Source organism: Streptomyces sp. 5-10 (assembly GCF_014712245.1).
Lineage (GTDB): Bacteria > Actinomycetota > Actinomycetes > Streptomycetales > Streptomycetaceae > Streptomyces > Streptomyces violaceusniger.
Window position 1 is genome coordinate 1 of sequence record NZ_JACVYG010000038.1, and the last position, 109,532, is coordinate 109,532.

Consider the following 109,532-nt stretch of genomic DNA (forward strand, 5'->3'; position numbering starts at 1 on the left):
GCCCGCGCCGCGCCCGCGCCGCGCGCAGGTCGGCGCGCGGTGCCTCGCCGCCGCTCGTGCCCACGAGCGTGTGCGGGCGTGTGCGGGCGTGTGCGGGCGTGTGCGGGCGTGTGCGGGCGTGTGCGGGCGTGTGCGGGCGTGTGCGGGCGTGTGCGGGCGTGTGCGGGCGGTGTTGCCGCGCCCGAGCAACGAGGCGAGAGCCTCTTCAGCGCGTGGTGCGCGACGGGTCAGCGGCCAGGTCGTGGGCCGCTTCCGTACCCGCCGGGGAGGCCGACGTGGCGATGACGCGCGAGGTGCCCGCCGCGCGGTGCAGGCGCATCGCGGCGACCGTCGTCACCGCGCCCGTACCGGCGAGGGCCGCGCCTGTCCAGGCCACGGCCGGGTAGCCCCAGCCCGCGTCGATGACGAGGCCGCCGAGCCACGGGCCCACCGTGTTGCCGATGTTGAAGGCCGAGGTGTTCGTCGCGCCCGCGAGCGTCGGCGCGGCGTTGGCGAGGTTGAACATCCGGGCGTTGAGCGCGGGCGCGGTGAAGAAGGCGGTGAAGCCGAGCATCAGCGCCAGGCCCACCGCCGCGACCGCGCTGTGCGCGGTCAGCGCCAGCGCGCTCAGCACGACCGTCGAGGCGATGATGCCGCCGAACATCGTGCCGAACAGATGCGCGTCCGCGATCCGCCCGCCGAGCACCGTACCCAGCAGCGCCCCGACCCCGAACAGCGCGAGCACGGTCGGCACCCAGCCCTCGTCCAGCCCCGCCACATCCGTCAGCAGCGGCCCGAGGTAGGAGAACAGGCAGAAGACCGCGCCACCGCTCAGCGCGGTGGCGGCCAGCGCCAGCCACACCTGCCGGTCGCGGTAGATGCGCAACTCGGCCCGCAGCCGCGGCTGGTCGTCCCCGGTCGGCACCTCCGTACGCGGTACGAGCGCGACGACCCCGACCAGCCCGAGCACCGACAGTCCGGCCACCGCCCAGAAGGCGGCCCGCCACCCCGCGTGCTGACCGAGGAACGCGCCGGCCGGGACCCCGGCGATGTTCGCGATGCTCAGCCCGCCGACCATCACCGCCATCGCCTTGGCCCGCGCGTTCACCGGCACCAGCGATACGGCCACGGCGGCGCCCACGGCCCAGAACCCGGCGCACGCGAGCGCGCTCACCACCCGGGACGCGAACAGCACCCCGTACGACGGCGCCACCGCCCCCGCGATCTGCCCAAGCCCGAACACCGCAAGCAGCGCCATCAGCGTCGTCCGCCGCGGCAGCCGCAACGTGGCCGCCGCCAGCACCGGCGCCCCGACCACCATCCCGATCGCGAACGCCGATATCAGCAGCCCGGCCGTGGGGATCGACACCCCCATGTCCCGCGCGACGGGTTGCAACAGCCCGGACAGCATGAACTCGGAGGTACCGAGCGCGAAGACGGACAGTCCGAGGACGTAGACGGCCAGGGGCATGCGGGAGCGAGCGGAATCCGCTGGGGAGGAGGAGGGCATGCCAGGCTCAACGTCGTGGAATGACGTCGGCATTCCTGCGCGGAACATCGAGATGTGCGCTTCTCGAACGTTCACTCGATGGTGTGGACTGGGGCTTGTGACCTGGTGTTGTCACGCTGAGTGAGTAAGGATGGAGACGTGAACCCGCTGGGGGAGGCGGGTTGAGGAGATCACTGGGGGGTGATCGACGTGACGGAGGAAACGACCAGCGAATTGAACGGCCCGGGCACACCGGACGAATGGGCCGCCTATCTGGCAACAGCGGCCCCCGGCCCGGAGACCGCGGCCGTGTTGCCGGTCCTGGATGCGGAGAAGCTGTCTCGCACTGGCCGGATCGACGCACTGAAAGCCCTGGAGCGTCATACGGGATGGATCCAGGCGCACCAGGCCCAGATCCTGGCAGCGTTGGAAGCGGAAGCCGAGGCGGAGCTTCCGGCGGCAGTACGGGAGCGCGACGCGGAGGCCGCCTGGAACTTCACCTGCGAGGAAGTGGCCTGTGCGCTGAAGCTGTCCGGTACGACGGCCGCGAAGCGTCTGGAGGTCGCCCGCGAGCTCGACCGGCAGTACCCCACCACGCTGGGGATGCTGGAGCGCGGAGAGATCTGCTACATGCAGGCAGTAGCCGTCACCGAGGCGTGCGCGGTCCTGGACCCTGAGGTGGCGGGACAGGTCGAGGCCGCCCTGGTGGAGAAGATGCCAGGCATGGCCACCGGCCAGACCCGCCGCGCTCTGGCCCGCGAGATCCTACGAGCCGATCCGCACGGCGCCGAGCAGCGCCACCAGGCCCGTAAGCGCGAGCGGCAGATGGTCCACTACCCGAAGGACGACGGCATGGCGCTCTGGGGCGCCACCTTGCCGGCCGAACAGGCTGCTGCCATGAACGCCGCTGTGGACGCCCACGCCGCCACCCTGCCCGACGAGGGCCGCACCCTGGAGCAGAAGCGAGTGGACGCCCTGGTCGACCTGGTGCTCAACCGCACTGACCCTGGTGCGGCGACTGCGAGTGTGCAGGCTTCAGGTGAACCGGTCTTGGGCGAGCCAACTCCGAGCGGGTCGGCCCCGAGCAGGCCGGTCCCGGACAGGTCGGGCCTGGGCGGGCCGATCACAAGTGGGCCGACCACAGGTGGCCGCTCGGCGGCAGTCGTCCAGGTCACCGTCCCCTTGGACGTCCTGATCGGCGACAGCGACGACCCGGCCCAGCTCAAGGGCTACGGCCCGATCACCGCAGGGCAGGCCCGAAGGATCGCCTTCGCCAAGGGCACGGTCTGGCACCGCCTGATCATCGAGCCGAAGACCGGGATGCTGATCAAGACCGACCCCACCACCTACAAACCCACCGCCGAAACCGAGCGGCATGTCATCGCCCGCGACGCCTACTGCACCTTCCCGACATGCCGCATGCCCGCTCGCCGCTGCGACCTGGACCATGTCGAGCCGTTCAACCACCACGACCCGGCGGCGGGCGGCCAGACGGTCCCGGAGAACCTCGGGGCGCTGTGCAGACGCCACCACCGGATGAAGACCCACCACCCCGACTGGTCGGTGAAGCGCGACTCCCGAACCGGCACCACCACCTGGACCGCCCCCACCGGCCACAGGTACACCAACCGGCCCCATGACTACCGTCACTGATCGGCTCGGTTCCGCTCGTCGGCGCCGGGCTCGCCACGGACAAGAAGCCGTCCACCCCTGCTCTCTGCGACGCGCAACACGTCTGTCAACGCCTCGGCCAGCCGCCGGGCCAAAAAGCGAAGTTCACAACTTGCCGCGTTGTCCTCGTCGAGCAGAGCGCCGGCATGGGCGAGCAGTTGGGCGCCCATCGCGAGTTGGAGTTCCTCGATCTCGTCTGCTTTCCGGCTCAACCGGCTGTTGCCGTCGTCCGTCGCCAGGTAGCAGGGCTTTCCCTCCGGACTGGACCACGGCAGGAGGCGCAGACCGTTCATGTCATCAGCTCCACTCGGCTGTTTCCGGCGACGCCGGGATGGGCACCGCGTGTAGTCAATTGGTCACGCAGATAACGCGGATGCCAATAGAATGAGACGCCTTGAACGGCTGCGCGCAAGTCCGTGACCTGCCGCGATGCTGGCCCTGATCACATAGCGAGAGGTCACAGCATTGGACGAGACGACCCCGCCCGCTCACTTGAACCCGCTCCAGCGCTTCGGTCGTGACGTCAAGCAGGTACGTCTCGCCCGCAAGCTCACGCAAAAGCGTCTGGGGCAGGCCGCCGGCTACTCGGAGGCGTACGTCAGCAGGGTGGAGGCCGGGAAGCTTCTGCCCAGACCCAGCGACAAGTTCGCGAAAGGCTGCGACGTCGCCTTCGGTACGGGAGAGTTGTTCGCGGGGATGCTGCGGCGGATCGATGAGGGCGACCATCCCTCGTGGTTCACCCCGTACCTCAACCTGGAACGCAAGGCGTCGCGTGTACTGGACTACTCCGCGAACCTCGTGATCGGCATCCTTCAGACGAAGGACTACGCGCGGGCCATCTTCCGCGCGTACTTCTCGCAGGAAGAGGCCGAGGTGATCGAGGGTAAGGTCGCAGCACGTCTGAGTCGACGAGAGGTGTTCGAGCTGGAAACCCCGCCGCTCCTGTGGGTCATCCTGAACGAGGCATGCCTGCGAACGGTGGTAGGCGGTCCCGAGGTTATGAGCGGGCAACTGGAGTACCTGCTGATGGCTGCCGCGTCGCCCCACATCACGCTTCAAGTCCTGCCGTTCTCAGCAGGTGCTCCAGCCGCTTCAACGAAGCCCTTCACGTTGCTGCGCTTCCCGGACTCGCCCACGGTGCTGTACACCGAGACGCGAGTAGGAGGGAGGATGCACGACTCTCCTCGGACGGTCGCCTCAGCCCTGGACGACTATGATCTGCTCAGGGCGCATGCGCTGTCCCCGGATCGATCACTGGCCCTGATCAAGACGCTGGCGAAGGAGTACCGCGCATGAGTGCCGACTTGGATCTCACCGCTGCCGAGTGGATCAGGTCCTCCTACAGTGACGCCAACGGCGGCCAGTGCGTCGAGTTCTCCCGCACCTTCGCCCAGACCCACGACGCCATCCCGGTCCGTGACTCCAAGAATCCCCACGGCCCGGCGCTGATCTTCTCTGCACAGGGCTGGTCGTCGTTCGTCTCCACCCTCATGCGCGGGGAGCTCCCCGCGGCCTGAGTCGCGTGCCCAGATCCTGTCCGAGGGGCCGCGTTGGTGATCAATGCGCCCTTGAATGTGCACCTGACATAGCATCACATCGCCGCGTTACAGTCGCGGTGCGTCGAAGCGCGTTCACACCAAAACCACGCATCCCTTCCGCTCCAGTTCGCTCAGAAGCGGCTGGGAGGGGTCGATCTCGTTCCATCGCAGATCCAGTTTCTCCAGCGACGGCATCTTGGCGAGCCAGTCCGGCAGGTACCTGAGCCGATTGCTCCGTAGGTCTATCTGCCGCAGTAGCGGCAGGTCGGCCAGAGATTCGGGAAGCTCGGCGACCGCGTTCTCCCGGAGGTCCAGGTGACGCAACTCGTGGAGCTCAGCAGCTGATGGCGGCAGTTGCTCCATGGCGTTTCCGCGCAGCCAGAGCTCACGCAGGTTGCGGAGTCGGCCCACCGAGCCGGGCAGGGAGGTCAGGCGGTTGTGCTGTGCTCTCAGCTCGATAAGGCTGGTCATCCCGCCGATGGCTTCAGGCAGGGTGGCCAAGAGGTTCTCGCCGACGTTGAGGTAGCGCAGTCGTGCCAGATATCCCAGAGTCCGCGGAAGTTGAGTCAAGCGGTTGTCGTGCAGGTAGAGGAAGTCGCGGAGGCCTGCCAAATTCCCCAGTTCGTCGGGCACCGAGGTGAGGGCATTGTGACCCAGATCCAGGGTGCTCAGACGGGTCAGTTTTCCGATCTCCGGCGAGAGGGTGGTGAGTCCGGTCTCCGCCAGGATCAGCACGCGGAGTTCGGTTCGTCGCCAGACCGACTCGGGCACCACTCCCAGCTCCTGACGCCATAGGCTCAGCACGTGCCTCACAGCTCGTCCTCCTCGTCAGCGGTCCTGACATCCATTGTCGTCCGTGCTGTTCCAGGGTGGCCTGTCGCTGACGAGCCCGGAACGTCGCTACTTGCAGGTGATCGCATGAGCCACGTGGCGGGATGGCCACCAGCCGGCGGAGCGGATCGTCGCCCTATTGGAGCAGGCCGGACTCGCCGTCACCGTTCGCCTGTTGCAGGAGCCTGACGAAGCAATGAAGAGGACGATCACGACCTTGCGGGCCCGCAAGCCTCGGAGTCGGTGAGGTCTTCCCGCCCCGACATTGCCCTGAACAATCGGCACCCCTAGTCGGCACCGACCTATCGGACAGGCCGCAGCAGCTCCAGCTCAGTGGCCATGTTGTGGCGGGCGGCGGCCTCCCAGCGGTCGTGGCCGATGGGCGTGCGGAAGAGGCGGGGCAGGGCCAGCAGATGGCGGAGGACGTTCGCGCGGCCCTCGCGGAAGGCGTCGTCCGGGACGAAGGAGTACTCCTCGCGGACCGCCGCCGCGTAGGCGCCGTAGTCCTCGGGGGAGCCCGCCAGGACGGCGAGGTCGGCGTCGCAGAGGACCTCGGCGTTGGTGTCGTCCTCGGCGGGGTCGTGGTCGGTGGTGAGGCGGACGAGGCGGGCGGTTTCGGCCACGCGGGGGCCCGGGACGCCGGCTTCCGGGAGGGCGCGTTCGGCGAGGCGGGCGCTGCGTTCCTCGTTGGTGGAGCGGTCGGGGAGGTAGACGGCGTCGTGGAACCAGGCGGCCAGGCGGATCGCGGCGGGGTCGGGGGCCTGGACGTGGGGGAGCAGCTCGTCCACCCGGTCCAGGACCGCGAGCAGGTGGTCGGTGGTGTGGTAGCGGCGCTGGGGCTCGGCCCAGCGGGTCAGGAGGTCTTCGCCGTAGGGAACGGGAGACGGGGTCGTGGCGTCGCGGGCGCTGGTGAGGAGGTCCGTCCAGCGGGTGAGCAGCGCGTCATGGGCCGGATGGCGGGTGGGTGCGGGTGCGGGCATGGGCCAATTGTGGGCCAGCGGTTTGCAGCGCGTCATGGGCTGGATGGCGGGTGGGTGTGGGGGTGGGCGCGGGTGTGGGTGCGGGCCAATTGTGGGGTAGCGGTTTGCCCTCTTGTGCGGTGTGGCAAGCTGTCCTGCATGTCTAGACCATTGCTCGAGGTGATCGCCCTGACCGCCGCGGACGCGATCGCCGCACAGGCCGGAGGGGCGGACCGCCTCGAACTGGTCACCGACATGGCCGCCGACGGGCTCACGCCATCCCGGGAGACCTTCGCCGCCGTCCGTTCGGCCGTCGATCTGCCGGTGCGGGTGATGCTCCGCGCGTCGGACGGCTTCGCGGCCGGAAAGGCGTTCGACGCGCTGTGCGAGGCCGCCGCCGCGCTGCACTCGGAGGGGGCGGACGAGTTCGTCCTGGGCTTCCTGACCGACGACGGCGGGGTCGACCTGGCCGCCGTGACCGCGCTGACCGAGGTCGTGGGCGCGGGCGGCGGCGTGGACGAGAGCCGCTGGACCTTCCACCGGGCCATCGACCGCGCCGCCGATCGCGACGGCCTGCGCAAGCGGCTCGCGGACATGCCCGGCCTCGACACGTATCTCACCGCCGGGTCGGCGCACGGCGTGGACGACGGTCTGCCCACCCTGCTCGCCGAGGCCGAGCGGGCCGGTACCCCGGGCTACGAAGCGCGCGTCATGGCGGGCGGCGGCCTGCGCCTCGACCACCTGTGCGCCCTGCGCGCCGCCGGGATCAACGCCTTCCACATCGGCGGCGCGGCCCGCCCGGACGGCTGGTCGGGCCCGGTGGACGCCGCCGCGGTCGGCCAGTGGCGCGCCGCCTTGGACGCGCCGGTCCCGGTGGCCTGAGCAGAGGTGGCCTGGGCCGAGGGGGCGCCTCGGCAGAGGCCGCCTGGGGCGAGGGGGCTTGAGCAGGCGGCCTGGGCAGAGGCTCCCTGGGCCGAGGTGGCCTGGGCCGTGGCGGCTCGGGCAGGCGGCCTGGGCCGAGGTGGCTTGAGTAGGCGGCCTGCCGTGGCCGCCTCGCCTGAGCAGAGGCCAACCGCCGAATCGCGCCCCACCCCGTCAGGCCGCCAGCCCCTCCGGCAGGGGTGCGCCGTGGACCACCGTCAGCCCGGACACCGCGCGCGTCAGGGCGACGTACAGGCGGCGCAGGCCTGTGTGCTTGCTCCGTCAGGCCGCCAGCCCCTCCGGCAGGGGTGCGCCGTGGACCACCGTCAGCCCGGACACCGCGCGCGTCAGGGCGACGTACAGGCGGCGCAGGCCTGTGTGCTTGCTCCGTCAGGCCGCCAGCCCCTCCGGCAGGGGTGCGCCGTGGACCACCGTCAGCCCGGACACCGCGCGCGTCAGGGCGACGTACAGGCGGCGCAGGCCTGTGTGCTTGCTCCGTCAGGCCGCCAGCCCCTCCGGCAGGGGTGCGCCGTGGACCACCGTCAGCCCGGACACCGCGCGCGTCAGGGCGACGTACAGGCGGCGCAGGCCTGTGTGCTTGCTCCGTCAGGCCGCCAGCCCCTCCGGCAGGGGTGCGCCGTGGACCACCGTCAGCCCGGACACCGCGCGCGTCAGGGCGACGTACAGGCGGCGCAGGCCTGTGTGCTTGCTCCGTCAGGCCGCCAGCCCCTCCGGCAGGGGTGCGCCGTGGACCACCGTCAGCCCGGACACCGCACGCGTCAGGGCGACGTACAGGCGGCGCAGGCCCGTGCGTTCGTCGGGTTCGCCGTCGACCACGGCGGCCGGTTCGTCCAGTACCACGTAGTCGTACTCCAGACCCTTGGCCAGCGTCGCCGGGACGAGGGTGAGGCGGGACTCGGCGCTGGTCTCCTCGCCGGGGGTGAGGTGGGTCAGGCCCGCCGCGTCGAGGGCCTGGGCCAGCGCCGGGACGCGGGCGTCGGCGGCGATCAGCCCGATCGAGCCCTCATGCCGCAGGGCCTCGTGGCAGGCGGCGATCACGGCCGTGTCCAGCTCCGCGGGGCTCACGGCCCGTACGGAGAAGTCGCCCGCCGCCTCGCGGATCGAGGTGGCCTCCGACAGGCCGGGGGCGATCGCGGGCAGCAGCCGCGAGGCGTACGCGATCACCTCGCGCGGCACGCGGAAGCCCTGGGTCAGCTCCTCGATCCGCGCCCCCTCCTTGCCGAGGTGGATCAGGGCCTCCTCCCAACTGGCCGTCGCCCACGGGGTGGTGCCCTGGGCGATGTCGCCGAGCACGGTTGCCGAGCCGGTGCTGCAGCGGCGGCCGACCGCGCGGTACTGCATGGGGGAGAGGTCCTGCGCCTCGTCCAGGACCACATGGCCGAGGGACGGGGTGCGCTCGATGAGATCGGCGGCCTCGTCGATCAGCACCAGGTCCGCCGGGGACCACTTCGCGGACTTCACACCGCGCGCCGGCTTCGCCCACAGGACGGTCTTCTGCTCGTCGGCGTCCAGGATCCCGTCCGCGTGCTCGGCCAGGAAGTCGGCGTCGGAGAGCAGCCGCAGCACCAGCTTGGCCGGGTCGACCGGCGGCCAGATCGCCTTGACCGCCGCCTTGACGGCCGCGTTGCGCGCGACCGCGTCCTGCACCCGGTCGTCGGGCGCCTCGCCCGCCTGCTCCATCCGGACGAGCACGGTGTGCGCGATGCGCCGCGGAAGCGCTTCGCGGGCCGCGCCGTAGCGGATGTCGCGGGTGAGCAACTCCTCGACGATCTCCTCCAGTTCGTACGCGGGCACCCGCCAGCGGCGTGAGCCGCGCACCACGACGCATGGCTCGGTGGGCCGGGTGACGTACGAGCGCAGGGCGCGGCGCAGCACCTCGGCCAAGCGTGCGTCGCCCTTGATACGGGCCGCGTCGGCGGAGTCGGCGCCCCGCGCCACCGCGCCCAGGGACGGCCGCGTCACCAGGTCCTCGACGGTCGCCTGGGCCACCTGCAACTCGCCGAGGGCGGGCAGGACCTGCTCGATGTAGTGGAGGAAGGAGCGGTTCGGGCCGATGACCAGGGTGCCGGAGCGGGCCAGCCGCTCGCGGTGCGCGTAGAGCAGATACGCCACCCGGTGCAGCCCCACGGCCGTCTTCCCGGTGCCCGGCGCCCCCTGGACGCAGATGGTGCCGCCGATCCCCTGGCGGACGATCTCGTCCTGCTCCGGCTGGATCGTCGCCACGATGTCCCGCATGGGGCCGACGCGCGGGCGCTCGATCTCGGACTGGAGCAGCTTGCTGGTCTGCTCCGCCTCGTCCGGGTCGGAGAGCCGTTCGTCCTCGTACGCCGTCAACTCGCCGCCCGTATAGCCGAAGCGGCGGCGCAGCCCGATGTCCATCGGCGCCTTCTTGGACGCCTGGTAGAAGGGCTGGGAGACCGGGGCACGCCAGTCGATGACCATGGGGTCGCCGTCCGCGTCGTGCACATGGCGGCGGCCGATGTAGAACCGCTCGCCTTCCGCGCCCTCCGCCGTCTCCGCGCCCGGCGCGTGCCGATAGTCGAGGCGGCCGAAGAAGAGCGGGGTGTCGGCGAGGTCGGCGAGGGCCTTGATGCGCTCGCTGACCTGGTGGTGCAGCGCTTCGGCGTTGACCCAGTTCGCGGCGACGTCCCGGAGGTCCAGGGCCTCGACGTCGGCGCGCATGGCGCGCAGCGCGGCGCGGGACGCGGTCAGATGGGCGCGCTCCCGCGCGAGGGGGTCTGGGTGGTCAGGGGCGTGCGAGGGCACGGCATAGCCTCCGGCGAGCGAGTACACACAAGCGAGTGCACAGGGCGGATGCGCGGTACGTACATGACGTGCGGTACGTGCATGACGTGCGGTACGTGCATGACGCGCGGTACGAGATGCCGACCGGTTTCCGTCCGGGCGGCGGCTCTCCCGTTCGTTCGGAACGCGGGAGGCGGCAAGACCGGCGATTGTAGCCAGGGCATGTCGGGGAGGCGAATGAATTATGACGGGGCCGGGGGAGCCGCCCTCGGAGGGAGTTCTTGAGCCATCGCGCGCACCACGGGCAGAGCCAACCATCACCGGTCCCTCATGACAGAAGTCATGAGGGACCGGTGATGGTTGGGTACGTCAGGCGTCCTCGTCCGCGAGCAGCTCGCTCGCGTCCACGATCCGGTACGCGTACCCCTGCTCGGCCAGGAACCGCTGGCGGTGCGCCGCGAAGTCCTGGTCGATGGTGTCGCGAGCGACCACCGAGTAGAAGACCGCCGGGTGGCCGTCGGCCTTCGGGCGCAGCACCCTGCCCAGCCGCTGGGCCTCCTCCTGGCGCGATCCGAACGTGCCGGAGACCTGGATGGCGACCGTGGCCTCGGGGAGGTCGATGGAGAAGTTGGCGACCTTGGAGACGACGAGCACCGACAGCTCGCCCTGCCGGAAGGCTTCGAAGAGCTTCTCCCGCTGGGCGTTGGTGGTCTCGCCCTTGATGACGGGCGCGTCCAGGTGCTCGCCCAACTCGTCGAGCTGGTCGATGTACTGCCCGATGACCAGCGTCTGCTGCCCCTTGTGCCGGGCGACCAGCGCCTCGGTGATCCGCCGCTTGGAGTCGGTCGTGGCGCAGTAGCGGTACTTCTCGTCGGTCTCGGCGGTCGCGTACGCCAGCCGCTCGGTCTCGGTCAGATTGACCCGGACCTCGACACAGTCGGCGGGCGCGATGTAGCCCTGCGCCTCGATCTCCTTCCAGGGCGCGTCGAAGCGCTTGGGCCCGATGAGCGAGAAGACGTCGGACTCCCGGCCGTCCTCCCGTACGAGCGTGGCGGTCAGACCGAGGCGGCGGCGGGCCTGGAGGTCGGCCGTGAACTTGAAGACGGGCGCGGGCAGCAGATGCACCTCGTCGTAGACGATCAGGCCCCAGTCGCGGGAGTCGAACAGCTCGAGGTGCGGGTAGATGCCCTTCCGCTTGGTGGTGAGCACCTGGTACGTGGCGATGGTGATCGGGCGGACCTCCTTCCGCGTACCGCTGTACTCACCGATCTCCTCCTCGGTGAGCGAGGTGCGGCGCACCAGCTCGTGCTTCCACTGCCGGGCGGAGACGGTGTTGGTGACCAGGATCAGCGTGGTCGACTTGGCGGTGGCCATCGCACCCGCCCCGACCAGCGTCTTCCCGGCGCCGCAGGGCAGCACGACGACGCCCGAGCCGCCGTGCCAGAAGCCCTCCACGGCCTGCTTCTGATACGGCCGCAGCGCCCAGCCGTCCTCGCGCAGCTCGATGGGGTGCGCCTCGCCGTCCACATAGCCGGCCAGGTCCTCGGCGGGCCAGCCCAGCTTCAGCAGCGTCTGCTTGACCTGGCCGCGCTCGGAGGGGTGGACGACGACCGTCTCCGGGTCGATCCGGGCGCCGACCAGCGGCTGGATCTTCTTCGACCGCAGGATCTCCTCGAGGATCGGGCGGTCGCTGGTCTCCAGGACCAGCCCGTGGGTGGGGTGCTTGAGCAGCCGCAGCCGCCCGTAGCGGGCCATGGTCTCCGCGACGTCCACGAGGAGGGCGTGCGGGACGGGGTAGCGGGAGTACGCGACGAGGGCGTCCACGACCTGCTCGGCGTCGTGCCCGGCGGCGCGGGCGTTCCACAGCCCGAGCGGGGTCACCCGGTAGGTGTGGATGTGCTCGGGCGCCCGCTCCAGTTCGGCGAAGGGGGCGATGGCGCGGCGGCAGGCGTCCGCCTGCTCGTGGTCCACCTCGAGCAGGAGCGTCTTGTCGCTTTGGACGATGAGGGGTCCATTCACGCGCCTGGGTCCTTTCGTGCTGGCCGGCCAAAGAACCAGTGTCCCCCATCGAGGAGGCGTAGCGGAGAGCCACAGGGATACTCCGGGCGGCTACGGGCAAGCGGCGAAGACGGACACGGACCGACGGACCGACGGACCGACGGAGCGACGGAGCGACAGAGCGACGACAACAGAGCCATGGGCGGGAGGCGAGTCCCTGTGATCAGCATCGCTGGATGGGAGATCCGGCGGACGGCGGCGAAGAGGACGGCGGCGAAGAGGACGGCGGCGAAGAGGACGGCGGCGGAGAAGGGGACGACGGTAAAGCGGACGGCGGAGAAGAAGCCGCGGGCGGGTTCCGGGACGGTGGAGGGCCAGAAGAAGGCGGGGGGACAGGGCCGGAAGAAGGCGAGCGGTGGTCGGAAGGGGCCGCGGACGGGCGGGGGCTTGACGAAGGGGGTCGTGACCGCGAAGCAGAGCGCGAAGAAGCGGACCGCGAAGTCGCCGACCGCGAAGAAGCAGAGCGCGAAGGCGTCGACCGCGAAGTCGCCGACCTCTGAGCCGCCGACCGCGAAGGCCCGGGCTGAGAAGGCCCAGTCCACGAAGGCCCAGTCCACGAAGGCTCAGTCCACGAAGGCCCGGCCCCCCGAGCCCCAGGGCGCCCAGGAGAAGGCGCTGCTGCAGCGCACCTCGTTCGGCGCGCGCCTCGCGCGGGCGGTGGTGCTGCTCGTGGCGTTCGTCTGCATGGTCGGCTTCGCGGCGGCGCTCGCCAAGGCCACGCTCGTGCCCTCGCCCGGCTCCGTCGACCTCGTCCACACCAATCTGCATCCGGGGCGGTCGCTGCGCACCTACGTCGACCAGCCCGCCTTCCGCGACACGGTGAAGCAGATCGGCGGCAATGTGCTGCTCGGCGTGCCCTTCGGGGTGCTGCTGCCGATGCTGGTGCCCAAGGCGCGGGGCGCGGTGCGGGTGGTCGTGGTGACGGCCTTGGTGATGGTGGCCGTCGAGACCGCTCAAGGGCTCATCGTCGAGGGCCGGGCCTTCGACATCGACGACGTCATCCTCAACACCTCGGGCGCGCTGATCGGCTATGTCGTGGTCGGCCGTTGGCTCGGCCACGCGCTGCACCCGCGCCGCCGCCACTGGTGGCACCGGTGGACCCGGCGGGGGACCGAGGCTCCGCCCTCCGCGTGAGCCGTCCCTCCGTGCCGTAGCCCCACCCCGCCCCTTCCCGCGGCATCGATATGCGGCTGTATCGATACGCGGCTCCGCCGCGCGGCGGGGCTCCGCCCCTGGGCCCCGGACGGGCTGATTTCGGCCTACGTGGCGTCCTCGGCCAGTTCGGCGGCGCCCGTGATGCGGTGCAGGGGGTACGTACGGACCTCGTCGGCCGTGTGGTCGTACGCCGTGACGAAGCCGCCCTCGACCCGGACCGGGGCGATCACGCGCTGGGTGGCCGCGCCGTTCGCGTTGACGTAGCCGATCCAGACGTTGGAGCCGGTCAGGGCCGCGGCCTGCATGGTGGCGAGGGTGTCGGCGGAGGTGGTGCGGGGCAGCCGGTCGCCGCCCGCGGCGGATCCGGAACCGGCTCCGGCGGCCGACCCGGAACCGGACCCGGAACCGGACCGTGAGCCGGCCCCGGCCTCCGGCCCGGCCCCGGCCGCGCCCGCGGCCGCCGGTTTGTGGGGCGCGGTCGCGGCGAGGTCCCCGGCGCGGATGGCACGCACCGCCGCGCCCAGCAGGGTGGCGTCCGGCACCGGCGGTCCCTCCGGGACCGGGACGGGCGGTTTGCGGGGCGGGGTGCGCTGGGCTTCGGCCCGGCTGACCAGCACATCGCCCTCGGCGGACTCGGCCGCCGGGGCGTACCCCATCGCCCGTAGCCCCTCCAGCAGCGTGTCCGGCGGCGCCTGGGCGGCCAGCACGGTGGGGGCGAGGCGGCGCAGCCGCAGCCCCGCCGAACGGCGGTCGGCGAGGATCTCGGCGAGCAGCGCGTCGTCGTCGCAGCGCAGGTACGCGGAGGCGGCGCCGACGCGCAGTCGGCCGTGCTTACGGGCCACGTCGTCCACGAGATAGGCGAGCGGCTGGGGCACCGGGGTGCGGGAGTGCGCGGCCAGGAAGGTGTGCACATCGTCGGCGGTCCGCCCGGCGTCCAGCGCACGGCGTACGGACTCGGGCGTGAAGCGGTAGACGGTCGCGCCGCCCTTGGACTCGACGTCGGCGAGGATGCCCAGGGTCTCGGCGAGCGGCCGTTCCAGCGGGCCGGGCGCGACGGCGGTCAGGTCGGCCTGGAGGAGGACGTGGTCGAGGGGTTCGGGGAGCAGCGGCGCGAGCAGCCGGGCGGCCCGCGCGGACGCGAGGTCGCTCTCGGCGGCCGTCGGCTCGTCCGGGTGGCGTTCCAGCAGGGCGCGGCCGTGGGAGGAGAGCGCGCCACGGCCGGTGACCCCGAGCATTTCGGCCTCGGCGACGGCCCAGCGGGCCAGCCGCGAGCGCAGGTCCTCGCCGGTGGGCGAGGCGGCCGTGGAAGCGGCCCCCGGGGTGGCCCCCGGGGTGGTCCCGGGGGTGGCCCCGGGGGCGGCCGCGGAAGTGAAGGTGGTCCCGGGGGCGGACGCGGAAGGGGGCGCCGCGCCGGGGGTGGCCGTGGCGGGCGCCCCACGGTGGCCGGTCGGCCGCTCCCACCGCAGCCGGGTCAGCAGGACATCGGGGGCGACCGCGGCACCGTGCGGGAGGGTGGCGAGGAGTTCGAGGACCCGGCGGCGGACCTCGGGGGCCGAGGAGCGGTCCAGTTCCGGGCCGAGCGCGGCGAGGGTGCGGCCCCTGCTGTCCCGGCCGCCGACCAGGCCCGGCGTACGGGTCGCGGGCAGCCAGGCGGCGGCGAGCCGCGCCCAGCGCTCCTCGGCGGGCAGCCGGAGCCAGTCGTCGTAGGCGGGGGTCGGGGCGTAGCGCTCGTCGGTCTCGCCGTCGGAGGCCACCAGCCCGGCCGCGTACGCCAGCTCGATCCAGAAGGCGGCGACCGGTTCGGACACGTCGAGTGCCACGGCGGTCCGCTTGAGGTCGCGGACGCTCAGCCCGCCGGCGCGCAGGACGGGCGGACCGGCGGTCTCCCACTGCCCCAGCAGCTCCTCGACGGTGGCCAGGGCGGTGAAGGTCTGGCCCGCCGCGGTGTTGTCCACAACCTGTGGATCCTGCTCGGTGGTGGGCGAGAGCGGCGGGGCCAGCGGCTCGGGCGCGCGGTGTGCCCGGCCGTGGCGCAGATGCAGGGCGACCTCGCGGGGCAGTACGACATTGCGCGGCCCGGACGGCAGCAGCAGCCCGCGGTCCAGCAGCCAGCCGACGGGCGGGGTGGGCGAGGCGACGGACGCCTCGCCGTACGGCGGCCCCCAGGTCAGCTTGGCCAGCACGGCCGCCGCGCCCGCCGGCGCCCCGTCGAGCAGCGCCGCCATCCGGGTGCGGTCCCGGAACAGCCCGGCCAGGGCCGCCACCGCCGTGACCGGGTCATGCGTGGGCGACAGCCCGGCCGCCGCCAGCAGCTCCTGAAGCCGCCCCGGCGACATCCCGGACGTGGCCTCCTGCAGGGTCGGGCCGAGCCCGGTGGGGGAGGGCGAGGTGGGCGAGGGCGCGAGCAGCTCCCGAGCGGTCCGGACCAGCCGAAGCCGATCGTCCCCACCCCAGATCAGGGCCTGCTCGCGAAGGGTAGCCACGGCCCGCGGCAACTCGTCGACGATCGCGGCACGTTCTTCGGCACTCAGGGGGGCGCCGGTGGCCCTGGCGTGCTCCGGGTCCGCGGCGTTCTCCGCGTCCCGGGCGTGGCCGGTGCCCCCGGCGTGGCCGGTGCCCCCGGCCTGTTCCGGGCCCTCGTCGCCCGTCATCAGGGCCCGCAGGGTCTCGTACGGGCAGGGGTCGGGCGCGACGGCCAAGGCCTCGGCGGTCTGTTGCGCGAATCGGTCGAGCCGTTCCACCGCCCGTACCACCGAGGCGCGGGTGCCGGCCCGGGTGGCGAGTTGGGTGAGGTCGTTCGGGACCGGGGAGAGCAGATCGGGGCGGGCGCGCAGCAGGGCGGCGAGGGCGTCGTCGGGCCGGGTGCGCAGCTCGTCGGCGAGGGTGCGCGGCACCCCGCGGCCGCGGTCGTCGCGGTCGCCGTGGCCGCCGTCTCGTGGGCCGCCGCCCCGGGGGACGCGATCCTGCGGACCGCTGTCCCCGTGGCCGGTGTCTGCGGGCAACTCATGCCTCCCGGTTGCGCGAGCTGGTCTCTTCGGGCACGTCAGCCCTCTCGATTCCATGAACCGCTCATTCGATCCACAGTACCCGCGGGGGTGCGGGACGCAGGGGGTGCGGCGGGATTCCGGTTCCGCGCGGTACCGTCGGAGCCGACTGATACGCCGACGGTGCGCATTCTCAGGGGTCTTGGTGGGGATCGAGAGCGAGAAGCTCGTCTACGACTATCTGAGCCGTGTCGGTGACCTGGCTCAGCAACAAGGTCTGTCGTCCGGTGAACGCATGCGGCTGGTCTCCGGGCTCCGGGCCGATATCGACCATCGCCGGGCCACCGGAGGGGCGGACAGCCCGGCCGGGGTGAAGCGGATCCTGTCCAAGCTGGGCTCACCGGCCGATGTGGTGGCCGCGGCGGGCGGCCGAGCCCCCGACCCCGGGTCGGGGGGAACGGGTGGTCAGCCCCGTACGGAGGGCGGCGGTGCGGTCGGCGGTGTGGCCGGTGGCGCGTCGCCACGGGGAGCCGCCGGGGCGGCGCGGGCGGCCCGCGACAAGCTGGCCGGGCTCGCCAAGAGCAGCGGTCTCACCGGTAAGGTGCCCGCCCCGCGCGAGGAGGACGCCCCGGGGGTGCCCGGTACCGGCGGCCGGAACGGGGACGGCCGCGCCCACCACACCCCGGGCGACGGCGCCCCCTCCCTGATCAAGCCGAGGCCCGCCACCCCCGCCACGCCCCCGTCCAACGCCGCCTCGCCACCGCACCTCGCGGGCGAGGACGAACTGGGCCCGCGCGAGTCCAACATGGACTGGTGGCACGTCGAGCCGGGCCCGTTCGCCCAGCCCGAGCAGCGCGACGCGCAGTACGGCGCGGTCGAGGGGTTCACCGGCGGGATCGAGATCCCCGAACTGCTCGGCAAGGGCAAGTCGGCCGAGCAGGAGCGCCAGGAGCGGCGCGAGGCCGAGGAGAAGGCGGCGGCGGAGGCGGCCGCCGCCGAGGCCGAGGCCGCCGCGGAGGCGAAGGCGAAGACCGAGGCCAAGAAGGCGGAGGCCGGGGGCAAGCCGCGCGGCGGGCTGCGCCGCGTACTGCTCGGGCCCGGTAAGGCGGCCGGTCAGCCCGCGGGCGGGGGCGGCGTCCCCAAGTTGCTGTCCGGGCTCGGCCCGGTGCTGCTGGTGACGGTCGCACTCCTCGTGGCGGGCGCCGCGCTGGGCAACATCATCCTGATCGCCTTCGGCTGGGTGATCGCGTACTACAGCACCTACCGCCGCTCCCCGGCCGAGGCGAAGTGGGCGGCGCTGGGCATGCCCGGCCTGGTCGCGGCCGGGGCCGCGGTCTGGCTGTGGGGCCGGGCCGACGACAAGTGGGGCGAGCCGATCCCCGAACACGGCTGGAAGGACGCCCTGACCGAGACCTGGCCCTACGTCGTCCGGGGCGCGGCCATCGCCTCGGTCCTGTTCCTCCTCTGGCGCGCGAGGCGCAGGGGCCGGGGCTGACGCGGGGCCGCCCGGGGGCGGCTCAAGCCGAAGGCCGAAGGCCGAGGGCCGAAGGCCAAACGCCGGAAGCCGGAGGAAGGCGCGGGCGCCGCCTCAGCCGCACGCAGGGGCGCCCGCCCCCGGGCGGGGGCTCAGCCCAAGAAAGCGCGGGGCCCAGCCCCAGCCCCCAGCCCCGGCCCCGGTGCGCCCGCGCCCTGCGCGGTTCAGGCCCGCTCGGCCTGCCAAGGCGTGCCCGGGACGACCAGGGGGCTGCCGGTCACCGGGTCCGGGACGACCACCGAGTCGAGGCCGAAGACCTCGTGCACCAGGTCCGCCGTGACGATGTCCCCTGGGCGGCCGCGTGCCACGATGCGGCCGTCCTTCATCGCGATCAGGTGGTCGGCGTAGCGGGCGGCCTGGTTGAGGTCGTGCAGGACGGCGACGACCGTACGGCCGCGTTCGTGGTTGAGCTGGCGGACCAGGTCAAGCACCTCCACCTGGTGGGAGATGTCCAAGTATGTCGTCGGCTCGTCCAGCAGCAGCAGGTCGGTCTCCTGCGCGAGCGCCATCGCGATCCATACGCGCTGCCGCTGCCCTCCCGACAGCTCGTCCACCGGGCGGTCGGCGAGCGCCGTCACGTCCGTGCGCTCCATGGCGTCCGTGACGGCCCCTTCGTCCTCCTCCGACCACTGCTGCCACCACCGCTGATGCGGCTGGCGGCCACGGGAGACGAGATCGGCGACGGTGATCGCCTCGGGTGCGACGGGGCTCTGCGGAAGCAGCCCCACGGACTGGGCGATCTTCTTCGTCGGGATGCGCGCGAGGTCCGTGCCGTCGAGGAGCACGGCACCGCCGCGCGGCCGCAGCAGCCGCCCCAGGGCGCGCAGCAGGGTGGACTTGCCGCAGGCGTTGGGGCCGACGATGACCGTGACCTCGCCGTCGGGTATCTCCAGGTCCAGCCCGTCCACGACGGTGCGGTCCTCGTAGGCGAGGGTCAGCTCGCGCGCGGTGAGCCGGTTCGGCCGGTTCGGCCGGTTCGCGGAAGCGGCTTCCGCCGGACCGGGCTCCGGGCCCGTTCCCGTTGTGGACGCCGAAGCGGTCATGCGGTGGTGCCTCCCTTACGGCCGCGTCCCCCGGAAGACAGCAGCAGGTGGATCAGATACGGGGCGCCGACCGCCGCCGTCAGCACGCCCACCGGCAGTTCGGTCGGCGCGAACAGCTTGCGGGCCAGCAGATCGGCGGTGACGACGATGAACGCTCCGGTCAGGGCCGAGCACAGCAGCGGAATCTGGGCGGTCCGGGTCATCCGGCGGGCGATCTGCGGGGCGAGCAGCGCCACGAAGTCCACCGGTCCTGCCGCGCCCGTCGCCATCGACGCGAGGACGACGCCGAGGGCCACCAGGCCCAGCCGCACCCGCCCGAGCCGTACGCCCAGCGCGGTCGCCGTGTCGTCGTCCATGGACACCGTGCGCTGCGCCCGCGCCGCCCACAGCACACCGGGCAGCAGCACCAGCAGCGCCCAGCCGAGCGGAGTGGCCTCGTTCCAGCCGCGCCCGTTGAGCGAACCGGTCATCCACACCTTCGCCTGCTGGGCCACGAGATAGTCGCCCTTGGTCAGGAAGAGGTGGGTGATCGAGCGCAGCGCGACGGCGAAGCCGATGCCGATGAGCACGAAGCGGGCCGCCTGGAGCCCGCCGCGCCAGGCGAAGACGTACACCAGCGCGGCGGCGGCGAGACCGCCCAGGACGGAGAGGTACGGCAGGATGGCGAAGGAGGTGACCCCGTAGGTCATCGCGCCCACGGTCACCGCGCTCGCGCCCTGGCTGACGCCGATGATGTCGGGGCTGGCGAGGGGGTTGCGGGCCACCGTCTGGATCAGCGCGCCCGCGATGCCGAAGGCGGCGCCGACCATCAGGCCGAGCGTCATCCGGGGCAGCCGCAGGGTGCCGACGACGAGATCGTTCGGGGTGGCCTGCCCGAGGCCCCACTGGGTGTGCAGGACGGCCTTCACGGCGTCGGCGGGGGCGACGAAGCTCTCGCCGACGCACAGATACGTCACACCGACGGCGGCGGTGGCCAGGGCCAGCCCGAGCGCGACGAGGGCCGAGCGGCGGTGCAGCAGGAACGATCCGCCATGCCTGCCACGTCCGCCATGCCCGCCACGTCCGTCACCTCCGCCACGTCCGTCACGTCCGCCACGGCCTTTGGGCTTGACGCGGATCAGCCCGTACCCGGCCGGGCGGACCGTACGGACGTTGGTACGGCTTTCCGTCGCGCTCACGCGGCCCTACCTTCTTTCGCACGGCCCGATCGGTCGCGACGACGGGGTCGCGCGAGCGGGGCGGGGATGGTTGTCATGAGGCAGCCACCGCCTTCCGCCGCACCAGCGTGACCAGGAAGGGCACCCCGATCAGCGCGGTCATCACGCCCGCCGGGACCTCGCTCGGCGGGAAGACGACCCGGCCCACCACATCCGAGACCAGCAGCATCACCGGGCCGATCAGAGCGGCCATCGGCAGCACCCAGCGGTGGTCGGTGCCGACGATCGCGCGGGCGATATGGGGGACCGCGAGGCCGATGAACGCGAGCGGACCGGCGGCGGCGACCCCGACGCCGGTGAGGATCGTGGCGCCGAGGGCCGCGACGATCCGTACGGCAGCCACGTTCTGGCCGAGCCCCTTCGCGACGTCCTCGCCGAGCGCCAGCGCGTCGAGACCGCGTGCCACCGCGATCACCAGCACCGTGCCGACCAGCAGGAACGGCCAGATCTGGGCGACGATCCCGGTGTCCCGCCCGGCGAGCGAGCCGATCTGCCAGAAGCGGAACTCATCCAGGGCCGCCGCCTTCGTCGTCAGCACGCCCGTCGTGACGGACACCAGCAGGGCGTTGATCGCGGCGCCGGAGAGCGCGAGCTTGACCGGGGTCGCGCCGCCCCGCCCGCTGGTGGCGATGGCGTAGACGGCGACCGAGGCCAGCCCCGCGCCCGCGAAGGCGAACCAGACGTAGCCGCTGAGCGTGTGCACCCCGGCGAAGGCGATCGCGAGCACCACGCCCACCGAGGCGCCCTGGCTGATGCCGAGGATGCCGGGGTCGGCGATCGGGTTGCGGGTGACGCCCTGCATCACGGTGCCCGCCATGGCGAGCGCCGCGCCGACCATCAGTCCGATGAGGGTGCGCGGCAGCCGCAGGGACCGCACGATGTCGGCGGCGTCGCTCGAACCGCCGTGCAGCAGCGCGTCCAGGACCGCGCTCGGCGCGATCTGGCGGCTGCCCACGGCGAGGCTCAGCAGGACGGCGAGCAACAGGGCGACGACGGCCGCGGCCGTCCAGCCGAGGCGGCGGCGGACCAGGGAGGCGCGGGCCGGAGAGGTGCGGATCGGGGTGTCGCGGATCGGGGTGTCGCGGACCGGGGCGTCGCGGACCGGAGTGTCGTGGACCAGGGGGGCTCTGGGAGGGCGGTTGCTGGTCCCGTCGGCGGTCATCGCGTCCGTTCGCTCGTCGACTACGAAGTTAGGCGAGGCTAAGTGTATGGGGTGGGCCAAGGCACAATGGCGGGCATGTCTTCGCACTCCGCTCTCACCGTCGGCTTCGACCTCGACATGACGCTCATTGACTCCCGGCCGGGCATCAAGGCGGCGTACGAGGCGCTCTCGGCCCGGACCGGCACCTACATCGACTCCGACCTCGCCATCACCCGGCTTGGCCCGCCGCTGGAGCAGGAGCTGGTGCACTGGTTCCCCGATGAGCGCGTCGAGGAGATGGGCGAGCTCTACCGCGAGCTGTACCCGGAGTACGCGATCGCTCCCACCCCGGCCATGAAGGGGGCCCGGGAGGCGATCGAGGCCGTGCGGCGGGCCGGCGGCCGGGCCATCGTCGTCACCGCGAAGCACGAGCCCAACGCCAAGCTGCACCTGAGCCACCTGGGGATCGAGGCGGACGCGGTCATCGGCTGGCTGTGGGCCGAGGCCAAGGCGGAGGCGCTGCGGGAGTACGGGGCGACGGTGTACGTCGGGGACCACACGGGTGACGTAAGGGGCGCCCGTACGGCCGGTGCGCTGTCCGTGGCGGTGGCCACCGGGCCCTGCGCGATGGACGAGCTGCTCGCGGCCGGCGCCGATGTCGTACTGGACGATCTGACGGCGTTCCCGGCCTGGCTGTCGGGCTACATAGGCGGTCGCACGGCGGGCTGATCCGCCCAGGTCACGGGTTCACCGGTTCATGAGGTCACCGGCTCACCGGCTGTCCGGCTCACCGGCTGACCGGCTCATAGGTTCACGAGCTCACCGGCTCACCAGCTCATCGGCTCACGAGCTCACCCGGGCCGTGTCACCTGACGCGCCCGGTTCACCCGGACGGCGGTACGGGGGGTCGCGACACCCGGGCGGCGGTCGAGGCCTCCCGCCGCTGTGCCGCGATGGAGCGCAGCAGCCCGACGGCGGCGAGGGCGAAGCCCACGCCCATCAGCATGCACACGAAGTACGCCACCGAGGGCAGCGGATCCGCGCCCAGGAAGAGCGGTGCGACGGTGACGAGCGTGGCCACCGCTCCGATGGCGAACACGATGACGCCGGACCGGATGAGCCGGTCGCCGGGAAGGGGCGCCTCTCGGGGGTGGCCGGGGGCGCCGCCGCGGTGCGGGGTTTCATTACTCACCGGACCAGGGTAGATCCGTGCCAGAGCGCGCATAGGAACCACCCGGGTACGTCTTGTCACCAGGCTCGGGACCATTAGCCTTGGTGGTGGCGGGTCTTACGACCCGCTGTAGTGCTATCGAGAGCTGTTTTTCCGTGTTTTCCGACGAGCGACGAGGACGAGACAGACGTGCCTACCGGCAAGGTCAAGTGGTTCAACAGTGAGAAGGGCTTTGGCTTTCTCTCCCGCGATGACGGCGGCGACGTCTTCGTTCACTCGTCGGTGCTTCCGGAAGGCGTCGACTCACTGAAGCCGGGGCAGCGCGTGGAATTCGGCGTGGTGGCCGGAAATCGCGGGGATCAGGCATTGTCCGTCACCGTTCTCGATCCGACTCCCTCCGTGGCGGCCGCCCAGCGCCGCAAGCCGGACGAGCTGGCGTCCATCGTCCAGGACCTGACCACCCTGCTGGAGAACGTGACGCAGCAGCTGGAGCGCGGCCGCTATCCGGACAAGGCACACGGCCACAAGATCGCGGGCATGCTGCGCGCGGTGGCCGACCAGCTCGACGTCTGACCCTCGACGTCTGACCCCCGAGGTCTGACCCTCGACGTCTCACCCTCGAGGTCTGACCTGAGTCTGGTCTGAGTCCGGGCTGAGTTCGGCATGAGCGGCCCGGCATACATCGGCGCATACGACATCCCGTCAGCGGAGCGGAACTCAGCGGAGCGAAGCTCAGCGGTGCGGAACTCAGCGGAGCCGGATGGATCCCCGTCCGGCTCCGCTCGGCGTGCGACCACTCGCCGAAGCGTCAGACCGCGTCCAGCGCCCCGGGGCCGAGGGGCGGTACCAGCCCCTCGGCCGCCGCGCGGGTCAGCAGCCCGCGCACCGCGGCGTAGCCGCTCTCGCCGAGGTCGGCGGTGAACTCGTTCACGTACAGCCCGATGTGCTGGTCGGCGACGGCCGGGTCCATCTCCTGAGCGTGCTCCAGGACATACGCCCGCGACGCCTCCGGGTCGTCCCAGGCCATCCGTACCGACGTCCGGGCGGCGTCGGCGAGCTCCCGCAGCCGCTCGGTGCCCAGTGAGCGCTTGGCGATGATCGCGCCGAGCGGGATCGGGAGTCCGGTGGTCCGCTCCCAGTGCTCGCCCATGTCAGCCAGGCAGTGCAGCCCGTAATTCTGATAGGTGAACCGGGCCTCGTGGATGACGAGCCCGGCGTCGACCTCGCCGTCCCGCACCGCGGGCATGATCGCGTGGAACGGCAGCACCTTGATCTCGCCGACCCCGCCCGGCACCTCGGCGGCGGCCCACAGCCGGAAGAGCAGATACGCGGTCGAACGCTCGCTCGGCACCGCGACCGTCTTCCCCGCCAGGTCCTTGCCGCTGAGCCGCTGCCCCTCGCCGGCCTGCCGCGTGAGCACCAGCGGACCGCAGCCGCGGCCGAGCGCGCCGCCGCAGGGCAGCAGCGCGTAGTCGTCCAGCACCCACGGCAGTACGGCGTACGACACCTTCAGTACGTCGAACTCACCGCGCTCGGCCATCCCGTTGGTGATGTCGATGTCCGCGAAGGTGACATCGAGCGCGGGTGCGCCGGGGACGCGGCCGTGGGCCCAGGCGTGGAAGACGAAGGTGTCGTTCGGGCACGGGGAGTAGGCGATCTTCAAAGGCTCAGCCGAAGGCTCAGCCAGGGGCTCGCTCAGGGGCTCAGTCACTGCCGGGTTCCTTCCGGGTCAAAGGTCCAGGTGCCGAGGAGGGGGGCGATGGTCGCGAAGGCGCCCGCGAGCGCTTCGAGCGCCTCCCAGATCCGCCAGGCCGCGCGGTCGCGTGGTCCGACGGCGTTGGAGAGCGTCCGTACTTCCAGGGTGGGCACGGACTGGGCCGCGGCGGCCTCCGCGACGCCGAAGCCCTCCATGGCCTCGGCGACGGCGCGCGGATGGCGGCGCAGCAGCTCGGCGGCCCGTTCGGCGCTCCCGGTCACGGTCGACACGGTGAGCACGGTGCCGCGCACGGCGTCCGTCGCCTCGGCGACGGCGGCGACGAGCGGGGCGGGCGGAAGGTGTTCGACGGTTCCGAAGCCCAGGTCGGTGACGGCGGCGAAGCCGTCGGGGGTCTCGGCGCCCAGGTCGGCGGCGACGATGGCGTCGGCGACGACGACGGAGCCGAGGTGCGGGGTGGCGGCGGGCGCGGTGGTGGCTGACCCTGTGCTGGCCGGCGCCGTGGCGGCTGGCTCTGCGTCGGCGGGCCGCGCCGTGGCTGTGGTGGTGGGCCCCGCGGCGACGGGCCCCGCGGCGGCGGGGCGCGCGGTGGTGAAGCCGCCGCCGATACCGGCCGATACGGCGAGGTCGTAGGGGGTGCGGGCGACCGCGGCCGCGGTCAGGGCGGCGGCGGTTCCGGCCGCCGCGGCCGCCGGGCCGACCCCGGCGGCCAGGACGTCCACGGTGAGCGGCGGCCCGGTGGGCGGCGCCGGGCTCAGCCGGTGGAGGACCCCGCCGGGAACGGGGAGTTCGGCCACCTCGGGGGCCGTGGCGCCGACGCCCCGTACGACGGCGTCCCGCTCGGCGGGTACGGCCGTGACGATCAGTACGCGCATGGGCGACTCCCCCCCTGTCACACACAACCCTGTCACGGGCGGCGGCCGGTGGCCCGGTGCGACCGGGCCCCGTCCCGCGGAGTTCCGCTCGTCAGGAGCCTCTGTCACGAGAGCCCCCTCACAGGAGCCCCCTCACCGGAGCCCCCGTCATAGGAGCTCCCCGTCACGGGAGCCCCGTCAGGAGTCGCGTTCCAGCGTGAAGCGCCAGATGCCCTTGACGCCCTGGCTGCTCTTGCCGAGCTCGGCGACCGTGATCGTGACCTTCTTCTCGAGCGTGGTCTGGCCGGTCTGCGGGTTCTGCCGGGCGAAGAGCGTATCGCTGTCGAAGCTGCGGTACGTCTCCTTGCTCGCCTCGGCCATCACCGGGTTGTTGGCGATCAGGCCCCAGCCGGACTTGGCGATCTCGGGGTCCACCCCGATCCGCACCTTGTCCCCGGCGGTCACCTTGATCGTGTGCTCGGGCTTGGCGGACAGGCAGTCCTTGAACTTCTTCGAGCCCAGGTCCTTGCCGTCGCCGTAGCAGCCGTTGCCGGCCTCGGCCGTCACGGTGTTCGAACCGACCGTCACCGTTGCCAGCGGGGTCGGCTTGTCGCAGGCGGAGAGGGCGACGAGCCCGAGGGACACGGCACAGGCGGCGGTGACGGCGCGGCGGCCCTTGCCCCTGGAAAACAGCGCAGCGGTCATGCGGGCAGGCTATCTGGCCGCACCGATCGCCTCGCGCGCGGGTACGTCTCCGCAGGTCTCCATTATTTCTTGCCCAAAACTACGGGGCCGCCTCGCGCGCGGGTACGACTCGCCGATGGCGGTCCCGTCGGGCTTGGGTGCCATCCGTAGCTCCCAGAAGTGCCACCCGTAGCTCCCAGAACTCACGGATCCCGGACCTCACGCCACCCGTGGATACGGCGCCCCCTGCCGGGACGCGCTCAGCAGTCCGCGGACGCTCAGCGCCGCGCCCAGCGCGATCACCGCCCCGGCGACCGCCATCCCCAGCACCCCGTGGAGCGGCAGCACGATGCCGATGGCGCCGCCGAGGACCCACGCCATCTGGAGCGTCGTCTCGGACCGCGAGAACGCCGAGGTGCGGACCTCCTCCGGGACGTCACGCTGGATCAGCGCGTCCAGCGACAGCTTGCCCAGCGCCTGGGAGATCCCGGCGGTGGCGGCCACGGCGGCCACCGTCACCGCGCCGTAGAAGGCCGCCGACACGATGAGCACGCCCAGGGCGGAGCTCAGCACCACCGCGATGATCAGCTCCGGGCCGCGCGCCCGCAGCCAGGCGCCGATCGCGGTGCCCAGCGCGTTGCCGCCGCCCGCGCAGACCGCGGCCAGGCCGAGCGAGACCTCGGGGCCGAGCCCGCCCAGCGGCTGGTCGCGGAGGAGGAAGGCGAGGAAGAGGGTGAGGAACCCGGACAGGGTCTTCAGCGCCGCGCACGCCTGAAGGGCGTGCAGGACCGAGGGGCCGACCGTACGGAGGCCGGGCCGCCGGGACCGGCCCCGCCAGAAGGCGATCCGGGAGAAGGCGGCCCTGGCCCCGCCGCCGAAGGCGGCGCCACCGGCCGGGGCGGTCCTGGCCCCACCGGCCGCTGCGGCGGCCCGGGCCCCGCCCACCCTGGTCTTGGGCTTGCGCACCGTCACCGGCAGATGCAGATGGTGCTGTCCCGAGGTCAGCTGCGCCCTGGCCTCGCCCTTCGAGGAGTCCACCTTGTGCGGCAGGGTGAACGACAGGAACCCGCCCAGCAGGAAGATCGCGGACGCCCCGTACAGCGGCCAGCTCGGCCCGATCTGGTGCAGCCCGGCCCCCAGCGGGGCCGCGGCGCCGGTGGCGAGCAGCCCGGCCAGGGTGACCCGGGAGTTGGCCTTGACCAGGGAGAAGTGGGGTGGGAGCAGTCGTGGCACGACGGCGGAACGGACGACTCCGTACGCCTTCGACGCCACCAGCACGCCCAGCGCCGCCGGATACAGCTCGAGCCCGCCGCCCGCCACCGCGCCCGCCATCGTCAGCGCGAGCACCACGCGGGTCAGCATCGCGCCCGCCATCGCCGCGCGGCGGCCGTGCGGAACGCGGTCGAGCAACGGGCCGATGACGGGGGCGAGCAGCGCGAACGGCGCCATGGTGATGACCAGGTAGAGCGCGACCCGGCCGCGGGCCTCGTCGGTCGGGACCGAGAAGAAGATCGTGGAGGCGAGCGCGACGGTGATCAGCATGTCGCCCGCGGAGTTCACCGCATGCAGTTCGATCAGCTTGCCGAGCCCCGACTCGCCGGCGCCGTGGGCGTGGGTGGCGCGGCGGATGCCGCGCCCGGCCGCGGTGAAGGGGAGGCGGAGCGCGAAGGGGACACGGAGCGCGTGGACGACCCAGCGGCCCGACCTCTTGGTCGAGCCGCCGCCGTACCACCGTGCTCCTGCCACCTGACCATGGTGCAGCCAACGCGGCCGAAGCGTCAGACCTTCGACGGCTTTCCGGATGGCGGCGCCGTCGGCGGCGATCGGCAACACCCCGCTGTGCAGCGGAAATGTGCTTGCGCGGGGGCGGGAGGGGAGGGTTCGTACGGCGCCGGGCCGGGTGGTCGGGATGAGACGGGGGTAGGGCCGGTGCGGCCGGACAAGGTAGCGTGCGTAACCGCGCCACCGAGGGTCGTTCCTGGCCGTGTGCCGAGTAGCCATCCCGCAGAATGGGACGTACAAGGTGCGCCCGAAGCCCGGATGGGCGCGGACGTCGACGCGGCCCCATGGTCCGCTCCGTCCGCGGTCCCGCGACGGCCGTACGGCTGGCGCACCAGGTCAGACGGCTGCGACGGCGTGGAAGAGAGAATCGATCCTGTGAGTGCGATGCGAAGCCGTACCCCCGACCGCCTGTGCGCCGAGGCGGTCGAACTCGCCCGCGAGGCGGCTGCGGAAGCCGCCCGTCCGGGGCCGGTGGGCGAGTATCTGGGCGCTGTCGCCGAAGGCGACCGCGTGGTCACGCATCTCTTCGAGAGCGCCGAGCCGGGCTACCGCGGCTGGCGCTGGGCGGTCACGGTGACCCGCGCCTCCCGCGCGAAGGCCGTCACCCTGGACGAGACGGTGCTGCTCCCCGGCCCCGACGCGCTGCTCGCGCCGGAGTGGGTGCCCTGGAGCGAGCGGCTGCGCCCCGGCGACATGGGGCCGGGCGACCTGCTCCCCACCGAGGCCGATGACCTGCGCCTGGAGCCCGGCTACTCGGGCGAGGACGCCCCGCCGCCCAACTCCGCGGTCTCGGAGGAGATGCAGCAGCTCGCGGCGGTGGAGGAGGCCGATGTGACGGCCGGCGCCCCCGCGGCGCAGACCGTCGCGCCCACGACCGGCTCGATCGCGGCCGTCGCCGAGGAACTGGGCATGCGGCGCGCCCGGGTGCTCTCCCGCTACGGCCTCCACGTCGCGGCCGACCGCTGGGACGAGGCGTACGGCCCCAAGACCCCCATGGCCCAGGCGGCCCCCGGCACCTGCGCGAGCTGCGGCTTCCTGGTGGCCCTCGGCGGCTCGCTGGGGCAGGCGTTCGGGGTCTGCGCGAACGAGTTCAGCCCGGCGGACGGCCGCGTCGTCTCCCTCTCCTACGGCTGCGGCGCCCACTCCGAGGCCGCCGTCATGCCCAAGCCCCCCCGCCCGGCCCCGCCCGTCGTCGACGAAACCATCGTCGAACCCCTCCCCCTCCACCCGGACCGCACGGGCGGCTCCGTCGAGCCGGACACGCCCCCGGAGGACCTGGGCCACAGCTGAGGGGCCCCGGGTCCCGCCCCACGACGGCGCCCGGCCAGGCTGCACGGAACGACGGCCTCGGGGCCACTGCCGCGGGACGCGCCCCTGGCCAGGCCGCACGGAAGGACGGCCTCGGGGCCACTGCTGCGGGACGCGCCCCTGGCCAGGCTGCGCGGAAGGACGGCCCCGGCTGGGTCGCTATGGAGCGGCGGCTCGGGGCCAGCCGCTAGGGAACGGCGGCCCTGGCTGGGCCGCTGCGGAAGGACGGTCCCCGGCTGGGCCGCTGCGGAAGGACGGTCCCCGGCTGGGCCGCTAGGGAACGGCGGCCCGGGGCCAGCCGCTGCGGAAGGACGGCCTTGGCTGGGCCGCTGCGGAAGGACGGCCCTGGCCCGGCTGCTGCAGAACTGCGGGCCGGGGCCGCCGCCCGGCACACGGTCGCCCCGACGGCGGCAGCGAACTCCCGTCCCGGCGGGGCCGCGCGTCCCAGCGCGTTGCGGCGCCAGCGCCCCGTCCCCTCGCGGCTGCTGCCCCGCTGCTTCCTCACGCCTGCCGCCCCGCCTGCTTCCTCGCGGCTGCTGCCCCGCCCGCCCCTCACGCCTGCCGCTACCTATATGCGGCTCCGCCGCGTGGCCCGCCGCAGGCGTCACGATCCGTCGGACATCCCCTGGGGCAAGCGGCCACCGCGGCACCCGGGGTGCCCGTCACGGCGGGGGCGTGGTGGCGGCGGTGGAGGGTGCGGCGCCCCTGCCCGCGTGCCCACGGCGGGGACCTGGCGGGACGGGGCCCCTGGGCCCCAAGGTGAGGGGGAGAATCCGGTTGTGTGGGGCCCGGGGCGTCGTTTGACGGCGGATAGCGGTACGTTCGCGGCTAGCAAGGGCGGCACGCGAGGGAACGGCGAGCGCGGTGGGGTGGATCCGCACCGCGGGGGACTCGGCGGTGTGGCGCCGTGGCGCAGGACGGACCCCGACCAGGAACTTCCGGAGGCGAGACGTGAGCAGCACGGCGATGGTGCGAGGCGCGACCGAGGACGTGGACCCGTTCGGGACCGCGCGGCTGCGGCGCGGCGTGCTGGACGCCTGGGCCGCGTCGCCCGCCCGGTTCCGGGAGGACGCCAACGCCGAGGAGGACCTGGCGCTGGGCGGCCACCGCGACCGGCTGGTCGTCGAGCTGGCCCAGAACGCGGCGGACGCCGCCGCCCGCGCCGGGGTGCCCGGGCGGCTGCGGCTGACCCTGCGGCCGGCCACCGACGGCGAGCCCGCCGTGCTGGCCGTCGCCAACACCGGGGCGCCGCTGGACGCGGCGGGCGTCGAGTCGCTGTCCACCCTGCGGGCGTCGGCCAAGCGGGACGAGCCGGAGAGCGCGGTCGGGCGGTTCGGCGTCGGCTTCGCGGCGGTGCTCGCGGTGAGCGACGAGCCCGCGGTCGTGGGCCGCACCGGCGGGGTGCGCTGGTCGCTGGCCGAGGCGCGGGAGCTGACCCAGCGCGCCACCGCCGCCAGCCCCGGCCTCGCCGAGGAGCTGCGCCGCCGCGACGGCCACGTCCCCCTGCTGCGGCTGCCGCTGCCCGCCGAGGGGAGCGCCCCGGACGGCTACGACACCGTCGTCGTGCTGCCGCTGCGCGACGGCGCCGCTTGGGACGTCGCGGAGCGGCTGCTGGCCGGGATCGACGACGCGCTGCTGCTCACCCTCCCCGGCCTGGCCGAGGTCGTGGTCGAGACCGTCGAGGGCGTCCGGACGCTGCGCCGCCGCCAGGACGGCCCGTACACCGTCGTCGAGGACAGCGGCGCCCGCGGTACGACGCGCTGGCGCACCGAGAGCGTCGGCGGGCGGCTGGAGCCGGAGCTGCTCGCGGACCGCCCGGTGGAGGAGCGGCTGCGTCCGGTGTGGTCGGTGACCTGGGCGGTTCCGGTGGACGCGGAGGGCGCGCCGACGCGGCCCGCGACCGCCCCGGTGGTCCACGCCCCGACGCCGACCGACGAGCCGCTGGGCATGCCCGCGCTGCTGATCGCGTCCTTCCCGCTGGAGCCCACCCGCCGCCACACCGCCCCCGGGCCGCTCACGGACTTCCTGCTGGACCGCGCGGCCGAGGCGTACGCGACGCTGCTGCGCGACTGGCATCCGGTCTCGGTCGGCTCGATCGACCTGGTCCCGGGCCAGCTGGGCCGGGGCGAGCTGGACGGGGAGCTGCGCCAGCGGGTGCTGGAGCGGCTGCCGAGGGTGCCGTTCCTGCCCAGCGCCGCCGCACCGGCGGTGGGCGTGGGCACGGAGGACGCGGCCGTGGCCGAGGCCGCGGCGGGCTGGCTCGGCTCGCCGGAGGCGCTCGGTCCGGACGCCGCCCAGGGCGGCCCCGCGGCGGGGGAGCCGGCCGCCGCCCCGCCCGCGCCCACCCCGGCCGACTGGGACGACGACGTGCTGGCGCGCGGCGGCGCCGAGGGCGAGCCGTACGCGCTGCGGCCCCGGGACGCCGAGATCGTCGAGGGCGCGGGCGCGGAGACGGTGGAGGTGCTGGCCGAGCTGTTCCCGACGCTGCTGCCCGCGGGTCTCGAGCGCCGCTCGGAGCTGCGGGTGCTGGGCGTGGCCCGGGTGCCGCTGGGCGAGCTCATCGACCGGCTCGCGGGCGTGGAGCGCGCCCCGGCCTGGTGGCGGCGGCTGTACGACTCGCTGGGCGGCATCGACCCGGACCGGCTCAGTGGGCTGCCGGTGCCGTTGGCGGACGGCCGGACGACGATCGGGCCGCGGCAGGTGCTGCTGCCGCTGCCGGGCGAGGCCGACGGCGACCTGGACGGCCCGCACGGGCTGGACAGCATCGGAACCGCCGAGTCCGCCTTCCCCGCCGAGTCCGCCGGACCGGTCGAGTCCGCCGTCACCGCCGCACCCGCCGGAATCGCTGAGTCCGCCGCGCCCGCGCGGACCCCCGAGCGCGCCGCCGCGGTCAGCGATACGCATCGCACCCTCGCCCGCCTCGGCCTGAAAGTTGCACATCCGGACGCCGCCCATCCGCTGCTGGAGAAGCTCGGCGCGACCCCCGCCACCCCCCGCGCCGTGCTGACGACCCCGCAGGTACGGACCGCCGTCGCGCATTCGCTGGAGGCGGAGGACGAGTACGACCCGTTCGCGGAGGAGGGCGAAGGCGGTCTGGGCGCGGCGCTGGACGCCGACACGCTGGCCGACACCGTCCTCGGCCTGGTCCAGCAGGCCCGGCTGGCGCCCGGCGACGAGCCGTGGCTGGCCGCGCTCGCGCTGCCGGACGAGGACGGGGAGCTGGCCCCGGCCGGTGAGCTGGTCCTCCCCGGCAGCGCCTTCGAGCAGGTGATGCGGGAGGGCGAACTGGCCGCGTGCGACGCCGAACTGGCCGAGCGCTGGGGTGAGCAGCCGCTCGCCGCGGTCGGTGTGCTGGCGGGCTTCACGCTGGTCAGGGCCACCGATGTGGTGCTGGACCCGGATGAACTGGAGCCGCGCGAGGGCGACTTCACCGAACCGGACGACGTCGGCGTGCTGGACGCCGTCGACGTGTGGTGCGAGGACGTGCTGGACCGGCTGCCGGAGACGCCGGTGCCGCCGGTGGCCACCGAGATCGTGGCCGTACGGGACCTGGATCTGGTCGACGACGACGCCTGGCCGCGGGCGCTGGCCATGCTCGCCCAGCCGCCGCTGCGCGACGCGCTGACCGCGCCGGTGCGGGTGCTGCTGCCGGACGGCACGACGGAGATCGTGCGCTCGTACACCGCGTGGTGGCTGCGCGGCCATCCGGTGCTGGACGGCCGCCGCCCCGCCGGGCTGCGCGCGGCCGGGGGCGATCCGCTGCTGGCCGGGCTGTACGAGGCGGTGGACGCGGCCGGGTTCGAGGACGAGCAGGTGCTGCGGGCGCTGGGCGTACGGACCTCCGTCGCCGCGCTGCTGGACGAGCCGGGCGGCGCCGCCGAGCTGCTGGCCCGCCTCGCCGACCCGGACCGCGAGGTGTCCCCCGCCCAGCTGCACGCCATCTACGGGCAGTTGGCCGACCTGGACCCCGAGCAGGTGACCCTGCCGGACGAGCTGCGCGCCATCGTGGACGGCGAGCCGACGGTGGTCGAGGCGGGCGAGGCGCTGGTCGCGGACGCCCCGGACCTGATGCCGCTGGCCGAGGCGGACGGCCGGGCGCTGCTGCCCGTACGGCCCACGCGGGCGGCGGAGCTGGCCGAGCTGTTCCAGGTGCGGCGGCTGAGCGAGGCGTACCCGGCGCGGGTGACCTCACAGGGCGATCCGCACGAGGTGCCCGAGGCGGTCCGCGAACTCCTCCCGGGCGCCCCGCTGTCGTACATCGAGCACGAGGAGCTGCTGATCGAGGGCCCGGGCGAGGGTCCGGATGAGGGCGCAGGCTCGGGCTCGGGTTCGGGTTCGGGCGAGATCGAGCTGGACTGGCGGTATGTGGACGGCACCCTGCACGCCTCGACGGTCGAGGGCGTCGCGGCCGGTCTGTCCTGGGCGGCCGGCCACTGGGCGCGCCGGTTCGAGGTGGCGGCCCTGCTGGAGGATCTGACCCGTACGGAGGAGCTGGCGCGGGCCCGCTGGTTCGACTGACGGGCGCGCGCGTACGGGGTGTGCGCGGCGCGCGGGTACGGGGTGTGCGCGTGGGCCTTGCCTCGGTGCTCCGGGGCAAGGCCCGCTCCCCGGTCAGGGCTTGCGTGCCACGCCCGCGAGAGTCAGGACTTGCGTGCCACGCCCGCGAGAGTCAGGGCTTGCGGGCCACGCCCGCGAAGATCCACAACTCCTTGGCCTCCGCCTCGGCCCTGGCCTGCTCGCCCTCGGGCTTCCAGCGGTGCGGCATCACCACGCCCGGATCGACCAGCTCCAGCCCGTCGAAGAACGGAAGGATCTCCTCCCGGGTGCGTCCCTGCACATGGATGCCGCTGCTGCGGTAGAGGTTGGTGACCGCGTCCGAGACGCCGGGGCGGGGGTCGATCGCGCCGTGCGAGAGCACGAGATAGCTGCCCGAGGCCAGCGGCTCGACCAGTTGGCGCACGATCTCGTACGGCTTCTGCTCGTCCGCGATGAAGTGCATGATCGCATTGAGCGACAGGGCGACCGGCTGGGACAGATCGAGGGTGTCGTTCAGCTCCTCGGCGGCCAGGATCGCCTCCGGATCGCTGACGTCCGCGTGGATGTAGGCGGTGCGGCCCTCGGGCGTGGAGAGCAACAGGGCCTGCGCGTAGGCCAGCACTATCGGGTCGTTGTCCGCGTAGACGACCCGGGAGTCCGGGGCGGTCTTCTGGGCGACCTGGTGGAGGTTGGGCTCGGTGGGGATGCCGGTCCCGATGTCCAGGAACTGCCGTATGCCCGCCTCGCCCGCGAGCCAGCGGGTGGCGCGGTGCATGAATGACCGGTTGGCACGCGTCCACGGCTTGACGTCGGGCCAGACGGCCTCGACCTGTTCGGCGGCGTGGGTGTCGACCGCGTAGTGGGTCTTGCCGCCCAGGAAGTAGTCGTACATGCGGGCCGAGTGCGGCTTGCTGGTGTCGATCTCATCGGCACGAAAGCGGTTACCGGTCATATCCCTCACATTACTGGTGAGTTGACGATCACAAGACGGTAGTTCCCGAACAAAGTGCCCGTCGTGAGGCTTCCGCAACATTGTGAACGGCCCGTGAAGATCGTACAGTTGACCCATCCGGCTCCGCCCGCGCGTCCCCGCGGCGGGGCCGTCATCTTTCTGTGCGCACCACAGACGGGTGAGCGGGTGCGTCATGAGGAGGGGAGCGCGCCCGCGCACCAGGCCAGGGCGCCGGGCCGCCGCCGGGAACGGCGGGCAGTCCGGCGCCGCGCCGTCGCGGGTGCCCCTTGTGCGCGCTCGGGGTGGGCGCGGCAGCGGTGCGGTGAGTCGGCGGCTCTGTGTGTCGGCCGGCTGCGCGTCGGCCGTTCTGTGTGTCGGCTGGCTGCGAGTCAGCCGTTCTGCGCGTCGGCCGTCCGTGCGTCAGTCGTTCTGCGCGTCGGCCGGCTGCGTGTCGCCGTTCCGCGAGCCGCGGCGGATCGCCGTCTCCCGGGCCCGTACGTACCAGATGCCGAGCAGCCCGAGGCCGCCGCCGGCCAGGCAGGTCCACAGCCACCACAGATGTCCGTGGTCACGGAACCAGCCATAGAACGGCAGCTGGGCGAGGAAGAGGACGAACCACAGGATCGTGCCGCCGGTGATCGTGGCCACGACATTGCCCTCAAGGGGCTCCGGCGCCTCGTGCTTGGGGGTCCACTTCGTCATGGCCACAGCTTAAGGGGGCCGGTCACGGGCCCGGCCGGGGCCGTGACCGGGGCGGCGCCGAGGGTCGTGCCGGGACGGCGCCGGGGGCCGTGCCGGGGTGGCGCCGGGGCGGCGCCGAGCGCCGTGCCGAGACCTCGTCGGGACCTCACCGAGACCTCACCGGGACCGGTTTGGCGATCCGGTGTTGATAGTTTCATACTGAATACTTCTGGGTCTGAGTGGAATGTCTCGTTCGATCATCCAAAGGGCCCCGCCGTTGCCGTTCACGCACCCTGAGGTCCTTCATGTCCCCCTCGGCCACCGCGCCGGTCGACGCCGGCGAGCAGGCTCCGATTCCCCCCGCCAAGGGCATCGACAAGTTCTTCAAGATCAGCGAGCGTGGTTCCTCGATCTCCCGGGAGATCCGGGGCGGACTGGCCACGTTCTTTGCGATGGCCTACATCGTCGTACTGAACCCGATCATCCTCGGGGCCGGTACGGACAAGTTCGGGCATCAGCTCAATAACGGCCAGCTGGTCACCGCCACCGCCCTGATCGCGGGTCTGACCACGCTGCTCATGGGGATCATCGGCAACGTGCCCATCGCGCTGGCCGCGGGCCTCGGCATCAACGCCGTGGTCTCGCTCCAGCTCGCGCCCAAGATGAGCTGGCCGGACGCGATGGGCATGGTGGTGCTCGCGGGTCTGGTGCTGATGATCCTCGTCGCCTCGGGACTGCGGCAGCGGGTGATGGACGCGATCCCGTCCGGGCTGCGGCGGGCGATCGCGATCGGTATCGGTCTCTTCATCGCCCTGATCGGTCTGGTCGACTCCGGCTTCGTCAGCCGTAACCCCGACTCCGCGCACACCACCGTCCCCCTCGGCCTGGGGGTGGCCGGGCGGCTCCAGGGCTGGCCGGTGCTGGTCTTCGTGGTCGGTCTCGCGCTCACCTTCATCCTGATCGTCCGCAAGACGCGCGGCGCGATCCTGATCGGCATCGTGACGATGACCGTGGTCGCGATCGTGATCAACTCCCTGGCCCAGATCCCGGACGCCCAGTGGGGGCTGACCATCCCCACGGTGCCGGACAAGGTGGTCGACACCCCGGACTTCGGCCTCGTCGGCGATGTCAGCCTCTTCGGCGGCTTCCATGAGGTCGGCCTGCTCACCGGCTGTCTCTTCGTCTTCACCGTGCTGCTGTCCGGCTTCTTCGACGCGATGGGCACGATCATCGGCGTCGGCGAGGAGGCCGGGCTGACCGATGAGCGCGGCCAGCTGCCGGGCATGGGCCGGATCCTGATGATGGACGGCGTCGCGGTCGCGGGCGGCGGCTTCGGCTCGGCCTCGGCCAACACCTGCTTCGTGGAGTCCACGGCGGGCGTCGGGGAAGGGGCGCGCACCGGACTCGCGAACGTGGTGACCGGCGCGCTCTTCCTGCTCGCGCTGGTCTTCACCCCGCTGGCCAAGGTGGTGCCCTCGCAGGCCGCGACCCCCGCGCTGGTGGTCGTCGGCTTCCTGATCATGGCGGCGAACGTCAAGGAGATCGACTGGAGCGATTCCACGATCGCGATCCCGGCCTTCCTGACCATGATCTCGATGCCGTTCACCTACAGCATCACCAACGGGATCGGGCTGGGCGTCCTCGCGTTCCTGCTGCTGCGCATCGCCACCCGGCGGACCCGGGAGATCCCCTGGCTGCTGGCCGCGGTGGGGCTGTGCTTCCTGGTGTACTTCCTGCTCAACCCGATCGAACAGGCACTCGGCGTCTCCTGAGCCGAGCCCGGCACTGCCTGAGCGGAGCCCGGCACTACCTGGGTCGAGCCCGGCACTGCCTGGGTCGAGCCTGAGCCGGGTCGTCGTCCCGCCCTGGTGCACGCCGTCCCGCCTGGCGCGCGAGCGTTCCGCCCTGAGCGCCCCGGACCCCCGTGGTCCTGGGCGCTCATGCGTGCCGCCGTACGTTACTACCCGGAGTCGTTTCACTCGTTCGGGTGAAATAGAAATAGGGAAGTCACCAGGGTTTCATTAGGCGAGGTAATGAGTTATGCTAAAGACCATGCCGGATCTGTCCCGCCCCCAGCACCAGGCGGAGGCGCCCCCCGATGACGCGGCCGCGGTCAGCGCACTGCGGTCCGGAGTGATGCGCCTGTCGCGGCGGCTCAAGCACCAGCGGGTGGACGAATCGCTCAGCCCGACCGAGATGGCGGTCCTGGGCACGCTGGCCCAGTGCGGCTCCGCCACCCCCGGCGAGCTGGCCCGCAAGGAGCACGTCCAGCCACCGTCGATGACCCGCATCGTGGCGCTGCTGGAGGCCAAGGGACTGGTCAGGCTCGAGCCGCATCCTGAGGACCGGCGGCAGAAGGTCGTCTCGCCGACCGAGCGGGCAGAGGCCATGCTCGAAGAGAGCCGACGCAAGCGCAACGCCTGGCTGGCCGAGCTGGTCGGGGAGCTGACCGAGGACGAGTGGGACGTGCTGCGCGCCGCCGCGCCCGTACTGGAGAAGCTCGCGCATATGTAAGAACGACCCGAGGCAGCCAGGAGGCGAACGCACTTGAGTACGGGACCCGGAGCAGACTCCGCACCCGCACCGAAGAACCCCGCACACCCCGGAGACCCCGGAAGCCTGGGCACCCCCGGCACCCCCGGCACCCCCGGAAACTCCGTATCCGACCCCGCACCCGCCGTCACCGCGGGACGCACCCGGGGCGGGACCTTCCGTTCGCTGAGGATCCGCAACTACCGCCTGTTCGCGACCGGTGCCATGATCTCCAACACCGGCACCTGGATGTCGCGGATCGCCCAGGACTGGCTGGTCCTGAGCATCACCGGCTCCTCCACCGCGGTCGGCATCACCACCGCGCTGCAGTTCCTGCCCATGCTGCTCTTCGGCCTCTACGGCGGGGTCATCGCGGACCGATGTCCCCGGCGCCGACTGCTGCTCTTCACCCAGACCGCGCTGGGGCTGTGCGGGCTCGCCCTCGCCGCCCTCACCCTCAGCGGCCATGTGCAGGTCTGGCACGTCTATCTGATCGCGTTCCTGCTCGGCATGGTCACCGTCGTCGACAACCCGACCCGCCAGGTCTTCGTCAACGAGATGGTCGGCCCCAAGGACCTGCGGAACGCGGTCAGCCTCAACTCCGCGAACTTCCAGTCCGCCCGGCTGATCGGCCCGGCGGTCGCCGGTGTGCTGATCACCGCCGTGGGCAGCGGCTGGGCCTTCCTCATCAACGGACTCTCCTTCGGCGCCCCGATCATCGGGCTGCTGCTGATGCGTACCAGCGAGCTGCACAAGGTCGAGCGGGCGCCGCGCGGCAAGGGGCAGCTGCGGGAGGGGCTGCGCTATGTGGCCGGGAACCCCGATCTGATCTGGCCGATCGTGCTCGTCGGCTTCATCGGCACCTTCGGCTTCAACTTCCCGATCTGGCTGAGCGCCTTCGCCGACGATGTCTTCCACGCCGGACCGGGTACGTACGGCCTGCTCAACACCCTGATCGCGATCGGCTCGGTGACGGGCGCGCTGCTCGCCGCCCGGCGCGTGGTGGCCCGGCGGCGGCTGCTGGTCGGGGCGGCGCTGATGTTCGGCGTGCTGGAGATGGTCGCGGCGGCCACCCCGTACTTCTGGCTCTTCGCGGCGCTCATGGTGCCGATCGGGATCTTCAGCCTGACGTTCAACGTGACCGCGAACTCCAGCGTCCAGCTCGCGACGGATCCCGCGATGCGGGGCCGGGTGATGAGCCTGTTCATGATGGTCTTCGTCGGCGGTACGCCGATCGGCGGCCCGCTGGTGGGCTGGCTGACCGACACCTGCGGCGCGCGCATCGGCTTCGCCGCGGGCGGCCTGGTCTCGGCGGCCGCCGCGGCCGGGGTGGGGCTGATCCTGGTCCGGGCCGGCGGCCTGCGGCTGAAGCTGGACCTGCGCCGGGGCCACCCGCGTGTGATCTTCGTGCCGCGCACGCCCGAGCCGGAGGACAAGCCGCTGGCCGCCACGGCCTGAACTGCCCCTTTGGCTTTGCCGGGGCTCCGCCTCTTTGACTTCGCCCGGGACCCCGCTCCTCGCACGCCGGAGGGGCTGAGTTCCCCACCTCCGGTGCGGGAGACTGGGCGGATGAGACTCTTCGCCGCCGTGTTGCCGCCGGAGGCGGCCGTCGCCGAGCTGGCTGCGCGGGTCAAGGCGCTCCGGGCGCTGCCGGGGGCGGACGGGCTGCGCTGGACCGAGCGGCAGGGCTGGCACTTCACGCTCGCCTTCTTCGGCGAGGTGGCCGAGGACGTACTGCCCGAGCTGCACACCCGGCTGGCCCGCGCCGCCCATCGGCACCACCCCCATGAGCTGCGGCTCGCGGGCGGCGGCCGGTTCGACGATCGGGTGGTGTGGGTGGGCGTCGACGGCGACAGCGAGGCCCTGCGGCGGCTGGCCGACTCCGCCGAGGCGGGGGGCCGACGGGCCGGGGTCCCGATGGACCGGCACCGCCCGTACCACCCGCATCTGACCATCGCCCGCGCCCGCTCCCCGCGGCACGGCTCCCCGCGCCACGGCTCCGCCACCAGCCTCGCGCCGTACGTGGACGGGCTCACGGACTTCGCGGGCCGGGAGTGGACCGTGGGCGAGCTCAGCCTGGTGCGCAGCCATCCACCGGCCCCGGGCGTCCCCGGGCAGCAGCCGCGCTACGAGGTGGTGGCGGCCTGGCCGCTGGGGCACTGAGCGGTCCGGCTAATCTCGAGGTGTGGACCCCAAGACCAGAAACATGATCATGAGCGGCGCGCTGGTGCTGATTCTCGTCGTCGTCGCCGCGGCTGCCGCACTCGGAGGTTGAGAACGAGGGGGCGTGGACCGCCGCGCGGCCCACGCCCCCCTTGCATCACCATGCGGCTCTGCCGCGTGGTGGGGCTCCGCCCCAGACCCCGGGCTACAGGGGCGGAGCCCCGCTGCGTGGTCCGCCGGACACCCCGACGCCCCGGCACCCCGTAGGAGCCTCTCCGCTACCAGGCGAACGCCTCCGGCGACGGACCCGGGCCGGGGAAGATCTCGTCCAGCTCCGTCAGCAGCTCCTCGCCCAGCGTCAGCTCCGACGCCCGCACCGCCGACGCCAGCTGCTCGGCCGTGCGCGGACCCACGATCGGGCCGGTGACGCCGGGCCGGGTGAGCAGCCAGGCCAGGGCCGCCTCGCCGGGCTCGATGCCGTGCTTGGCCAGCAGGTCCTCGTACCGCTGGATCTGATCGCGCACCGCCGTGTTCTTCAGCGCGTCGGCGCTGCGCCCGGACGTGCTGCGCGAGCCGCCGCCCTCGCGCTCCTTGCGGAGCGCGCCGCCGAGCAGTCCGCCGTGCAGCGGCGACCAGGGGATGATGCCCACGCCGTAGCCCTGCGCGGCCGGGATGACCTCCATCTCGGCGCGGCGCTCGGCCAGGTTGTACAGGCACTGCTCGCTGACCAGCCCGTACGAACCGCGGCGGGCGGCGGCCTCATTGGCCTGGGCGATGTGCCAGCCCGCGTGGTTGGAGGAGCCCGCGTAGACGATCTTGCCCTGCTGTACGAGGACGTCGATGGCCTGCCAGATCTCGTCCCACGGGGTGGAGCGGTCCACGTGGTGGAACTGGTAGAGGTCGATGTAGTCCGTGCCGAGCCGCTTGAGGCTGGCGTCCACGGCCCGGCGGATGTTCACGGCCGAGAGCTTGTCGCTGTTGGGCCAGGGCTCACCCTCGGCGGCCATGTTTCCGTACACCTTGGTCGCGAGGACCGTCTTCTCGCGTCGCCCGCCGCCCTTGGCGAACCAGCTCCCGATGATTTCCTCGGTGCGGCCCTTGTTCTCGCCCCAGCCGTAGACATTGGCGGTGTCGAAGAAGTTGATGCCCGCGTCGAGCGCGGCATCCATGATCGAGTGGCTGTCGGCCTCCTCCGTCTGCGGACCGAAGTTCATGGTGCCGAGGACGATACGGCTGACCTTGAGACCTGTGCGTCCGAGCTGCGTGTACTCCATGGGAATCAGCCAAGCCGTTGGAGTGCGCTCTAATCAAGGGGGGCGGGCCGGGTGCTCCGTCGTCGGCGGCGGCAGGGGCCCGGGCGGAAATACCCCGTGGAAAAACCGAGAAAACCCGAAAGCCCGCTTTTTGGCCCCCCGTGCGGTCAAAAAGCGGGCGTCTTGGGGTTTCGCGGCTTCGGCCGGACGTCGATCGAACTCCGGCTCGAACTCCGGCCGAACTTCGGTCGAACGTGATCGCCGGATATGGCCGCTGAATATGGTCGCCGAATGCGACCGGTCTTTTCGGATTACCGGGCGGCGCGGGACTTCATAAAGCCGAGAAGGCCGAGGGCCAGGGCCATCAGTGCGCCGATCAGGACCATGTAGAGCCCCGGTCCTGCGGTCATGTCGTACAGCTTCGAGGCCTGCTCCACCGCCTTCTCCGCGACCTGCTGCGACACCCCCTCCTCGTCCTTCAGCTTCTGGATGAGGAGCCGATCGGGGTCGGCCATGTTGATGGCCGCGACAATGGCCATGGCCAGCCCAAGAACGCCGCCGACCAGGTAGAGCGCCGCCTTCTTGGTGGCCATGGCGGCGATGAACAGGACCGCCGCGACCAGGGCGATGATCAGCGTGATGATGCCGTCGCCGTCGATGCCCTTGATGCCCCCGGTGGCGCCCTCGGAGTCGGAGATCACCCAGTTCACCATGGAGCCGACCAGCGCGATGACCGAGCCGACGATCGCGAAGATCGCGATCTTCTTGGACGGCGCGGCCGGTGCCGCACCGTGGTTCGGGGCACCGGCGGAATGCGTGGGCGGTGCGGTTTGCGCATAAGAGGACTGGCTGTATTCGCTCATGAGCTCAGACCGTAAGCGGGGCCTTTCTGTATTGCAATGCCGCCGCCCGCTATGCCGTCAATGACCGATAAATTTCTCGCCGAAATAATCCCCGGATGAGATCAAATAATCTCGGGGTTATTTGGGCGTGGTCGCCCGCACAAATAATTGACAGACGTTATCTGCCCGTGATCGCGGAAGTCATGCGTGATCACGGAAGTCGGGCTTGATCACGGAAGCCGGGCTTGATCACGGGAGTCGGGCCTGATCGCCGAGAGTCAGACGTGGGCGGAAGACGGAAGCCCTGCCCAGGCGGAGGCCATACGTGGCCGGAGGGGACCCCTCGGCGTGGTTCCGGCGCCGGACGCCCCCGGCGGGATGGCAGGCTTGGGCCCATGCGTCCGCTTCCGTTCGTACTCGGTGCCGCCGCGCTGCTGGCCGTGTCCGCAGCCGCCCCGGCCGCCGCCGACGACTCGTCGTCGCCGTCCCCCTTCACGATCCAGGATCCACGGATCACCGAGTCCAGCGGCCTCGCCGCGAGCCGTCTGCACCCCGGCGTCTACTGGACGCACAACGACAGCTCGGACGGCCCGTACGTCTACGCCGTGGACGGCAGGACCGGGAAGACGGTCGCGCGGATCACCCTGCGCGGCATAGGGGATCCCCGCGATGTGGAGGCGATCTCGATAGGGCCGGACGGCAATGTCTACGTCGGCGACATCGGCGACAACCTGGGCGGTCAGTGGGACCATGTGTGGATCTACCGCTTCCCGGAGCCGAAGCGGCTGAAGGACGCCACCGTCACCGCGACCCAGTTCACCGTCAAGTACCAGGGCGGGCCGCGCAACGCCGAGGCGCTGATGGTCCATCCCAAGACGGGCCGCGTCTACATCGCCAGCAAGAGCGACGAGGACGGCGGGCTGTACGCCGGACCGACCACGCTGAGCCCCTCCGGGGTGAATGTCTTCCAGCGGGTCTCCGACATCGACATGGAGGTCACGGACGGGGCGTTCTCCCCGGACGGCACCCGGCTGGTGCTCCGTGGCTACTTCTCAGCCGCCGAGTACCACTGGCGGAACGGAAAGCCGACGCGGCTGGAGAAGGAGCCGGGGCTGCCGCTGCAGCGGCAGGGTGAGTCGGTCACCTTCACCCCCGACGGCGGCACCCTCATGTACGGCACCGAGGGCGCGGGCTCCAAGGTGACGCCGGTGGACCTCGGCGGGGAGCTGCTGCCGGACGCCACCGCGAAGGAGCAGAAGAAGAACGGGGAGTACTCCGACCGCGTCGACGGCAAGCTCACCGACGACGACAAGAACGGCAACCTGGTCAAGGCCGGGCTCACCTTCGTCGGCGCGCTGGTGGTCTTCTTCGGCCTGCGCAAGCTCTTCCGCCGGGGCTGATCCCTGGGCCGGTCGTCAACGTACGCGAAGGGGCCCGCGGCCGGTGGTCGGCCGCGGGCCCCTTGCGCTCAGAAGCTCAGAGCGAGCCCTCAGAGGTGCTCGATGACGTAGTCCACGCACGCCGTCAGGGCCTCGACGTCCGCCGGGTCGACGGCCGGGAACATCGCGACCCGCAGCTGGTTACGGCCCAGCTTGCGGTACGGCTCGGTGTCCACGATGCCGTTGGCCCGCAGCGCCTTGGCGACCGCGGCGGCGTCGATCTCCTCGTTGAAGTCGATCGTGCCGACGACCTGCGACCGCTTGGCCGGGTCGGCCACGAACGGGGTGGCGAACTTGGACTCCTCGGCCCAGCCGTACAGCGTGCGCGAGGAGGTCGCGGTGCGCCGCACCGCCCAGTCCAGACCGCCCTGGCCGTTGATCCACTTCAGCTGGTCGTCCAGCAGGAAGAGCGTCGCCAGCGCCGGGGTGTTGTACGTCTGGTTCTTCAGCGAGTTGTCGATCGCGGTCGGCAGCGAGAAGAACTCGGGGACATGTCGGCCGGAGGCGTGGATCCGGGCGGCGCGCTCCAGCGCGGCGGGCGAGAAGACGCCGATCCACAGGCCGCCGTCCGCCGCGAAGGACTTCTGCGGCGCGAAGTAGTAGACGTCCGTCTCGGCGATGTCGATCGGCAGACCGCCCGCCCCGGAGGTGGCGTCCACCAGCACCAGCGCGCCCTCGTCGGCACCGGCCACCCGCTGGATGGGCATGGCGACACCGGTGGAGGTCTCGTTGTGGGTGAAGGCGTAGACGTCCGTGCCGCTCTCGGCGCGCGGCTCCGGGTGGGTGCCGGGGTCGGAAGTGATCACCGTGGGCTCCTCGAGCCACGGCGCCAGCTTCGCCGCCTTGGCGAACTTCGAGGAGAACTCGCCGAAGGACAGGTGCTGGGACTTGGAGTCGATCAGCCCGTGGGTCGCGATGTCCCAGAAGGCGGTGGAGCCGCCGTTGCCCAGGATGACCTCGTACCCCTCCGGGAGTTGGAAGAGCTCGCGCACCCCTTCGCGCACGGAGCCGACCAGGCTCTTGACCGGGGCCTGGCGGTGGGAGGTGCCCAGCAGGGAGCTTCCGGTCGCGGCCAGGGCGCTCAGCGCCTCGGTGCGCACCTTGGAGGGGCCCGAGCCGAAGCGTCCGTCGGCGGGCTTGATGTCATCGGGAATCCGGATCTCAGCCACGAGCCGAAGCCTAATCCGTCGGCCGCCGCGGTCCGACGGTGCGTCCAGCGGCTGAGACGGTATGTCCACATCCTGTTGACGCGCGAGGATGTGCCGGTATAGGGGTCGATCGCGGAACATGGTGGCCTTAAGGCGGCCATGCGAGCTGTTCCGCCCATACATGGCGGCCTTAAGGCGGCCATGCGAGCTGTTCGGCCCATGCATGGCGGCCATGAGGCGGCCATGAATCGGAATGGGACATTCTCAACGGCCGCCTCGCCGTGGACCATGGAAGGCATGGCTGATCACCAGGCAGACGAGCTGGAGCAGGCCCTGCGGCGGGCCGTCCGCGGGGACGTCTCCTTCGACACGGCGAGCCGGGCCCTGATGACCATGGACGCGTCGAACTACCGGCGGGTCCCCGCCGGGGTGGTCGCGCCCCGCGACGCCGACGACGTGGCGGCGGTGCTGGCCGTGTGCCGGGAGCGCGGGGTGCCGGTGGTCGCGCGCGGCGGCGGGACCTCGATCGCGGGCCAGGCCACCGGGCTCGGCGTCGTCCTCGACTTCACCCGCCATATGCGCGGCATCCTCTCGCTCGACCCCGAGCGGCGCACCGCCGTCGTCCAGCCGGGCGTGATCTGCGACGACCTCCGTACGGCGGCCGGCGCCCATGGGCTGACGTTCGGCCCCGACCCGTCCACCCACAGCCGCTGCACCCTCGGCGGCATGATCGGCAACAACTCCTGCGGCTCCCACTCCGTGGCCTGGGGCACCACCGCCGACAACGTCCACGAGCTGGACGTCCTCACCTACGGCGGGGAGCGGGTGCGCGCCGCCCAGGGCCTCCACGACCTGCCCGCCCGGCTCCGCGACGGCATACGGTCCCTGGCCGGTCAGCATCTGGCCCTGCTGCGCACCGGCTTCCCCGAGCTGCCCCGCCGGATCTCCGGCTACGCCCTGGACGAGCTGCTGCCCGAGAAGAACGCCGACCTCGCCCGCGCCCTCACCGGCAGCGAGGGCACGCTCGGCGTGGTGACCGAGGCGACCGTAAGGCTGGTGCAGGCGCCCGCCGCCCGTGCCCTCGCCGTGCTCGGCTACCCCGACGAGAGCGCGGCGGCCGAGGCCGCGCACACCCTGCTGCCGTACGGTCCGCTGACCGTCGAGGGCATGGCCGCCGACCTGGTCGCCGGGGCGACCGGGCTGCCCAAGGGCGGCGCCTGGCTGTTCGTGGAGGTCGGCGGCGCCACCCGCGAGGAGGCACTTTCCCGCGCCCAGGAGGTGGCCCGCGCCGCCGCCGAGGCCACCACCGACCACACCGTGGTCGCCGACCCGGCCGGGCAGCGCGCCCTGTGGCGGGTGCGCGAGGACGCCTCCGGTACCGCCACCCGGACGCCTGACGGCAGCGAGGCGTGGCCCGGCTGGGAGGACTGCGCGGTGCCGCCGCCCCGGCTCGGCGCGTATCTGCGCGACTTCCGCGCCCTGATGGCCCAGCACGGGCTGCGCGGCACGCCGTACGGGCACTTCGGGGACGGCTGCATCCACGTCCGCATCGACTTCGACCTGCTGACCGAGCCCGGCATCCGGGTCTTCCGCGCCTTCTCCGCCGACCTCGCCGATCTCGTCGTCGCCCACGGCGGCTCGCTCTCCGGCGAACACGGCGACGGCCTGGCCCGCGCCGAGCTGCTGCCGCGCATGTACGGGGCGGAGATGGTCGGCCTCTTCTCCCGCTTCAAGGACCTGTGGGACCCGGAGGGCGGCCTCAACCCCGGCGTCCTGGCCCGCCCCCAGCGCCTGGACCAGAACCTGCGCTTCGATCCGCTGCCCAGGCGCCCGGTGGACGTCGAGTTCGGCTATCCGCACGACAAGGGCGACTTCTCGGCGGCGGTCCGGCGCTGTGTGGGCGTCGCCAAGTGCCGTAACGAGTCGGTGTCCGGCGCCGGGGTGATGTGTCCGTCGTACCGCGTGACCGGCGAGGAGAAGCACTCCACGCGCGGCCGCGCCCGGCTGCTGCACGAGATGCTCGCGGGCGAGGTGGTCCAGGACGGCTGGCGCTCGGAGGAGGTACGGGACGCGCTCGACCTGTGTCTGTCCTGCAAGGGCTGCCGCAGCGACTGCCCGGTGGAGGTCGACATGGCCACCTACAAGGCGGAGTTCCTGCACCACCACTACGAGGGCCGGCCGCGCCCGGCCGCCCACTACTCGATGGGGTGGCTCCCGGTGTGGTTGCGGGCGGCGTCCCTCCTGCGGGCGGCCCCGGCGGTCAACGCGCTGGCCGGGGTGAGCCCACTCGCCACCCTGGCCAAACGCCTGGGCGGCATCGCCCCCGAACGCGACATCCCGGAACTGGCCCACGAGCCCTTCACACGGTGGTGGCGGAACCGGGTCCGCGAGGCGGCACGCGAGGCGATGGCCGGGGCCGCGTCGGGATCGGGGCGGCCCGAGCACGGACGGACCGTCGTCCTGTGGCCCGACACCTTCACCAACCACCTCTCCCCGTCCGTCGGCCGGTCGGCGGTCGCCGTGCTGGAGGCGGCCGGGCTGCGGGTGGTCGTCCCGCCGAAACCCGTGTGCTGCGGGCTGACCTGGGTCTCCACCGGCCAGCTCGACCGCGCCCGTACGGTCATGCGGCGCACCCTGGACGTCATGGCCCCGGCCCTGGACGCCGGGCTCCCGGTGGTCGGCCTCGAACCCAGCTGCACCGCCGCCCTCCGCACCGACCTCCCCGAACTCCTCACCTCCGACCCGCGCGCCGCACGCCTCGCCGAGTCCGTCTCGACCTTCGCCCAGGCGCTGGAGCGGTACGCCCCCGACTGGCAGCCCCCGAGGATCGACCGCCCCGTCGTCGGCCAGACCCACTGCCACCAGCACGCCGTCCTCGGCGACGCCGCCGAACGCCGCCTCCGCGAACGCGCCGGCCTTACGGGCGCCTTGAGCGGCGGCTGCTGCGGCCTGGCAGGCAACTTCGGCTTCGAGAACGGCCACTACGAGGTCTCGGCGGCCTGCGCCGAGGAGCAACTGCTGCCCTCCGTAAGGGCCGCGGAACCCGGCACGGAGGTCCTGGCGGACGGCTACTCCTGCCGCACCCAACTCACCCAGCTGGCGGGCCAGAAGGGCCGCCACCTGGCAGAGGTCCTGGCGGAACGGCTGCCATAAGGCGAGCCGTTCGCCGCTGCCGGGGCTGGTCGGCCGAGCCGCACACCTCATCGAGCCGACCAGCTCCCCTGCCGACGTGTTCTGACGGGTCGTCTCAACCGGCTGAATCATGCAAGCGTGCTTGATTGTTTCTCGTCGCGCTGCCACTCTCGCTCGGCGAGGGCACTCGACGGGCACTCGACAGGGGCATTCGACGAGAGCCCTGGACGAGAGCACTCGGCGAGGGCAAGAGAAGGCCGACACACGACAGACCCGACGACGGGAGCGACGCGTGTCCGAGACGGAGGCTCTGCTCGGCGATCTGCGAGCGGAGGGGGACGAGTTGGACGGCCTGGTGGCCGGGCTCGGGGGTGCGGAGTGGCGGATGGCGACGCCCGCGCCCGGGTGGACCGTCGCCCACCAGATCGCCCATCTCGCGTGGACCGACGAGCGGGCCGTACAAGCCGCCGAGGACGCCCAGGGGTTCGCGGACGAGGTGCGCCGGGCGTGGGCCGCGCCGGACGCGTTCGTGGACGAGGGCGCCGAGCGCGGCGCGGCCGAGCCGCCCGAGGTGCTGCTGGGGCGCTGGCGCGAGGGGCGGGAGCGGTTGCTCCGTACGCTGGCCGCGCAGCCGCCGCGCGCCCGGCTGCCGTGGTACGGGCCGCCCATGAGCGTGATGTCGATGGCGACCGCCCGGCTGATGGAGACCTGGGCGCACGGCCAGGACGTCGCCGACGCCCTGGGCGCGCACCGAGTCCCCACCGCCCGGCTGCGCCACGTGGCCCGGATCGGGTTCCGGGCGCGGGGTTACGCGTACGCGGCGCGGGGCATGGAGCCGCCGGCCGATGAGTTCCGGGTCGAACTCACCGCCCCGGCCGGTGAGCTGTGGACGTACGGGCCGGAGGACGCCGCCCAGCGGGTCACCGGGCCCGCGCTGGACTTCTGTCTGCTGGTGACCCAGCGGGCCCACCGCGACGATCTGGCCCTACGCGCCGAAGGGCCGGACGCGGACCGCTGGCTGGACATCGCCCAGGCGTTCGCGGGCCCGCCCGGCAGGGGCCGGGCGCCGGGGCAGCGGGCGGAGCACATGGTGGGTGGTGGTACCGAGCGCAGGGCGGGGGGTGATGCCCCGGGTGACGTCCGCGCAGGCGGTGGTGGCTCAGGCGGCCCCTCCGGAGGCCGTGGTGCCCGAGGCGACGCCTTGGCGGGCGATGGCGCCCCGAGCGATGGGCCCGCAGGCGGTGGCGCCCCGAGCGATGGGCCCGCGAGCCCCGCCCCGCAGGGCGACGTCCCCGGACACCGCCCCGGAGGCGCCTGGTGACCCCTCCGCCCCGCCCCCTCCGCATCGGCAACGCCTCCGGCTTTTACGGCGACCGCTTCGACGCGTTGCGCGAGATGCTCACCGGTGGGCCCCTGGACGTGCTGACCGGTGACTACCTCGCCGAGTTGACCATGCTCATCCTGGGCCGGGACCGCGCCAAGGACCCCGCGCGGGGCTATGCCACGACCTTTCTGCGCCAGCTCGAGGACACCCTGGGGCTCGCCATGGAGCGCGGGGTACGGCTCGTCACCAACGCGGGCGGGCTGAACCCGGCCGGTCTGGCGGATGCGATCCGCGAGCTCGCCGACCGGCTCGGGATCGAGTGCCGGGTGGCCCATGTCGAGGGCGACGATCTCCTCGACGCCCGCGACTGGGGGCCCGGCGTGGTGACCGCCAACGCGTATCTCGGTGGCGCCGGGATCGCGGCCTGTCTGCGCGGGGGCGCGGACGTGGTCGTCACCGGGCGGGTCACGGACGCCGCGCTGGTGACGGGCCCCGCCGCCGCGCACTTCGGATGGGCCGCCGACGACTGGGACGCGCTCGCCGGGGCCGTGGTCGCCGGGCACATCCTGGAGTGCGGTACCCAGGCGACCGGCGGTAACTACTCCTTCTTCGCCGAGCACGACGTCCGCCGCCCCGGCTTCCCCCTCGCCGAGCTCCACCCCGACGGCTCCAGCGTGATCACCAAGCATCCGCACACCGGCGGCGCCGTCACGGTCGGGACCGTCACCGCCCAGCTCCTCTACGAGACGGCGGGCGCCCGCTACCCGGGCCCCGATGTCACCGCCCGGCTGGACTCGGTGCGGCTCACCCAGGACGGCCCGGACCGGGTGCGCGTCCACGGCGTACGGGGCGAGGCGCCGCCCCGCACCCTCAAGACCGGGCTGACCCGGCTCGGCGGCCACCGCAACGAGGTGGTGTTCGTGCTCACCGGCCTGGACATCGAGGCCAAGGCGGCGCTCGTACGGGACCAGATGGAGGGGGCGATGAGCAAGCGCCGCCCCGCCGAGGTGCGCTGGACCCTCTCCCGTACCGACCACCCCGACGCGGCCGTGCAGGAGGAGGCGAGCGCGCTGCTGCGGCTGGTGGTGCGCGACCGGGACCCGGCGGCGGTGGGGCGGGTGATCAGCGGGGCGGCCGTCGAACTGGCCCTCGCCAGCTACCCCGGCTTCCACGTCACCGCCCCGCCCGGAAAGGGCTCCCCTTACGGCGTCTTCGAGGCCGTGGAGACCCCGGCCGACACCGTGCCGCACACCGCCGTACTGCCGGACAGCACCCGGCTGTCCGTTCCCCCGGCGCCCACCACGCCCGCCGCCGGGGGCCCGGTGGACGTACCTCCGCTGCCGCCCCCGCTGCCGCCGGGCCCCACCCGCCGCGCCCCGCTCGGCGCGGTCGCCGGGGCCCGCAGCGGCGACAAGGGCGGCAGCGCCAACATCGGCGTCTGGGCGCGCGGTGCGGACGCCTGGCGCTGGCTGGCCCACACCCTCACCGTCGACCGGCTGCGGGAGCTGCTTCCGGAGACGGCCGCGCTGAACGTCACCCGCCATCCGCTGCCCCGGCTGCGGGCCCTGAACTTCGTCGTGGACGGCCTGCTCGGCGAGGGCGTCGCGGCGCAGGCCCGCTTCGACCCCCAGGCCAAGGCCGTCGGCGAATGGCTGCGCTCCCGCCATCTGGACATACCGGAGGTACTGCTTTGAACCCTCCCTCAGCTAAAGCAGAGGGATTCCTGGCTCAGGAAGCCCCGCAGGTCAGCGACCGACAAGGTCTTACTCCCTCAACACCAGCCGGGACGGAACCTGCCCGGTTGCCCGAAAGCACTGGGTTGCGCTGGCTTGGCTCTCGCTCAGCACGCTGTGCGCGCTTGGTTCTCGCAACGCACAACACGCATTTTACCCGATTGGGGACCAAGTGACCGTGCTCGCGTCCGCGCTCGACCCCGCAGGCGCCGACCACGCGGCCCATCGGGAGGCGATGCTCGCCAAGCTCGCCGAGTTGGAGGGCGAGCACGCCAAGGCGCTCGCCGGGGGCGGTGAGAAATACGTCCAGCGCCATCGCAAGCGCGGCAAGCTGCTGGTGCGCGAGCGGATCGAGATGCTGCTGGACCCGGACACCCCCTTCCTGGAGCTGTCGCCGCTGGCCGGCTGGGGCAGCGACTATCCGGTGGGGGCCTCGATCGTCACCGGCATCGGGGTGATCTCCGGTGTGGAGTGCCTGATCAGCGCCAACGACCCGACCGTACGCGGCGGGGCCAGCAACCCCTGGACGCTCAAGAAGGCGCTGCGCGCCCATGAGATCGCCCGCGCCAACCGGCTGCCGCTGGTCAGCCTCGTCGAGTCCGGCGGCGCGGATCTCCCCTCGCAGAAGGAGATCTTCATCCCCGGTGGGGCGATGTTCCGGGATCTCACCCGGCTGTCGGCCGATGGGATCCCCACGATCGCCGTGGTCTTCGGCAACTCCACCGCCGGAGGCGCGTACATCCCCGGGATGTCCGACCACGTGATCATGGTCAAGGAGCGCTCCAAGGTCTTCCTGGGCGGCCCGCCGCTGGTGAAGATGGCCACCGGCGAGGAGAGCGACGACGAGTCGCTGGGCGGCGCCGAGATGCACGCCCGCACCTCCGGCCTCGCCGACTACTTCGCGACCGACGAGCCCGACGCGCTGCGCCAGGCCCGCCGGGTGGTCGCCCGCCTCAACTGGCGCAAGGCCCACCCCGATCCCGGGCCCGCCGAACCGCCCAAGTACGACGCCGAGGAGCTGCTCGGCATCGTTCCGAGCGATCTGAAGGTCCCCTTCGATCCGCGCGAGGTGATCGCCCGGATCGTCGACGGCTCGGACTTCGACGAGTTCAAGCCGCTGTACGGGCGCAGCCTGGCCACCGGCTGGGCCGCGCTGCACGGCTATCCGGTCGGGGTCCTGGCCAACGCCCAGGGGGTGCTGTTCAGCGAGGAGTCCCAGAAGGCCGCGCAGTTCATCCAGCTCGCCAACCAGCGCGACATCCCGCTGCTCTTCCTGCACAACACCACCGGCTACATGGTCGGCCGCGACTACGAGCAGGGCGGGATCATCAAGCACGGCGCCATGATGATCAACGCCGTCTCCAACTCCCGCGTCCCGCACCTGTCGGTGCTCATCGGCGCCTCGTACGGCGCCGGTCACTACGGGATGTGCGGCCGGGCGTACGACCCCCGCTTCCTCTTCGCCTGGCCCAGCGCCAAGTCCGCCGTGATGGGCCCGCAGCAGCTCGCCGGGGTGATGTCGATCGTCGCCCGGCAGTCCGCCGCCGCCAAGGGGCAGCCGTACGACGAGGAGGCCGACGCCGCGCTGCGCGCCATGGTGGAGCAGCAGATCGAGTCCGAGTCGCTGCCGCTCTTCCTCTCCGGGCGGCTCTACGACGACGGCGTCATCGACCCGCGCGACACCCGCACGGTGCTCGGCCTGTGTCTGTCCGCCCTGCACACCGCGCCGGTCGAGGGCGCGCGCGGTGGCTTCGGCGTCTTCCGGATGTGAGTGAGGAACCCGTGAGCTGTGCCTGTCCGTCCGCCTGTCCGTCCGCCTGTCTGTTCGTTCGCCTTGCCCGCCGCGCCCGGACGTGAGTGAGGAACCCCGTGATCCGTTCCCTCCTGGTCGCCAACCGCGCCGAGATAGCGCGGCGTATCGTCCGCACCTGCCGTGACCTCGGCATCGCCACCGTCGCGGTGCACTCCGACGCGGACGCCGAAGCGCCCCACGCGCGCGAGGCCGACTCCGCCGTAAGGCTGCCGGGCGACGCCCCGGCCGACACCTATCTGCGCGGCGATCTCCTGGTGAAGGCCGCCCTGGCCGCCGGGGCCGACGCCGTACACCCCGGCTATGGCTTCCTCTCCGAGCACGCCGACTTCGCGCGCGCCGTAAGGGCCGCGGGACTGGTGTGGGTGGGGCCGCCGCCCGAGGCGATGGAGGCCATGGCCTCCAAGACCCGCGCCAAGGAGATCATGCGCAAGGCGGGCGTGCCGCTGCTCGATCCGCTCGACCCGGCCGAGGTCACCGCCGGCGATCTGCCCGTGCTGGTCAAGGCGGCGGCGGGCGGTGGCGGCCGGGGCATGCGGGTGGTGCGCGAACTGGCCGCGCTCCCCGCCGAACTCGACTCCGCCCGCGCCGAGGCGGCCTCCGCCTTCGGCGACGGCGAGATCTTCGTGGAGCCCTATATGGAGGGCGCCCGCCATGTCGAGGTCCAGGTGCTCGCCGACACCCACGGCACCGTATGGACCCTCGGCACCCGCGACTGCTCCCTCCAGCGCCGCCACCAGAAGGTCATCGAGGAGGCCCCGGCCCCCGGTCTTGACGGGGAACTGCGGCGCACCCTGGCCGAGTCGGCGGCGAACGCGGCGCGCGCGATCGGCTACGAGGGCGCGGGCACGGTGGAGTTCCTGGTCTCATCCTCGGGGCGGGCGTACTTCCTGGAGATGAACACCCGCCTCCAGGTCGAGCACCCGGTCACCGAGGAGATCCACGGCCTCGACCTGGTGGCGCTCCAGCTGCGGATCGCGGAGGGGGAGCGGCTCGACGCCGAGCCTCCGGCGCCCCGGGGGCACGCGATCGAGGCGCGGCTGTACGCCGAGGACCCGGCGCGCGACTGGCGGCCGCAGACGGGGATCCTGCACCGGCTGGAGGTCCCCGGGCTGCGGGTGGACTCCGGGCCGGAGGGCGGGGACGCGATCGGCGTCCACTACGACCCGATGCTGGCCAAGGTCATCGCCGTGGCCCCCACCCGGGCCGAGGCGGTGCGGCGGCTGGCCCACGGGCTGGAGCGGGCCCGGATCCACGGCCCGGTGACCAACCGCGAACTGCTCGTACGGGCGCTGCGCCACCCGGAGTTCGAGGCGGGCCGTATGGACACCGGGTTCCTCGAACGCCATCTGCCCGAGCTGACCGCCGCCACGGATGACGACGAGGCGGCTCCGCTCGCGGCCCTCGCCGCCGCCCTGGCCGACGCGGCGCGGCGGCCGGCGACCGTGGCGGGGCGGCTGGGCGGCTGGCGCAATGTGCCCTCCCAGCCGCAGCTGAGGAGGTACCGCGCCGAGCCGGGCGGCACCGAGCACGAGGTGCGCTACCGCCTCACCCGTGACGGGCTGCTCGCGGAGGGCTTCCCCGAGGTCCGGCTGCTGGCCGCCGAGCCGGGGCGGGACGCCGGACCGGGCCGGGATGTCGGGCCGGGCCGGGACGCCGGACCGGGGCGGGACGCCGGACCGACTCGGGATGCCGGGCCTGGGCGGGATGCCGATGCGGGGCCAGCCGCTGAGTCGGCGCCGGCCGCCCGCCCGGCGCGGGTCGTCCTCGATGTGGCCGGGGTCCGGCGGACGTTCGAGGTGACGGCCTATGGGGACCGCCGCTATGTCGACACGCCCCAGGGCGGCCATGTGTTCACCGCGCTGCCCCGCTTCCCCGACCCCACCGCCCGCACCGAACCGGGCTCGCTGCTGGCGCCCATGCCGGGCACGGTGGTGCGGGTGGCCGAGGTGGCGGTCGGGGACCGGGTCGAGGCCGGACAGCCCCTGCTGTGGCTGGAGGCCATGAAGATGGAGCACCGCGTGACCGCGCCCGCCGCCGGCGTGCTCACCGCCCTGCACGCCGCCCCCGGCCGCCAGGTCGAGGTCGGAGCCCTGCTCGCCGTCGTGGCGGCGGGGGAGTGAACAGCGCACGTGGCCCGCACAACGCACGCACGTGGGAGGAGCCGTCCATGACCAGCCCGCACACACCCGTGGACACCCCGGAGCGCGTGGCGCTCCGCGCCGCGGTGTCGTCCTTCGCCAAGGGACACGCCCCGGGCGGCCCCCAGGAGGGCGACGGGGCCGCCGAACTGTGGGCCGAGGCAGGAAAGCTGGGCTACCTCGGCGTCAACCTCCCCGAGGAGTACGGCGGCGGGGGCGGCGGCATCACCGAGCTGTCCATCGTCCTGGAGGAGCTGGGCGCGGCGGGCTGCCCGCTGCTCATGCTCGTCGTCTCGCCCGCCATCTGCGGCACCGTCATCGCCCGGTTCGGCACCGCCGGGCAGAAGGAGCGCTGGCTGCCCGGCCTGGCCGACGGCAGCATCACCATGGCCTTCGGCATCACCGAGCCCGACGCCGGATCCAACTCGCACCGCATCACCACCACCGCCCGCCGGGACGAGGGCGGCGGCTGGATACTCAACGGCCGTAAGGTCTTCATCACCGGGGTGGACAACGCCGACGCGGTCCTTGTCGTCGGCCGCACCGAGGACGCCAGGACCGGGAAGCTCAAGCCCTGCCTGTTCATCGTCCCGCGCGAGACCCACGGCTTCTCCCACCACCACATCCCCATGGAACTGGCCGCCGCGGAGAAACAGTTCGAGCTGGTGCTGGACGACGTGACGCTGCCCGCCGACGCGCTGGTGGGCGACGAGGACGCCGGGCTGCTCCAGCTGTTCGCGGGGCTCAACCCGGAGCGCATCATGACGGCGGCGTTCGCGCTGGGGATGGGCCGCTACGCGCTCGACAAGGCCGTGGACTACGCCCGCACCCGCCAGGTGTGGAAGGAGCCCATAGGCGCCCACCAGGCGATCGCCCACCCGCTCGCCCAGGCCCATATCGAGCTGGAGCTGGCCCGGCTGATGATGGCGAAGGCGGCGTACTTGTACGACGCGGGCGATGACGCGGGCGCGGGCGAGGCCGCCAACATGGCCAAGTACGCGGCCGGGGAGGCCGCGGTGAGGGCGGTGGACCAGGCCGTGCACACCCTCGGCGGCAACGGCCTGACCGCCGAGTACGGGCTGGCCCGGCTGATCACGGCCGCCCGGGTGGCCCGGATCGCCCCCGTCAGCCGGGAGATGATCCTCAACTATGTCTCCCACCAGACCCTGGGCCTGCCCAAGTCGTACTGAGCGGGCTCAGGTCGTAGTGAGCGGGCCGCAGTCGTACTGAGTCGGCGCCGGGCCCGGCGAAATCGTAGGGCTTCGCGGATGGGGCAGAACGGACAGGTAGGTCCATCAGAGCTGAGGGGAGCGGCCATGGTGCTGCGCGGCGAGTATCCCGATGTACCGCCCGTCGATCTGCCCATCCACGACGCCGTACTGGCCCGCGCGGCCGAGGAGTTCGGCGACCTGACCGCGCTGGTGGACGGCGTGACCGGGGCCGCCCTGAGCTATGCCGCACTGGACCGCGCCTCGCGCCGGATCGGGGCCGCGCTGGCGGAGGCGGGGGTGCGCTGGCGACGCCGGAGGAGTTCGCCAAGCAGCTCCGGGACGCGGCCGCGTCGTGGATCATCACCGTCTCGGCGCTGCTGGGCGTGGCCCGGCAGGCCGCCGAACGGGCGGGCGGGGTACGGGAGATCTTCGTCTGTGACGAGGCGAGCGGCCATCGCTCGCTGCGTTCCATGCTGAGCGGCACCGCGCCCGAACCGGTGGTGGAGATCGACCCGGCCGAGGACATCGCCGTCCTGCCGTACTCCTCCGGCACCACCGGCACCCCCAAGGGCGTGATGCTCACCCACGCGCGGCGGCCCCGCTGGACGCCCGGCTCGCGGAGGCGTGCGCCCAGCGGCTCGGCGTCCCGCCGCTGCTCCAGGCGTTCGGGATGACGGAGCTGTCTCCGGGCTCCCATCTGGTGCCGCGCGACGCGAAGAACGCCCCGCCCGGTACCGTCGGAAAGCTGCTCCCGAGCACCGAGATGCGCGTCGTGGACGAGGCCGTCGTCGACGCCGCGGTGATCGGGGTGACGGACGGGGCGGGCAATGAGGTCCCCAAGGCGTATGTGGTGCCACGGGCCGGGACCCGGCTCTCGGAGGACGACCTGATCGCATACGTTGCCGGACAGGTGGCCCCGTACAAGAAGGTGCGCCGCGTGGAGTTCACGGACACCGTGCCGCGCTGGGCCACCGGCAAGATCCTCAGGCGTGAACTGCGCGCCAGGGAAAGGAGTTCGACCGCCCCATGACCGACGGCCCCACGACCGGTCCCACGACCGACCGCCCGCAGACCGACGGCCTTACGGCCGACGGCTCCACGACTGACGGCCTTACGGCTGGCGGCTCCACGGCCGACGGCCTTACGGCCGACGCGCCGACGCCCCTTGTCCGGGCCGCCTTCGCGCGCGGGATCACCACCCTCACCCTGGACTCGCCGCACAACCGCAACGCCCTCTCCTCGCGCCTGGTCGCCGAGTTGCGCGAGGCGCTGGCGGCGGCCGGGCGGGACGACAGTGTGCGGGCGGTGCTGCTCACCCACACCGGCACCACCTTCTGCGCGGGCGCGGACCTGAGCGAACCGCCCTCGGCTTCGGGGGCGTCCAATCTTGTGGCGCTGTTGCGGTCGATCGTGGAGCTGCCCAAGCCCGTGGTCGCCCGCGTCACCGGGCACGTACGGGCCGGTGGGCTCGGGCTGCTCGGAGCCTGCGACATCTCGGCGGCCGGGCGCGGCGCCAGCTTCGCCTTCACCGAGGCGCGGCTCGGCCTCGCCCCGGCCGTCATCTCGATGCCGCTGCTGCCCCGGCTGGACCGGCGCGCGGCGGCCCGCTACTACCTCACGGGGGAGCGGTTCGACGCCGCCGAGGCGGCCCGGATCGGGCTGGTGACGCTCGCGGACCCGGAGGGTGACGCGGACGAGGCGCTGGCGCCCGTCCTGGACGGGCTGCGCCGGGGCTCCCCGCAGGGCCTGACCGAGTCCAAGCGGCTGGTGACCGCCGATGTGCTGCGCGCCTTCGACCGGGACGGCGAGGCGCTGGCCGCGCTCTCGGCCCGCCTCTTCGCCTCCGAGGAGGCGCGTGAGGGCATGACGTCGTTCCTGGAGCGGCGCGACCCGGCGTGGGTGCGGCAGACGGCTTCCGACGCGGGCGCCGCGGCGGATACGGGGGCGATACCGGACGCGGGGGCGGCTCCGGACGCGGGGGCCGCGGGGGCCGCGGGGAACACGGGCCCCGCCGGGGCGTCCCGATGACCCCCCGTACGGCGGTGCGCGACCCCAAGCAGCCCAAGCAGGACCGCAGCCGCGCCACCCGCAGACGGCTGCTGGAGGCCGCCGTGGCCTGCCTCGCCGAGCGCGGCTGGGCCGGTTCCACGGTCGCGGTGGTCGCCGAGCGGGCCGGGGTGTCGCGGGGCGCGGCCCAGCACCACTTCCCGACCCGCGAGGACCTTTTCACGGCCGCCGTCGAGCATGTCGCCGAGGAGCGCTCGGCGGAGCTGCGCGCCCTTCCCGCCCCGCACGGGGAGGGCCGCGTCCCCGCGGTGGTCGAGGCGCTGGTCACCCTCTACACCGGCCCGCTCTTCCGGGCCGCGCTCCAGCTGTGGGTGGCGGCCTCCTACGAGGAGCAGCTGGGCGCCCGGGTGGCCGCCCTGGAGGCGAAGATCGGCCGGGAGACGCATCGGATGGCGGTGGAGCTGCTGGGCGCCGACGAGTCGGTGCCGGGCGTCCGGGAGGCCGTCCAGGGCCTGCTCGACATGGGACGGGGCCTGGGCCTGGCCAATCTGCTGACGGACGACGGCCACCGCCGGAAGCGGGTGGTGGCCCAGTGGTCGCGGATCCTGGAGGGAATCCTGGCTCCCGAAGGACCCGGACGACCACCCGGCCAATAACCACTCGACCCATAACCACTCGGCCGACGACCACCCGGCCGACGACCACTCCGCCCCGGCCGCGTCCTGACCCATCGCGAGCGGACCTACCGCGAGGCGGTGTTCCCGTAGCCGTCGACGTCGTGCGGGCTGCGCGCGCCGGGCCCGACGTACCGGGCCGACGGCCGCACCAGACGGCCGGTCCGCTTCTGCTCCAGGATGTGCGCGCTCCAGCCCGCCGTACGGGCACAGGTGAACATCGAGGTGAACATGGGCGCCGGGACCTCGGCGAAGTCCAGCACGATGGCCGCCCAGAACTCCACGTTCGTCGCCAGCACCCGGTCCGGCCTGCGGTTGTGCAGCTCGTCCAGGGCGGCCCGTTCCAGCGCCTCGGCGACCTCGAAGCGCGGTGCGCCCAGCTCCTTGGCGGTGCGCCGCAGTACCCGCGCCCGCGGGTCCTCGGCGCGGTAGACCCGGTGGCCGAAGCCCATCAGCCGCTCGCCCCGGTCCAGGGCCTGCTTGACGTAGCGGGTGGCGTCCCCGGTGCGCTCGATCTCCTCGATCATGCCGAGCACCCGGGAGGGCGCGCCGCCGTGCAGCGGCCCCGACATGGCGCCCACCGCGCCGGAGAGCGCGGCGGCCACATCGGCGCCGGTGGAGGCGATGACGCGGGCGGTGAAGGTGGAGGCGTTCATGCCGTGCTCGGCCGCCGAGGTCCAGTACGCGTCGACGGCGGCCACGTGCTTGGGGTCCGGCTCACCGCGCCAGCGCCGCATGAAGCGCTCCACGATGGTTCCGGCCTTGTCGATCTCCCGCTGCGGCACCATCGGCTTCGCCTGGCCGCGGGCCGACTGGGCGACGTAGGACAGGGCCATCACGGCCGCGCGGGCCAGGTCCTCGCGGGCCTGCTCCTCGTCGATGTCCAGCAGCGGTTTGAGGCCCCAGACGGGCGCGAGCATGGCCAGCGCGGACTGCACATCGACCCGGACGTCCCCGGAGTGGACCGGGATGGGGAACGGCTCGGCGGCCGGCAGCCCCGGGTTGAAGGCGCCGTCGACCAGCAAACCCCAGACGTTCCCGAAGGAGACATGGCCCACCAGGTCCTCGATGTCCACCCCTCGGTAGCGGAGCGCGCCGCCTTCCTTGTCGGGTTCGGCGATCTCCGTCTCGAACGCGACGACTCCTTCGAGTCCGGGTACGAAGTCGGACATCAGGCGGCTCCTCATTGCGGGACGACGGTCGGCGGCGGACGGTGCCGGAACGGTTACGCGGCCGCCTGACACGGCTCGCGGTCCGTACCGGTCACTCCGTGGTGTGCCCCGTGCGGGTGGTGGTCACCCAACCGTGGCGGGGAGTGACCTCCGGGACACGGGTGGTGCCTGCCCAGGCGCCGAACGGGCGGCGCGTGGTCCGCTCAGTCTGGTGCGTGTGCTGCCCATGGGGAAGCGTGAGAAGCGGCACATCCCCTCCGGAACGCGGGAGGGTTACGGGGCGCCGGGGCGGGGGAGGGAGAGCGCTCTTCCGAGGCCGCCCGTGCGACGGACCGATGATGTTGCAAGATATGCCCGTGCCTCACGTTGACTCGGAGCCCTCGGCTTCCTCCACGCGTACGTACGACCCGGCCGCCATGCGCGAGCACTACCGCGCGGCCGGCTTCGGCGAGGCGGACCTGGCGGACGATCCGTTCCGGCAGTTCACCCGGTGGTTCGAGGACGCCGTCGGCAGCGGGCTCTTCGAACCGAATGCCATGGTCGTCTCGACGGCCGACGCGCAGGGCCGCCCCAGCTCCCGCACGGTCCTGATGAAGAGCTTCGACGAGCGCGGCTTCGTCTTCTACACCAACTACGGCTCCCGCAAGGGCCGTGAGCTGGGCGAGAACCCGCATGTCGCGCTGCTCTTCCCCTGGCACCCCATCGCCCGGCAGGTGATCGTGACGGGCACCGCGCGGCGCACCGGCCGTGACGAGACGGCGGCGTACTTCCGCACCCGGCCGCACGGCTCGCAGCTGGGGGCGTGGGCGAGCTCGCAGTCCACGGTGGTGGGCTCGCGGGAGGAGCTGGACCGCTCGTACGAGGAGCTGGCGGACCGCTATCCGCCGGGCGAGCAGGTGCCGGTGCCGCCGGAGTGGGGCGGGTTCCGGGTGGTGCCGGAGGCGGTGGAGTTCTGGCAGGGCCGGGAGAACCGGCTGCACGACCGGCTGCGGTACGTCCGGCTGCCCGAGGAGGAGGGCGGCTGGCGGGTGGAGCGGCTGTACCCGTAGTGGAGCGGCTGCGTCCGTAAAGGGCGACGGCCGTAAGGGTCTCGTGGTGGGCCGCGCGGCCGCCTTGCCCTCGGGGCCCGGGGCCCGGCCCTCAGGACGCCCTGAGAACGCGGACAACCCGCGGGTCTGTCCCCTGACGCCCTCGAGAGGCGGAAGGGGGCCGGTCGGACGTACCGGCGACCCGCGGGTCGGGTGACTGCTTGGGATTGGCCGGCCGCGCACCTCTGGTGCGCCAGTCCGGCGAATGCGCTGAGCGCGACGACGGACTGCTAGCCCGCAGTCACCTCACGCGTCCGGATTTCATACATCTGCCGAACCACCTCCCTTCTCGTGTACCGACACCCTAAGAACCCCCTCCTGCCACACACAAGCGAATTTCCGTGAGGCAACGATTTCGACGAATGCGGTGTGGCGCGTGTCACGTTCGAGTTCAATGTCCGACGTGCCCCACCACAGACAGCCACGTCCAGCAAGGGGTGTCAGGTGAGCGCTTCACAACGTTCCGAACCCGCACGTCCAGCGCGTTCCGCCCGGTCCTCGCGGGGGGTCCCGGGACAGCCGGGCGCGGCCCCGTCGGCGTCCGGCCACCCCGACTGCCCGGACGGCCCCGGGCGGCCGGACTCCGAACTGCTCGCCGCGCTGCTCGACGGGATGGACGCCGCCCTGTGCGCGTTCGACGCCGACGGCAGGGTGACCCACTGGAACCACGAGGCCGAGCGCATCCTCGGGTGGACGGCGGCGGAGGCGGTCGGCCGCAAGGGGCTGGGCGGCTGGGCGGCCCGCCCGGGGGACGCCCGGGACGTCGAGGCGCGCCTTAAGGAGGCCATGGGCGCCACGGGACGCCGGGTGCACGAGTTCGCGCTGCTGACCAAGGACGGCGGCCGGGTCCTGGTCCGTACGCAGTCCTCGGGCGTGCCGGGCGCGGACGGCCGCCCGGCCGGGGTGTACTGCGCCTTCAGCGAGGCGCACGCCCAGGTCGAGCTGGAGCGGTCGATCGCGCTGAGCGAGGCGCTGCTGGAGGACGCGTCCTGGAACGTGGTCCTGGTCGACGCGGATCTGCGGGTGGCCGTCGTCAACGCCAACGCGGCGGGCGCGCTGCGCACCGTCCGTAAGGCCGCGCCCGGACGGCCGCTGGGCGACTTCCTGGACCAGGGCGTGGAGGAGGCGGAGGCCGCGCTCCAGCACGTGCTGGCGGAGGGCGCGCCCCCGGCGCCCACCGAGCTGTGGGTGACGCTGCGGGACGCCGACGCCGACGCGGCGGACGGCCTCGAGGGCGCGGAGGGCGTGCGCTACGAACTGCTCGACGACGACGAGGCGGTGCGCGGCGAGGGCACCGACCGCGGCGAGGCCGGGGCGGCGGGGCGGCGCCGCTGCTGGCGCAGCGGCTTCCTCCGGCTGGCCTCACCGCTCACCGAGGAACCGGCGCCGCTCGGGGTGGCCTGGATCTTCCAGGACGTGACGGAGGTGAAGGGCCAGGAGCAGGAGAGCGCCCGGATGCGCTTCCGGGGCAACCAGCTGCACCGGGCGGCGCGGGCGGCGGCCGAATGCGAGGACCCGATGGAGGCGGCCTCGGTCCACCTGGACTTCGCGCTGGCGGGCTTCGCCGACCACGCCCTGATCGACCTGGTCCTGGACCCGCCGCCGGGCGCCCCGGCCGACCGGATCCGGCTGGTCCGGGCGGCGGCCACGCCCACCGGCGCCCCCGGCCCCTGCCCGCCCGTCGTCCCGGGCGGCATCCCGCTGGCCTACCCGGAGGGCCATCCGGCGCTCCAGTCGGTCGAGCGCTGCGGTTCGGTACGGGCCAGCGCGAGACGGTCGGACGAGTCGGGGGCGGTCCAGTGGGCGGCGGCCCGCAAGTGGCCGGAGGGCGCGGTGCACGGCCTGTGCGCGGTGCTGCGCAGCCGCGGCCGCACCCTCGGCGTGGTCACCTTCCTGCGCACCTCCAGCCGCCGGGCCTTCGACCGGACGGACGCGACGTACGCGGAGGACGTCGCGGCCCGGGTCGCCGCCTCGGTGGACCTGGCCGTGCGCAGCCGCTGACGCCGCCCCCGGCAAGCCCCACCACCGGTAAGGGCGCCCCGGCGAGGTTTCACCACCGGTAGAAGATCCGGTCCCCGTACTCGGTCATCACCTTACGGTTCCACTCGTGCCCGCCGTCCACGTTCCCCGACCTCAGCATGGGCGGCTCGATCCCGCGCTCGGCCAGTTCCCCGATCCCGGCCGCCACCATGGACTGCATGATCGCGCTCGTCACGACGGTGGACGCGGGCGCGAAGGGCGCGCCGACGCCGTCCGCCGTGAGCTCCGCGTCCCCGACCGCGATCTTGTTGTCGACGACCAGGTCGCAGTGGTCCTTGAGGAAGCCACCGGACGGGTTGCGCGAGGTCGTGCCGGTCGCGTAGCCGACCGAGGTCACCCCGATCACCTTGACGCCGCGATCCCGCGCGCTCATGGCCATCTCCACGGGCAGGACGTTGCGCCCGGACAGCGAGATCACGATCAGCAGGTCCCCGGCCTGGAGCGGGCTGCTGTCGAGCACGGTCGTGGCGAGCCCGTCGACGCGTTCGAGCGCGCTGCCCAGGGTGGCGGGGACGACGTCCACGCCCACCGCTCCCGGCACCGGCAGCAGGTTCATCAGCGCGAGCCCGCCCGCGCGGTAGACGACGTCCTGCGCGGGCAGGGAGGAGTGCCCGGCGCCGAAGGTGAAGAGGCGGCCGCCCGCGGCGACGGTATCGGCGATCAGGGTGCCCGCCGCGGCGATATGCTCGCCCTCCTCGTCCCGCACCTGCCGCAGCAGGCCGATGGCCGCGTCGAAGAATCGCCCGGCCGGTTTGGACTCGCTCATCAACGCGTCGCCTTCCCTGTGGGGGGTTTCGATCATGACGCTGTGAATAGCAGCCCGGTCCCTTGCGGCGGAAGGGGCCGACTCGGCCCCGTTGTCGGTGGGATGCGTCAGAATTGGTTGAGGGCCACCGCACGACACTTCGAGGGGCACGCATGTCCGGACTGATCGACACCACGGAGATGTATCTCCGCACCATCCTCGAGCTCGAGGAGGAGGGCGTGGTCCCCATGCGCGCCCGGATCGCGGAGCGGCTCGAGCAGAGCGGTCCGACGGTCAGCCAGACGGTGGCGCGGATGGAGCGCGATGGGCTGGTCACGGTCGCGGGCGACCGTCATCTGGAGCTGACCGAGGAGGGCCGCCGGCTGGCCACGCGCGTGATGCGCAAGCACCGGCTCGCGGAGTGCCTGCTGGTCGATGTGATCGGGCTGGAGTGGGAGCAGGTCCACGCCGAGGCGTGCCGCTGGGAGCATGTGATGAGCGAGGCGGTGGAGCGGCGGGTGCTGGAGCTGCTCCGCCATCCGACCGAGTCGCCGTACGGAAACCCCATTCCGGGCCTGGAGGAGCTGGGTGAGAAGGCCGAGGCCGATCCGTTCCTGGACGAGTCCATGGTGAGCCTGCGTGAGCTGGAGCCGGGTTCGGAGGGCAAGACGGTGGTGGTGCGCCGCATCGGCGAGCCCATTCAGGCCGACGCCCAGGTGATGTACACGCTGCGGCGCGCCGGGGTGCAGCCGGGCTCGGTGGTGAGCGTCACCGAGTCGGCGGGCGGGGTGCTGGTCGGCAGCAGCGGCGAGGCGGCGGAGCTGGAGGCGGAGATCGCCTCGCATGTCTTCGTGGCCAAGCGCTGACGCTGGACGCCTCCCCGGCTCCGGCTCGTCCCACTCCTCCAACACCCGGCGCGCGGACGCCCGCCCCGGCCCGCCGCTCATCTCGCTCCCCAACAGCGCGCGAACACACTTCCGCACCACCTCCCGTGCCTCGACACGCTGACCGATACACCCGGTTCAAGCCATTCGGCCGTCACGACCTGCGACGACGGATTTTCCCGATACCGGAGTCGACAGAAACCGAGCGGGCCGGGCCGCCGCATGCGACGCTGTCGCTGACGTCGGATCGTCAGGGGAGGGGGTCCGGTGGGCCCGATGGGCTGCGCCGCCAAGGGGGTGTTCGGTAGCGAGGGCCCCGGTGCCGTCAGGTGCCGGGGCCCCGCTTCCCCATGTCCCCCCGCTGGGCCCCGGTGCGCACGGACCGCGCGAACGCGGCCGGTGCGACCCGGGGCCCTGGTGACCCGGAGCCCCGAGCTCCCAGGGTCGTCCCCCGCGGACTCCCTTCCCCGAGCAGTCCGCCTCCCGCTAGCTGTCTCCCCAGGGCGCAGACGATCAATCCCCGTGCACGGTCACTCGAACGAGGGGTGTTGGACGGCAATACCCTGTGTTCGAATATGAGTTCGATACTGTGAGGGTGTTCGAGAGAGGGTTGGAGGTGCCAGACCACATGGTGCGACGCATCGAAGTGAGCGGGGCCGGCGGCGTGCGGCTCGCCGCCTGGGAGTTCACCGATCCGCCCAAGGCAGGCGCTGGCCGCGAGGGAGCGCGGGGCCCCGGAGTGCTGTTGCTCCATGGGCTGCTGGGCCGGGCCGCCCACTGGGCGGAGACGGCCCGCTGGCTCTCCACCCGCTATCGGGCGGTCGGCCTCGACCAGCGCGGCCACGGCCGCAGCCAGAAGCCGGCCGAGGGGCCGTTCGACCGCTCCACCTATGTGGACGACGCCGAGGCGGCCGTGGAGCAGCTCGGCCTCGCCCCCGTGACGCTGATCGGCCATGCCATGGGCGCCCTCACCGCCTGGCAGCTCGCCGCCCGCCGCCCCGATCTGGTCCGGGCGCTGGTCATCTGCGATATGCGGGCCTCGGCCCTCGGCGCCGCCTCACAGCGCGAGTGGGCCGAATGGTTCCGCTCCTGGCCGGTGCCGTTCGCGACGCTCGCCGATGTGCGCAAGTGGTTCGGTGAGGACGATCCGACGCTGGAGCGGCCGAACCCGCCCCGGGGCGACTTCTTCGCCGAGGTCATGGCCGAGCGGTCGGACGGCTGGCGCCCGGCCTTCTCCTGCCGCCAGATGCTGAAGATCCGTGACACCTGGGTCCATGACGCCCATTGGGAAGAGCTGGCGCTGGTCGAGTGCCCCACTCTGGTCGTGCGCGGGCTGGACGGTGAGCTGGGCCGCGCGGAGGCGCAGGAGATGGTCCGCGTCCTGCCCCGCGGACAGTATGCGGAGGTAGTGGACGCGGGCCATCTCGTCCACTACGACCAGCCGGACGGCTGGCGCCGCGCCGTGGAGCCGTTCCTGGCCTCCGTCCTGCCCGTCTGACGGCACCGAGGGGCCCAATACGGGCCATGTGAGGGGCCCAACGCGGACCCATATGTGCGCCCGGTTCAGAACGTCCAGACGAACGGCTCGCCGCCGATCTCCGTCCACATCACCTCGACCGACCTCGCCCGCGCGGGAATCAGGAAGGTGTTGCAGAGCAGATAGCTCTGCCCGCTCCTCCAGTTCTTGATCTCATCCGAGTCCGCGCACCCCTTGGGCCGTCCGGCAGCGCCGGTGACCTTTGCTCCCCGCCGCCCGTCCGCGTACACCTCCGCGTAGTCCCCGACCCGGGGATACTCCTTCACCGTGGCGCCGCGCACATGGGTGTACTTCACATAGGCCACCGCGGGCACCTTGCCCTCGGCGTCCGCCGGGTTCGACACCAGCGCCTTGGCCTCGGCCGCCGTGCCGATGTCGACCTTCTGTGCCGCGATCCGGTAGGTGGGCTCGACCCCGGTGTCCTCCTTGAACGCACGCGTACCGGCCTGACCCGGCCGGAGCGGTGGCTCCCCGTCCGATCGCATACCGACCTTCTGCGCACCGCTCTGGTGACCATCGGTGACACCCGAGCGGGAAGTGTGCCGTGCGTTCTCGGATGTATCGCCCTTTTCGCCGAATGGTCCGCACGCGGTCAGGGCGAGAGCCAGTACGGCAACGGGCGCGCCGACACGCAGCCACGTTGTCTTGGTCAGCGGCAAGTGGAACTCCAATGCGGGAACGTGTCCTCATCGCGTTCCGGTGTGATCCCTTGAACGCGATTGACGGTTCGTCGATCCTACGAGGCCTCTACTCCCCTACAACAATGGGAAATTGACCAGTAATGGACAGGTGAAGGGAAGCACATGATCGGTGGCGACAGCACGGAACCGGAACCCGGCAAGGACTGGGCGGCATTCCAGTACGAGATCTATCTGAACGGGATGACCGGCGCCGTTCCCCGGCTTCCCGCCGATCTGACCCGGCTCGAGGAGCTGGCCGAGGCGCGGCTGGGGCCCGGGCCGGTGGGCTATGTGGCGGGCAGCGCGGGCAGCGGCAGCACCGAGCGGGCCAACCGGGCGGCGCTGGACCGGCATCGGATCGTGCCCCGGATGCTCCGTGACGTACGGCGGCGCAATCTGTCGGTCGAGCTGTTCGGCACCCGGCTGCCCGCGCCGCTCGCGCTCGCGCCGATCGGCGTGCTGTCGATCATGCACCCGGACGCGGAGTGCGCGGCGGCGCGGGCCGCCGCGGCGCACGGCGTGCCGTTCATCCTCTCCTCCGCGTCCAGTACGCCGATGGAGCGTGTGGCGGAGGCGATGGGGGACGGCGAGCGGTGGTTCCAGCTCTACTGGGGCAAGGACCGCGAGGTCACGAGGAGCTTTCTGAGCCGCGCCAAGTCCTGTGGTTTCACGGCCCTGGTGGTCACCCTCGACACCCCGCTGCTGGCCTGGCGGCCGCGCGATCTCGACCAGGCGTATCTGCCGTTCCTGCACGGTGTGGGCACCGCCAACTACTTCACCGATCCGGCGTTCCAGGCCGGGCTCGCCAAGCCGGTCCACGAGGACCGGGACGCCGCGGTGCTGCACTTTGTGCGGCTGTTCGGCGACGCCGGGAAGACCTGGGAGGACCTGGCGTTCCTGCGCGAGCACTGGGACGGCCCGATCGTGCTGAAGGGGGTGCTGCACCCCGACGACGCCCGGCGCGCGGCGGACGCGGGGATGGACGGCGTCGTGGTGTCCAACCACGGCGGCCGCCAGGTGGGCGGCTCGATCGGGGCGGCCGACGCGCTGCCGGGGGTGGTGGAGGCGGCCGGCGACCGGCTGGCGGTGCTCTTCGACAGCGGAGTGCGCACCGGTGACGATGTGTTCAAGGCGCTCGCCCTCGGCGCCCGCGCGGTGCTGCTGGGGCGGCCGTACGCCTATGGGCTCGGGCTGGACGGGCAGCCGGGGGTGGAGCATGTGATCCGCGCCCTGCTGGCCGAGTTCGAGCTGACGCTGGCGCTGTCGGGCCATACGGATGCCGCGGGGCTCACCCCCGAGGCGCTCTGCTGACAATTCCCTTCGGCCTTCAACTTGTCAGCACCACCGATCCATCGGCGACTCGCCGAGGGGCGTCGGGGTTTTTACCGGGTCCTGAGCTTCCGGATTGACGGGTGCTACGCTCTTCGGCGCGCAATGAAATTACTGATCATGGGGGGTGGTCGCGTGAAGATCAAACGTAAAGCCTCGATGGTCGTGCTCTCGGCGGTGCTGATGCTGGGCGGTTCCGTCGCCCTGGCGCCAACGGCGTCGGCGGTGGGGTCATCGGCGTGTCAGTTCAATTCCCCGGACGTCAATTTCAAGGTCTCGACCAGCGGCGCGAGATTCCGCACCGGACCGGGAAAGCGGTACCGCGCTATAGGGACGCTTTACCGAGGGGATTCCTTCCGGTACTTCTGCCGCACCCGGGGCTTTGAGAACAGCTGGTCCTACGGAAAGATCCTCAAGCGGACCACGACCGGAATTCACGCCGGAACCAGAGGCTGGGTGTACAGCAAGTACCTCGACTAGCCGGAACGTTACGGCAGTTGAGCGCGCGGCAGTTGGTTGCTCCGCAGTCGGACGCTCGGCAGTCGGGCGCGGAGGCTGCGGAGGCTTTCGTACGACGGCACGCGGCGGGGCCGGGGGCTCACCCCCGGCCCCGCCGCACGTGTCCGCGTCGTCACCCCTTGCTGACCGCCGCCAGGATCTCCGGCAGCCGCGCCGCGACCCGCGGCGCCGCCACCCGCAGGCCGGTCTCCGCGATCGCCGCGCCGTACACCGCGCCCAGCGGGAACACCACCCACAGCCAGCCGTGCGCTCCGGAGACATGCAGCCAGATCGTCAGGCCCAGCACCGGCGCGCACAGCACGGAACCCACGATCATCCCGCCGAAGATGCTGATCCAGGCGATCCCCGCCTGTGCCGGGACGACGTTCTTGTAGCCGCTGTCCTGCGGAATGGAGTACGGGGCCAGTACCGAGGTCATGGCGCCGGTCGCCAGCATCGAGCCGAGCAGCGCCAGGGCGATCCCGAGCGCCTCGGGGGCGGCCGACCAGTTCTTCAGGAAGGTGGCGCAGCCGAGCACCGCCACCGTCACGTACGGCACCGCGACGAGGAGCAGCGCCAGCGCGCGGCCCCGCAGTTCCAGATAGGCGTCGCGGGGCGAGGAGATCGTCTGGGCGACCATCCAGAAGGCGGAGGTGTCCTGGCCGAACTGGTTGTACATCAGCATGCCGAGCATCCCGGACGCCCAGCAGGCCCAGTAGATCGAGCCGTTGCCCTGGGCGGCGGTGATGAAGGGCAGCAGCAGGCCGACGCCCAGCGAGGTGACCCATGCCGACTTGGTCTTCGGGTCCCGTACGGCATAGCGCAGCGTGCGCAGCAGCACCGTGCCGGTGCGGCCGGAGGGCAGCAGCCGGGCGAACGGGCCCGAGGCGTCCGGGGTGTCGGCCGCGCCGGGGCTCCGCCGCTCGCGCGGCTCCGCCGCCTGGATCGTGGAGGCGTCCGGGGTGGTCATCAGATGGGTGAGGGTGGACCGCCACCACCACATCAGCAGCGCCAACGCGGCGACGGTCAGCGCGAACTGGGCCGCGGCGACCCCGTAGGCGCCGTCGCTCACGCCCTGGACGGCGTCCACCGCCGCCGCGGGCGGCACCCAGCGCAGCACCGCGGCGGCCGGCTCCAGCACGGACAGGCCGTTCTCGCCGCCGAGCTGCTGGGCCCCGAGGTTCACGAACTGCGCGCCGATCGCCACGAACAGCCCGCTGAGCACCGCCAGGTCGCGGCCCCTGCGGCTGGTGAGGAGGCGGGTGTTGGCCGTGGCGACGGCGCGGGCCAGCGCCACGCACACCAGCACCGTCAGCACCACGGCCAGGACCCCCGCCACCGCGGCGGCCGCCCCGTGCGCGACGGCGATCGCCGAACCGGCCACCAGGGTCAGCGTGAACAGCGGGCCGATGCCGATCAGCGAGGACACCAGCAGCGCGGCGATCAGCGAACGCGGCCGCAGCGGCAGCATCACCAGCCGCGTCGGGTCGAGGGTTTCGTCCCCGCCGGGGAAGAACAGCGGCATCACCGCCCAGCCGAGCGCGAGCACCGCCGTAAGGAGAGTGACCAGCGCGTCGACGTGGTTCGTACCGCGCAGCAGCACCAGGCCGAGCAGCTGCAACACGGCGAACAGCAGGGCCATCACCAGCGAGGTGAGGTACGCGGCCCGGCGGCCGCTGGACTGGCGCAGCCCGTTGCGCAGCAGCGCCAGCTTCAGCGAGACGAAGACGGGGGTGGGGGAGCCGGTGGGGACGGCGGGCGGTGCGGGTGCCGCGGCGCCGAGCGGGCCCTTCGCGCCGAGCGGGCCTTTCGCGTCGAGCGGGTCGGTGAGCGTCATCGGGCGCCGCCGCCCAGCCAGTCGAGGCTCTGACCCGCCTGGCGCCGGTTGGCGCCGACCAGTTCCAGGAAGGCGTCCTGGAGGGAGGGCGCGTCGCCCCGCACCTCGGCCAGCGGGCCATGGGCCCGGATCCGCCCGCTCGCGATCACCGCCACCCAGTCGCACAGCGACTCCACCAGCTCCATGACATGGCTGGAGAAGACGACGGTCGCGCCGGAGCGGGTGTAGCGCTCCAGGACGCCGCGGATGGTCTGGGCGGAGACCGGGTCGACGCCCTCGAAGGGCTCGTCGAGGAAGAGGACTTCGGGGTTGTGGAGCAGCGCGGCGGCCAGTCCGATCTTCTTCCGCATGCCGGTGGAGTAGTCGATGACCAGCTTGCTCTGGGAGCCCGCGAGATCGAGGACGTCCAGCAGCTGGGTGGCGCGCCGGTCGACCTCCGCGCCGGGCAGCCCGCGCAGCCGCCCGGTGTAGGTGAGCAACTCCCGGCCGGAAAGCCGCTCGAACATCCGCAGCCCCTCGGGCAGCACCCCGATCCGCGCCTTGACCTCGACCGGGTCCCGCCACACGTCATGACCGCCGATCTCCACGGTCCCCTTGTCGGGGCGCAGCAGGCCGGTGATCATCGAAAGCGTGGTGGTCTTACCGGCGCCGTTGGGTCCGACGAGCCCGATGAACTGCCCGGCGGGCAGCTCCAGATCGATCCCGGCGACCGCCACCTGCTCCCCGTAGCGCTTCCACAGGCCGCTCACCCGCACGGCGGCGGCCCGGGACGACTGTGGCTGTGTGCTGTCTGCTGCTTGTTCCTGCGGCACCGGCTTACCCCGTTTTCCCGTGGGACGTGGCCCACTGACGTCTCACGCGGGGGCCGGTCACGACGCCCCCGCCGTCGCTCCACGATAGGGGCCGTCCCGGAGAGCCCTCCCAAGGGTCAGCGGCGCTCGCGGCCGCAGGCGTAGGCCAGGGCGCTCACCAGCTCTTCCGCGTCGGGCAGCCAGCGGTTGGCGGCGGTGGGCCGCCGGGCCCACTGGATCGGGCCGCGCAGCCCCACCCGGGTCGGCGGCGCGACCACATAGTCGCCCTCGCCACGGGCGGTCAGGTCGATCGCGTTCGGCGGCCAGCCCAGATTCCGCACCAGGTCGGGGACCTTGGCGGCGGCGCCCGGGAGGACGAAGAAGAGCATCCGGCGCCCGGGGGTGCAGGTGACCGGGCCCAGCTCGACCTGGCGGCGCTCCATGCGGGCGAGTGCCAGGCAGCCCGCGGACTCCGGGACGTCGAGCGCGTCGAAGGTGCGGCCGGTGGGCAGCAGGATGGCGGCGCGCGGCGTCCTGGCCCACATGCGGCGGACCACGACCGCGCTGCCGGTGGCCTGGTTCACCCAGTCCCGGCCGGTCGGATGGGCGCCGGGGGCCGGGCAGTCGGCGGTTCCGCAGGAGCAGCGCTCCACCCCGTCCACGGCCTCGAGCCAGGTGCCGGAGAGCACGTCCCAATGCCGCTCCTCGGCGTACCGCACCGCCGCGTCGCGCAGCCGCTCCCCGCGCTGCTGAGGGATCTGCGAGGTTCCCGCGGGGAACCGCGATGGTCCTGTCACGTCCATGGTCTCTTCCACGCACAGGACAACTTCCGCCGTCAACGAGGGTTACGGCCGGGCCCCCGCACGGGCGGTGCCGTCGGGGGCCCGGGGTGCGCGGTGACGGCACGGCGGGGCGCATGGGTGCACGGGCGGGGGCGCGTGTGGGGTTGCGGCTGCGTGAGCGGGTAGCCACCATGCGTGACGGGCGTGCGAGTGTCCGGCGGCCATGCCGCGGCGCCAGGGGGAGGGCGGTCCCGGACTCGGATCGGCGCCGTACGCGAACGATGCGGTTGATGCGGTCAATACGGGCAAGTTCCGCATTCACCGTATACCTGCGATATCTGCGGGGCATCACTCAGCAACAGGGACGGATACGCCGAGAACGCAAGCAGTCACTGGGGGTAATGCCATGGCCGCTAGGCCGCTTGTGGCGCGGCAGCCGAACGAACGGCTGCAGGCGCTCATCCAGGAAGCCGGCTGTTCCAACGCCGGGTTGGCGCGCAGGGTCAATATGTGCGGCGCCGAGCACGGTCTCGATCTGCGGTACGACAAGACGTCGGTGGCCCGTTGGCTGCGTGGCCAGCAGCCCCGGGGCCGGGCGCCGGGCATCATCGCCGAGGCGCTCGGCCGCAAGCTCGGCCGTACGGTCACGATCGACGAGATCGGCATGGCCAACGGCAAGAACCTCGCCTCCGGGGTCGGGCTGCAGTTCTCGCCCACCGTCCTCGGCGCGATAGAGCAGGTCTGCGAGTTGTGGCGCAGCGATGTGGGGCGCCGCGACTTCCTCAGTGGCTCGACGGTCGCCGCCTCCGCGCTGGTCGAGCCCAGCCGCGACTGGCTGATCACCGGTGCGGACACCCAGGTGGCGCGCACCGCGGGCGCCCGGGTGGGGCGGTCCGACGTCGCGGCGGTGCGGGCCACGACGGACGCGCTCGTCGACCTGGACCACCGCTACGGCAGCGGCCATGTGCGCCCCGTCGTCGTCCACTATCTGAACAGCGTGGTCTCCGGGCTGCTGGCCGGCTCGTACACCGAGGCGGTCGGCCGGGAACTGTTCGCGGCCGTCGCGCGGTTGACGGAGCTGGCTGGCTATATGGCGGTCGACACCGGTCAGTCCGGTCTCGCCCAGCGCTACTACATCCAGGCGCTGCGGCTCGCCCAGGCCGCCGGGGACCGGGGCTACGGCGGCTATGTGCTCGCCGCCAGCATGAGCCATCTCGCCGCCCAGCTGGGCAATCCCCGGGAGATCGCCCAACTGGCGAAGGCCGCGCAGGAGGGTGCCCGGGGCCAGGTGCCGCCGCGCGCCGAATCGATGTTCCTGGCGGCCGAGGCGCGCGGCCACGCCCTGATGGGGGACGCGCGGGCCTGCCAGGCCGCGGCCGGGCGGGCGCTGGACGCCATGGAGCGTGCTGTGGGCAGCGGTTCGGGCTCCGTCACGGGCGACGAGCCCATCTGGATCCGCCACTTCGACCACGCCTATCTCGCCGATGAGCTGGCCCACTGTCACCGCGACCTGGGCCAGGCCGAGCAGGCCAGGCGGCGCGCCGAGGAGGCCCTGGAGGGGCATCCGGAGGGGCGGGTGCGGCGGCGGGCGATCGGGCTGCTGCTGCTGGCCACCGCGCATGTGCAGCAGCGCGAGGTGGAGCAGGCGTGCCATGTCGGCACCCAGGCGGTGGATCTGCTGGGCACGCTGCGGTCCAACCGGGGCGCGGAGTATCTGGACGACTTCCAGCAGCGCTTGGAGCCGTATCGGGACGAGCCGGTGGTGCGGGAGTTCGGGGCGCGGCTCCAGGTGCCGGTGGCCTGAGCATCGGCCGCGAGATTCGGCCACGAGATCCGGCCGCGAGATTCGGCCACGAGATTCGGCCGCGAGATTCGGCTGCGAGTTCCGGCCACGATATCCGGCCTGGTGTTCAGCCTGGGGTTCGGCCTGGGGCGTCCGCCGGGTGCGGGGGGGTGTGGGGCGTTGTGCGGTGTGGGTGTTACGGGTGCGTGGTGTTGTGGTGGCTGATGCGCGTGTGGTGAGGCATGGGTGTTGTGGAGTGTGTTGTGTTGTGTTTACCGCGGGTGCGGATGGGGTTCATATCGTCTCCGATCGTGGTGATGTGCCCCATGTCGCGGTGACCAGTCTCTCTCCGTCCCGATGGGCTCATGGGCACCGAGCCCTCTGGGGAACCGGTAGCGTGACCCGACGATTCCGTCGTTCCGTATAACCAAGGAGTCCCGGTGACGCAGAGCGGTCAGGGGAATGAGCCGCGGCTTCCCGCGGTCCCGCCCGCGCACCCCGTGCGCGAGGGGGTTGTGCTGCCTGCCCAGGGGGACTACAGGCCCTCGGACGCCCAGCAGGGGGCCCCGGCCGGGGGACAGGCGTGGGGGCAGCCTTGGGGGCCGCAGAGCGCTCCGGAACCGCCGCGGCGGGGCGAACTGCCGCCGCCGGGTGAGTTCGGCGCCCCGACGCCGCCGGGGGAACTGCCGCCGCAGGCCGGGTTCGGCGCCCCGCCGCCGCCCGAGGTGCGGCCGTACGGGCAGCAGCAGGGCTGGACGGCTCCGGAGAGACCGGCCCAGCCGCCGCACAGCGCCCAGCCGCCCCACAACGTCCCGGCGCCGTACCAGCCCCAGCAGCCGCCGCCGTACCAGGCCGCCGACGAGACTCAGGTGCTGCCGCCGCAGCCCGCGGGGGACGCGGACGCGACCCAGGTCATACCCCCGGTCCCGGGTGAGGCCCCGCCGCCCCTGGACACCCCCACCACCACGCTCGCCCCGGTCAAGAGCGCGCCGCTGCCGCCCGAGAACCGGCCCGAGTCACCGGCCGAGTCCACCACCCAGCTGCGCGCCGTCCGCCCCGGCCGCCGGGGCGCCCACCGCCAGCAGCCCCCCGCGGCATCGGCCGCGGAAGAGACCGCGGTGCTCCCGCCCACGCCCGCAGCGCCCGCGCCGATTCCGGAGCGGCCCGGCAGCGCCCCGTACGCGATCCGCCCCGGCCGTCCCGGGGACCGGCCGCCGCCCTCGGAGTTCGACGGTCTGTTCCGCGACGGCGGCGGTGGCGGTGGCGCCGATGAGACGCAGCAGCTTCCGCAGTTCGGCCAGGACGTTCCGCAACCGCCGTCCGGCCACCGGGATGGTGGCGGCGGTGGGCGGCGCCGGATGTCGCGGGGCATGCTCATCGGCGTCCTGGTGGTGGCGAGCTGCGCCGTCGCCGGGCTCGCCGCGGGAGCCGTGCTCAGTATGGGCGGCGATGACGACGGTAAGGACAACTCGACGCTCAGCAGCTCCTCGCCGAGCGCCGCGGCGTCGTCCAAGGCCGCCGACCCCGTCGAGACGCAGGCGAAGGCGCTGGACGCGCTGCTCGCCGACAGCAACAACAGCCGGGCGTCGGTGATCAAGGCCGTGGACAACATCAAGTCCTGCAAGGACCTGACCACCGCGGCATCGGATCTGCGGACCGCCGCGGGCCAGCGCAATGACCTGGTGACCCGGCTCGGCAAGCTGTCGGTGGACAAGCTGCCCGACCACGCGCGGCTGACCGCGTCGCTCACCAGGGCGTGGAAGTCCTCGGCCAGGGCCGACAACGAGTACGCGGCCTGGGCCGACCAGGTCGGCGGCAAGAAGGGCTGCCCCAAGGGCAAGGCCCGCCGTTCGCCCCGGGTCGGGGCGGCCGAGCGGGCGAGCGGCGAGGCGACCCGCGCCAAGAAGACGGCCTCGGAGCTGTGGAACCCGATCGCTTCCCAGTACGGCCTCACCTCGCACCAGGCCACCGACCTGTGACCGGACGGCTGTGACCGGTCGGCTGTGATCGGGTGGCTGTGATCGGTCAGCTGTGACCGGGTGGCCGGGGGCGGCGCCGCCGTCCCCGGCCCGGCCCGTGGTTCAGTCCCCCGGGTGGTAGTGCTCCAGGATCTTGGACACGTTGACGAAGCCCTTGCGCACCGCCACCAGCCGGCCGCCGCGCACCATCTGATAGGTGACGTCCGCGTTGACGATCCGCGAGTAGTTGGGCACGTGCAGCGTGTCGTCGTAGCCCCAGCGCAGCGTCGGCGTCAGCCCGCCGGTGTTGACCGCGTGGCCGTTGTCCAGCGCGTTGCGCACGGTGCGGGCGCTGATGTCGTCGGCGTGCAGGGACATCAGCACCGAGCGCAGCACCGTGTAGCCGATCCAGGTGGTCTGCGTCCCGGGGTCGTCCGGGTCGATGCGGTTGTCGTCGAAGGCGTACTTGCTGATGACCTTCTTCATGGGGTTCCAGCGCGGATCGTCCCCGGCCGGGTACCAGCCGGTGGCGTAGGTGCCCTCCAGGGGGCTGGAGGTGCCGCCGGTGGAGTCGATCAGGGACTGCCGGACGCCGCCGAGGATGGAGGCTATCCGCACCTTCGGATGGTTCTCCTGGACCCGGCGGAAGGAGTCGAAGAAGGTGCCGGTGCGGTTGCCGAGCGCCGCGGTGACGCACGAGCTCTCCAGGGACGCGCCCTGGTCGGCGGTGCCGAGGGAGCTGTCGGCGCCGACGCCCTCCAGGGCGGTGGTGGCCTGCTTGCTGTAGTCGCCCGCGTCCTCGGGGGCGCGGACGTCGCGTGCGGCGGCGCGATTGCCCGCCCTGAGGCCGGTGTTGAGGAGCTGGGGGAGCTCGTCGCCCGCGATGGTGTCGGGGCGCACGAGCGCGGTGCGCTCGCAGCGGGAGGCCAGCTGGCGGCCGTTGCCCACCAGCAGGGCGGCCTGGCCGCCGTTGACCGGATAGGAGTACGGGCTGTCGAACTCCTCCTGCGTCAGCCCGTAGCCGCCTATGTAGGGGATGCCGGCGACCTCCAGCGGGGAGATGAAGGCCCGGCCGTACTGGCTGTACGAGCCGACGACCGCGACGGCCTTGTCCTCCTTGGCCCGCTGGGCGCAGCCGGCGGCCTGGACGGCGTCGTTGCGCTCGTTGCAGGTGACGACATCGAGCTTGCGGCCGTGGATGCCACCGGAGTCGTTGACCCAGCGGGCAAATGCCTTCGCCATGGCGGGCATTCCCGGCATATTGGTCGCTTTGGTGCCCTCGGGCGCCCAGGTCATGACGGTGATGGGGTCGCTGTCGCTCTTGTTCGACAGCACCGCGCCACAGCCGGACAGCAGCGACGCGCCGACCGCCGTACACAGTGCCGCGATGGCGGCTCGGAAGGGGCGGGAGGAGGGGCGTCGCCGTCCGGTCATGGCAAGCGAGCTTGGTGCTTCGCGAGGAACGCAGCCGCTATGACAAGACAAGGGATGGTGACGTAGAGGTGAACAGCGGGGGCCGATCCGGCTCTGTGTGTGAAGAACGTACGATCGGTGACTGTGCAAGGTTCGGAGAAGTCTTCCCGTCGCGCCCGTCGCTCGACCACCATGGGGGCCATGCCTGTCAACGACATGCCCTGGTGGCGCTGGCGCACCAATGTGCGCTCGGCGCTGCATATGCTCTCGGATCCCGTCTTCCAGCAGGAGTGCTGGCTGGCCGGCCAGCCTGGGTACGGGGATGTGACGGACGCCGTCTACCGGCTGGTCGAGGACACCTGGCTGGACAACTGGTCCGCCGAGAAGTACGTCGGGACGATCTTCCGCGACTCGCAGGAGGCGGCGCTGGTCGATGTCGCCGTGCTGCGGGTGCTGAGGATCATGCACCAGGTGGGCGCGGACGCCCCCGTCTCGGCGTACCTCGAGCACCATGGCTGGCCGGAGGCCGTACGGGCGGCCCGCGAGGCCCATGTGCGGCTGGCCACCAACGACGGCGAGGATCCGGACACCCCACCGCGCACCCTCGAAGTGCTGGCGATCATGACGCAGGCGGTCTGACCGACGTCGCGGGTGTGGGAGCGGACGCGGGTGTGGGACGCTATGGAGTCATGAGCGAGTCACATCCCGTCCCCGACCAGTACGTCCTGACGCTGTCCTGCCCGGACAAGCAGGGCATCGTGCACGCCGTGTCGAGCTATCTGTTCATGACCGGCTGCAACATCGAGGACAGCCAGCAGTTCGGGGACCGTGACACCGGGCTCTTCTTCATGCGGGTGGCCTTCCGCGCCGTCTCGCCGGTGCGGCTGGAGGATCTACGGGCCAGCTTCGCGGCGGTCGGCGAGTCCTTCCGGATGGACTGGGAGATCCATCGCGCCGACGAGAAGATGCGCATCCTGCTCATGGTCAGCAAGTTCGGGCACTGCCTGAACGACCTTCTCTTCCGGTCGCGGATCGGCGCGCTGCCGGTCGAGATCGCCGCGGTGGTCTCCAACCACACGGACTTCCAGGAGCTGGTGGGCTCCTACGGGATTCCGTTCCACCACATCCCCGTGACGAAGGACACCAAGCGGGAGGCCGAGGCCCGGCTGCTGGACCTGGTGCGCGCGGAGCACGTGGAACTGGTGGTGCTGGCCCGCTATATGCAGGTGCTCTCCGACGACCTGTGCAAGGAGCTGTCGGGCCGGATCATCAACATCCACCACAGCTTCCTGCCGAGCTTCAAGGGCGCCAAGCCGTACCACCAGGCGCATGCGCGCGGGGTCAAGCTGATCGGGGCCACCGCCCACTATGTGACCGCCGATCTGGACGAGGGCCCGATCATCGAGCAGGAGGTCGAGCGCGTCGGCCATGGGCTCACCCCGGACCAGCTGGTGGCGGTCGGCCGCGATGTGGAGTGCCAGGCGCTGGCCCGCGCCGTGAAGTGGCACAGCGAGCGCCGGGTGCTGCTCAACGGGCACCGGACGGTCGTCTTCGACTGAGGCCGATCCCCTTCGACTGAGGCCGATCGCTTTCGACCGAGGTCCCCTTCGACCGAGGCCGATCGCAGCGCTCATCAGAGGCGCCGCGCTCCTCAGAGGTCAGAGGCGGGACAGGGACGCTGTGGCGAAGAGCACATCCCGGATCGCCTCGGTGTCCCCGGACAGGCCCGCCGCCGCCTCCTGCGGCGGCACGTGCCCGGACGCCAGCAGGTAGAACGCCTCCTGGTCCAGCGCGATCGTCGCCACCGCCTCCTCCGGCGCGGCCGTCGCCGCCGGGGAGTCCAGCGGGATGTACCAGTCGCCGCCGCCCGTGCCCTCCACCTGGAGATGGAGCGTACGGCCCGGGGTGCCCGCCTCGACCAGCCGGCGGGGCGGGGACGCGAGCCCGGCCCGGCGCCGCTCGGCCAGCGTCCCCGGAAGCAGCCGGGCACACAGGTCGATCATGGCCTTGAGGTGGGCTGAGGCCGGTGGTTCATAGGGGTAGTCGATGGCCTCGGCGATGTCCCCGGCGTGCACCCAGCACTCCAGGGCGCGGTCGAGGAACGCGTCGCGGATCGGCAGCGCGAAGTCGCCGTACGGCACGTCGAGCTCCGCGACCCCGCGCCCGGCGAAGGACACCGTACGGACCAGGGCATGGCCCTGCTCGCGCCACAACTCCCGTACCGCCCCGGGCGGCCCGGCCCCGTACGCGGCGCCGGGCTCGTGGTGCCAGTACGCCTCCGTACGGGCCAGGGGCGAGCCGGGGGCGCCGGCGCCCATCGGGTCGGGGAGGCCGAGGGAGGCGGCGACGATGCCGTCCACGACCATCAGATGGCCGATCACCCCGGCGACGGTGGTGTCCCGACCGGTGAGCCGCCGCCCGTCGAACCACTTGAGCCGCACCGGCGCACGCCACTCGGCCTCGCCCATGTCGCGCAGCAGCGCGTCCAGCCGGGCGGCCTCGGCGTCGTAGGCACCGGCCCAGCCGGGCATGGGTATCCGCGCCGGGCGGCGGCCCAGACAGCCCGCGAGCACCCGGGAGCGCAGCATCGGGTCGAGGTCCAGGCTGTGCTCGGTGTGCAGCAGCCCGACCGCGTCGCGCAGCCGCAGCGCCTCCTCGGCGCAGGAGGGGCAGTGGTTGAGGTGCGCCTCGACGGCGGAGGTCTCCTCCTGCGAGCACGCGGTCAGCGCCCAGGCGCCGAGCAGCGAGCGGAGCAGATCGTGCGAGAGCCGATGCGCCGCGGAGGGCGTGGGCGCCGCCAGGGGTACGGCCGGTGGGGCGGGGGTGGCCGGTGGCACGGGCGCGACCACGGGCGCGGGGAGCGATGCGGAGGCGGGCGGTTCCGCGTCCGGACGTGGCTCCGGGGTCGGGCGCGGCTCCGGGGTCGGGCGCGGCTCCGGTTCCGGTTCCGGATTCGCTTCCGGGACGGGGCCCGGGGTCGGTTCCGGTTCCGGGCCCAGCGCTGGTTCCGGCTCAAGGCCCGGGCGCGGCTCCGGTGTCGGTGTCGCTTCCGGTTCGGAGTCCGCGGCGGGTGCCGTACGGGGCTCCGGTGTCCGTTCCGCCGGTGTCTGGCCAACCTGTGTCTGGTCAACCGGTGTCTCGTCCGCCGCCACCTCGTCCGCCGCCACCTCGTCCGCCGTGGGCGGGCGCGGGGCGGGGATGCCGCCGTCCAGGGCGCCCGGCCAGTGGCCGCTGTCCTCGGCGGCCGACCGCGGCGGCGGTATGCGTGGTGGCCCGGCGGGGTGGGACGGCGGATCCGCGTCGCTGCCCCGTCCGGGCCCGTCTCTCCCGTCCCCGGAGCCGCCGGAGCTCTCGCCGTAGGCGTCGTCGTACGGGTCCGGCCCGCCGCGCCCGGTCACAGCGCCCGCCCGTAGCCGGGAGGCGAGACCGCGCGGGGCGGCTGGACATGGGCCGTGGACAGCAGCTGGAGGCCCAGCCGCAGGCGGCGCCTGGCCTCGTCCTCGGTCACCCCGAGGGCGGCCGCGGCCTGGCGGTAGTCGCGGCGGTCGAAGTAGGCGAGCTCCAGGGCGGCGCGCAGCGGGGCGGGCATGGAGGTGACGATGTAGTCGGCGCGGGCGGCCACGGACGCCTCGCGGATCCGCTCCTCCAGGGCCTCGGACGTGAGGGTGTCCCCGCGGGCCGAGGCGGTCTGCGACGCGCGTAGCCGGTGCACCGCCTGGCGCTGCGCGAGCATGGCGATCCAGGCGCGCAGCGAGCCCTGCTGGGGGTCGTACGCGTCCGGGTTCTCCCATACGTAGCCGAAGACTTCCCGGGTGACGCGGTCGGCGCCGGTCTCGTCCTCGAGGACCCGATGCGCCAGAGTGTGGACAAGCGAGGCGAAACGGTCATAGAGCTCGGCGAGTGCGGCCGCTTCGCCGCGTGCCAGACGCTGTTGCATCCTGCGGTCCCAGCGGGGCGGTGCGTCATTCGTCATGCGGCCCCCAATCCCGAGTCGTCCGGCCGGTCCTCCAGGCACTATGCCCACGTTCATATCGAATGTAATGCCGGTGGCTCTCACAACACGCGTCCATCAGGCAAAGTGCGTGCGAACGAGGCCGCGCATGGTATTGGGACGGTCACTTTGCGCGGGATCGGGGAGACGAAACGCTTCGGCGCGGCATAGGGTCGCTCCTCAAGGCGTATGCCTGGGGGAGTTTCATGCGCCGACGGGCGGGCAGCCGCCCGGGAACAGCGAATTCCGGTTAGCGGCGAGCGAAGGGCTTCGGGCGCGTGACGTTGAAGGTGATGGAGGACCGGCGGGGGGAGTGGGTCGTTCTCCAGGTCTCGGGAGAGATGGACCTGGTGACCTCGCCCGCAGTCCGGCAGCACGTCCACGACGCGGTCGCCGAGGGCCGCCATTGGCTGGTTCTGGACCTCTCGGAGGTCCGGTTCTGCGACTCCAGCGGGGTCGGCGTACTGATCGCGGCGCGTCGGCTGATGCGGTCGTGCTCGGGCCGGCTGCGGCTGATCCTGCCGCCGCAGGACGCCGCGCACGGTTCGCATGTGCACCGGGTGCTCGCGGCCCTGGGGGTGCGGCGGCTGTTCGACGTCTATCCCGACCTGGGGGCGGCCACGGAGCTGGACGAGGACGACGAGGACGCGGTCGACCCGCTGTCGGCCTAGGCACTCCGCTGGACGTGCCGCGAAATGCCGTCGTGCGTCTGCGGCCGCATCGTGGCTGGTCGCGCCCGCGCGGCGGAGCCGCATATCGACACAGCCCAGCCCGCGCCCCTTCGGGGCGCGGCGGCACGTTCATGCCGCCGGACCCGTGACGCGCGGGGTCTTGGGGAAGTCGGCCCGTACGACGAAGCCGCCCTCCTCCGTGGGCCCGGCCTCCAGCGTGCCGCCCAGCAGTTGTGCGCGCTCCCGCAGCCCGACCAGGCCGTGACCGCCGCCCGGCAGCCCCGGGGCCACGGCGGAGGCGTCGGGCGGGCCGTTGCGCACCTCGACCCGCAGGCCCCGCGTCTCCTCCGCCCCGTGTGCCGCTCCGTGAGCCGCCTCGTGCGCTGCCCCCTCCGCGTCGTTGACCCGTACCGTCACCCGCGCCCCCGGCGCGTGCTTGCGGACGTTGGTGAGCGCCTCCTGGACGATGCGGAAGGCGGCCCGTTCCACCGCCTCCGAGTGGCCCGGCCGCTGGGTCGCGCTGTCCGTCTCGAAGTCGACGTCCAGCGCGCTGAGTTCGATCAGCCGGGGCAGATCCGCCAGCCGGGGCTGCGGGGTCAGCTCCTCGTGGTCGCCGCCCGCCGCGCGCAGGATGCCGACCATATGGCGGAGTTCGTCCAGGGTCCGCACGGACAGCTCGCGGATGGTCCGCGCGCCCTCCCTCGCCTTCGCGTCCTCCGCGCTGATCTGCACCGCACCGGCCTGGAGGCTGATGAGGCTGACCTGATGGGCGACCACGTCGTGCATCTCGCGGGCGAGCCGGGCGCGTTCGGTGGACAGCACCTGCTCGGCGATCAGCTCGTCCGCGTGGCGGCGACTGCGGGTCAGGTCCTCGATCCGGGCGGCGAGCTCCCCGCGCGTACGCACCAGGAGGCCCAGCGCGATGGGCCCCACCGAGGTCACACACGCGTCGATCAGCGTGAGGGTGTTCTCCCGGTACGCGGTCGGCTCGAAGTCGGAGACCGGCCAGGGGATGAAGTGCGCGGCGGCCAGCAGCAGCGCGGAGATCCCCAGCAGCCGCCGGTCGGGGCGGAGCCGGGCCACCGTGTAGAGGGCGATCATCGGCGCGAACCAGACGTAGCCGATGAGGATCCCCGGCAGCGTGACCAGGAAGACCAGCGCGGGCAGCTTACGGCGCACCAGCAGCGCGGCGGCCGCCACCAGCGAGACGTTGAGCTCCAGGCCCAAGGTGACGCCGTTGACGAGCAGCGCGTCGGCGATCGCGAGGAGGACGGGGACGATCAGCGAGCCCCAGCGCATGACCCGCTGCGGCGGCCGCCGCCGGGAGGCCGGGGCGGGCGGCGGCGAGGCGGGGGAGGAGGCGGGCGCGGGCGACGCGGCCGGGGACGCGCCGGGCGTACCGGACGCGTCCGGCGCGCCGGGGGGCGAACTCCGGGGCGGGGGCAGCGGGGAGACGGTCATCGGGGGCCACCTATCGGCGGACGGCTGGTGACGAGCCCGGCGCGGTCGGCCACGATCGCCGCCTGGACGCGGTTGAGCCCGCCCAACTTGCCGAGCACCGCCCGCACATGGTCCTTGACGGTGCTGGGCGCCAGCCCCATCCGCTCGGCGATCTGCGGATTGGCGAGCCCCTCGCCCAGCAGCGTCAGCACCTCGCGCTCGCGCGGGGTGAGCGCCTCGACGGCCTCGGCCGCCGTCGCCTCCGCCTCGGCGGCGAGATAGCCGCCGATCACGGCGCGGGTGACGGCCGGGTCGAGCACGCTGCCGCCCTCGGCGAGCGTGCGCACGGCACGTACGAGCTGTTCCGGATCGGTGTCCTTGAGGAGGAAGCCCGCGGCCCCGGCGCGCAGCGCGGCCGCCAGGTACTCCTGGACGTCGAAGGTCGTCAGCATCGCCACGGCGGGGGAGCGAGGCGCGGCCCGCAGCTGTCTGAGGACGCTGAGCCCGTCGGCGTCCGGCATCCGGATGTCGAGCAGGACCACATCGGCCTTGCTGCCCAGCACCGTGTCCACCGCGAAGGCCCCGGAACATTCGGCGACCACCTCGATGTCCGGGGCCGTGCCCAGGATCAGTCGCAGACCGGATCGTACGAGCGCCTCGTCGTCCACTACAGCCACACGGATCACCGGCCGCTCCCTCTCCTCAGCTGTCATGCCCATTGCCCGGACAGCCTGCCTCATCGGAGAGCGAATATGGAGTGGTTGGCTCCGTCAGTGGGAGGGAACACCCCCGCCGGTCGGAGGGGGTGACGGCAGACCAATGGTGGATTTCCCCGGCGGCTCCCTGCAGGCAGAGTGGATCTCAAGCCGCATCACCCCGTGGGGTCGTCCCGAACCCCAGCCCCGTGACCGCGCCGGAGTGCCTCCCGATGCGCGTTCGGCGGACACGGCAGCGGGGCGTTGCCGCGGTCAGGCCGCCGCGACCCCCACACGCGGCGGCCTGTTCGTCTCTCCGACCGCCTGCCGTGCGGTGCGCCCCGACCAGGCGCCCCGCCCGGCGACCCAGGCGCCGGCCGGCCCCCGAGAAACCACGGGGAGGGGCCGGGCGGGCGGTCGGTGGGGGCGGGAGGGGCCGATGGACGCCTCACATGGGGGGCTCGGCGGGGGCCGGGCCCAGGGTGGTGGTGCCGGGCGCGGCGCGGTGGCCGAGCCCGGTGCGGTAGGCGTCCATCGCGGCCTCCAGGCGGCCCTCCCGGCGCAGCAGGTCGCCCAGCAGCCGGCACAGGTCGGCCAGGTCACCGGCGGCGCCGGTGCGTTCGAGCAGGGAGAGCGCCGCGCAGTAGTGCTCCTCCGCGGCCTCGGCGTCGCCCCGTTCGTCCGCGATCAGGCCCAGCAGCCGGTGGGCACCGCCCGCGTGGACCGCGCCGCGGTCGGCGGTCAGCCCGGCCTCGCCCGACGCCTTGTCCGGCCCCTTGGGGGCGTTCGCGGCGGGGGTGCGCGCCAGCAGCGGCAGCAGCAGGGCCTCCGCCTCCGCCGTACGGCCGCGACGGCGCAGCACATCCGCCAGCTCGACCTCGACCTGCACGGTGAACAGCGCGGCCCGCTTGGAGGCCAGCATGTCGCGGGCGGTGCGCAGTTCGCGCTCGGCGCGCTCCAGATTGCCGTCCTGGGCGTGCACATAGCCGCGCATCCAGTGGCAGTGCGCCAGGTCGGTGTGGATGCGCAGCTGCTCGTACAGCTCCTGCGCCTTGGCCAGGGAGGCGTCGGCCTCGGCCGTCCGCCCCTCGGCGATCAGGGTGCGGGCCACTCCGCGGTGCATCCGTGCGATGAGCCCCGGGTCGTCCACGCTCGGCGCCAGCGCGAGCGCCAACTCGGCGGCGCGTACGGCACGGGCGTGCGCTCCCATGTCCATATAGGGCGCGATGGCCGCCGTATAGAGCAGCAGCAGCGCGTACGGGTCGTGCAGCCCCGAGGCGTTGAGCTCGTCGATGGCGCTCTCCAGCAGATAGCAGGAGTAGCGCAGTTCGCCCGCGAGGAGGTGGGCCACGGCCCGGCCGCGGATCGCCGGGATCCGGCGGGGCAGCGGTTCACCGGCGAGCAGCCGCTCCACCGCCTCGAAGTGGTCGCGGGCGACGGTGAGGTCACCGGTCTCCAGCGCGCAGTCGCCGAGCCCCAGCAGGGCCGCCGAGCGCTCCTCGGCGAACCCGAGCCGCTCCGCCTCGTCGCGCACCTCCGCGAAGAGCACGGCGGCGTCCTCGGCGGCGCCGGTCGCCAGCGCCCGCCGGGCGTCGGTGACGGCGGCCCGCAGCCGGGTGGCGTCGCGGGGTGAGCGGCCGGTGGTCAGCTCCTCGTAGCTGACCCCGAGCCGGCCCGCGAGATGGCGCAGCGCGGCCTCGGAGGGCCGCACCTTCCCGGCCTCGAGGGTGGAGACATAGGCGGCGGTGTACGCGGGCTCGGCCAGCTGCCGCTGGGTGAAGCCGCGTTCGGTACGCAGTCTGAGCACCCGGCGCCCTATCTCGGCGGTCGACTCCGCCCCGGCCGCCCCCGTCACCGTTCCCGCCGTCCGCCCGTCACCGGCGCTTCTGTCGGCCACCGTGCCCTCTTCTCCCCGGCGGTAACTTAATCGCCGAGCTAAGTCCATTTAACGTGAGGATTGAAGGATGCAGCAGGCAAGCACAGCGGTACCGGCCGGGCCGGGCGCCGTGACGACCGTCCGTCAGCCGGAACTGCTCCTCGCCGACTATCACTTCGACGTACCGCTCGACCATAAGGCTCCCGAGGGCGAGCTGATCCGGCTTTACGCACGAGAGGTCGTCGCCGCGGGCAAATCCGCCGCCGAGCGCGAGCGGCTCCCCTGGCTGCTCTACCTCCAGGGCGGACCCGGCTGCGGCGCGGACCGTCCGGTGGGCCGCTCCGGCTGGCTGGACCGCGCGCTGGACGAATACCGCGTGCTCCTGCTCGACCAGCGCGGCACCGGCCGCTCCACCCCGGCCAACCGCCAGACCCTGCCGCTGCGCGGCGGACCCGAGGAACAGGCCGCGTACCTCTCCCACTTCCGCGCCGACGCGATCGTCCGCGACTGCGAGCTGATCCGGCGCCGGCTCATCGGGGACCGCCCGTGGACCGTGCTCGGCCAGAGCTTCGGCGGCTTCTGCGCGGTGACCTACCTGTCCCACGCGCCCGAGGGGCTGGACGCGGTGCTGGTGGCCGGCGGACTGCCCGCGATCGACCCCGGCACCGACGTGGACGCCGTCTACCGGACCGCCTATCCGCGGATGGAGCGCAAGACGCTCGCCCACTACGCCCGCTATCCGCGGGACGCGGACACCGTCCGGGCCCTGGTGCGGCATCTGACCGACCACGAGGAGGTCCTGACGGACGGGACCCGGCTCACCGTCCCCGCCCTCCAGCAGCTCGGCTTCCTGCTCGGCAGCGGCGACGGCTCGCACCGGCTGCACTACCTCCTGGAGGACGCGTTCGTGCCCACCGCCGACGGACCGCGGCTGAGCGACGCCTTCCGCGAGCAGACGGCGGCCGTCCTCTCCCGCGCCGCCACCCCGCTCTACAGCCTCCTGCTGGAGCCGACCTACGCCCAGGACGGCCGGGCCACCGGCTGGGCCGCGGAGCGGATCCGCGCCGAATTCCCGGCGTTCGACGCCGGTAAGGCGGTCGCGGAGGACCGTCCGGTGCTCCTTACGGGCGAGACGGTGCACCCCTGGATGCTCGACACCCACGCGGCGCTGCGCCCGCTCGCCCGCACCGCCGAACTGCTCGCCGCGCGCACCGGCTGGGGCCCGCTGTACGACACCGAGCGGCTGGCCCGTAACACCGTGCCGGTGGCCGCCGTGATCTACCACGACGACCTGTACGTGGACACGGAGCACTCCCTGGCCACCGCGCGGGCGATCCGGGGCCTGCGCACCTGGGTGACGGACGAGTTCGAGCACGACGGGATCCGGGCCGGGGGCCGCCGGGTGCTGGACCGGCTGCTGCGGCTGGCGCGTGACGGGAGGGGCTGAGCGGGGAGGGAGCGCGCGGGGAGGGGCTGAGCGGCAGGTCGGGAGGGGTTGACGGGGAGAAAGGGAGGTGTTGGGCGAGGAGCCCGCCGCATGGTTGTGCGGTGCCCGATTTCCTAGCCACTTCCCTAATTCCCATTGCCCCCGACACCCGGACCCCTTAGGTTGAGCGGCGAATTAATCCTGCTTAACTGGCCGCTTATCGCGAGGACTTCGGGAGCCACCGTGCGCAGACGCATACGGAGCCGCATACGCAGCCGCATCCCCCTGCGCACCGCGGCCGTCGCCGGAGGCATCGCCCTGGCGGCGGCCGCGGCCATGACCGCGCCGGCCACGGCGTCGCCGGGAGCGTCCGGCTCGTCAGCCGCTGCTGACGCCGCCTCGTCGCAGCGCACCCTGGACGTGGAGTACTTCACCGGCCCGGGCGGCCACCCCCGCCACACCGAGGTCCCGGCCGCCGCCCCCGAGCGGCTGACCCGCGCCGCCCGCTCCCTGTCCGCCAAGGAGGCCGCCGCCGACGGCCAGGTCGGCTCGGTCGTCGACAACGGCACCACGGCCGACAAGCTGGACGTCGTCTTCATCGGCGACGGCTACACCGCGGGCCAGCAGGAAGACTTCCACGCCGACGCGCGCTCCAAGTGGGAGCAGATGTCCGCGGTGCAGCCCTACGCCTCGTACAAGGACCTCTTCAACGTCTGGACCGTGGACGCCGTCTCCAACCAGTCGGGTGTCTCCGGCGACCCGTCCAAGGGCGTCGTCAAGGACACCGCCCTCGGCTCGTACTTCTGGTGCGACGACATCGAGCGGCTGCTGTGCGTCGACACCGCCAAGGTCGAGTCCTACGCGGCCAAGGCGCCGCAGGCCGATCTGGTGGTCGTGCTGTCCAACTCCACCAAGTACGGCGGCGCGGGCTACACCCTCACCTCGCAGGTCGGCTACGACGGCATCGCCACCGCCGCCTCCGACCACGCCGACTCCGACCAGATCGCGGTCCATGAGACCGGCCACTCGCTCGGCAAGCTGGCCGACGAGTACTTCTACCCGGAGTACGGCACCTACACGGGCGCCGAGCCCGACGAGTCCAACGCCACCAAGCTGAGCGCGGCGCAGCTGACCGCCCAGCAGAAGAAGTGGTACCGCTGGATCGGCCAGACCTCGCCCGACGGCGGTACGGTCGGCGCCTACGAGGGCGGCCGCTACTACCCCAAGGGCATCAACCGCCCCACGGACAACTCGATCATGCGCACCCTGGGGCGGGAGTTCAGCCTCCCCGGCCGTGAGGCGATGATCGCGGGCTTCTACCGCCACGCCAGCGCGCTCAGCAGCCGTACGGCCACCGCGACGGCCGTCAAGCGGTCGGCGGCCATAGAGGTGGACGTGGTCAAGGGCGCGTCGCTGAAGTGGTACGTGGACGGTACGGAGGTCACCGCCGCGAACGGTAAGACGAGCGTCACCCCGGCGGAGCTGGGCGTCCCGAGCGACGGCGCGACCCACAAGGTCACCGCGAAGGCGACGGATGGCACGAGCGCCGTGAAGGACCCGGCCCTGCGCAAGCTGCTGAGTGATTCCCGGACGTGGAAGGTCACTGGCTGACCAACCCACCAACTGGTGCCCCGTCTGTGGCGCCCCTCTGACTGGCCGCCCCGTGGACCCCCGCCGCGGGGCGGCCCACTTTTCCTGGTTGCCGTAGAGCTTCCGGCCCCTTCGACCCACTCGCCACCTCAGAGGCCGTAAGCGCGAAGGTGCCCGATGGGGGCGGCCGCGGTCCGCCCCGTTAACATCGGCAGGCCCTACGTTCCCGTATGGCGCGCCCGGGCTCAATCGCCCGTGGGGGCGGGTCGGTGGTCCGGTGTTCGAGGGCATCCGTGTCGTGAGGCAAGATGAGCCCATGGGTACCGGGGGAGAAGGCCGTCTGATCGCCAACCGCTACCGGCTGGCCACACGGCTCGGACGCGGCGGAATGGGCACGGTCTGGCGGGCCGTCGACGAGCTGCTGGGCCGCGATGTCGCGGTCAAGGAACTCCATGTGGACGAGGGGCTCACGGCCTTCGACTCGCAGTTGCGCGGTGAGCGCACCCTGCGCGAGGCCCGGACCGTCGCACAGATCAAGCATCCGAACGTGATCGTCCTCCACGATGTGATCGAGGAGGACGACTGCGCCTGGATCGTCATGGAACTGGTCGACGGGTTCTCGCTCGCCGACCGGCTGGGCGCGGACGGCCCCGTCGGGGCGCGTGAGGCGGGGCGGATCGCGGCCGCGCTGCTGGGCGCGTTGCGCGCCGCGCACGCGCGCGGGGTGCTGCACCGGGACATCAAGCCCGCCAATGTGCTGGTGGAGTCGGGCACCGGCCGGGTCGTGCTGACGGACTTCGGGATCGCGCAGGTCACCGGGTCGACCACGATCACCGAGACCGGCTCGTTCGTGGGCTCGCCCGAATACACCGCGCCGGAGCGGATGTCGGGGCGGCGCACTGGGCCGGAGTCGGACCTGTGGTCGCTCGGGGTGCTGCTCTGCACGCTGGTGGGCGGTGAATCCCCGTTCCACCGCGAGTCGCTGGCCGGGGTGCTGCACGCCGTCGTCTTCGACGAGATCCCCATACCCGAGGCGGCAGGGCCTCTGAAGCCGGTCATCGAGGGGCTGTTGCGGCGGGCTCCGGAGGAGCGGCTGAGCGCCGACGAGGTCGAGCGGATGCTGCTGATGGCCCAGGAGGTGGGCGACACCCCGGAGATCCCGCTGGAGTACACCCCGACCCAGCCCAGCGTGCCGTTCGGGCCGGACGGCCGGGGTTCGTCGGCGTCCGTCCCCGTGCCGCCCCCGGTGTCGCCGATGTCCCCGGCGTCCCCGGCGTCCCGGGTGTCTTCCCCCGCGCCGTTCCCCGCTTCCGCGCCCCCGGCCGCCTCCGTCCCCGTAGCCGCTCCGGCCGCCCCCGCCGCCCGGTCCCGTTCCGGCCGCGGCGGGCGCCACCGTGCCGTCCTTATGGCGGCCGCGGCCGTGGTCGCGCTCGCCGGCGTCGCCGCGGGTGTCGTGGCGCTGCTGGACGACGGGGGCGGTGACGGCGACGCGGCGCTGGGCGGGCATACGAGCCAGAGCGCGGACAAGGGGAGTTCGCGGAGTCCGAGCGCCCCCGAGAAGGCGCCGCAGCGGCCCGTGAAGGACTCCGAGCCCACGGCGAGCCCGTCGGACCGGATCCCCGAGGGCTATGAGCTGGTCGAGGACCCGCTCGGCTTCTCGCTCGCCGTGCCCGAGGGGTTCGCCCGCGAGTACAAGGCGCCCCGGGTCTACTACAACTCGCCCGGTATGGAGTTCCGGATCGGGATCCACGTCCAGGAGCAGAGCCCCGAGGGCCCGCTCGGGCTCAGCCGTGAGGCGGACGCCAAGGGTCCGCGGAACTATCCGGGCTACCGCAGCGGCCAGGTCATCGAGACCGAGCACAACGGCCGTCCCGCGGCCCTGTGGGCGTTCATCTGGAACGGCTCGGCCGACGACGGCGGCTCTCGGCAGACATACGACCTGAGCTGGAACGAAAACGGCAAAATGTACGACCTGTGGCTATCCGCCCCCGTGGGTGAGAAATCCCTGGGCAAGCGGCATTTCGACACCGCCGCCGCCACGTTCTCGCACCCCGGCGCGGCGAACTGAACGACGTCGCAACGGCTTTGTCACGAGCGCCCACCGCGCCTCCACAGCGGTGCCGCCCCCCGGGTAATGATGGGCGCATGACGAACGACGGGGGACGGGCGAACGAGCCCACCAGCTACAGCCTGCGGCCACCGCACGCTCCGGCCGCCCCGGTGCCGGGGCCACAGCCGCCACCCGAGCCACCTGGGGCACATGAGGCGCCCCAGACGTCCCAGGGGCCCCAAGGGCCGCAGCCGCCCCAGGGGCCCCAGCAGCCGGGCCAGGAGGCCGGGGCGGAGGGGCCCTCGCGGGGCGCGTACGAGCCGACCCGGTTCTCCGATCCGCGCGGCGGCCCCCAGCCGCCCGCCGGACAGCCGCCCGCCGAAGACCGGCCCGGCGCGCGGCAGTCCGCTCCCGCTCCCGCCCCCGCCGCCCAGGACCCGAGCAGCGGGCGGCTCATCGGCGGCCGCTATCAGCTCGTCTCCCGCCTCGGCCACGGCGGTATGGGCACCGTATGGCGGGCGCACGACCAGATCGTGGACCGCGACGTCGCGGTCAAGGAGCCGCGGGTCCCCGACCATCTCCCCGAGCGCGAGCGGCAGACCGTCTATCAGCGGATGGAGCGCGAGGCACGCGCCGCGGCGCGGATCGACCACCCCTCCGTCGTCACAGTCCACGACGTGGTGGTCGAGAACGGCCGCCCCTGGATCGTGATGGAGCTGGTGCGCGGCCAGTCGCTGGGCGACCGGCTGATGGAGGGCACGCTGGATCCGCGCGAGGCGGCCCGGATCGGCCTCGCCGTGCTCGGCGCGCTGGCGGCGGCCCATGAGGCGGGCGTGCTGCACCGCGATGTGAAGCCGGACAACGTGCTGCTCGGCCGGAGCGACCGGGTGGTGCTCACCGACTTCGGCATCGCGCAGATCGAGGGCGAGCAACGGCTCACCGAGACGGGTGGTTTCGTCGGCTCGCCCGAGTTCATCGCGCCCGAGCGGGTGCTGGGCCAGCGGCCGGGGCCGGAGTCCGACCTGTGGTCGCTCGGCGTCGTGCTGTACGCGGCGGTCGAGGGCATGTCGCCGTTCCGCCGCTCCCACGCCCCCGCGACCCTCCAGGCCGTGCTCGGCTCCGAACCGCAGGTCCCCGCGCGGGCCACCGGCCCGCTCGCCACGCTGATCATGCAACTGCTGCGCAAGGACCCGGCGATGCGCCCGGCGGCGCCCGAGGTGCGGCAGGCCCTGGAGGCGGCGGCGCGGGAGCCGCGGTCGGTGCCCACCATGCTCGCCACGGCCGACTACCCGCCGGGCGGTGGTCAGTCAGCGGGCAGCCGCTTCGTGCCGCCGATCCTGCACAAGAACCGTAAGGCGCAACTCGGGCTGGGCGGCCTGGTACTGGTGGTGGCGGCCGCCCTGGTGCTCACGATCATGAAGCCGTTCTCCAGCGAGGGGCTGCCGCCGGGCTGGACGGTCCGGGAGGAGCGCGATGTCGTGGGCGCGTCCCTGGCCGTGCCGGGCGAGTACCGGCGGGTCCAGGACGACAGCGACTCGGACAACCCGGTGGTCACGTACTACGACCCCAGCGGTGTGTTCACCGTCTCCCTGCGGCGCTCCACCCCCGACGGCGAGAACGACCCCGCGAACCTCGACGCGGCGGCGGACCAGATCGTCGCCTTCTACAAGGACGGCGGCGGGGCGACGGTCGAGGAGGCCAGGAGCGAGAAGGCCGGGTCGAAGCAGCAGGGGAGGGAGGCGCGGGACGTCACCACTTCCTATCTGCCGTACGGCACCAGCAGCAACAAGAACCCCATCCGGTACGTGAAGCGCGATCACCTGTACGTCAACGAGGCCAAGGTCGCCTGGGATCTGACGGTCTCCATGCCCGCCAACGGTGACGCCCAGAGGGATGGCCAGGAGCTCTACGAGCGGATCGTGCGGAATCTGAAGATCGACAAGCTCTGAGGGAGTTGGGCGGATCCGCCCGGGGCCGCGGGGCGAAAGTTGTTACCGCCGGGTACCCAAAGCCGCCGGGCGGGCCTACCCTCGCCCCCATGACGGACTCGCACATCACGCAGGGCGGCACCGGCAACCCGGTCGCCCCCGAAGGCACCCGCACCGCCGCCGACGTCGTCACCCCCGAGCTGATCGCGCGGCTCACCCGGGGCGTCGGCGGCAGCGGCACCACCGTCAGCCACACCCCGTTCACCGGGGAAGTCCTCGCCGCCGCCCTGCCCGAGTCCACCCCCGAGGACGTCGCCACCGCTTTTGAGAACGCCCGCGCCGCCCAGCGGGCCTGGGCCGCGACGCCCGTCCGCCGGCGCGCCGCCGTCCTCCTCCGCTTCCACGATCTGCTGCTGCGCCGCCAGCCGGAGATCCTGGACCTGATCCAGCTGGAGACCGGCAAGACCCGGCTGCACGCCCAGGAGGAGATCCAGGGCGTCGCCATCGTGGCCCGCCATTACGGCCGTAAGGCGCCCGCGTATCTGCGCCCCAAGGGCCATCTGGGCGCGGTGCCCACCCTCACCAAGGTCACCGAACTGCGCCAGCCGCGCGGGGTCGTGGGCCTCATAGCGCCCTGGAACTACCCCCTCCAGCTCTCCGTGGGCGATGCGATCCCCGCCTTCGTGGCGGGCAACGCCGTGGTGATGAAGCCCGACACCGAGACCGCGCTGTCCGCCCTGTGGGCGCGCGAGCTGATGGTGGAGGCCGGACTTCCGGCCGGGGTGTGGCAGGTCGTGATCGGGGACGGCCCGGTGGTCGGCCCCGCCGTGGTCGAGCGCGCCGACTACGTCGCGTTCACCGGCTCCACCCGCACCGGCCGCGAGGTGGCCCAGGCCGCCGCCGCCCGCCTGGTGGGCTGCTCCCTCGAACTCGGCGGTAAGAACGCCATGCTGGTGCTGCGCGACGCCGACCTGGCCCGCGCGGTCGACGGCGCGGTGCGCGGCAGCTTCGCCTCCGCCGGGCAGCTGTGCATCTCCATGGAACGGCTGTACGTCCACGAGTCGATCGCGGACGACTTCCTGGAGCGCTTCGTGGCCCGTACGAAGGCCATGCGGCTCGGCACCGCCCTGGCGTACGGGGCGGAGATGGGCTCGCTCGTCTCGGAGCGCCAGCTGGAGACCGTCACCCGCCATGTGGACGAGGCCGTCTCCAAGGGCGCCACGGTCCTCGCCGGCGGCCGCGCCCGCCCCGACATCGGCCCCTACTTCTACGAGCCGACGATCCTGGACGGCGTGGAGCCCCCGATGGCCGTCTGCACCGAGGAGACCTTCGGCCCGGTCGTCTCCGTCTACCGCTTCCGCGACGAGGGCGAGGCCATCGAGCGCGCCAACGCGACGTCCTACGGTCTGAACGCCAGCGTCTGGACCAAGGACGCCCGGCGCGGGCGCGCGATCGCCACCCGGCTGCGCGCGGGCACGGTCAACCTCAACGAGAGCTACGCCGCCGCCTTCGGCAGCGTCGCGTCTCCCATGGGCGGCATGGGCGACTCCGGACTCGGCCGCCGCCATGGCTCCGAGGGCATCCTCAGGTTCACCGAACCGCAGACGGTCGCCCAGCAACGGCTGATGCCGCTCGGCCCGGCCTTCGGGATGACGGACGAGAAATACGCGGACTTCATGACCCGCAGCCTGCGCGCGCTCAAGGCACTGCGCCTGCGCTGACCAGCACATTTCAATGGAGGTACCAGTGTCAGGGGAGAGGTCTGCCCAAAAGCGGGTACGAGAGCCCGGCCACGACGAGGACTTCGCCGACGAGCTCAACGCCCATGCCGACGCCCATGCCCATGCCGACGGCGGCGCCGACGCCGACGCCGACGACGGTGACTTCGACTACGACGTGATCGTGATCGGCTCGGGTTTCGGCGGGTCGGTGTCGGCCCTGCGCCTGACCGAGAAGGGCTATCGGGTCGGCGTCCTCGAGGCGGGCCGCCGGTTCACCCCGGAAACCCTGCCCAAGAGCTCCTGGGACCTCCGCAACTACCTCTGGGCCCCGGCCCTCGGCTGCTTCGGCATCCAGCGCATCCACGTCCTGGGCAAGGTCATGGTGCTGGCGGGCGCCGGGGTCGGGGGCGGCTCGCTCAACTACGCCAACACCCTCTACGTACCGCCCGAGCCGTTCTTCCGGGACCGCCAGTGGGGGCACATCACCGACTGGCAGGAGGAGCTGAGCCCGTACTACGACCAGGCGCGGCGGATGCTCGGGGCGCGCCTCAACCACACCCTCACCCCGTCCGATGTCCACCTCAAGGCGGCCGCCGAGAAGATGGGCGTGGGCGACACCTTCCATATGGCGCCCGTGGGGGTCTTCTTCGGGGACGGCCACGACGCCGACGGCACCACGAAGGCCGCGCCGGGCGGGGCCGTTCCCGATCCGTACTTCGGCGGCGCGGGCCCGGCCCGTAAGGCGTGCACGGAGTGCGGTGAGTGCATGACCGGCTGCCGCCACGGCGCCAAGAACACCCTCAATGAGAACTATCTCCACCTGGCCGAGCGGGCCGGAGCCGTGGTCCACCCGATGACGACCGTCGTCGCCCTGTGCGACGACCCGCACGGCGGCTATACGGTCACCACCGTCCCGACCGACAACCGCCGTAAGGGCAAGCCGAAGGCGCTGCGCTCCCGGTACGTCGTCCTCGCCGCCGGTACGTACGGCACCCAGACGCTGCTGCACACGATGCGGGACAAGGGGCTGCTGCCGCGGGTCTCCGAACGGCTCGGCATCCTCACCCGCACCAACTCCGAGGCCCTGGTGGGCGCGCAGACCACCGACCGCCGCTACCGCCGCGCGCGGGGTGGGGAGGGGCGGGCGGACTTCACCCGGGGCGTCGCGATCACCTCGTCCATCCACCCCAACGAGAACACCCATATCGAGCCCGTCCGCTACGGCAAGGGCTCCAACGCGATGGGGATGCTCTCCATCCTGCAGATCCCGCACGGCGGGCGCGTTCCGCGCTGGCTGCGCTTCCTGGGCGCCAACCTCCGGCACCCCACCCTGGCGGTGCGCTCGCTGTCCAACCGCCGCTGGTCGGAGCGGACCATCATCGGCCTGGTCATGCAGACGCACGACAACTCGCTGACCACCTACCGCAAGCCGAAGGGGCCGGGCAAGGGGCTGCTCACCGCCCGCCAGGGCCACGGCGAGCCCAACCCCGACCACATCCCCGAGGGCGCCGAGGCCGCCCGCCACATCGCCGACTCGATCAACGGCTTCGCGGGCAGCAACGTCGGCGAGCTCATGGGCACCCCGCTGACCGCCCACTTCCTCGGCGGCTGCCCGATCGGGGCGTCCCCGGAGGAGGGCGTCATCGACCCGTACCACCGGCTCTACGGCCATCCGGGCATCCATGTGGTCGACGGCGCCGCCGTCTCGGCCAACCTGGGCGTCAACCCGTCCCTGACCATCACCGCCCAGGCCGAGCGGGCGATGTCCCTGTGGCCCAACAAGGGCGAGCCCGACCCGCGCCCGGCCCCGGAGGCGCCGTACGAACGCCTGCGGCCGATCCCGCCGCGCAGCCCCGCCGTACCGGCGGACGCCTTCGGGGCGTTGAAGCTCCCGCTGCTGCCGGTGCCGAAGGTCCCGCCACGAGCCTGAGCGCCGGGCGGTTGAGCGCGGGGCAGTTGAACGCAGAGCGCCGGGCCGGCTGAGCGCTGGGGCGGTTGAGCGCCGGGGCGCCGTACGGGCCGGAGACCAGCCCGTACGGCGCCCCTCAGAACCGTCGCGAGGACCGTCAGACCGTGGCGCGGCGGCGACGGACCACGAAGACCGCGCCTCCGCCCGCGGCCATCGCCACACCGCCGATCACGGCGATCATCGGCAGCGCGGAGGAGGAGCCGGTTTCGGCCAGGCTGCCCTTCGGGCTGATCTCCGTGTTGCCCTCCGGCTTGTGCGGCAGCGGCTTCTTGCCACCCTGCGGCTTCGGGTCGGCCGGCGGCACATGGCCCGGCTCCGAACCCGCCTTCAACACGTCGAACTCGTAGTACTCACCGGTCGAGTAGACGCAGTTGCCCTCGTCGTCCGCGTACACGCCGACGCTGATGGCGTAGCCGAAGCCCTCGGGCGCGCTCTTGGCGACGCTCAGCCGGAGGTCGACGTCAAGGGTCTCGTGCGGGCGCACATCGGTGTAGCCGATGTAGCCGGAGCCCGGGTCGTTCTCGTCGGTGGAGATCGCCTTCCAGGCGCCGGACTCGGGGTCCTTGTACTGCAGCGTCAGGTACTTGCCCGTCCCGTCCGGGGTGGACTCGTGCACCGTGCCCGCGAAGAGCCCGAAGTCGACCCGCTGGTAGCTGCGGTCCGAGTCGTTCTTGACCTGGAACCTGAAGCCGTGGAAGCCGCTGCCCGCCACGACCTTCGACGGCAGGCCGACCAGGGTCGTGCTGAGCTCCGGGTCCTCGTTGTAGTCCCCGTCGTCCGCGCACTCGCCGTCGCCCGGCTCCTCGGTCGACGTCGGGGTCGGGGTCGGGGTGGCGGTGTCGGTGGGGGTGGACGAGGGGGTGCCGGAGGGGGTGCCGGGGCTCGGAGCCTCGGTGGCGCTCGTGGACGGCGCCGGGGTGGTCGGCGTGGGCTCGTCGCTCGGAGCGGTCTGCGTCGGCGACGGCGTCGGGTCCTCCGGGGACGGCGTCACGGTCTCGGTGGCGGATGGCGACGGGTCGTCCGTCGGCGTCTCCGCGAAGGCAGCGGGGGCCGCGAGAAGCGCGGCAGGGGCTATGGCGGCCGTCGCTGCGGCAGCCGCCAGGGCGCGGCGAAGCTTCATGAAGACCTCTCTGGGTCCGTACGCACCGCCGTGGTGGGCGGTACGCGTGTGGAAGGCCGTCGCGGTGGGGGCGCGGGATGGCCGTGCGTTTGCACGTACATGACCAGGCGAATGGCCGAAAGGTTGCCTTCACAGTTGCTCACAGAATGGTCACAGAATTCGCGACGGGCGCCCGGCCTCGCACGTCATCACCCGTACGGCGGGTGACCGGCCCGCGCGCGGGCTCGTTGTGCCCGGTGCCGCGCCAGCCAGGAGCGGCCCGGAAAATCCACGCGTGGCTCAGATCCGCCGCAGCGATGAGACGCGGCCCCTGTGGTGATTCAGGCGGCCCGTCGTGGGACCTCGCTCCGGCGAGGTGACCGGTCGGCAGGGGACAGCAGCCCGGTCACCACCTAAGGGCGGTCGGCCCCGGGGACGCCTGGGGCCGACCGTATCCGGTCGAAACGGTTGCGCCCGGCGCTCCGCATCCACCACGATGCTGAGAGGGAAAACGCCCCCGGTCACACCCCGACATTGGTCCGACCACGCGGGCGCACGCCGTTCAGACACCCCTGACACACGGGTCCCATGAGCCAGCGGCGCAACCCCCCGGCGCCGCCTCTCAGCACCGGCGCTGCCCTGACGCCGGTGCTGACCGCCTAGGGCCCCGGGGGCGCCCGCCCCGTTCGGGCGCCCCCGGGGCCCTTCGCCTGTCCGTGTCGGCAGTCCCCCAGTCCGCGTCCGCGGTCCGCTGCCCGTGTCCGCGGTCCGCTGTCCGCTGTCCGTGTCCGTGGGGCGGAGGGATCAGACCCGGCCCCGGCACAGCTCCAGCAGCGTCATGGCGAGCGTCGTACCGGGCTTGCCCAGCCGCTGCCGGTAGCGGTCGAGGATCTCCATCTCGCGGGAGAGGTGCACCCGCCGCCCGCCCGCCGCGATCCGTGCCTCCTGCACGGTGGCCGAGACGGCCATCCGCTCCCGGACGAGATCGAGGATCTGCTCGTCGAGGGCGTCGATCCGCTCCCGCGCGGTGTCGATCACCCGCGCGGCCTCCGTAGCCGAAACGCTGCTGCTCATGTCCGTATCTCCTGGTCCGTGTCGCGGAGCCCTGGAGTCCGGCCGAGACCCGGAGAACAAGACAGAGCGCCCCGGGCCTTTGCCGGCCCGGGGCGCCTGGGAAGTCGCTGTCAGTGTTTACGCAGCACGACCATGGCAGCCGGACGGGCCGGTGCCATAGGTAAAGACGAAGGTCATGCGCGTGGACATGGCGTCGATTATGGGCCCGTTAGAATCGAAAGTCCAAACCTGCGGTCCCGCCCCGAAGCCGTGGCCCCGCCGCAGTCATGTTCCACCGCACGCCACCACCGCCGGAAGGCCGCCGAAGTGCCATCAGCGTCCCCTGCTGCCGCCCCCGACACCGTCCTGGTCGTCGACTTCGGCGCGCAGTACGCCCAGCTCATCGCCCGCAGGGTCCGTGAGGCCCGGGTCTACAGCGAGATCGTTCCGTCCACCATGCCGGTGGCCGAGATGCTCGCCAAGAACCCCAAGGCGATCATCCTCTCCGGCGGCCCCTCGTCGGTCTACGCCGAAGGCGCGCCCACGCTCGACCGCGCGCTCTTCGAGGCGGGCGTCCCGGTCTTCGGCATGTGCTACGGCTTCCAGCTGATGGCCACGGCGCTCGGCGGCACCGTGGACAACACCGGGGCGCGGGAGTACGGCCGTACGGCGCTCACCGTCACCAAGCAGGGCTCGACGCTCTTCGCGGGCACCCCCGAGGAGCAGCAGGTGTGGATGTCGCACGGCGACGCCTGCTCCCAGGCGCCCGAGGGCTTCACCGTCACCGCGTCCACCGATGTGGTGCCGGTCGCGGCCTTCGAATGCGACGAGCGCAGGCTGTACGGCGTGCAGCACCACCCCGAGGTGATGCACTCCACCCACGGCCAGCAGGTGCTGGAGCACTTCCTCTACCGGGGCGCCGGTCTGGAGCCCACCTGGACCACCACCAATGTGGTCGAGGAGTCCGTGGCCGCGATCCGGGAGCAGGTCGGCACCAAGCGCGCGATCTGCGGGCTGTCCGGCGGGGTGGACTCCGCCGTGGCCGCCGCCCTCGTCCAGAAGGCCATCGGCGACCAGCTGACCTGCGTGTACGTGGACCACGGCCTGATGCGCAAGGGCGAGTCCGAGCAGGTCGAGAAGGACTTCGTGGCGGCCACCGGGGTGCAGCTGAAGGTCGTCGAGGCCGAGGAGCGGTTCCTCACCGCGCTCGCCGGGGTGTCCGACCCCGAGGAGAAGCGGAAGATCATCGGCCGGGAGTTCATCCGGGTCTTCGAGCAGGCGCAGGCCGAGCTGGTGGCCGAGGCGGGCGCGGCCGGTGAGGACGTGGAGTTCCTGGTCCAGGGCACCCTCTACCCGGATGTGGTGGAGTCCGGCGGCGGCACCGGCACCGCCAACATCAAGTCCCACCACAATGTGGGCGGGCTGCCCGACGACATCGAGTTCCAGCTGGTCGAGCCGTTGCGCCGGCTGTTCAAGGACGAGGTGCGGATGGTCGGGCAGGAGCTCGGCCTGCCGGACGAGATCGTCCACCGCCAGCCCTTCCCGGGTCCGGGCCTGGGCATCCGCATCGTCGGCGAGGTCACCAAGGAGCGCCTGGACCTACTGCGCGAGGCCGACGCCATCGCCCGCGAGGAGCTGACCGCCGCCGGTCTGGACCGCGACATCTGGCAGTGCCCGGTGGTCCTGCTCGCCGACGTCCGCTCGGTCGGCGTCCAGGGCGACGGCCGCACCTACGGCCACCCGATCGTGCTGCGCCCGGTCTCCTCGGAGGACGCGATGACGGCGGACTGGTCGCGGCTGCCGTACGACGTGCTGTCGCGGATCTCCACCCGCATCACCAACGAGGTGGACCAGGTGAACCGGGTGGTGCTGGACATCACCAGCAAGCCGCCCGGCACCATCGAGTGGGAATGATCTTCATCTGATCGTCAAACGCCGCTGCCGTCGCTCATTCGTTTGGGCGGCGGCAGCGGCGTTCGTGCTCGGTACGCTGGCCCTACGGCCGAGAATCCCGTCCATGGGAGAAACCATGACCGCTGAGCCGCCGCACACCACCTCGTGGCCGATGCCGCCGCTGGATGGCTACACCGTGGACGATTTGCTGACGCTGCCCGATCTCCCGCCGCATACCGAATTGATCGACGGGAGCCTGGTTTTCGTGAGTCCGCAGCGCTACTTCCACAGCGTCGTGATTGATCTGCTGGTGAGCGGGCTGCGCCAGACTGTGCGACCTGACCTGCGGATCGCACGCGAGATGACTGTGGTGATCGACAAGCGCAACGGCCCGGAACCGGACATCTCGGTCGTGCGTGCCGAAGCCGTGCGGAGCCGTGAACAGACCTATTTCGAGGTCGGCGATGTGATCCTGGCCGTCGAGGTGGTCTCTCCCGAGTCCGAGGCCCGGGACCACGACACCAAGCCGCACAAGTACGCCAACGCGGGTATCCCGCACTTCTGGCGCGTCGAGATGACCAACACGGACGCACGCCCCGTGGTCCGTGTCTTCGAGCTCGACGAAGAAAGGCACGCCTACCGGTCCACCGGCTTCCACCACAACCGGCTCAAGCTCTCGGTCCCCTTCACCATCGACATCGACCTCACCGAGATCGACCACCTGTAGCAGGCCCTGACTCTGGCCTCCTGCGATACCCAGAGGTAGCTTCCGCTCCAGCACACCAGAGGAGCGGAGCTGCCGATGACGAACCAGCCGCAGACCCCCACCCCGATACCGACCGACCAGCTGCGGTTCACCATGCCCCCGCAGCACGCCTCCCCCCATGACGAGCGCCGCTACCGCAAGGAGCGGCTGGCCGCGGCGCTGCGCCTGTTCGGGCGGTTCGGGTACGAGGAGGGGGTCGCGGGCCACATCACCGTGCGGGACCCGGAGTTCACCGACTGCTACTGGGTGAATCCGTTCGGCATGCCCTTCGGCCACATCACCGTGAGCGATCTGCTCCTCGTCAACCAGGCGGGCCAGGTGGTCGAGGGGCGCGCCCACGTCAACCAGGCGGCCTTCGTCGTTCACTCTTCCGTGCATCAGGCGCGGCCGGACGTCGTGGCCGTCGCGCACAGCCGCTCGGTGCACGGCCGGGCGCTGGCCGCGCTCGGCGAGCCGCTGGAGCCGATCACCCAGGAGGTCTGCGCCTTCTTCGAGGACCACGCGGTCTACGGGGGCACCACGGGGGTCGTCGTGGACGAGGACGAGGGGCGCGCGATCGCCGCGGCGCTCGGCGGCCACAAGGCCCTCATCCTGCGCAATCGCGGTCTGCTGACGGTCGGGGACTCGGTCGACGCGGCCGCGTGGTGGTTCATCACGATGGAGCGGGCCGCCCAGGTGCAGCTGACCGCGAAGGCGTCGGGCAGGCCGGTGCCCATCGACTACGCCGACGCGATGCGGACCCGTGAGCAGCTGGGAAACGATCTTGTGGCGTGGATCAACTATCAACCTCTGTATCTGCAGATCACCCGCGATGAGCCGGACCTGCTGAGCTGACACCCTCCGCGGTGCGGCACAATCCCCTCTCAACACATGACAGTTGGGCGGTGCCGTGCGAACCCGCGGTCCCGTACGGAACGAGTGAACGACGGAGCGACCCGCGTGGCGGTGGAGCAGGCGGAGAACGCCACGACGGCAGAAGGACAGCACCCCCATGGGCACCCCCAGGGCCACAAGGGCTGTGGATGCCCCCAGGGGGCCCGTGAGGGCCACCGGAGGGCCGTGGCCGCGTTCGTGGCCCTGCGGGAGCGTTTCGCGGCCGGAGAGGGCCTTCCCAGGGCTCTCGCCCACTCGGCCGGGGCATCCCGGCAGTGGGTCTCGGACGAGCTGGCCCACGCGGCCCGTTCGGTGGCCGACAGCGGCCGCGCCGAGACCTCGGCCTGGCGCCACCGGGTGTGGCTGCGCACGGTGTGCGTGGTGTGGGGCGCGGCCGGGGCGCTGCTGATCGGCCAGTTGGCCACGGCGATCGGCGCGGGCTGGTCGGTCGCGCGGACGGCCGGGCTCACCGCCGCCGTGATCACCGCCGCGCTGCTGACCCTCACCGCCCGGCTGCACCGTGCGGACGGCGGCCCGCTCGCCCCGCTCGTCGGCGAGGACAACCGCCTCTCCACCTCCCGTACCGTCGCCGCCGCCTGGCTGCTGATCGCGGTCTTCGCGGTGCTGGTGCTCGGCGTCGAGCTGGCCGTGGCCCCCGGCGACCGGCAGCGGCTGACCGACGGGCTCGCCCTCGACCACACCGCCGGGCTCCTTACGGTCGCCGCGTTGACGTGTGCGGCCGCGGTGCTGGCACGGCTCGTCGTGGCGGCCCGGGTGCGGGCGCAGCGGCTCCAGAAGGTGCGGGCCGTGCGCCCGCGCGCCGCCGATCTGCTGACCGACGACGCGGGCCGCGGCAGCTTCGCCGATGTGCAGTACATCGTCGTCCACACCGTGGCCCTCGCCTTCACCGCCGTCCGCCTCGCCCGGGAGCCGTGGCGGCTGCCCGATGTGCCGTGGGGCCTGGCGCTGCTGGCGGCCGTGTCGGTGGTGATGTACCTGACGGGGAAGTACGCGGAGGGCGGCCGCCCGACCGTGCTGTCCGTCGTACGGGTCCTCCCCGAGGAGGGCGCCATCGACCGCGACGCCCCGATCCGCACCGGCGACGACATCGAGATCCGCGGCAGCGGCTTCGTCCCGCCGGGCGCCCAGGACCCGGACCGGCTGGCCAGGCTGGTGGTCCGCATCGGCGCGGTGCACGTCCATGTCCCGCTCGTCCCGGTGGCCGGGGGCTTCAGCAGCCCCACGGACACCGCGCTCACCGTGCCGGTCCCGGTGGACGTGGAGCCGGGCCGGGTGGATGTGCAGGTCGTGACGGCCTCGGGGGCGGAGACCAACCGCTATCCCATCGATGTGATGGACTGAGTCGTTCCGGCCGGCCGCTCCGTATGGTTTCGTCGAACGCGCAACCAAACGGCGGCGTGAGGGAAGAGGCGGGCGGCATGAGACACGCGGATCGTATGGGCGGTTCGGGCACCGCGGGCAGCGGCGGGAGCGTGCACGGTATGGGCGGGATGGGCGGTATGGGCGGCGTGAACGGCATAGGCGGGCAGCAGCCCGTGGGCATCAGGGCCACCGCCGGCCGGTACGCGCTGCTGCCCCTGCGGATCTTCCTCGGCGTCACCTTCGTCTACGCCGGAATCGACAAGCTCACCGACTCGGCCTTCCTGTCCGACTCGGGCTCGGGCTCGATCGGCGAGCTGATGCGGCAGGTGCGGGACAGCTCGGCCGTGCCGTGGCTGGTCGACCAGGCCCTGAAGGACCCCACCGCCTTCGGCTACGCGATGGCCTACGGTGAACTGGCCGTCGGCCTCGGCATCCTGGTGGGCCTCCTCTCCCGCCTGGCCGCCTTCGGCGGCGCGCTGATCTCGCTGAGCCTGTGGCTCACCGTCAGCTGGCAGTCGGACCCGTACTACTACGGCAACGACCTGGCCTATCTGATGGCGTGGCTGCCGCTGGTGCTGGCCGGGGCGCCGTACCTCTCCCTGGACGTCGCCATCTCCCGGCGCCGGCGCCGACAGGGCTCGCAGCTCTTCACGTAGCTCGCGGCTCTGCATGTAGCTCGCGGCTCTCACGGGAGGCGCGCCTCCTCGCGGGGCGCGCCTCTTCACGCGGGGTGCGCCCCCGGGCCCGATCCCGTCAGCTGAGGATGCGGAAGCCGTCCCGGACCTCGTCGAAGATCGGCCGATAGGTGCTCCAGTCCGCGTCCGGGGCGCTCAGGTAGATCGCGTACTCCTTGTCGCCCTCATTGCCGAAGCCGAGGTCGATCGCGCGGAACATCCGTACCTCGCCCCGGAATTTGAACTCCCAGATCGCGGCGGGCATGCCCTGGTACTTCGTCTCCTGCAGCCGCAACCGCTCGTAGATCGGGTACTCCTTCTTGTCCTTGAACGCGACCTCCAGGTCCTCGAAGTGCTGGACCTGGTTGCCGGAGGCGAAGTCCAGGACGTTGATCCTCAGACCGGCCAGCCCGTTGGGGTCGAGGTAGCGGACCTCCTGGGTGCGGTCGACCGTGTTGCCGTCGGGGTCGTTCTTCTCCTGGCGGGTCCAGCCGTCGGGGATGGGCAGGGAGAAGCCGAACTTCTTCTCGGTGACGATGTGGTAGCCGGACGGCGCGTTGTACGGCTTGGTCGGGGAGGCCGACGGGGTGCCCGTGGCGGACGAACCCCCGCCGTTCCCCCCGCCGTTGTCATGGTCGAGGCCGAACAGATAGACGCCGCCGGCCACGGCCACGACCGCCAGGGAGGTCGCCGCGGCGGTCCACACCGCCTTACGGCTCTTGCGCGCCGGAACGGAGGCGGGCGGGGGCACCGGCGTCTGGGCGGTCATGGACGGCGTCGACGCGGTGAACGGCGTGGCCGTGGGCGGGGTGTGCTGCGCGCCGGAGGTGTTCCCGGTGCCCGGGGCGGTGCCCGGGGTGTGCGAGGGAATCCGTGGGTCCGGGGTGTGCGGAGCGCTCGTCGCGTTGTGCGGAGTGCTCGGTGTGTGGGTCGTGTGGTGATACGGGGTCGATGTCGTGGGCGCGTTCGGCGCGGCGTGCGCGTCCGTGCCCGTCGTCCGGTCCGTGCCCGTGCCGGGCTCCCGCCGCGTCGAGAGGTTCATGGTCGCGTCGTGCGGCGGATTCGTGGCGGTCGTATCGAGCGGCGGGGTCTGCAGCGATGTCGTCTCGGGCTCCGAGGCCGGGAGCCGCAGCGCGCGTTCGGTCTCCTCGGCCGAGGGCCGCAGCTCCGGCTCCTTGGCCAGCAGGCTCTCGATCAACGGAGCCAGCGCGCCCGCCCGTTTGGGCGGGTCCAGCGGATCGACGGCGATCGCGTAACCCGTCTCGATCGCCGTGGCCTTGCGGAACGGCGGGCGCCCCTCGACCGCCTGATAGAGCGTCGCTCCCAGCGCCCAGAGGTCCGACGCGGGGCCGGGTTTGCGGCCCCTGACCCGCTCGGGCGCGATGTAGTCGATGGAGCCGACGACCTCGCCGGTCTTGGTCAGCGTCGAGGTGCCGGTGGCCATGGCGATGCCGAAATCCGTGAGCACGACCCGGCCTTCGGGCCCGAGCAGCACATTGCCGGGCTTGACGTCCCGGTGCAGCACCCCGGCCGCGTGCGCGGCGCGCAGCGCGGCGATCATGCCGCGGCCGATGCGGGCGGCCTCGTCGGGCGAGACGCGTCCCCCGTCCCTCAGCAGGTCGGCGAGGGTCGTGGAGGGCACGTACTCCATGACGATGCACGGCAGTCCGTGGTGGTCCACCACGTCATGGACCACGACCACGTTGGGGTGGGTGATGCGGGCCGCGCTGCGCGCCTCGCGACGGGTGCGTTCGTGCAGGGTCGTCAGCTCGTCCTCGGCGAGGTGCGGAGAGACATAGAGCTGCTTGACCGCGACCTGGCGGCCCAGCAGTTCGTCCTCCGCGCGCCACACCGTGCCCATGCCACCACGGCCGATCTTCTCGACCAGGCGGTAACGTCCGGCTATCAGGTGGCCTTCGTCCGACACCGCTTTCCCCTCCCCGCACACGTTCGATGCGACACGATAGCCGCCGTGACCCCCGGGGAGATCTCAGGGAAGACCTAGGGGCATGCCGGATGTCGCGGGTACGGCCCTGTTGTCACCATGGACGCATGACCGAAGCACCCACCGTGGCGGACGAGGCCGAGGCCGCGTCCGGTTCCCGCCTGTCACAGACGCCGCTTCGGCGCAGTCGTGACCATAAGGTGATCTCGGGGGTCTGTGGAGGGCTCGGCCGCTACTGCGATCTGGACCCGGTGATCTTCCGGGTGGTGCTGTCGGTGCTGGCCGTCGCGGGCGGCCTCGGCCTGATCGTGTACGGGTTCTGCTGGCTGCTGATCCCGTTCCACGGCGAGGACGAGAACGAGGGGCGCAGGCTGCTCTCGGGCCGGGTCGAGGGCCCGGGGCTGACGGCGGTGCTGGTGGCGCTGGTGGGCTGTGGGCTCTTCCTGTCGATGCTCAACAACGGCGGCGTCATGTACTTCTCGTTCATGCTCGCCCTCGCGGCGGCCGGTGCGGGCTATTGGTCGCACCACCGGCGGCAGGCGGAGAGCGTGGGCGCGGTGGACGCGGCCACGGCCCAGGCCGTCGCCGACGCGCCGCCCGAGACCAAGGCGCCGCCCACGCGCGGCGGCCCCGGGCCGTCCTGGTGGCGCGACCCGATCGTCAAGGACGGTACGACCGGGCCGCTCGGCGCCGGGGCCGGGTCGCGGACCGGCTATCTGTGGGGGCCGGACGACGGCCCGTACGACAAGGCGGAGGCGAAGGCGGAGCGGGCCCGCCGGGTGCCGGACCGGGCGTCGATCGGCGGCTGGGCCTTCCTGGTGGCGGTCGCCGCCGCCGTGGTGGGGGCGCGGGCGGGGTGGTCCTCGCGGCCGCTGGGCACCAGCCTGGAGATCGGGTTCGCCTGCGCGCTGGGGGTCTTCGGGCTCGCCCTCGTCATCAGCTCCCGCTGGGGGCGGGCCGGTGGCGGCACGGTGTTCCTCGCGCTGCTGACGAGCGCGCTGCTGGCGGGCGCGGCCGCCCTCCCCGATGCCGTCACCCCCGACTGGGCGCGCCGCACCTGGGCCCCGACCTCCGTGGCGTCGCTGCGCGACGGCTATGAGCTGGGCGGCGGCGTCGCCGAGTTGAAGCTGGACCGGCTGGCCCTGGACGCGGGCAGCTCCGTCTCCAGCCGGGTGGAGATGGGCGCGGGCAAACTGGCCGTCACGGTCCCGCGCGACGCCCGGGTGAGGCTGGACATCGAGGTCGGGATCGGCGACATCTGGCTGCCGGGCGAGAAGCGGGACAAGCACAACGTCGATATCGGCCCGGACCGGGAGCGCAAGCTCACCCTGGAGCCGGTGGGCGGCGGCAGGGCCGAGGGCACGGTCTCGCTGAAGCTGGAGATGGGGCTGGGTGCGGTGGAGGTGAAGCGCTCATGAGGCGCCGTTCGTTCGGGGATCGGTTCGGGCATCGGCTCGACCATCGGTTCGGAGATCGGCTCGGTCACCGATTCGGTCACTGGTTCGGTCACCGGTCCGACCATCGGTTCGGACATCGGTTCGGGCACCCAGGGTTCGGCCATCGGGTCGGCCATCGGCCCGACCACTCGCGCGGTCATCCGCTGCGTCATGCGTCCCCCGATCGGTCCCGCCATCCGTTCGAGCCGGGCAAGCTGGTGGCCGGGTTGGTGATCCTGGGCGTGGCCGCCGCGTACGGGATGGACGCGGCCGGGGAGTGGGACGTCCGCCCGGAGATCGCCCTCCCGGCCCTCCTGTGCGGCCTCTGCGTCGCGGCCCTGACCTCGGCCCTCACGTACGCGTTCCGCCGCCGGTCGGCCAGGACGACGCCGGACGACTGACGGCGCCACGAGGCGGATGTCGGTCGACCCCGGTGCGCGGGCGCAGCGTCCCCGGCCCTCGACCTCCGACCTCCGACCCCGGCCTCTGGGCCCCGGGGCGCAGCGCCCCTGGCCTCCGGGCCCCGGCTTCCGACCCCCGGCCTCTGGGCCCTGGGCGCAGCGGCCCCCGGCCTCCGGGCCCGACCCCCGACCCCCGCCGCCGAGCGCGGCCGCCCCGGTCTCCGCCCCGCCCTTGGGCTCCCGGGCGCAGCGCCCCCGGGCCCCGGGCTCGGCCCGGCCGCCGTCCCCGGGTCGGGGAACGATCAGGGGCGACCCTGATGCTCGTTGTCGGCCGGGCGTGTGACGATCGAGCCATGACCGCCGCAGTGCCCCCCACGGCCCCCGAGCCACCCCCGCGCAAGCTCTACCGCAGTGCCGAAGGCCGCCTCCTCGGCGGTGTGGCGCGCGGGCTCGCGGGGCATCTCGGGCTGCCGGTCGCCTGGGTGCGGATCGTCTTCATCGCGCTGTTCATGGCGGAGGGGTTCGGCGCGCTCGTCTACGCGCTCTTCTGGTTCATCGTCCCGCTCGGCGTCGGCGGCGTGGAGACGACCGCCGGCCGCCCGCTCACCGCCGTGGGCCCCGACGGCCGCCGCCGGATCCTGGCCCGCAGGCCGGAGCGCGGCCAGATCATCGCCCTGGTCGCCCTCTTCGTCGGCATGGGGATCTTCGTCCAGGGCTTCCAGCTCGGCCGCGCCAACACCTACATCTGGCCGCTCCTCCTCATCGGCGCGGGCGTCGCCCTCTTCTGGCGTCAGGCGGACAACGCCCGCCGCGCCCAGTGGGTCGAGCTCAGCCGCAGCAAGCGGGTCCTGCCGCTGGCCCGTGGCGCCGCGGGGGTCGTGCTGGTGGCCGCCGGGGTGTCCGGGATCGTCGTCCTCCAGGGCTCGGCCAAGCACCTGGGGGCCGTGCTGCAGGCGGCCCTGGCCGTCCTTGTCGGCATCGCGCTGCTGGTGGGCCCGTATGTGGTGCGGATGACGCAGGACCTCTCCGAGGAACGGCTGATGCGCATCCGCGCGCAGGAGCGGGCGGAGGTGGCGGCCCACGTCCATGACTCCGTGCTGCACACCCTCACCCTGATCCAGCGCAACGCGGAGGACCCCCGCGAGGTGGCCCGCCTCGCCCGCGCCCAGGAGCGGGAGCTGCGCGCGTGGCTCTACCGGCCGGAGGGCACGGGCAAGGACGAGGCCGAGGAGCCGGACACCCTCGCGGAGGCGGTGAAGAAGACGGCGGCGGAGGTCGAGGACCACCACGGCGTCCCGATCGAGGTGGTGGTGGTCGGCGACTGCCCCCTGGACGAGAAACTGGGCGCACAGATACAGGCGGCGCGCGAGGCGATGGTCAACGCGGCCAAGTACGGTGGCGACGGCGGGGCCGTCCAGGTCTTCGCCGAGGTCGAGGGGGCCACGGTGTTCATCTCCGTGCGCGACCGCGGCCCCGGCTTCGACGTGGACGCGGTGCCGGAGGACCGGATGGGCGTACGCGAGTCGATCATCGGCCGGATGCAGCGGAACGGCGGCACGGCGCGGCTGAGGTCCGCGCCGGACGGGGGCACGGAAGTGGAGCTGGAGATGGAGAGGGCGGCGACGACATGACCGACGCGACGGGCGGTACGAACGCGACGAGCGGCCCCGGGGCGCAGGGTGTGCCGGGCGCCGCGCCCGGTCCGGCGGGGGCCGCGTCCGGTCCGGCGGGGGCCGCG

Annotated in this window: 83 protein-coding genes and 2 pseudogenes; 50 read left to right on the top strand and 35 right to left on the bottom strand. The window is 72.7% G+C overall.

The window, feature by feature from the left end; all coding sequences use genetic code 11:
• Positions 1 to 205: 205 nt before the first annotated feature.
• Positions 206 to 1,450 (bottom strand): Cmx/CmrA family chloramphenicol efflux MFS transporter, encoded by a 1,245-nt coding sequence (locus IEJ02_RS32645; RefSeq protein WP_191068131.1) that lies wholly within the window; start codon positions 1,448 to 1,450, stop codon positions 206 to 208.
• A gap of 219 nt (positions 1,451 to 1,669) precedes the next feature.
• Between IEJ02_RS32645 and IEJ02_RS32650 the strand changes: the two genes are divergently transcribed.
• Positions 1,670 to 3,121 (top strand): HNH endonuclease signature motif containing protein, encoded by a 1,452-nt coding sequence (locus IEJ02_RS32650; RefSeq protein WP_317985980.1) that lies wholly within the window; start codon positions 1,670 to 1,672, stop codon positions 3,119 to 3,121.
• On the opposite strand, the gene IEJ02_RS32655 is transcribed toward IEJ02_RS32650, so the two are convergent.
• Positions 3,115 to 3,432 carry a hypothetical protein gene (locus tag IEJ02_RS32655; RefSeq protein ID WP_191068132.1) on the bottom strand — a complete coding sequence of 106 codons (318 nt, stop codon included), beginning with the start codon at positions 3,430 to 3,432 and terminating at the stop codon, positions 3,115 to 3,117. The two genes, IEJ02_RS32650 and IEJ02_RS32655, sit on opposite strands and share 7 nt — an antisense overlap.
• Before the next feature lie 172 nt (positions 3,433 to 3,604).
• Here IEJ02_RS32655 and IEJ02_RS32660 point away from each other — a divergent pair, with 172 nt between their 5' ends.
• Entirely contained in the window at positions 3,605 to 4,435 is an 831-nt protein-coding gene (locus IEJ02_RS32660) for a helix-turn-helix domain-containing protein (protein ID WP_191068133.1), read from the top strand.
• Positions 4,432 to 4,656 (top strand): DUF397 domain-containing protein, encoded by a 225-nt coding sequence (locus IEJ02_RS32665; RefSeq protein WP_191068134.1) that lies wholly within the window; start codon positions 4,432 to 4,434, stop codon positions 4,654 to 4,656. Before IEJ02_RS32660 ends, IEJ02_RS32665 begins: the two co-directional genes overlap by 4 nt.
• 114 nt (positions 4,657 to 4,770) lie before the next feature.
• Here the strand turns inward: IEJ02_RS32665 and IEJ02_RS32670 are convergent, their stop codons facing one another.
• Positions 4,771 to 5,490, bottom strand: a complete 720-nt coding sequence (locus tag IEJ02_RS32670; protein ID WP_191068135.1) for a leucine-rich repeat domain-containing protein — start codon at positions 5,488 to 5,490, stop codon at positions 4,771 to 4,773.
• Between the two features lie 320 nt (positions 5,491 to 5,810).
• Positions 5,811 to 6,488 (bottom strand): HD domain-containing protein, encoded by a 678-nt coding sequence (locus IEJ02_RS32675; protein ID WP_191068136.1) that lies wholly within the window; start codon positions 6,486 to 6,488, stop codon positions 5,811 to 5,813.
• Positions 6,489 to 6,626: 138 nt separating this feature from the next.
• Between IEJ02_RS32675 and IEJ02_RS32680 the strand changes: the two genes are divergently transcribed.
• The gene (locus tag IEJ02_RS32680) at positions 6,627 to 7,349 is read left to right on the top strand and encodes a copper homeostasis protein CutC (RefSeq protein ID WP_191068137.1); all 723 of its coding nucleotides are present in this window, start codon (positions 6,627 to 6,629) and stop codon (positions 7,347 to 7,349) included.
• A 753-nt stretch (positions 7,350 to 8,102) separates the two neighbouring features.
• Here the strand turns inward: IEJ02_RS32680 and IEJ02_RS32685 are convergent.
• Both IEJ02_RS32685 and IEJ02_RS32690 read right to left on the bottom strand, forming a co-directional pair.
• Positions 8,103 to 10,175 carry a HelD family protein gene (locus tag IEJ02_RS32685; protein ID WP_191068190.1) on the bottom strand — a complete coding sequence of 691 codons (2,073 nt, stop codon included), beginning with the start codon at positions 10,173 to 10,175 and terminating at the stop codon, positions 8,103 to 8,105.
• 348 nt (positions 10,176 to 10,523) lie between these two features.
• On the bottom strand, positions 10,524 to 12,173 hold the full coding sequence (locus IEJ02_RS32690) for a DNA repair helicase XPB (protein ID WP_137978433.1): 1,650 nt from the start codon (positions 12,171 to 12,173) through the stop codon (positions 10,524 to 10,526).
• Between the two features lie 215 nt (positions 12,174 to 12,388).
• Here IEJ02_RS32690 and IEJ02_RS32695 point away from each other — a divergent pair, with 215 nt between their 5' ends.
• Positions 12,389 to 12,712, top strand: a complete 324-nt coding sequence (locus IEJ02_RS32695; RefSeq protein WP_191068138.1) for a hypothetical protein — start codon at positions 12,389 to 12,391, stop codon at positions 12,710 to 12,712.
• Complete coding sequence (locus IEJ02_RS32700; protein WP_317985981.1) at positions 12,615 to 13,346, top strand: VanZ family protein; 732 nt, start codon at positions 12,615 to 12,617, stop codon at positions 13,344 to 13,346. The genes IEJ02_RS32695 and IEJ02_RS32700 overlap by 98 nt, the downstream gene beginning before the upstream one ends.
• A gap of 125 nt (positions 13,347 to 13,471) precedes the next feature.
• On the opposite strand, the gene IEJ02_RS32705 is transcribed toward IEJ02_RS32700, so the two are convergent.
• Positions 13,472 to 16,261, bottom strand: a complete 2,790-nt coding sequence (locus IEJ02_RS32705; RefSeq protein ID WP_317985983.1) for a helicase C-terminal domain-containing protein — start codon at positions 16,259 to 16,261, stop codon at positions 13,472 to 13,474.
• Positions 16,262 to 16,556: 295 nt separating this feature from the next.
• Here IEJ02_RS32705 and IEJ02_RS32710 point away from each other — a divergent pair, with 295 nt between their 5' ends.
• Entirely contained in the window at positions 16,557 to 17,846 is a 1,290-nt protein-coding gene (locus IEJ02_RS32710; protein WP_191068140.1) for a hypothetical protein, read from the top strand.
• A gap of 203 nt (positions 17,847 to 18,049) precedes the next feature.
• Here IEJ02_RS32710 and IEJ02_RS32715 read toward each other — a convergent pair whose 3' ends face one another.
• The 3 genes from IEJ02_RS32715 to IEJ02_RS32725 all read right to left on the bottom strand — a co-directional run bounded on the left by IEJ02_RS32715 (position 18,050) and on the right by IEJ02_RS32725 (position 21,307).
• The gene (locus tag IEJ02_RS32715; protein ID WP_223864859.1) at positions 18,050 to 18,928 is read right to left on the bottom strand and encodes an ABC transporter ATP-binding protein; all 879 of its coding nucleotides are present in this window, start codon (positions 18,926 to 18,928) and stop codon (positions 18,050 to 18,052) included.
• Positions 18,925 to 20,106: a FecCD family ABC transporter permease gene (locus IEJ02_RS32720; protein ID WP_191068141.1), complete on the bottom strand. Its 1,182-nt coding sequence runs from the start codon at positions 20,104 to 20,106 to the stop codon at positions 18,925 to 18,927. Before IEJ02_RS32720 ends, IEJ02_RS32715 begins: the two co-directional genes overlap by 4 nt.
• Positions 20,107 to 20,179: 73 nt before the next feature.
• Positions 20,180 to 21,307 carry a FecCD family ABC transporter permease gene (locus IEJ02_RS32725; protein ID WP_223864860.1) on the bottom strand — a complete coding sequence of 376 codons (1,128 nt, stop codon included), beginning with the start codon at positions 21,305 to 21,307 and terminating at the stop codon, positions 20,180 to 20,182.
• A gap of 66 nt (positions 21,308 to 21,373) precedes the next feature.
• On the opposite strand from IEJ02_RS32725, the gene IEJ02_RS32730 reads away from it, so the two are divergent.
• On the top strand, positions 21,374 to 22,015 hold the full coding sequence (locus IEJ02_RS32730; protein WP_191068142.1) for an HAD family hydrolase: 642 nt from the start codon (positions 21,374 to 21,376) through the stop codon (positions 22,013 to 22,015).
• Between the two features lie 154 nt (positions 22,016 to 22,169).
• Here the strand turns inward: IEJ02_RS32730 and IEJ02_RS32735 are convergent, their stop codons facing one another.
• The gene (locus IEJ02_RS32735; protein WP_137978429.1) at positions 22,170 to 22,478 is read right to left on the bottom strand and encodes a hypothetical protein; all 309 of its coding nucleotides are present in this window, start codon (positions 22,476 to 22,478) and stop codon (positions 22,170 to 22,172) included.
• A 168-nt stretch (positions 22,479 to 22,646) separates the two neighbouring features.
• Between IEJ02_RS32735 and IEJ02_RS50535 the strand changes: the two genes are divergently transcribed.
• On the top strand, positions 22,647 to 23,030 hold the full coding sequence (locus tag IEJ02_RS50535; protein ID WP_014177506.1) for a cold-shock protein: 384 nt from the start codon (positions 22,647 to 22,649) through the stop codon (positions 23,028 to 23,030).
• Between the two features lie 235 nt (positions 23,031 to 23,265).
• On the opposite strand, the gene IEJ02_RS32745 is transcribed toward IEJ02_RS50535, so the two are convergent.
• The 4 genes from IEJ02_RS32745 to IEJ02_RS32760 all read right to left on the bottom strand — a co-directional run bounded on the left by IEJ02_RS32745 (position 23,266) and on the right by IEJ02_RS32760 (position 27,455).
• Positions 23,266 to 24,168, bottom strand: coding sequence for a 1,4-dihydroxy-6-naphtoate synthase (locus IEJ02_RS32745; protein WP_317985982.1), 903 nt, complete (start codon positions 24,166 to 24,168; stop codon positions 23,266 to 23,268).
• Positions 24,165 to 25,046, bottom strand: a complete 882-nt coding sequence (gene mqnB, locus IEJ02_RS32750; protein WP_191068143.1) for a futalosine hydrolase — start codon at positions 25,044 to 25,046, stop codon at positions 24,165 to 24,167. The genes IEJ02_RS32745 and mqnB overlap by 4 nt, the downstream gene beginning before the upstream one ends.
• A gap of 177 nt (positions 25,047 to 25,223) precedes the next feature.
• Positions 25,224 to 25,730: a hypothetical protein gene (locus IEJ02_RS32755; protein ID WP_191068144.1), complete on the bottom strand. Its 507-nt coding sequence runs from the start codon at positions 25,728 to 25,730 to the stop codon at positions 25,224 to 25,226.
• A gap of 198 nt (positions 25,731 to 25,928) precedes the next feature.
• Positions 25,929 to 27,455, bottom strand: coding sequence for an MFS transporter (locus IEJ02_RS32760; protein ID WP_191068145.1), 1,527 nt, complete (start codon positions 27,453 to 27,455; stop codon positions 25,929 to 25,931).
• Positions 27,456 to 27,875: 420 nt separating this feature from the next.
• Here IEJ02_RS32760 and IEJ02_RS32765 point away from each other — a divergent pair, with 420 nt between their 5' ends.
• A complete protein-coding gene (locus IEJ02_RS32765; protein ID WP_191068194.1) occupies positions 27,876 to 28,781 on the top strand; it encodes a DUF3027 domain-containing protein in 906 nt (301 codons plus the stop codon).
• Positions 28,782 to 29,765: 984 nt separating this feature from the next.
• The gene (locus IEJ02_RS32770; protein WP_223864877.1) at positions 29,766 to 33,317 is read left to right on the top strand and encodes a sacsin N-terminal ATP-binding-like domain-containing protein; all 3,552 of its coding nucleotides are present in this window, start codon (positions 29,766 to 29,768) and stop codon (positions 33,315 to 33,317) included.
• Between the two features lie 151 nt (positions 33,318 to 33,468).
• On the opposite strand, the gene IEJ02_RS32775 is transcribed toward IEJ02_RS32770, so the two are convergent.
• Both IEJ02_RS32775 and IEJ02_RS32780 read right to left on the bottom strand, forming a co-directional pair.
• Positions 33,469 to 34,287 carry an SAM-dependent methyltransferase gene (locus IEJ02_RS32775; protein ID WP_191068147.1) on the bottom strand — a complete coding sequence of 273 codons (819 nt, stop codon included), beginning with the start codon at positions 34,285 to 34,287 and terminating at the stop codon, positions 33,469 to 33,471.
• 420 nt (positions 34,288 to 34,707) lie between these two features.
• Positions 34,708 to 34,989 carry a DUF2530 domain-containing protein gene (locus IEJ02_RS32780; RefSeq protein WP_191068148.1) on the bottom strand — a complete coding sequence of 94 codons (282 nt, stop codon included), beginning with the start codon at positions 34,987 to 34,989 and terminating at the stop codon, positions 34,708 to 34,710.
• A gap of 284 nt (positions 34,990 to 35,273) precedes the next feature.
• On the opposite strand from IEJ02_RS32780, the gene IEJ02_RS32785 reads away from it, so the two are divergent.
• From IEJ02_RS32785 to thpR, 4 genes are all read left to right on the top strand, one after another.
• Positions 35,274 to 36,740, top strand: a complete 1,467-nt coding sequence (locus IEJ02_RS32785; protein WP_191068149.1) for an NCS2 family permease — start codon at positions 35,274 to 35,276, stop codon at positions 36,738 to 36,740.
• Positions 36,741 to 37,020: 280 nt separating this feature from the next.
• A complete protein-coding gene (locus tag IEJ02_RS32790) occupies positions 37,021 to 37,482 on the top strand; it encodes a MarR family winged helix-turn-helix transcriptional regulator (protein ID WP_044573694.1) in 462 nt (153 codons plus the stop codon).
• Between the two features lie 33 nt (positions 37,483 to 37,515).
• Complete coding sequence (locus tag IEJ02_RS32795; protein WP_191068150.1) at positions 37,516 to 38,958, top strand: MFS transporter; 1,443 nt, start codon at positions 37,516 to 37,518, stop codon at positions 38,956 to 38,958.
• Positions 38,959 to 39,069: 111 nt separating this feature from the next.
• Positions 39,070 to 39,663 (top strand): RNA 2',3'-cyclic phosphodiesterase, encoded by a 594-nt coding sequence (gene thpR / locus IEJ02_RS32800; protein WP_191068151.1) that lies wholly within the window; start codon positions 39,070 to 39,072, stop codon positions 39,661 to 39,663.
• Positions 39,664 to 39,941: 278 nt separating this feature from the next.
• On the opposite strand, the gene IEJ02_RS32805 is transcribed toward thpR, so the two are convergent.
• Together IEJ02_RS32805 and IEJ02_RS32810 are read right to left on the bottom strand one after the other, a co-directional pair.
• A complete protein-coding gene (locus IEJ02_RS32805; RefSeq protein WP_191068152.1) occupies positions 39,942 to 40,937 on the bottom strand; it encodes an aldo/keto reductase in 996 nt (331 codons plus the stop codon).
• 290 nt (positions 40,938 to 41,227) lie between these two features.
• Positions 41,228 to 41,779, bottom strand: coding sequence for a hypothetical protein (locus IEJ02_RS32810; protein WP_191068153.1), 552 nt, complete (start codon positions 41,777 to 41,779; stop codon positions 41,228 to 41,230).
• A gap of 374 nt (positions 41,780 to 42,153) precedes the next feature.
• Between IEJ02_RS32810 and IEJ02_RS32815 the strand changes: the two genes are divergently transcribed.
• The gene (locus tag IEJ02_RS32815; RefSeq protein ID WP_191068154.1) at positions 42,154 to 43,158 is read left to right on the top strand and encodes a hypothetical protein; all 1,005 of its coding nucleotides are present in this window, start codon (positions 42,154 to 42,156) and stop codon (positions 43,156 to 43,158) included.
• Between the two features lie 89 nt (positions 43,159 to 43,247).
• On the opposite strand, the gene serC is transcribed toward IEJ02_RS32815, so the two are convergent.
• The gene (serC, locus tag IEJ02_RS32820) at positions 43,248 to 44,366 is read right to left on the bottom strand and encodes a phosphoserine transaminase (protein ID WP_191068155.1); all 1,119 of its coding nucleotides are present in this window, start codon (positions 44,364 to 44,366) and stop codon (positions 43,248 to 43,250) included.
• A gap of 276 nt (positions 44,367 to 44,642) precedes the next feature.
• Here serC and IEJ02_RS32825 point away from each other — a divergent pair, with 276 nt between their 5' ends.
• From IEJ02_RS32825 to IEJ02_RS32865, 9 genes and pseudogenes are all read left to right on the top strand, one after another.
• On the top strand, positions 44,643 to 47,498 hold the full coding sequence (locus IEJ02_RS32825; RefSeq protein WP_191068156.1) for an FAD-binding and (Fe-S)-binding domain-containing protein: 2,856 nt from the start codon (positions 44,643 to 44,645) through the stop codon (positions 47,496 to 47,498).
• A 271-nt stretch (positions 47,499 to 47,769) separates the two neighbouring features.
• Positions 47,770 to 48,630, top strand: a pseudogene (locus IEJ02_RS32830) (TIGR03084 family metal-binding protein); the annotation flags it as partial.
• Between the two features lie 242 nt (positions 48,631 to 48,872).
• Positions 48,873 to 50,495 (top strand): acyclic terpene utilization AtuA family protein, encoded by a 1,623-nt coding sequence (locus IEJ02_RS32835; protein ID WP_263408004.1) that lies wholly within the window; start codon positions 48,873 to 48,875, stop codon positions 50,493 to 50,495.
• 211 nt (positions 50,496 to 50,706) lie between these two features.
• Entirely contained in the window at positions 50,707 to 52,305 is a 1,599-nt protein-coding gene (locus IEJ02_RS32840; protein ID WP_191068159.1) for an acyl-CoA carboxylase subunit beta, read from the top strand.
• A 98-nt stretch (positions 52,306 to 52,403) separates the two neighbouring features.
• On the top strand, positions 52,404 to 54,467 hold the full coding sequence (locus tag IEJ02_RS32845) for an ATP-binding protein (protein ID WP_191068160.1): 2,064 nt from the start codon (positions 52,404 to 52,406) through the stop codon (positions 54,465 to 54,467).
• 47 nt (positions 54,468 to 54,514) lie between these two features.
• Positions 54,515 to 55,675 (top strand): acyl-CoA dehydrogenase family protein, encoded by a 1,161-nt coding sequence (locus IEJ02_RS32850; RefSeq protein ID WP_191068161.1) that lies wholly within the window; start codon positions 54,515 to 54,517, stop codon positions 55,673 to 55,675.
• 129 nt (positions 55,676 to 55,804) lie between these two features.
• Positions 55,805 to 56,726, top strand: a pseudogene (locus IEJ02_RS50540) (AMP-binding protein).
• A complete protein-coding gene (locus IEJ02_RS32860; protein WP_191068162.1) occupies positions 56,723 to 57,724 on the top strand; it encodes an enoyl-CoA hydratase family protein in 1,002 nt (333 codons plus the stop codon). The pseudogene IEJ02_RS50540 and the gene IEJ02_RS32860 overlap by 4 nt, the downstream one beginning before the upstream one ends.
• Positions 57,721 to 58,359, top strand: a complete 639-nt coding sequence (locus tag IEJ02_RS32865; RefSeq protein ID WP_191068163.1) for a TetR/AcrR family transcriptional regulator — start codon at positions 57,721 to 57,723, stop codon at positions 58,357 to 58,359. Before IEJ02_RS32860 ends, IEJ02_RS32865 begins: the two co-directional genes overlap by 4 nt.
• Positions 58,360 to 58,445: 86 nt before the next feature.
• Here IEJ02_RS32865 and IEJ02_RS32870 read toward each other — a convergent pair whose 3' ends face one another.
• Positions 58,446 to 59,549 carry a citrate synthase 2 gene (locus IEJ02_RS32870; RefSeq protein ID WP_137978414.1) on the bottom strand — a complete coding sequence of 368 codons (1,104 nt, stop codon included), beginning with the start codon at positions 59,547 to 59,549 and terminating at the stop codon, positions 58,446 to 58,448.
• 350 nt (positions 59,550 to 59,899) lie between these two features.
• Here IEJ02_RS32870 and pdxH point away from each other — a divergent pair, with 350 nt between their 5' ends.
• Together pdxH and IEJ02_RS32880 are read left to right on the top strand one after the other, a co-directional pair.
• Positions 59,900 to 60,598 (top strand): pyridoxamine 5'-phosphate oxidase, encoded by a 699-nt coding sequence (pdxH, locus tag IEJ02_RS32875; RefSeq protein WP_223864864.1) that lies wholly within the window; start codon positions 59,900 to 59,902, stop codon positions 60,596 to 60,598.
• 483 nt (positions 60,599 to 61,081) lie between these two features.
• Positions 61,082 to 62,638: a PAS domain-containing protein gene (locus tag IEJ02_RS32880; protein WP_191068164.1), complete on the top strand. Its 1,557-nt coding sequence runs from the start codon at positions 61,082 to 61,084 to the stop codon at positions 62,636 to 62,638.
• Positions 62,639 to 62,687: 49 nt separating this feature from the next.
• Here IEJ02_RS32880 and IEJ02_RS32885 read toward each other — a convergent pair whose 3' ends face one another.
• The gene (locus tag IEJ02_RS32885) at positions 62,688 to 63,443 is read right to left on the bottom strand and encodes an SIS domain-containing protein (RefSeq protein WP_191068165.1); all 756 of its coding nucleotides are present in this window, start codon (positions 63,441 to 63,443) and stop codon (positions 62,688 to 62,690) included.
• Between the two features lie 152 nt (positions 63,444 to 63,595).
• Between IEJ02_RS32885 and IEJ02_RS32890 the strand changes: the two genes are divergently transcribed.
• Together IEJ02_RS32890 and IEJ02_RS32895 are read left to right on the top strand one after the other, a co-directional pair.
• The gene (locus IEJ02_RS32890) at positions 63,596 to 64,288 is read left to right on the top strand and encodes an iron-dependent transcriptional repressor DtxR (RefSeq protein WP_037958355.1); all 693 of its coding nucleotides are present in this window, start codon (positions 63,596 to 63,598) and stop codon (positions 64,286 to 64,288) included.
• Positions 64,289 to 64,934: 646 nt separating this feature from the next.
• Positions 64,935 to 65,804, top strand: a complete 870-nt coding sequence (locus IEJ02_RS32895; RefSeq protein ID WP_191068166.1) for an alpha/beta fold hydrolase — start codon at positions 64,935 to 64,937, stop codon at positions 65,802 to 65,804.
• A 65-nt stretch (positions 65,805 to 65,869) separates the two neighbouring features.
• Here IEJ02_RS32895 and IEJ02_RS32900 read toward each other — a convergent pair whose 3' ends face one another.
• Positions 65,870 to 66,328 (bottom strand): hypothetical protein, encoded by a 459-nt coding sequence (locus tag IEJ02_RS32900; protein WP_223864865.1) that lies wholly within the window; start codon positions 66,326 to 66,328, stop codon positions 65,870 to 65,872.
• Positions 66,329 to 66,646: 318 nt separating this feature from the next.
• On the opposite strand from IEJ02_RS32900, the gene IEJ02_RS32905 reads away from it, so the two are divergent.
• Both IEJ02_RS32905 and IEJ02_RS32910 read left to right on the top strand, forming a co-directional pair.
• Positions 66,647 to 67,834 (top strand): lactate 2-monooxygenase, encoded by a 1,188-nt coding sequence (locus IEJ02_RS32905; protein ID WP_191068167.1) that lies wholly within the window; start codon positions 66,647 to 66,649, stop codon positions 67,832 to 67,834.
• Positions 67,835 to 67,987: 153 nt separating this feature from the next.
• Entirely contained in the window at positions 67,988 to 68,332 is a 345-nt protein-coding gene (locus tag IEJ02_RS32910) for an SH3 domain-containing protein (RefSeq protein WP_137978408.1), read from the top strand.
• A 151-nt stretch (positions 68,333 to 68,483) separates the two neighbouring features.
• Here the strand turns inward: IEJ02_RS32910 and IEJ02_RS32915 are convergent, their stop codons facing one another.
• The 3 genes from IEJ02_RS32915 to IEJ02_RS32925 all read right to left on the bottom strand — a co-directional run bounded on the left by IEJ02_RS32915 (position 68,484) and on the right by IEJ02_RS32925 (position 71,781).
• Positions 68,484 to 70,187, bottom strand: a complete 1,704-nt coding sequence (locus IEJ02_RS32915) for a transporter (RefSeq protein ID WP_191068168.1) — start codon at positions 70,185 to 70,187, stop codon at positions 68,484 to 68,486.
• A complete protein-coding gene (locus IEJ02_RS32920; protein ID WP_256650294.1) occupies positions 70,184 to 70,999 on the bottom strand; it encodes an ABC transporter ATP-binding protein in 816 nt (271 codons plus the stop codon). Before IEJ02_RS32920 ends, IEJ02_RS32915 begins: the two co-directional genes overlap by 4 nt.
• Positions 71,000 to 71,115: 116 nt before the next feature.
• Positions 71,116 to 71,781, bottom strand: coding sequence for a bifunctional DNA primase/polymerase (locus IEJ02_RS32925; protein ID WP_191068169.1), 666 nt, complete (start codon positions 71,779 to 71,781; stop codon positions 71,116 to 71,118).
• 385 nt (positions 71,782 to 72,166) lie between these two features.
• Here IEJ02_RS32925 and IEJ02_RS32930 point away from each other — a divergent pair, with 385 nt between their 5' ends.
• Both IEJ02_RS32930 and IEJ02_RS32935 read left to right on the top strand, forming a co-directional pair.
• Positions 72,167 to 73,564, top strand: a complete 1,398-nt coding sequence (locus IEJ02_RS32930; protein WP_191068170.1) for an NsdA family TPR-like regulatory protein — start codon at positions 72,167 to 72,169, stop codon at positions 73,562 to 73,564.
• 419 nt (positions 73,565 to 73,983) lie between these two features.
• Positions 73,984 to 75,522: a hypothetical protein gene (locus IEJ02_RS32935; protein ID WP_191068171.1), complete on the top strand. Its 1,539-nt coding sequence runs from the start codon at positions 73,984 to 73,986 to the stop codon at positions 75,520 to 75,522.
• 102 nt (positions 75,523 to 75,624) lie between these two features.
• Here the strand turns inward: IEJ02_RS32935 and IEJ02_RS32940 are convergent, their stop codons facing one another.
• Positions 75,625 to 76,935 (bottom strand): ABC transporter substrate-binding protein, encoded by a 1,311-nt coding sequence (locus IEJ02_RS32940; RefSeq protein ID WP_191068172.1) that lies wholly within the window; start codon positions 76,933 to 76,935, stop codon positions 75,625 to 75,627.
• A gap of 171 nt (positions 76,936 to 77,106) precedes the next feature.
• Between IEJ02_RS32940 and IEJ02_RS32945 the strand changes: the two genes are divergently transcribed.
• Positions 77,107 to 77,553 carry an SCO4402 family protein gene (locus IEJ02_RS32945; protein WP_223864866.1) on the top strand — a complete coding sequence of 149 codons (447 nt, stop codon included), beginning with the start codon at positions 77,107 to 77,109 and terminating at the stop codon, positions 77,551 to 77,553.
• A 50-nt stretch (positions 77,554 to 77,603) separates the two neighbouring features.
• Positions 77,604 to 78,473 carry a formyltetrahydrofolate deformylase gene (gene purU / locus IEJ02_RS32950; RefSeq protein WP_137978402.1) on the top strand — a complete coding sequence of 290 codons (870 nt, stop codon included), beginning with the start codon at positions 77,604 to 77,606 and terminating at the stop codon, positions 78,471 to 78,473.
• 99 nt (positions 78,474 to 78,572) lie between these two features.
• Here purU and IEJ02_RS32955 read toward each other — a convergent pair whose 3' ends face one another.
• Together IEJ02_RS32955 and IEJ02_RS32960 are read right to left on the bottom strand one after the other, a co-directional pair.
• Positions 78,573 to 79,913, bottom strand: coding sequence for a zf-HC2 domain-containing protein (locus tag IEJ02_RS32955; RefSeq protein WP_191068198.1), 1,341 nt, complete (start codon positions 79,911 to 79,913; stop codon positions 78,573 to 78,575).
• A gap of 395 nt (positions 79,914 to 80,308) precedes the next feature.
• Positions 80,309 to 80,887 (bottom strand): sigma-70 family RNA polymerase sigma factor, encoded by a 579-nt coding sequence (locus IEJ02_RS32960; protein ID WP_191068173.1) that lies wholly within the window; start codon positions 80,885 to 80,887, stop codon positions 80,309 to 80,311.
• Positions 80,888 to 81,198: 311 nt separating this feature from the next.
• Between IEJ02_RS32960 and IEJ02_RS32965 the strand changes: the two genes are divergently transcribed.
• A complete protein-coding gene (locus tag IEJ02_RS32965) occupies positions 81,199 to 81,576 on the top strand; it encodes an STAS domain-containing protein (protein WP_020870562.1) in 378 nt (125 codons plus the stop codon).
• 129 nt (positions 81,577 to 81,705) lie between these two features.
• Here the strand turns inward: IEJ02_RS32965 and IEJ02_RS32970 are convergent, their stop codons facing one another.
• The 3 genes from IEJ02_RS32970 to IEJ02_RS32980 all read right to left on the bottom strand — a co-directional run bounded on the left by IEJ02_RS32970 (position 81,706) and on the right by IEJ02_RS32980 (position 85,566).
• Positions 81,706 to 83,037 carry a sensor histidine kinase gene (locus tag IEJ02_RS32970; protein WP_191068174.1) on the bottom strand — a complete coding sequence of 444 codons (1,332 nt, stop codon included), beginning with the start codon at positions 83,035 to 83,037 and terminating at the stop codon, positions 81,706 to 81,708.
• Entirely contained in the window at positions 83,034 to 83,702 is a 669-nt protein-coding gene (locus tag IEJ02_RS32975; RefSeq protein WP_137978400.1) for a response regulator, read from the bottom strand. Before IEJ02_RS32975 ends, IEJ02_RS32970 begins: the two co-directional genes overlap by 4 nt.
• A 457-nt stretch (positions 83,703 to 84,159) precedes the next feature.
• Positions 84,160 to 85,566: a helix-turn-helix domain-containing protein gene (locus IEJ02_RS32980; RefSeq protein WP_191068199.1), complete on the bottom strand. Its 1,407-nt coding sequence runs from the start codon at positions 85,564 to 85,566 to the stop codon at positions 84,160 to 84,162.
• 109 nt (positions 85,567 to 85,675) lie between these two features.
• Here IEJ02_RS32980 and IEJ02_RS32985 point away from each other — a divergent pair, with 109 nt between their 5' ends.
• The 6 genes from IEJ02_RS32985 (at position 85,676) to IEJ02_RS33010 (ending at position 96,232) form a co-directional block, all read left to right on the top strand.
• Positions 85,676 to 87,034: an alpha/beta fold hydrolase gene (locus IEJ02_RS32985; RefSeq protein ID WP_191068175.1), complete on the top strand. Its 1,359-nt coding sequence runs from the start codon at positions 85,676 to 85,678 to the stop codon at positions 87,032 to 87,034.
• A gap of 222 nt (positions 87,035 to 87,256) precedes the next feature.
• Positions 87,257 to 88,624 carry a M64 family metallopeptidase gene (locus tag IEJ02_RS32990; RefSeq protein ID WP_191068176.1) on the top strand — a complete coding sequence of 456 codons (1,368 nt, stop codon included), beginning with the start codon at positions 87,257 to 87,259 and terminating at the stop codon, positions 88,622 to 88,624.
• Between the two features lie 295 nt (positions 88,625 to 88,919).
• Positions 88,920 to 90,671: a serine/threonine-protein kinase gene (locus IEJ02_RS32995; protein WP_191068177.1), complete on the top strand. Its 1,752-nt coding sequence runs from the start codon at positions 88,920 to 88,922 to the stop codon at positions 90,669 to 90,671.
• 77 nt (positions 90,672 to 90,748) lie between these two features.
• Positions 90,749 to 92,602, top strand: coding sequence for a serine/threonine-protein kinase (locus IEJ02_RS33000; RefSeq protein WP_191068178.1), 1,854 nt, complete (start codon positions 90,749 to 90,751; stop codon positions 92,600 to 92,602).
• Positions 92,603 to 92,691: 89 nt separating this feature from the next.
• Complete coding sequence (locus tag IEJ02_RS33005) at positions 92,692 to 94,302, top strand: succinic semialdehyde dehydrogenase (RefSeq protein ID WP_191068179.1); 1,611 nt, start codon at positions 92,692 to 92,694, stop codon at positions 94,300 to 94,302.
• 25 nt (positions 94,303 to 94,327) lie between these two features.
• Entirely contained in the window at positions 94,328 to 96,232 is a 1,905-nt protein-coding gene (locus IEJ02_RS33010) for a GMC oxidoreductase (protein ID WP_370467166.1), read from the top strand.
• Between the two features lie 136 nt (positions 96,233 to 96,368).
• Here IEJ02_RS33010 and IEJ02_RS33015 read toward each other — a convergent pair whose 3' ends face one another.
• Together IEJ02_RS33015 and IEJ02_RS33020 are read right to left on the bottom strand one after the other, a co-directional pair.
• On the bottom strand, positions 96,369 to 97,391 hold the full coding sequence (locus IEJ02_RS33015; RefSeq protein WP_191068180.1) for an LAETG motif-containing sortase-dependent surface protein: 1,023 nt from the start codon (positions 97,389 to 97,391) through the stop codon (positions 96,369 to 96,371).
• Positions 97,392 to 98,174: 783 nt separating this feature from the next.
• Entirely contained in the window at positions 98,175 to 98,444 is a 270-nt protein-coding gene (locus IEJ02_RS33020; protein ID WP_191068181.1) for a chorismate mutase, read from the bottom strand.
• Between the two features lie 306 nt (positions 98,445 to 98,750).
• Between IEJ02_RS33020 and guaA the strand changes: the two genes are divergently transcribed.
• From guaA to IEJ02_RS33045, 5 genes are all read left to right on the top strand, one after another.
• On the top strand, positions 98,751 to 100,337 hold the full coding sequence (gene guaA / locus IEJ02_RS33025) for a glutamine-hydrolyzing GMP synthase (protein WP_191068182.1): 1,587 nt from the start codon (positions 98,751 to 98,753) through the stop codon (positions 100,335 to 100,337).
• Positions 100,338 to 100,452: 115 nt separating this feature from the next.
• On the top strand, positions 100,453 to 101,043 hold the full coding sequence (locus IEJ02_RS33030; protein ID WP_191068183.1) for a Uma2 family endonuclease: 591 nt from the start codon (positions 100,453 to 100,455) through the stop codon (positions 101,041 to 101,043).
• Between the two features lie 75 nt (positions 101,044 to 101,118).
• Positions 101,119 to 101,916: a class II aldolase/adducin family protein gene (locus IEJ02_RS33035; RefSeq protein WP_191068184.1), complete on the top strand. Its 798-nt coding sequence runs from the start codon at positions 101,119 to 101,121 to the stop codon at positions 101,914 to 101,916.
• A gap of 105 nt (positions 101,917 to 102,021) precedes the next feature.
• Complete coding sequence (locus IEJ02_RS33040) at positions 102,022 to 103,317, top strand: hypothetical protein (RefSeq protein ID WP_191068185.1); 1,296 nt, start codon at positions 102,022 to 102,024, stop codon at positions 103,315 to 103,317.
• Between the two features lie 149 nt (positions 103,318 to 103,466).
• A complete protein-coding gene (locus tag IEJ02_RS33045) occupies positions 103,467 to 103,994 on the top strand; it encodes a DoxX family protein (protein ID WP_191068201.1) in 528 nt (175 codons plus the stop codon).
• 97 nt (positions 103,995 to 104,091) lie between these two features.
• Here the strand turns inward: IEJ02_RS33045 and IEJ02_RS33050 are convergent, their stop codons facing one another.
• Complete coding sequence (locus tag IEJ02_RS33050) at positions 104,092 to 105,939, bottom strand: protein kinase domain-containing protein (protein WP_191068186.1); 1,848 nt, start codon at positions 105,937 to 105,939, stop codon at positions 104,092 to 104,094.
• Between the two features lie 125 nt (positions 105,940 to 106,064).
• Between IEJ02_RS33050 and IEJ02_RS33055 the strand changes: the two genes are divergently transcribed.
• The 3 genes from IEJ02_RS33055 to IEJ02_RS33065 all read left to right on the top strand — a co-directional run bounded on the left by IEJ02_RS33055 (position 106,065) and on the right by IEJ02_RS33065 (position 109,425).
• The gene (locus IEJ02_RS33055; RefSeq protein WP_223864868.1) at positions 106,065 to 107,375 is read left to right on the top strand and encodes a PspC domain-containing protein; all 1,311 of its coding nucleotides are present in this window, start codon (positions 106,065 to 106,067) and stop codon (positions 107,373 to 107,375) included.
• Between the two features lie 236 nt (positions 107,376 to 107,611).
• Positions 107,612 to 107,794 (top strand): hypothetical protein, encoded by a 183-nt coding sequence (locus IEJ02_RS33060; RefSeq protein ID WP_223864869.1) that lies wholly within the window; start codon positions 107,612 to 107,614, stop codon positions 107,792 to 107,794.
• A gap of 353 nt (positions 107,795 to 108,147) precedes the next feature.
• Entirely contained in the window at positions 108,148 to 109,425 is a 1,278-nt protein-coding gene (locus IEJ02_RS33065) for an ATP-binding protein (RefSeq protein WP_191068188.1), read from the top strand.
• Positions 109,426 to 109,532: the final 107 nt, after the last annotated feature.

What these genes read in the sequence shown, in the direction of transcription:
- IEJ02_RS32785 (WP_191068149.1), top strand. Translation starts at nt 35,274, where the DNA reads ATGTCCCCCTCGGCCACCGCGCCGGTCGACGCCGGCGAGCAGGCTCCG.
- IEJ02_RS32930 (WP_191068170.1), top strand. Translation starts at nt 72,167, where the DNA reads ATGGCCGCTAGGCCGCTTGTGGCGCGGCAGCCGAACGAACGGCTGCAG.
- IEJ02_RS32790 (WP_044573694.1), top strand. Translation starts at nt 37,021, where the DNA reads ATGCCGGATCTGTCCCGCCCCCAGCACCAGGCGGAGGCGCCCCCCGAT.
- IEJ02_RS32815 (WP_191068154.1), top strand. Translation starts at nt 42,154, where the DNA reads ATGCGTCCGCTTCCGTTCGTACTCGGTGCCGCCGCGCTGCTGGCCGTG.
- IEJ02_RS32775 (WP_191068147.1), bottom strand. Translation starts at nt 34,287, where the DNA reads ATGACCGGTAACCGCTTTCGTGCCGATGAGATCGACACCAGCAAGCCG.
- IEJ02_RS32810 (WP_191068153.1), bottom strand. Translation starts at nt 41,779, where the DNA reads ATGAGCGAATACAGCCAGTCCTCTTATGCGCAAACCGCACCGCCCACG.
- purU (WP_137978402.1), top strand. Translation starts at nt 77,604, where the DNA reads ATGAGCGAGTCACATCCCGTCCCCGACCAGTACGTCCTGACGCTGTCC.
- IEJ02_RS32695 (WP_191068138.1), top strand. Translation starts at nt 12,389, where the DNA reads ATGGGAGATCCGGCGGACGGCGGCGAAGAGGACGGCGGCGAAGAGGAC.
- thpR (WP_191068151.1), top strand. Translation starts at nt 39,070, where the DNA reads ATGAGACTCTTCGCCGCCGTGTTGCCGCCGGAGGCGGCCGTCGCCGAG.
- IEJ02_RS32665 (WP_191068134.1), top strand. Translation starts at nt 4,432, where the DNA reads ATGAGTGCCGACTTGGATCTCACCGCTGCCGAGTGGATCAGGTCCTCC.
- IEJ02_RS32890 (WP_037958355.1), top strand. Translation starts at nt 63,596, where the DNA reads ATGTCCGGACTGATCGACACCACGGAGATGTATCTCCGCACCATCCTC.
- IEJ02_RS33000 (WP_191068178.1), top strand. Translation starts at nt 90,749, where the DNA reads ATGACGAACGACGGGGGACGGGCGAACGAGCCCACCAGCTACAGCCTG.
- IEJ02_RS32675 (WP_191068136.1), bottom strand. Translation starts at nt 6,488, where the DNA reads ATGCCCGCACCCGCACCCACCCGCCATCCGGCCCATGACGCGCTGCTC.
- IEJ02_RS32885 (WP_191068165.1), bottom strand. Translation starts at nt 63,443, where the DNA reads ATGAGCGAGTCCAAACCGGCCGGGCGATTCTTCGACGCGGCCATCGGC.
- IEJ02_RS32985 (WP_191068175.1), top strand. Translation starts at nt 85,676, where the DNA reads ATGCAGCAGGCAAGCACAGCGGTACCGGCCGGGCCGGGCGCCGTGACG.
- IEJ02_RS33055 (WP_223864868.1), top strand. Translation starts at nt 106,065, where the DNA reads ATGACCGAAGCACCCACCGTGGCGGACGAGGCCGAGGCCGCGTCCGGT.
- IEJ02_RS33045 (WP_191068201.1), top strand. Translation starts at nt 103,467, where the DNA reads ATGGGCGGTATGGGCGGCGTGAACGGCATAGGCGGGCAGCAGCCCGTG.
- IEJ02_RS32995 (WP_191068177.1), top strand. Translation starts at nt 88,920, where the DNA reads ATGGGTACCGGGGGAGAAGGCCGTCTGATCGCCAACCGCTACCGGCTG.
- IEJ02_RS33015 (WP_191068180.1), bottom strand. Translation starts at nt 97,391, where the DNA reads ATGAAGCTTCGCCGCGCCCTGGCGGCTGCCGCAGCGACGGCCGCCATA.
- IEJ02_RS32965 (WP_020870562.1), top strand. Translation starts at nt 81,199, where the DNA reads ATGGAGGACCGGCGGGGGGAGTGGGTCGTTCTCCAGGTCTCGGGAGAG.
- IEJ02_RS32680 (WP_191068137.1), top strand. Translation starts at nt 6,627, where the DNA reads ATGTCTAGACCATTGCTCGAGGTGATCGCCCTGACCGCCGCGGACGCG.
- IEJ02_RS32730 (WP_191068142.1), top strand. Translation starts at nt 21,374, where the DNA reads ATGGCGGGCATGTCTTCGCACTCCGCTCTCACCGTCGGCTTCGACCTC.
- IEJ02_RS32645 (WP_191068131.1), bottom strand. Translation starts at nt 1,450, where the DNA reads ATGCCCCTGGCCGTCTACGTCCTCGGACTGTCCGTCTTCGCGCTCGGT.
- IEJ02_RS32865 (WP_191068163.1), top strand. Translation starts at nt 57,721, where the DNA reads ATGACCCCCCGTACGGCGGTGCGCGACCCCAAGCAGCCCAAGCAGGAC.
- IEJ02_RS33030 (WP_191068183.1), top strand. Translation starts at nt 100,453, where the DNA reads ATGACCGCTGAGCCGCCGCACACCACCTCGTGGCCGATGCCGCCGCTG.
- IEJ02_RS32900 (WP_223864865.1), bottom strand. Translation starts at nt 66,328, where the DNA reads ATGCGATCGGACGGGGAGCCACCGCTCCGGCCGGGTCAGGCCGGTACG.
- IEJ02_RS32850 (WP_191068161.1), top strand. Translation starts at nt 54,515, where the DNA reads ATGACCAGCCCGCACACACCCGTGGACACCCCGGAGCGCGTGGCGCTC.
- IEJ02_RS32825 (WP_191068156.1), top strand. Translation starts at nt 44,643, where the DNA reads ATGGCTGATCACCAGGCAGACGAGCTGGAGCAGGCCCTGCGGCGGGCC.
- IEJ02_RS32765 (WP_191068194.1), top strand. Translation starts at nt 27,876, where the DNA reads ATGCGAAGCCGTACCCCCGACCGCCTGTGCGCCGAGGCGGTCGAACTC.
- IEJ02_RS32925 (WP_191068169.1), bottom strand. Translation starts at nt 71,781, where the DNA reads ATGGACGTGACAGGACCATCGCGGTTCCCCGCGGGAACCTCGCAGATC.
- IEJ02_RS32960 (WP_191068173.1), bottom strand. Translation starts at nt 80,887, where the DNA reads ATGACGAATGACGCACCGCCCCGCTGGGACCGCAGGATGCAACAGCGT.
- IEJ02_RS32905 (WP_191068167.1), top strand. Translation starts at nt 66,647, where the DNA reads ATGATCGGTGGCGACAGCACGGAACCGGAACCCGGCAAGGACTGGGCG.
- IEJ02_RS33020 (WP_191068181.1), bottom strand. Translation starts at nt 98,444, where the DNA reads ATGAGCAGCAGCGTTTCGGCTACGGAGGCCGCGCGGGTGATCGACACC.
- pdxH (WP_223864864.1), top strand. Translation starts at nt 59,900, where the DNA reads ATGCCCGTGCCTCACGTTGACTCGGAGCCCTCGGCTTCCTCCACGCGT.
- IEJ02_RS32860 (WP_191068162.1), top strand. Translation starts at nt 56,723, where the DNA reads ATGACCGACGGCCCCACGACCGGTCCCACGACCGACCGCCCGCAGACC.
- IEJ02_RS32835 (WP_263408004.1), top strand. Translation starts at nt 48,873, where the DNA reads ATGCTCACCGGTGGGCCCCTGGACGTGCTGACCGGTGACTACCTCGCC.
- IEJ02_RS32715 (WP_223864859.1), bottom strand. Translation starts at nt 18,928, where the DNA reads ATGACCGCTTCGGCGTCCACAACGGGAACGGGCCCGGAGCCCGGTCCG.
- IEJ02_RS33005 (WP_191068179.1), top strand. Translation starts at nt 92,692, where the DNA reads ATGACGGACTCGCACATCACGCAGGGCGGCACCGGCAACCCGGTCGCC.
- IEJ02_RS32895 (WP_191068166.1), top strand. Translation starts at nt 64,935, where the DNA reads ATGGTGCGACGCATCGAAGTGAGCGGGGCCGGCGGCGTGCGGCTCGCC.
- IEJ02_RS32805 (WP_191068152.1), bottom strand. Translation starts at nt 40,937, where the DNA reads ATGGAGTACACGCAGCTCGGACGCACAGGTCTCAAGGTCAGCCGTATC.
- IEJ02_RS32770 (WP_223864877.1), top strand. Translation starts at nt 29,766, where the DNA reads ATGGTGCGAGGCGCGACCGAGGACGTGGACCCGTTCGGGACCGCGCGG.
- IEJ02_RS32870 (WP_137978414.1), bottom strand. Translation starts at nt 59,549, where the DNA reads ATGTCCGACTTCGTACCCGGACTCGAAGGAGTCGTCGCGTTCGAGACG.
- IEJ02_RS33065 (WP_191068188.1), top strand. Translation starts at nt 108,148, where the DNA reads ATGACCGCCGCAGTGCCCCCCACGGCCCCCGAGCCACCCCCGCGCAAG.
- IEJ02_RS32915 (WP_191068168.1), bottom strand. Translation starts at nt 70,187, where the DNA reads ATGACGCTCACCGACCCGCTCGACGCGAAAGGCCCGCTCGGCGCGAAG.
- IEJ02_RS32945 (WP_223864866.1), top strand. Translation starts at nt 77,107, where the DNA reads ATGGGGGCCATGCCTGTCAACGACATGCCCTGGTGGCGCTGGCGCACC.
- IEJ02_RS32655 (WP_191068132.1), bottom strand. Translation starts at nt 3,432, where the DNA reads ATGAACGGTCTGCGCCTCCTGCCGTGGTCCAGTCCGGAGGGAAAGCCC.
- IEJ02_RS32725 (WP_223864860.1), bottom strand. Translation starts at nt 21,307, where the DNA reads ATGACCGCCGACGGGACCAGCAACCGCCCTCCCAGAGCCCCCCTGGTC.
- IEJ02_RS32940 (WP_191068172.1), bottom strand. Translation starts at nt 76,935, where the DNA reads ATGACCGGACGGCGACGCCCCTCCTCCCGCCCCTTCCGAGCCGCCATC.
- mqnB (WP_191068143.1), bottom strand. Translation starts at nt 25,046, where the DNA reads ATGCGCGTACTGATCGTCACGGCCGTACCCGCCGAGCGGGACGCCGTC.
- IEJ02_RS32780 (WP_191068148.1), bottom strand. Translation starts at nt 34,989, where the DNA reads ATGACGAAGTGGACCCCCAAGCACGAGGCGCCGGAGCCCCTTGAGGGC.
- IEJ02_RS32755 (WP_191068144.1), bottom strand. Translation starts at nt 25,730, where the DNA reads ATGACCGCTGCGCTGTTTTCCAGGGGCAAGGGCCGCCGCGCCGTCACC.
- IEJ02_RS33035 (WP_191068184.1), top strand. Translation starts at nt 101,119, where the DNA reads ATGACGAACCAGCCGCAGACCCCCACCCCGATACCGACCGACCAGCTG.
- IEJ02_RS32970 (WP_191068174.1), bottom strand. Translation starts at nt 83,037, where the DNA reads ATGACCGTCTCCCCGCTGCCCCCGCCCCGGAGTTCGCCCCCCGGCGCG.